This is a genomic window from Achromobacter ruhlandii (assembly GCF_002082135.1).
Classification (GTDB): Bacteria; Pseudomonadota; Gammaproteobacteria; order Burkholderiales; family Burkholderiaceae_B; genus Achromobacter; species Achromobacter ruhlandii.
In genome coordinates this window covers 2903479-3018821 of sequence record NZ_CP017433.1, presented here as the reverse complement: position 1 = coordinate 3018821, position 115343 = coordinate 2903479, and the positions used below count along the sequence as shown (strand labels likewise).

General features: G+C 67.5%; 91 protein-coding genes and 1 pseudogene (2 of these 92 only partly in view). 35 read left to right on the top strand and 57 right to left on the bottom strand.

The genetic code is table 11. From position 1 onward, the window contains the following. The 3 genes from AruCF_RS13555 to AruCF_RS13545 form a co-directional block, all read right to left on the bottom strand. Positions 1-527: the beginning of an ATP-binding protein gene (locus AruCF_RS13555; protein WP_049073543.1), read on the bottom strand. The gene continues 766 nt to the left of window position 1, outside the view; the window shows 527 of its 1293 coding nt (coding positions 1-527); the start codon lies at positions 525-527; its stop codon lies beyond the left edge, outside the window. Further along, on the bottom strand, positions 520-1221 hold the full coding sequence (locus tag AruCF_RS13550) for a response regulator (protein ID WP_083036777.1): 702 nt from the start codon (positions 1219-1221) through the stop codon (positions 520-522). The genes AruCF_RS13555 and AruCF_RS13550 overlap by 8 nt, the downstream gene beginning before the upstream one ends. Positions 1222-1434: 213 nt before the next feature. After that, positions 1435-2562, bottom strand: coding sequence for a branched-chain amino acid ABC transporter substrate-binding protein (locus tag AruCF_RS13545; RefSeq protein ID WP_049073541.1), 1128 nt, complete (start codon positions 2560-2562; stop codon positions 1435-1437). A gap of 269 nt (positions 2563-2831) precedes the next feature. Between AruCF_RS13545 and AruCF_RS13540 the strand changes: the two genes are divergently transcribed. Beyond that, positions 2832-3437 carry an RBBP9/YdeN family alpha/beta hydrolase gene (locus AruCF_RS13540; RefSeq protein ID WP_049077769.1) on the top strand — a complete coding sequence of 202 codons (606 nt, stop codon included), beginning with the start codon at positions 2832-2834 and terminating at the stop codon, positions 3435-3437. A 45-nt stretch (positions 3438-3482) separates the two neighbouring features. On the opposite strand, the gene AruCF_RS13535 is transcribed toward AruCF_RS13540, so the two are convergent. From AruCF_RS13535 to AruCF_RS13475, 13 genes are all read right to left on the bottom strand, one after another. After that, the gene (locus tag AruCF_RS13535) at positions 3483-4661 is read right to left on the bottom strand and encodes a pectate lyase family protein (protein WP_416232634.1); all 1179 of its coding nucleotides are present in this window, start codon (positions 4659-4661) and stop codon (positions 3483-3485) included. A 112-nt stretch (positions 4662-4773) separates the two neighbouring features. Continuing rightward, on the bottom strand, positions 4774-6708 hold the full coding sequence (locus AruCF_RS13530; protein WP_083036776.1) for a Vi polysaccharide transport protein VexE: 1935 nt from the start codon (positions 6706-6708) through the stop codon (positions 4774-4776). After that, the gene (locus AruCF_RS13525; protein ID WP_054416734.1) at positions 6701-7732 is read right to left on the bottom strand and encodes a KpsE/RkpR family capsule polysaccharide export protein; all 1032 of its coding nucleotides are present in this window, start codon (positions 7730-7732) and stop codon (positions 6701-6703) included. The genes AruCF_RS13530 and AruCF_RS13525 overlap by 8 nt, the downstream gene beginning before the upstream one ends. Positions 7733-7853: 121 nt before the next feature. Next, on the bottom strand, positions 7854-8567 hold the full coding sequence (locus AruCF_RS13520) for a P-loop NTPase family protein (RefSeq protein WP_049073539.1): 714 nt from the start codon (positions 8565-8567) through the stop codon (positions 7854-7856). A gap of 9 nt (positions 8568-8576) precedes the next feature. Continuing rightward, positions 8577-9917, bottom strand: coding sequence for an ABC transporter permease (locus AruCF_RS13515; protein WP_049073538.1), 1341 nt, complete (start codon positions 9915-9917; stop codon positions 8577-8579). 7 nt (positions 9918-9924) lie between these two features. Next, positions 9925-11088: a polysaccharide biosynthesis/export family protein gene (locus tag AruCF_RS13510; protein ID WP_049073537.1), complete on the bottom strand. Its 1164-nt coding sequence runs from the start codon at positions 11086-11088 to the stop codon at positions 9925-9927. Positions 11089-11126: 38 nt separating this feature from the next. Beyond that, positions 11127-13190, bottom strand: coding sequence for a glycosyltransferase (locus AruCF_RS13505; RefSeq protein ID WP_083036774.1), 2064 nt, complete (start codon positions 13188-13190; stop codon positions 11127-11129). After that, positions 13187-15667, bottom strand: coding sequence for a hypothetical protein (locus AruCF_RS13500; protein WP_049073535.1), 2481 nt, complete (start codon positions 15665-15667; stop codon positions 13187-13189). Before AruCF_RS13500 ends, AruCF_RS13505 begins: the two co-directional genes overlap by 4 nt. A gap of 38 nt (positions 15668-15705) precedes the next feature. Further along, positions 15706-16965: a nucleotide sugar dehydrogenase gene (locus tag AruCF_RS13495; protein ID WP_080977411.1), complete on the bottom strand. Its 1260-nt coding sequence runs from the start codon at positions 16963-16965 to the stop codon at positions 15706-15708. A gap of 891 nt (positions 16966-17856) precedes the next feature. Beyond that, positions 17857-18357 carry a Dps family protein gene (locus AruCF_RS13490; protein WP_006386428.1) on the bottom strand — a complete coding sequence of 167 codons (501 nt, stop codon included), beginning with the start codon at positions 18355-18357 and terminating at the stop codon, positions 17857-17859. Positions 18358-18474: 117 nt separating this feature from the next. Further along, positions 18475-19425, bottom strand: coding sequence for a LysR substrate-binding domain-containing protein (locus AruCF_RS13485; RefSeq protein ID WP_054495533.1), 951 nt, complete (start codon positions 19423-19425; stop codon positions 18475-18477). A gap of 76 nt (positions 19426-19501) precedes the next feature. Continuing rightward, a complete protein-coding gene (gene recG, locus AruCF_RS13480; RefSeq protein WP_049073532.1) occupies positions 19502-21592 on the bottom strand; it encodes an ATP-dependent DNA helicase RecG in 2091 nt (696 codons plus the stop codon). A gap of 35 nt (positions 21593-21627) precedes the next feature. Continuing rightward, positions 21628-22014 carry a Rid family detoxifying hydrolase gene (locus tag AruCF_RS13475; RefSeq protein ID WP_049073531.1) on the bottom strand — a complete coding sequence of 129 codons (387 nt, stop codon included), beginning with the start codon at positions 22012-22014 and terminating at the stop codon, positions 21628-21630. 184 nt (positions 22015-22198) lie between these two features. Here AruCF_RS13475 and AruCF_RS13470 point away from each other — a divergent pair, with 184 nt between their 5' ends. Both AruCF_RS13470 and AruCF_RS13465 read left to right on the top strand, forming a co-directional pair. Then, complete coding sequence (locus AruCF_RS13470; RefSeq protein WP_049073530.1) at positions 22199-22669, top strand: YbjN domain-containing protein; 471 nt, start codon at positions 22199-22201, stop codon at positions 22667-22669. 16 nt (positions 22670-22685) lie between these two features. Then, positions 22686-23975, top strand: a complete 1290-nt coding sequence (locus AruCF_RS13465; RefSeq protein WP_049073529.1) for a hypothetical protein — start codon at positions 22686-22688, stop codon at positions 23973-23975. A 37-nt stretch (positions 23976-24012) separates the two neighbouring features. Here the strand turns inward: AruCF_RS13465 and AruCF_RS13460 are convergent, their stop codons facing one another. Beyond that, positions 24013-24927 (bottom strand): LysR family transcriptional regulator, encoded by a 915-nt coding sequence (locus AruCF_RS13460; RefSeq protein WP_049073528.1) that lies wholly within the window; start codon positions 24925-24927, stop codon positions 24013-24015. Between the two features lie 90 nt (positions 24928-25017). Between AruCF_RS13460 and AruCF_RS13455 the strand changes: the two genes are divergently transcribed. Genes AruCF_RS13455 through AruCF_RS13445 form a run of 3 tightly spaced genes read left to right on the top strand, consistent with a single transcriptional unit; the run spans position 25018 to position 27788 of the window. Next, complete coding sequence (locus tag AruCF_RS13455; protein WP_049073527.1) at positions 25018-26376, top strand: acyclic terpene utilization AtuA family protein; 1359 nt, start codon at positions 25018-25020, stop codon at positions 26374-26376. Beyond that, positions 26373-26756, top strand: a complete 384-nt coding sequence (locus AruCF_RS13450; RefSeq protein WP_049073526.1) for an AtuA-related protein — start codon at positions 26373-26375, stop codon at positions 26754-26756. The genes AruCF_RS13455 and AruCF_RS13450 overlap by 4 nt, the downstream gene beginning before the upstream one ends. Positions 26757-26810: 54 nt before the next feature. Next, positions 26811-27788 carry a Bug family tripartite tricarboxylate transporter substrate binding protein gene (locus AruCF_RS13445; RefSeq protein ID WP_049073525.1) on the top strand — a complete coding sequence of 326 codons (978 nt, stop codon included), beginning with the start codon at positions 26811-26813 and terminating at the stop codon, positions 27786-27788. Positions 27789-27890: 102 nt separating this feature from the next. On the opposite strand, the gene AruCF_RS13440 is transcribed toward AruCF_RS13445, so the two are convergent. Continuing rightward, a complete protein-coding gene (locus tag AruCF_RS13440; protein ID WP_049073524.1) occupies positions 27891-28667 on the bottom strand; it encodes a ferredoxin--NADP reductase in 777 nt (258 codons plus the stop codon). Between the two features lie 299 nt (positions 28668-28966). Between AruCF_RS13440 and AruCF_RS13435 the strand changes: the two genes are divergently transcribed. The 3 genes from AruCF_RS13435 (at position 28967) to AruCF_RS13425 (ending at position 32615) form a co-directional block, all read left to right on the top strand. Next, positions 28967-30010, top strand: a complete 1044-nt coding sequence (locus AruCF_RS13435; RefSeq protein ID WP_006388240.1) for a Fe(3+) ABC transporter substrate-binding protein — start codon at positions 28967-28969, stop codon at positions 30008-30010. Positions 30011-30162: 152 nt separating this feature from the next. Beyond that, on the top strand, positions 30163-31833 hold the full coding sequence (locus AruCF_RS13430; RefSeq protein ID WP_049073523.1) for an ABC transporter permease: 1671 nt from the start codon (positions 30163-30165) through the stop codon (positions 31831-31833). A 5-nt stretch (positions 31834-31838) separates the two neighbouring features. Further along, positions 31839-32615 (top strand): ABC transporter ATP-binding protein, encoded by a 777-nt coding sequence (locus tag AruCF_RS13425; RefSeq protein ID WP_049077764.1) that lies wholly within the window; start codon positions 31839-31841, stop codon positions 32613-32615. Between the two features lie 96 nt (positions 32616-32711). On the opposite strand, the gene AruCF_RS13420 is transcribed toward AruCF_RS13425, so the two are convergent. Beyond that, on the bottom strand, positions 32712-33689 hold the full coding sequence (locus AruCF_RS13420) for a Bug family tripartite tricarboxylate transporter substrate binding protein (RefSeq protein WP_049073522.1): 978 nt from the start codon (positions 33687-33689) through the stop codon (positions 32712-32714). Positions 33690-34210: 521 nt separating this feature from the next. Here AruCF_RS13420 and AruCF_RS13415 point away from each other — a divergent pair. Further along, positions 34211-35347, top strand: a complete 1137-nt coding sequence (locus tag AruCF_RS13415) for an RNA ligase RtcB family protein (RefSeq protein WP_049073521.1) — start codon at positions 34211-34213, stop codon at positions 35345-35347. After that, the gene (prfH, locus tag AruCF_RS13410) at positions 35347-35970 is read left to right on the top strand and encodes a peptide chain release factor H (RefSeq protein WP_049077763.1); all 624 of its coding nucleotides are present in this window, start codon (positions 35347-35349) and stop codon (positions 35968-35970) included. The genes AruCF_RS13415 and prfH overlap by 1 nt, the downstream gene beginning before the upstream one ends. Before the next feature lie 57 nt (positions 35971-36027). On the opposite strand, the gene AruCF_RS13405 is transcribed toward prfH, so the two are convergent. Next, the gene (locus tag AruCF_RS13405) at positions 36028-36933 is read right to left on the bottom strand and encodes a pirin family protein (RefSeq protein ID WP_049073520.1); all 906 of its coding nucleotides are present in this window, start codon (positions 36931-36933) and stop codon (positions 36028-36030) included. A gap of 154 nt (positions 36934-37087) precedes the next feature. Then, complete coding sequence (locus AruCF_RS13400; protein WP_049073519.1) at positions 37088-37786, bottom strand: pirin family protein; 699 nt, start codon at positions 37784-37786, stop codon at positions 37088-37090. 184 nt (positions 37787-37970) lie between these two features. On the opposite strand from AruCF_RS13400, the gene AruCF_RS13395 reads away from it, so the two are divergent. After that, a complete protein-coding gene (locus tag AruCF_RS13395) occupies positions 37971-38885 on the top strand; it encodes a LysR family transcriptional regulator (protein WP_083036773.1) in 915 nt (304 codons plus the stop codon). Positions 38886-38956: 71 nt separating this feature from the next. Here AruCF_RS13395 and ntrC read toward each other — a convergent pair whose 3' ends face one another. From ntrC to rdgB, 5 genes are all read right to left on the bottom strand, one after another. Further along, positions 38957-40462, bottom strand: a complete 1506-nt coding sequence (gene ntrC, locus AruCF_RS13390; RefSeq protein WP_049073517.1) for a nitrogen regulation protein NR(I) — start codon at positions 40460-40462, stop codon at positions 38957-38959. Then, on the bottom strand, positions 40462-41526 hold the full coding sequence (gene glnL, locus AruCF_RS13385) for a nitrogen regulation protein NR(II) (RefSeq protein WP_049073516.1): 1065 nt from the start codon (positions 41524-41526) through the stop codon (positions 40462-40464). The genes ntrC and glnL overlap by 1 nt, the downstream gene beginning before the upstream one ends. 188 nt (positions 41527-41714) lie before the next feature. After that, on the bottom strand, positions 41715-43127 hold the full coding sequence (gene glnA, locus AruCF_RS13380; RefSeq protein WP_049073515.1) for a type I glutamate--ammonia ligase: 1413 nt from the start codon (positions 43125-43127) through the stop codon (positions 41715-41717). 184 nt (positions 43128-43311) lie between these two features. After that, positions 43312-44535 (bottom strand): radical SAM family heme chaperone HemW, encoded by a 1224-nt coding sequence (hemW, locus tag AruCF_RS13375; RefSeq protein WP_049073514.1) that lies wholly within the window; start codon positions 44533-44535, stop codon positions 43312-43314. Between the two features lie 36 nt (positions 44536-44571). Next, positions 44572-45195 carry an RdgB/HAM1 family non-canonical purine NTP pyrophosphatase gene (gene rdgB, locus AruCF_RS13370; RefSeq protein ID WP_049077761.1) on the bottom strand — a complete coding sequence of 208 codons (624 nt, stop codon included), beginning with the start codon at positions 45193-45195 and terminating at the stop codon, positions 44572-44574. A gap of 127 nt (positions 45196-45322) precedes the next feature. Between rdgB and AruCF_RS13365 the strand changes: the two genes are divergently transcribed. After that, positions 45323-47179, top strand: coding sequence for an EAL domain-containing protein (locus AruCF_RS13365; protein ID WP_235432650.1), 1857 nt, complete (start codon positions 45323-45325; stop codon positions 47177-47179). A gap of 192 nt (positions 47180-47371) precedes the next feature. Here the strand turns inward: AruCF_RS13365 and AruCF_RS13360 are convergent. After that, positions 47372-48757 (bottom strand): annotated as a pseudogene (locus AruCF_RS13360) (methyl-accepting chemotaxis protein); the annotation flags it as partial. Positions 48758-48990: 233 nt separating this feature from the next. On the opposite strand from AruCF_RS13360, the gene AruCF_RS13355 reads away from it, so the two are divergent. Both AruCF_RS13355 and AruCF_RS13350 read left to right on the top strand, forming a co-directional pair. After that, complete coding sequence (locus tag AruCF_RS13355) at positions 48991-50151, top strand: acyl-CoA dehydrogenase family protein (RefSeq protein WP_049073513.1); 1161 nt, start codon at positions 48991-48993, stop codon at positions 50149-50151. Continuing rightward, complete coding sequence (locus AruCF_RS13350) at positions 50148-51518, top strand: MmgE/PrpD family protein (protein ID WP_172802762.1); 1371 nt, start codon at positions 50148-50150, stop codon at positions 51516-51518. The genes AruCF_RS13355 and AruCF_RS13350 overlap by 4 nt, the downstream gene beginning before the upstream one ends. 147 nt (positions 51519-51665) lie before the next feature. Here the strand turns inward: AruCF_RS13350 and rph are convergent, their stop codons facing one another. Next, on the bottom strand, positions 51666-52400 hold the full coding sequence (gene rph, locus AruCF_RS13345; RefSeq protein WP_049073511.1) for a ribonuclease PH: 735 nt from the start codon (positions 52398-52400) through the stop codon (positions 51666-51668). Between the two features lie 178 nt (positions 52401-52578). Between rph and AruCF_RS13340 the strand changes: the two genes are divergently transcribed. Further along, positions 52579-53508 carry a YicC/YloC family endoribonuclease gene (locus tag AruCF_RS13340; protein ID WP_049073510.1) on the top strand — a complete coding sequence of 310 codons (930 nt, stop codon included), beginning with the start codon at positions 52579-52581 and terminating at the stop codon, positions 53506-53508. 81 nt (positions 53509-53589) lie between these two features. On the opposite strand, the gene AruCF_RS13335 is transcribed toward AruCF_RS13340, so the two are convergent. Beyond that, positions 53590-55164 (bottom strand): amino acid permease, encoded by a 1575-nt coding sequence (locus AruCF_RS13335; RefSeq protein ID WP_049073509.1) that lies wholly within the window; start codon positions 55162-55164, stop codon positions 53590-53592. 169 nt (positions 55165-55333) lie between these two features. Continuing rightward, a complete protein-coding gene (locus tag AruCF_RS13330; protein WP_372363348.1) occupies positions 55334-56833 on the bottom strand; it encodes an AMP nucleosidase in 1500 nt (499 codons plus the stop codon). A gap of 210 nt (positions 56834-57043) precedes the next feature. Between AruCF_RS13330 and AruCF_RS13325 the strand changes: the two genes are divergently transcribed. The 3 genes from AruCF_RS13325 to AruCF_RS13315 all read left to right on the top strand — a co-directional run bounded on the left by AruCF_RS13325 (position 57044) and on the right by AruCF_RS13315 (position 60346). Beyond that, positions 57044-57391 (top strand): hypothetical protein, encoded by a 348-nt coding sequence (locus AruCF_RS13325; protein WP_049077756.1) that lies wholly within the window; start codon positions 57044-57046, stop codon positions 57389-57391. Positions 57392-57449: 58 nt separating this feature from the next. Next, entirely contained in the window at positions 57450-59540 is a 2091-nt protein-coding gene (locus tag AruCF_RS13320; RefSeq protein ID WP_049073508.1) for a TonB-dependent receptor, read from the top strand. A 212-nt stretch (positions 59541-59752) separates the two neighbouring features. Continuing rightward, positions 59753-60346: a C40 family peptidase gene (locus AruCF_RS13315; protein WP_054416668.1), complete on the top strand. Its 594-nt coding sequence runs from the start codon at positions 59753-59755 to the stop codon at positions 60344-60346. A gap of 643 nt (positions 60347-60989) precedes the next feature. Here the strand turns inward: AruCF_RS13315 and AruCF_RS13310 are convergent. The 5 genes from AruCF_RS13310 to AruCF_RS13295 form a co-directional block, all read right to left on the bottom strand. Then, the gene (locus tag AruCF_RS13310; protein WP_049073506.1) at positions 60990-61997 is read right to left on the bottom strand and encodes a hypothetical protein; all 1008 of its coding nucleotides are present in this window, start codon (positions 61995-61997) and stop codon (positions 60990-60992) included. Continuing rightward, positions 61997-62518, bottom strand: coding sequence for a hypothetical protein (locus AruCF_RS29155; RefSeq protein WP_144419127.1), 522 nt, complete (start codon positions 62516-62518; stop codon positions 61997-61999). Before AruCF_RS29155 ends, AruCF_RS13310 begins: the two co-directional genes overlap by 1 nt. Next, positions 62515-71703, bottom strand: coding sequence for a two-partner secretion domain-containing protein (locus AruCF_RS13305; RefSeq protein WP_083036771.1), 9189 nt, complete (start codon positions 71701-71703; stop codon positions 62515-62517). Before AruCF_RS13305 ends, AruCF_RS29155 begins: the two co-directional genes overlap by 4 nt. Before the next feature lie 27 nt (positions 71704-71730). Beyond that, on the bottom strand, positions 71731-73380 hold the full coding sequence (locus tag AruCF_RS13300) for a ShlB/FhaC/HecB family hemolysin secretion/activation protein (RefSeq protein WP_049077754.1): 1650 nt from the start codon (positions 73378-73380) through the stop codon (positions 71731-71733). Positions 73381-73674: 294 nt separating this feature from the next. After that, on the bottom strand, positions 73675-74445 hold the full coding sequence (locus tag AruCF_RS13295; protein WP_049073504.1) for an SDR family oxidoreductase: 771 nt from the start codon (positions 74443-74445) through the stop codon (positions 73675-73677). Between the two features lie 279 nt (positions 74446-74724). On the opposite strand from AruCF_RS13295, the gene AruCF_RS13290 reads away from it, so the two are divergent. The 5 genes from AruCF_RS13290 to AruCF_RS13270 all read left to right on the top strand — a co-directional run bounded on the left by AruCF_RS13290 (position 74725) and on the right by AruCF_RS13270 (position 79726). Continuing rightward, positions 74725-75450, top strand: coding sequence for a c-type cytochrome (locus tag AruCF_RS13290; protein WP_049073503.1), 726 nt, complete (start codon positions 74725-74727; stop codon positions 75448-75450). Beyond that, positions 75447-76373 (top strand): c-type cytochrome, encoded by a 927-nt coding sequence (locus AruCF_RS13285; RefSeq protein ID WP_049073502.1) that lies wholly within the window; start codon positions 75447-75449, stop codon positions 76371-76373. The genes AruCF_RS13290 and AruCF_RS13285 overlap by 4 nt, the downstream gene beginning before the upstream one ends. 153 nt (positions 76374-76526) lie before the next feature. Next, positions 76527-77159, top strand: a complete 633-nt coding sequence (gene gmk, locus AruCF_RS13280) for a guanylate kinase (RefSeq protein ID WP_080977408.1) — start codon at positions 76527-76529, stop codon at positions 77157-77159. Positions 77160-77205: 46 nt separating this feature from the next. Beyond that, on the top strand, positions 77206-77409 hold the full coding sequence (gene rpoZ, locus AruCF_RS13275) for a DNA-directed RNA polymerase subunit omega (protein ID WP_006394760.1): 204 nt from the start codon (positions 77206-77208) through the stop codon (positions 77407-77409). Positions 77410-77431: 22 nt separating this feature from the next. Continuing rightward, entirely contained in the window at positions 77432-79726 is a 2295-nt protein-coding gene (locus AruCF_RS13270; RefSeq protein WP_006394759.1) for a RelA/SpoT family protein, read from the top strand. 141 nt (positions 79727-79867) lie between these two features. Here the strand turns inward: AruCF_RS13270 and glnQ are convergent, their stop codons facing one another. From glnQ to glnH, 3 genes are all read right to left on the bottom strand, one after another. Then, positions 79868-80596 carry a glutamine ABC transporter ATP-binding protein GlnQ gene (gene glnQ, locus AruCF_RS13265; RefSeq protein ID WP_049073501.1) on the bottom strand — a complete coding sequence of 243 codons (729 nt, stop codon included), beginning with the start codon at positions 80594-80596 and terminating at the stop codon, positions 79868-79870. Then, positions 80593-81249, bottom strand: coding sequence for a glutamine ABC transporter permease GlnP (glnP, locus tag AruCF_RS13260; protein ID WP_035360348.1), 657 nt, complete (start codon positions 81247-81249; stop codon positions 80593-80595). Before glnP ends, glnQ begins: the two co-directional genes overlap by 4 nt. Positions 81250-81417: 168 nt before the next feature. Continuing rightward, a complete protein-coding gene (gene glnH / locus AruCF_RS13255; RefSeq protein WP_020927507.1) occupies positions 81418-82170 on the bottom strand; it encodes a glutamine ABC transporter substrate-binding protein GlnH in 753 nt (250 codons plus the stop codon). A 165-nt stretch (positions 82171-82335) separates the two neighbouring features. Between glnH and AruCF_RS13250 the strand changes: the two genes are divergently transcribed. Further along, positions 82336-83376, top strand: a complete 1041-nt coding sequence (locus AruCF_RS13250) for a C45 family autoproteolytic acyltransferase/hydrolase (protein WP_049073500.1) — start codon at positions 82336-82338, stop codon at positions 83374-83376. Positions 83377-83543: 167 nt separating this feature from the next. After that, positions 83544-83696, top strand: coding sequence for a hypothetical protein (locus AruCF_RS29150; protein ID WP_155755457.1), 153 nt, complete (start codon positions 83544-83546; stop codon positions 83694-83696). A gap of 80 nt (positions 83697-83776) precedes the next feature. Here AruCF_RS29150 and AruCF_RS13245 read toward each other — a convergent pair whose 3' ends face one another. The 3 genes from AruCF_RS13245 to nudC all read right to left on the bottom strand — a co-directional run bounded on the left by AruCF_RS13245 (position 83777) and on the right by nudC (position 88966). After that, complete coding sequence (locus AruCF_RS13245; protein ID WP_049073499.1) at positions 83777-87400, bottom strand: hydantoinase B/oxoprolinase family protein; 3624 nt, start codon at positions 87398-87400, stop codon at positions 83777-83779. A gap of 84 nt (positions 87401-87484) precedes the next feature. Next, positions 87485-87994, bottom strand: coding sequence for a winged helix DNA-binding protein (locus AruCF_RS13240; RefSeq protein WP_006388202.1), 510 nt, complete (start codon positions 87992-87994; stop codon positions 87485-87487). 201 nt (positions 87995-88195) lie between these two features. After that, positions 88196-88966: an NAD(+) diphosphatase gene (gene nudC / locus AruCF_RS13235; RefSeq protein ID WP_049073498.1), complete on the bottom strand. Its 771-nt coding sequence runs from the start codon at positions 88964-88966 to the stop codon at positions 88196-88198. Positions 88967-89250: 284 nt separating this feature from the next. On the opposite strand from nudC, the gene AruCF_RS13230 reads away from it, so the two are divergent. From AruCF_RS13230 to AruCF_RS13215, 4 genes are all read left to right on the top strand, one after another. Beyond that, positions 89251-90225: a TRAP transporter substrate-binding protein gene (locus AruCF_RS13230; protein ID WP_049073497.1), complete on the top strand. Its 975-nt coding sequence runs from the start codon at positions 89251-89253 to the stop codon at positions 90223-90225. A 7-nt stretch (positions 90226-90232) separates the two neighbouring features. Continuing rightward, on the top strand, positions 90233-90733 hold the full coding sequence (locus AruCF_RS13225; RefSeq protein ID WP_049073496.1) for a TRAP transporter small permease: 501 nt from the start codon (positions 90233-90235) through the stop codon (positions 90731-90733). Further along, positions 90726-92027, top strand: coding sequence for a TRAP transporter large permease (locus AruCF_RS13220; RefSeq protein WP_049073495.1), 1302 nt, complete (start codon positions 90726-90728; stop codon positions 92025-92027). The genes AruCF_RS13225 and AruCF_RS13220 overlap by 8 nt, the downstream gene beginning before the upstream one ends. Before the next feature lie 337 nt (positions 92028-92364). Next, positions 92365-93432 carry a porin gene (locus tag AruCF_RS13215; protein WP_049073494.1) on the top strand — a complete coding sequence of 356 codons (1068 nt, stop codon included), beginning with the start codon at positions 92365-92367 and terminating at the stop codon, positions 93430-93432. A 90-nt stretch (positions 93433-93522) separates the two neighbouring features. Here the strand turns inward: AruCF_RS13215 and AruCF_RS13210 are convergent, their stop codons facing one another. The 13 genes from AruCF_RS13210 to AruCF_RS13150 all read right to left on the bottom strand — a co-directional run bounded on the left by AruCF_RS13210 (position 93523) and on the right by AruCF_RS13150 (position 106953). Further along, the gene (locus AruCF_RS13210; RefSeq protein ID WP_049073493.1) at positions 93523-94230 is read right to left on the bottom strand and encodes an ABC transporter ATP-binding protein; all 708 of its coding nucleotides are present in this window, start codon (positions 94228-94230) and stop codon (positions 93523-93525) included. 4 nt (positions 94231-94234) lie between these two features. Next, positions 94235-94957 (bottom strand): ABC transporter ATP-binding protein, encoded by a 723-nt coding sequence (locus AruCF_RS13205; RefSeq protein WP_049073492.1) that lies wholly within the window; start codon positions 94955-94957, stop codon positions 94235-94237. Further along, positions 94938-95927: a branched-chain amino acid ABC transporter permease gene (locus tag AruCF_RS13200; RefSeq protein WP_049073491.1), complete on the bottom strand. Its 990-nt coding sequence runs from the start codon at positions 95925-95927 to the stop codon at positions 94938-94940. Before AruCF_RS13200 ends, AruCF_RS13205 begins: the two co-directional genes overlap by 20 nt. A gap of 1 nt (position 95928) precedes the next feature. Beyond that, positions 95929-96780 carry a branched-chain amino acid ABC transporter permease gene (locus tag AruCF_RS13195; protein ID WP_049073490.1) on the bottom strand — a complete coding sequence of 284 codons (852 nt, stop codon included), beginning with the start codon at positions 96778-96780 and terminating at the stop codon, positions 95929-95931. Between the two features lie 45 nt (positions 96781-96825). After that, entirely contained in the window at positions 96826-98076 is a 1251-nt protein-coding gene (locus AruCF_RS13190; protein ID WP_049073489.1) for an ABC transporter substrate-binding protein, read from the bottom strand. Positions 98077-98376: 300 nt separating this feature from the next. Further along, a complete protein-coding gene (locus tag AruCF_RS13185; protein ID WP_049073488.1) occupies positions 98377-99183 on the bottom strand; it encodes a putative hydro-lyase in 807 nt (268 codons plus the stop codon). A gap of 101 nt (positions 99184-99284) precedes the next feature. Further along, positions 99285-100196 (bottom strand): LysR family transcriptional regulator, encoded by a 912-nt coding sequence (locus tag AruCF_RS13180; RefSeq protein ID WP_049073487.1) that lies wholly within the window; start codon positions 100194-100196, stop codon positions 99285-99287. A 185-nt stretch (positions 100197-100381) separates the two neighbouring features. Continuing rightward, positions 100382-101728, bottom strand: a complete 1347-nt coding sequence (locus AruCF_RS13175; RefSeq protein ID WP_083036770.1) for an amidase — start codon at positions 101726-101728, stop codon at positions 100382-100384. 92 nt (positions 101729-101820) lie between these two features. Continuing rightward, positions 101821-102504: a DUF2848 domain-containing protein gene (locus tag AruCF_RS13170; protein ID WP_049073485.1), complete on the bottom strand. Its 684-nt coding sequence runs from the start codon at positions 102502-102504 to the stop codon at positions 101821-101823. A 71-nt stretch (positions 102505-102575) separates the two neighbouring features. Continuing rightward, positions 102576-103859 (bottom strand): TRAP transporter large permease, encoded by a 1284-nt coding sequence (locus AruCF_RS13165; protein ID WP_049073484.1) that lies wholly within the window; start codon positions 103857-103859, stop codon positions 102576-102578. Beyond that, positions 103856-104476 carry a TRAP transporter small permease subunit gene (locus AruCF_RS13160; protein WP_049073483.1) on the bottom strand — a complete coding sequence of 207 codons (621 nt, stop codon included), beginning with the start codon at positions 104474-104476 and terminating at the stop codon, positions 103856-103858. Before AruCF_RS13160 ends, AruCF_RS13165 begins: the two co-directional genes overlap by 4 nt. 86 nt (positions 104477-104562) lie before the next feature. Beyond that, the gene (locus tag AruCF_RS13155; RefSeq protein ID WP_006388185.1) at positions 104563-105609 is read right to left on the bottom strand and encodes a TRAP transporter substrate-binding protein; all 1047 of its coding nucleotides are present in this window, start codon (positions 105607-105609) and stop codon (positions 104563-104565) included. 435 nt (positions 105610-106044) lie between these two features. Further along, the gene (locus AruCF_RS13150; RefSeq protein ID WP_038503432.1) at positions 106045-106953 is read right to left on the bottom strand and encodes a LysR family transcriptional regulator; all 909 of its coding nucleotides are present in this window, start codon (positions 106951-106953) and stop codon (positions 106045-106047) included. 86 nt (positions 106954-107039) lie between these two features. On the opposite strand from AruCF_RS13150, the gene AruCF_RS13145 reads away from it, so the two are divergent. Together AruCF_RS13145 and fabV are read left to right on the top strand one after the other, a co-directional pair. Continuing rightward, a complete protein-coding gene (locus AruCF_RS13145; RefSeq protein ID WP_049073482.1) occupies positions 107040-107990 on the top strand; it encodes a DMT family transporter in 951 nt (316 codons plus the stop codon). A gap of 100 nt (positions 107991-108090) precedes the next feature. Beyond that, complete coding sequence (gene fabV, locus AruCF_RS13140; protein WP_049073481.1) at positions 108091-109287, top strand: enoyl-ACP reductase FabV; 1197 nt, start codon at positions 108091-108093, stop codon at positions 109285-109287. Positions 109288-109381: 94 nt separating this feature from the next. Here the strand turns inward: fabV and serB are convergent, their stop codons facing one another. Together serB and AruCF_RS13130 are read right to left on the bottom strand one after the other, a co-directional pair. Beyond that, entirely contained in the window at positions 109382-110116 is a 735-nt protein-coding gene (gene serB / locus AruCF_RS13135; protein ID WP_049073480.1) for a phosphoserine phosphatase SerB, read from the bottom strand. 11 nt (positions 110117-110127) lie between these two features. Beyond that, positions 110128-111036, bottom strand: a complete 909-nt coding sequence (locus AruCF_RS13130) for a LysR substrate-binding domain-containing protein (protein WP_049073479.1) — start codon at positions 111034-111036, stop codon at positions 110128-110130. A gap of 243 nt (positions 111037-111279) precedes the next feature. Between AruCF_RS13130 and AruCF_RS13125 the strand changes: the two genes are divergently transcribed. From AruCF_RS13125 to AruCF_RS13115, 3 genes are read left to right on the top strand one after another with little or no spacing between them, the layout of a single operon-like run. Continuing rightward, a complete protein-coding gene (locus tag AruCF_RS13125; protein ID WP_049073478.1) occupies positions 111280-112356 on the top strand; it encodes an ABC transporter ATP-binding protein in 1077 nt (358 codons plus the stop codon). Positions 112357-112369: 13 nt separating this feature from the next. Continuing rightward, the gene (locus AruCF_RS13120) at positions 112370-114016 is read left to right on the top strand and encodes an ABC transporter permease (RefSeq protein WP_049073477.1); all 1647 of its coding nucleotides are present in this window, start codon (positions 112370-112372) and stop codon (positions 114014-114016) included. Positions 114017-114038: 22 nt separating this feature from the next. Beyond that, positions 114039-115022, top strand: coding sequence for an ABC transporter substrate-binding protein (locus AruCF_RS13115; protein ID WP_049073476.1), 984 nt, complete (start codon positions 114039-114041; stop codon positions 115020-115022). 106 nt (positions 115023-115128) lie between these two features. Here the strand turns inward: AruCF_RS13115 and AruCF_RS13110 are convergent, their stop codons facing one another. Further along, positions 115129-115343, bottom strand: partial view of an ABC transporter ATP-binding protein gene (locus tag AruCF_RS13110; protein ID WP_049073475.1) — the end only. The gene runs 457 nt beyond the window's last position; only the last 215 of its 672 coding nucleotides appear in the window; the start codon falls outside the window, past its right edge; its stop codon occupies positions 115129-115131.

Genomic DNA, 115343 nt, shown 5'->3' with positions numbered 1-115343 from the left:
CCCTGCCCCATGCGCTGCGCCGCCGTCTTCAGGGCCTCCAGATCGCGCCAGATCGGCAGCGCCCACACCAGCATGAAGGCGCACAGCAGCAACCCCAGGGCCGAATAGACCGCCGCCACCACCCACGGGCCGAACGAAGGCTCGGGCGGCAGCTTGACCTCCAGCCACTGGTCGCCGGGGCCGGGAATGGCCGCCACGAAGGTCTGCATCTTGTCGCGGATGAAAAAATCCCCGCGCGCCACGATGCGCCGTTCCTTGTCGCTGGCGTTGTAGTCCGAAGCGTTGAAGACCCGCAGGCCCAGGCCGTAGTATGGCGCCAGCTGCCGCTCGATGTAGGCGGCGCGCGCGCCCGGCTCGACCTTCGACAGTTCCAGCACCAGCGAGTGGATCTGCCCGCGCACCGACTCGCGGGTATAGGCGTCGCTGACCGGCTCGAACAGGTAATTGGCGGAACGGTCCACGACTTCGTTGGAAATCACGAAACCGACCGCCAGCACCACGAAGAGCCGCAGGACGAATTTAATCATCACTGCCCTCGTGCGCCTTGGGCGAGAACAGATAGCCCTTGCCCCACACGGTCTTGATGCGCGCCGGGTCGCGCGGGTCGTCGTCCAGCTTGCGGCGCAGCTTGCTGACGCAGACGTCGACGCTGCGGTCCAGGCCGTTGAATTCGATGCCGCGCACCGCGTTGAGCAGGTCGTCGCGGGTCAGCACCTGGCCGGCCTGGCTGGCCAGGGCCCACAGCATCTCGAACTCCATCGTGGTCAGGTCGACCTCGGCCCCGCCATGCACCACCGCCCGGGTGCGCCGGTCGATGACCAGCGGGCCGAATTCCAGGCGCTCCGGCGGCTCTTCCAGCTGGCTATGGCGCCGCAGCAGCGCGCGGATGCGCGCCAGCAGCACGCGCGGCTCGACCGGCTTGATGACGTAGTCGTCCGCGCCCAACTCCAGGCCCAGGATCTGGTCCAGGTCGTCTTCACGAGCGGTCAGCATCAGGATCGGCGCCGACGAGAAGGCCCGCAGGTCACGGCAGACCTGCAGGCCGTCGCGCCCGGGCAGCATCAGGTCGAGGATGGTGATGGCCGGGTCGTGGCGGCGGAACGCCTCCACCGCATGGTCGCCGCGGTAGGCCTGGGCGACCTGGAACCCGTGTTGCTCCAGGAACTGCGCGATCAGGCGCGACAGCTTCGGATCGTCTTCGACAAGCAAGGCCTTGGTCATGGAATGTCCGGACAGGAAAAGAGAGTTCGATTTGGCCGCATTCTACGCAATACGGCGCAAGCGGCGTTCGACCGGGGGGCCGGCGGATCGGTTCCCGGCTGGCGCCGCCCACGGAAAAGCCGGGCGGGAAGACGCTGCTTCCGGCCCGGCCGAAGGGGTCTGGCGCGTGGCGCGCGCCCGCGACGGCAAGGCCGCCCGGGACGCGCCAAGCCCTTACTTGTAGACGGACTTGGAGCCGTCCTTGTGCCACACGAACACGTCGAACTGGAAGTTCGTCAGGTCGCCCTGCTTGTTCCAGCTGACCTTGCCGATGGGCGTGTCGAACGAGTTGGCGTGCAGATACTTGGCGACCTTGGTCGGGTCTTCGCTGCCGGCGCCCTTGATGCCGTCGGCGATGACCTGGGTGGCGGTGTAGGCCGTCATCTGGAACGCGCCGCTGGCGTTGCGCTTCTTGGCGGCGAAGGCCTTGACGATTTCGGCGTTGGCGGCGTTCTGGGTGAAGTCGGCCGGCAGCGTCAGCAGCATGCCCTCGACGGCGTCGCCGGCGATGGCGTTGATGTCCGGGTTGCCCGTGCCTTCCGGACCCATCCACTTGGCCTTCACGCCCTGCTCGGCCGCCTGGCGCAGCAGCAGGCCCATTTCAGGGTGGTAGCCGCCGTAGTAGACGAAGTCCACGCCCTGGCTCTTGAGCTTGGTGATGACCGCCGAGTAGTCGCTGTCGCCGGCGTTGATGCCTTCGAAGATGGCGACGGGCACGCCGCCCTTTTCGAGGTCGTTCTTGACGGCGGTGGCGATGCCCTGGCCGTACGACTGCTTATCGTGCAGCACGGCGGCTTTCTTGGGCTTGAGCTTTTCCAGGATGAACTTGGCGGCGGCGGGACCCTGCTGGTCGTCGCGGCCGATGGTGCGGAAGATGAACTCGTAGTTCTTGCCGTCGGTCAGGGCCGGCGACGTGGCCGAGGGCGTGACCATGACCACGCCTTCGTTGTTGTAGATGTCGGCGGCGGCGATGGTGGCGCCCGAGCAGACGTGGCCCACGACGAAGCCGATCTTGCTGTTGACCACGCGGTTGGCGGCGACCGGACCCTGCTTGGGTTCGCAGCCGTCGTCGATGACCACGGTTTCGAGCTTCTTGCCATTGATGCCGCCGGCGGCGTTGATGCGTTCCACCGCGGTGTCGACGCCTTCACGCACCATGTCGCCGTACTGGGTGACCGCGCCAGTGGTGGGGCCCACCACGCCGATCTTGATGGTCTGCGCCTGCGCGCCGGCGCTGAACGCCAATCCGGCGGCGACGCCCAGGGCCGCGATGACCGGGGTCAGACGAAATGCTTGCTTCATGAGTGGACTCCCTTAATGGCTTGTAATCGTTGGTTTATGTACGGGCGGACGGCCGGAAAACGCGATGGTCACGCCCCGTTACGTTGCATTAGCACGGCAAGCATACACTGAAAAATAGCGGCTCTTGCAGGGGTTCCGGCCCGACTTGGGCGGGGGTTTCGATATTGCGGTGCCGCATCAAGGGGCGGCCGCCCTTATGCCCATCCCCGTATATGCAAAAGCGGATTTATTCGTTTGCGTTACTAAGACTGCGCGGCATCATGGCCGCCATGAGACTCCAACCGATCATCGTCCCCGGATGGAAAGACTCCGGACCCGACCACTGGCAAACGCGCTGGGCCGCCCTGCTGCCACACGCGGTGCGGGTGCAGCAGCGCGACTGGGAGAACCCTGTCAGCGCGGAATGGATATCGACCCTGGCGGGCCTGGTCGACCAGGCCCGCAGCCCGGTGCTGCTGGTGGCCCACAGCCTGGGCTGCCTGATCAGCGCGGCGCTGCCGGTGCCGCTGCGCGCCAAGGTCGCCGGCGCGCTGCTGGTGGCGCCCGCCGACGTCGAAAGGCCCGATGCGCCCGACTGTCTGCGCGGGTTCGCGCCGGTGCCGCGCCACTCGCTGCCCTTCCAGAGCGTGGTGGTGGCCAGCGACAACGATCCCTATTGCCGGTTGGAGCGCGCGCGCGCCTTCGCCGAAAGCTGGGGCAGCCGGGTGGTGGTGATCCCGGGCGCCGGCCATCTCAACGCCGACAGCGGGCTGGAGGAATGGCCGCAGGGCCTCAAGCTGTTCGGCGCGCTACGCCGGCGCGCCTCATGGCGGGTCTCGCCGCCGCCCGAACGCATCGCGCCGATTCCCGAGCGGCCGCTGTCGCACCAGGCCTGACTCCCCGCTTTTGTTCCCCGCGCGCCGCGGCCTCGCCGACCGCCGCTATCTTGGGCAGCCCGCGCCCACCCGCGTCGCGGGCAGCGGCGTATCGCCGCTGGTGTTGCCCGCGTGCTTGCGGATCCGGTCCGCCAGTTCGGCCGAGGGCTTCTCATAGCCATAGCAGTACGGCGGCGTCGGCGCAGCCTCCGGGCGGTAGTCCTGCAGCACGGGCTTCGCGTCTCCCAGATAGAGGTTGTCCTTCAGGCGCAGGAACGCCTTGAAGTCGCGCGTATAGCCGTGCACCGCCTTCAAGTCCTGGTAGGCGCCCTCGTCCGACGCCCCGTTGTCCAGCGCGCTGCGCTTGGCGGCCGTGGGGATATAGCGGCAGTAATTGACCTTCACGCCTTCCACCGTGGGAAAGAACTCCGGCTCCACGCACTGGCGCTTGGCATCATTGTTGAAGATGTTGCCCTCGACCAGCGCCTTGGCCTCCAGGCTGAAACTCATGCCGTAGAAGTCCCAGTTCTCCAGCAGGTTGTTGAACAGGTGAAAGGTGCCGAACTGGCCCCGCGGATTGCGCTGTACGGTGTTGAAGAAATAATTGTGGTGCAGCGTCACCCGCGCGATGGAATCACGTTCGTAGTTCGCGAACAGGTTCTTCGAGGTGATGTTGTTGAGCAGCATGACCTTGTTGGAATTGTGGAACTTCGTCCACGAGATCGTCACGTCGGTGGAGCCGTTCTTGACGTTGAGCAACCGGTCGGACATGCGCGACAGGTCCATGTGGTCGACCCAGACGTCGCGACTGTTGTTGGCGATGTTCACGGCCTGCGTCAACCGGTTCAGGCGGCCGTCGATGGTCAGGTGCGTGAGGATGACATTCCTGCTGCCATACACGCCCAGCCCGTCATCGATCAGGGCTACGTGCTTGCCGCGACCGTCAATCGTCGTGTTCGACGGCACGCGCAGCTGCGAGTCCAGCACGATCGTCATGTCCGAGGCGAAGCGGATCCAGGTCGGCCCCTTCTTGGCTTGCGCCAGCGCGGCGCGCAGTGTGCCGGGCCCGGAATCCTGGTCGGAGGTCACCTCGATGAAGCGGCCGCCCAGGCCGCCCGTGGCCTGGGCGCCATAGCCTTCGCGCTGCTGCAGCAGTTCGGAAACGAAGGGGCAGCGTTCGTCCGGACTGGCGCAGGACTCACTGGCGGTGGCCGCGCCGCCATACAGCATGGCCGCCACGAGCATGCCCGACACAGGCAACCAGGCAAGCGCGCCCAGCCGGCCGCGCCCGTGCCGCGGCGCTCTGCCCGCCGCGCCTTCCGTTGCATTCATTCCTGCTTTCATGCCCATTCACTCCCTACCGCTGCGCGGACCGATCCGCGGACTGCACATGGCGCCAGATGCCGCCGCTCAGGCGCAGGTTCTCCGGCGGGCCGGCCACGTGCGCCCGCAGGTGCTTGAAATACGCTTCCTGCCAACGCCGCGCATACGCGTCGGCGTCCTCCCCGGGTTCGACCGCGGGCAGCATCTCCAGCGTGTAGGCGACGCGGCCGTCTTCCCAGCGCGGCGTGTAGAACACCGAGGGCACGCCCTGGCGATGCGCCAGGTGCGCCGCGAAGCTGGAATAGGTCACGGACTGCCCTTCGAAATCCACGCGCGGCGCGGCCGGATTGGCGGCGCCGTCCACGGCCAGGCACAGCACGTTGCCCGACGCCAGCGCGCGCATGCAGGCTTTGGCGACCTGCGCCTCGGTCTGGTCGGCGGTGGAGATCAGGGCGGCGGCGTAGCTGCTCTGGGCAATGCTGGGCGCGGTCGCCAGCCAGCGCGACGGAATGCCCAGCAATTCCAGCGCCATCAGGCCGGCATACATGGGCCCCACGTGCGCCGTGGCGACCACCACGCCCCGGCCGGCCGCCAGCAGCGGCGCGAAGAAGCGTTCGCCGGTGTCCAGCTCGCCCAGCATTTGCATGGCTTCCTCGACACTGTCCTCGCGGCATTCGAGCCAGTCGAACAGCAGGTGATCGACCAGATGCCCCCAGCGCGCGCGCCGCTCCCATTGCTTGCGGTCGGCCGTGGCGTCGCCGCGCAGCGACCAGGCCCAGTCCAGGCGCGCCTGCGGGATCGGCGCGCTGTCCAGCTTCTGCTCCAGCTGCTCCAGGGCTTGCTGGAACGTCGCCGGCAGCGCCTGGCCGCGCTGCGCGACGTAGCGTTCGAACAGGGCCTCGGCTTCCTGCTTGCGGCCCGCCTGCGACAGCGCGCCGATGGCCGCGCGCTGCCAGAGCCGCTTGTCGGGCGATTTCTCGACCAGCCGCATCAATTGGTCGGCGGCCTCCTCGTACCGCAGCGTGTAGCGCAGCGCGCGCGCATACAGGGCGCGGGTCTGCTCCAGCTCCGGGGCCAGTTCCACGGCCTGCCGCAACGGCGCCTCGGCCTCCTTGTAGCGGCCGGCGCGCAGCAGCGTTTCGCCATGCAGGGTCAACAGCCGTACGTCGGCGGGCGCTGCCTTCAGGCCCGCCTCGAAATGCGCCAGGGCATGCTGCTTGCGGTCATCCTCGGTGGCGCGGCGCAGGTGCGCCAACCCCAGCGAAGCGCGCAGCGCCGGCGCGTCATGTCCCGCGTCCAGGGCCGCATTGCCCAGCTGGATCGCCGCCTCGACCCGGTCGTCGTCGAGCAGCGCGCGCACGGCCACTGTCGCCACGCGCGCGTTCGGCAGGCCAGCCCCGTCCAGGGCCAAGGCAACGCCGGCCGCCTCGGCGGCGTCGCCATTGCGTGAATACGCCAGCATCCACCAGTGCGCTTCGCCGGGATCGACGCGCGACACGGCGGCGGTCTGGCGCGCGACGGCGGCGGCCTCGGCGATGCGTCCGGCCTGCACGCGCAGTTGTATCCGCCCGGCCTGCAGCGCCGCGGAATCCGGCGCGATGGCGGCGGCCGCGTCCGCCTGGGCGATGGCCCGCTCCCACTGCTCGGTGCGGCCCAGCAGGCTGGCCAGCAGGCGGCGGTCGTCGGAGCGCGCCGGGTAGGCCGCCACCAGGCATTCCAGCGCGGCAATCGCCGGCTCCAGCCGCCCCACCCGCACGAATGGCGACACCAGCAAGCGGCGCGCATCGCGCCAGCCCTCTTCCACCCTGGCCAGCGCCGGCCCCAACTCGGCCATCGCCTCCAACGGGTCGTCGGCCTCCAGGATCCGCTTGATGACCCCGCGCAGGCGGCTGGTGGCATCGCTCGCGGCGGTGGCGGTCCGCGTCGGCGCCGCGGCGGCGCCGGGGCGTTCTATCGTCGTATCAACCATGGCGCAATCCTCGCAACAAAGCCATCGCCGCGCGCAGCACGAACATGAGCACGAAGCCCAGCGCCAGCGCCTGCAGCAGCAACACCCCCGTGCGCGGGCTGCTGGGCCGGTCGGTGGAGACCGGCTGGGCGATGATGGACAAGTAACGCTGCAGGCGCAGGGCGTCCGTCACGGCCTGCTGGTAAGACTGCTGCGCCAGCGTCAGATTCGAATCGGCAAAGGCCTGGGTATTGCGCAGCGCCTCGTATGACTTGAGTTGCTTCGCTTCCGTGTTGCCCTCGCCGCTCAGGCGCTGGCGCACGGCGGCGAGCCGTTTTTTCAGGGCCACGACCTGCGTTTCGGCCGGCTTGAGCATGAAGTGATCCTTGTTGTTCAACGCACGGATCTTGTCCAGGTTGATCTGGGCGGTGCTCAACTCCGCTTCCAGCTGGCTCGACAGATTCAGCAGCATGGCCACCGTCGCGGTCGGGTCGATGTTGCCATGCGTGGTACGCCAGGCGGTCAGCGCTTCGCGGGCGCTCAGCGCCTTCTGCTCGGCCTGCCTGACCGATTCCTCGCTGACCTTCAGCTTGTCCGCCACGCCTTTTTCGTTCATGGAACTGACGAAGTCTTCGGCCAGGCCGATCAAGGCCCTGGACAGGGTTTCCGCGTCTTCGGGCGAATAGGCCCGCACCCGCAGCACGTCGATCTGCTCCAGCGCATTGAAGGAAACCTGGACCGAGGCCCGATAGGCGCGATACAGATCATCCTCGCTGGAATCCTCTGACAGACGGTTCGCCGGGTCCAGCCCGTTGTTGAGCAGGTAGCGCCGCAGGCCGACCTTCTTGTCCAGCTGCCGCATGCTGTCGCGCGACCGCAGGAAATCACTGACCGCCCAGCCGTCGACGAAGCCGCCGAGCATGCCGCCCGAGTTTCCCGTGGTGAGCAGGCTGGCCGCCATGGCGCCGCCGCCCTGCTGGCCCGACCCCGACTGCACGAAAAAGCGCGATTCCGCCTCGTAGCGCGGTGTGGCGACGCACAGCACGTACACCAGCGCCAGCGCGACCGGGGCGATCACGATCAGCGCATTGACCCAGCGCCGGCGACGGCGCTCGGCCAGGGCCGCCTCGCGTTCGCGGCGCCGGCGCTCGATCTCGGAACCGCTCTCAGAAGCCGAGCTGGCCCTCGTCGAATCCGCCGAAAACGTCGTCGCCTGTTCCGGATTCGCTTCGTGATCGTCGCGGAGGGAACTTCTGGATGCACTGGTCGAGGTCGTCTTCGATGCGGAGTGCGCTTCGTTCATAAATCAGGCCCTTCAGGCAATAGTCCGCCAATTGATTCTGGCGATAACTGGAAAGAATGAGCGTCCTGCCGACCAGCCGTTCTTCGAACAGCGCCAGCCAGAGACGGGTGAAACGGCAGGGTTCGAAGGGAATGGCCCCTTCGATCACGTAAACGTCGAACGCCGGCGCCAGCGCCAGCGCGAACGAAAACTCCTGCCTTGCATACAGCGGCCAATGCTCCATCGGCCGGCTCAGGCTCTTGGGGTCACTGACCAGGTCGGCCACCAGTTCATAGGTGGCGTCGGCATCGATCTCGTACATCTGGCTCACCAGTTCGATCATGCTCAGGCCGTTGGCCTTGCCACGGATGAAGCCCTGCCGGCCGATCGCCCAGGAGACGTTGCCGTCATGGTGGACGAAGCCCCGGCGCGGCGGACGCAGGCCGCACAGCAGGTCGATGATCTGGCGATGCAGCTCCGGCGTGGGCGAAAGCAAGGCGTAGCGACCAACCGGAATGTCGAGTTGCGCGTGGGCCAGCAGCGCCTGCCGATGGCCAAAGGCCAGGGGGGTGTCCGTCACGCCGTTCAGATGAATCATCGTCATTGCTCACATCGGCTGGATGTTGGGACGGGCCAGCCGTTCCGCCGCCAGGGCCACCACCATCAGGAACACCATGCTGGTCAGGAAATACCCCAGGCTCGCGTCCTGCGACGTGTAGGCGTCGAAGTAGGCCGAGCGCAGCAGCTGCATGCCATGCGCGAACGGCAGCCACAGCATCCAGGGCCGCAATTGCTCGGGCAACTGCTCCGAAACGAAAAAGACGCCCGAGAAAATCTGCAGAAAGCGCTCGATCACCGGCGCCAGCCGCAGGAAGAAGTGCCAGAACGTTGCGATCGCGCCAAACAGCAGGCCCATCGCCGCGGCGCAGCACGCCATCAACACCACGTACAGCATGAAGCCCGGCCAGCTCCTGGGCAACGTGATCAGGTCCAGCGCATGGCCGGCGCTGATCAGCACCACGAACACCACCAGGTACACCGACACATACAGCACTGCCTGCACCAGCGCGCACATCAAGGGCGAAACGCCCTGGAAGTTCAGCAGGCCGCGCGCCGATACGTAGGCCGTGCTGCTGCGGAAGATGATCTGCCGGAACATGATCCAGGTCGTCGCGCCCAAGAGCGAGAAGGTCTGCACGTCCATCCCCAGGATGTAGTGCGTGCCCATCAGGATGTACAGCGACGAAATCAGCGTCAGCAGCACCACCGGCCCCACCAACGCCCACAACAGGGCGATCCGGCTCTCGCCATGCATCACGTTCAGCTGGTAGACGAACAGCGCCAGCAGCGTGCGTCCGCCCGGCCAGCCACGGCCGGCCATGCGCGGATGGTGCCCGGCATGCAACCCCCGCACACGGTCGCGCAGGATCGCCAGGTCGCCGGCCTCCCCCGGCGGCAGTTCCATTTCCAGCGCGATATCGTTTCGCGAGGCGTGGCGTCGCGCGTCGCGCGCCTCGTCCTGCCTGCGCCGCTCCTCGCGCCGCGCATGCGCCTGGGCCAGGCGCTGGTCTTCCGCCACCAGCCGCGCGGGCATATAGCCGGGCGCGAACACCTCGACGCCCGCGCGAATGTCCTGCTCCAGCAGCCGCACGATGATGCGCAGGCGCCGCCGGGAGAAATCCGCCAGCGTCTCGTCGACCCCGGCGCGCGCGATCTCCGCGTCCAGCTCGGCCTGCACGGCCTCGTATACCGCCCGCCGCGCGGCCACCGAGTCATGCGGTTCGCCCTGCAGGCGCGCCAGCAAAGGCTTGAACAGCACGGCCGGCTCGGCCTTGGCCTCGAACAGCGCGGCGGGGTCCAGGCGCCAGGCATCGACGCCCGATCCCACCGCGTAGCTGCTGTCCTTTCTCCGCGCGCGCCACCCCTTGATCCGATCCTCGTTGCTCATCGACGCGCTACTGGCTGACGCCGCTGGAGGAACTGGACCCGCCCGAATCGGAATCGATGGCTCGCGTGGCGCTGAAGCCGGCGCTCATGGTCACGCGGAACGCGGACAGCACCTTCTGCACCTGCGTGAACGGCGCGTCCGAGATATAGATCGCCTGGCCCTCGTGCACGCTGAATTCGCGAGCCAGCGCCACCTGCTCCGGACGCGTCAGGTCGAACTGGTACACCACGGGCAGCAGGTCCGGCTTGCCCTCCGCACCGGCCTGCGCGGGCGTGAACAGGAAAACCGAACGCGGGTCGGCCGTCTTGTCATCCAGACCCCGGGCATCGGCCAGCGCGTCCAGCACGCTGTAGTTGCGCTTGCTGATAGCCACGCGGCCCTGGTTGCCGGCCGCGCCCAGCACCGTCAGGAACTCGCGCGATTCGTACGCGGTGATGACGTCGCCGGCGCGCAGCAGGATGTCGTTGTTCTGGTTGCGGTAGATGTCCGACAGGCGCACCGAGGCAATCTGGTTGTCGCGCCGCAGGCTGATGACAAGTTGCTCGGGATTGGTCTGCACCGGCGCCGCCTGCGCCAGCGCGCTGCTGAGCCGCTGGGAGGTCTGGGTGATCGGATACATGCCCGGCTTGGTCAGGTTGCCCTGCACCGTCACCATCTGGCCGCGGGCATCCGCCACCCGCGTCACGCTCACGTCGGCGCCCGCCACCAGCCGGCTCAGGCGCGCCACGATGGCGTCATGCAGTTGCCCCAGCGTCATGCCGCCGGCCTGGAACTTGCCAAGGATGGGAAAGGAGACGTTGCCATTGCGGTCCAGTTCCTGGTTGCCCAGGTCGCTCACGCCGGACGGATCCGCCGCGAACACGCCCAGCCCGCCACGCTCCCACACCTTCACGTTGATGCCGTCGCCCGGCACCAGGCTGTCGAAGCCGGCCTGGGTCAGGTCGCGGTAGCGCACCGGAAAATCGGCGACCTCGGGCACCCGGCTCGCGCGCGCAAGCTCGCGCGAGGCAGGCATCACGATCACGTCCTTGTCGTCGTGCGCGCCGGTCATCTCGCTCAGCATGGGGCCGGAGCGCGGCAACTGGCAGCCGCTGAGCATAAGCACGGTAATCAGCAGCAGGGCCGGCGCCGCCAGGCGGCGCGGGCCCGCGGCCGGGACATTCATTTGCATAGTTTCCTTTATCTTCAATACCAGGGTCGGACGCGGGCTCAGGCCTGCATCAGGCGCATCGGCGGCATATCCATGCGTTCGTCGTTCTCCGACACGGGCATGAGCGGCATGCACAGGCTCAGGAACTTGGCCAGCATGGCGTCCAGCGAGAACAGGGTCTGCGCCCGCTGGCGGCTCTGCGCCCTCAGGCTCTCGTCGGCGCGCACCCGGTCGACGATCGACACCACTTTGTCGCAGGCCTCGTGCAGGTCAGGATGCTCCACATCGCCCAGCAGGTGGCCCGTCTGGTCTTCCTCGAAGCACTCCCCCGCCCCGCCGGCCGGGGTCGACACGACGGGCACGCCCAGCAGCTGAGCCTCGATCAACACGTTGGGCAAGCCCTCGTAGCGCGTCAGCAGGACCTTGGCGTCCATCCGCGAATACCAGTAGCCCACGTGGTTCGACAAGCCGACCAGCAGCAGCCGGTCCATCACCCGCAGTTCTTCCGCCAGCGCCACGATGTTCTCGTGCAGCCGGCCGTCGCCGACGATGACAAAGCGCGCCCGCGGCCGCTGTTTCAGGTAAAGCGCCGCCAGCTTGATCCACAGTTGCGGCCGCTTGTCCGGCTCCAGGCGGAACACGCCGCCGATGGTTTCCGTGGCATCGGCCGTGCTCTCCTCGAAGGCGCGCCACTTCTCCTGGTCCGCCTCGGCGGCGTCGGTGGTCAGGTCCGGCACGCCGTTGTACAGCACGTGGAAGCGCACGATGGGAATGCCGAGCCACTCCGCGTAGGCCTCGGCGGCCTTGCGGCTGTTGCTGACGAAATGCACGCCGGGCACCTGGGCCAGGGCCTGGTACAGCTCGGGATACTCTTCGCGGAAGCGATCCTTGCGGATGTTCGGCGGCAAGCCGCGGAACACCAGATGGATGGTCGGCGCGCCGGCCAGCAGCGCCGCCAGGGCGCCGAACAGGCAGGTGCCGTCCTGCCACAGGCTCACCACGTCGAAGGTGCTGGCGCGCAGCACGGGCGCCAGGCGCGTCACGCCATAGTGCACCGGCGGCGGCAACTGCTCCAGCAACCGGCTCAGGCTGCCGTCCGGCACGGATTGGTGGGCCACCGAAATCGCGGGCAGCTTGTTGATCTCCGTGACCGGAATCCGCGCCTTGACCAGCACCGACAGGAAGAAGTCCAGGCCCTGCTTCTTGGTGGAACCGGCCGGCTCGGTGTGCTGTTTGACCAGCACTTCGACTTTCTCGGGCTTCAACGGCGCATCGGCCACCCCGGCTTCGGGCTTGTCCGCCATGCGGGCCAGCTCTCCGGCCAGACGCGTCAACTGGCGCTCGGCCCCGCCGGGCCCCAGGCTGCCCGTCACCAGGGCGACCGACACCGGTTTCTCGGGAGAATATTCCGGGATCTTTCGATGGCGGAAGTGCAGGATCGCGTGCTTCATCGACACGATCCGGATGTCTTTGCCCGCCAGCGCGCTCTCGGGCTCCAGGCGCTGGTAAAAGGCGTAGTCGCTGGCCAGGCCATTGGCCAGCTCCGCCGCCTTGCTGCCCGGCGCCAGATGCTTGGCCACGGGCGCGATCACGTCAAACGCGTCCGCCAACAGGCCGCGCTTGCGCAGGCGCTTGGCGAACTCGACGCGGATGTTGCGGTCCGTATGCTGCAGGATCAGCCGGCGGAACAGCTCGTCCGACTGCTCATGCGCGCGGATGTCGCTGAGCAGCTTGGCGCGGGCGAACAGCCGGGTGGGGTTGTCCGTGGACTCTGGCAGATGCCGCTCGACCAGGGCAAGCGCTTCCTCGACGTGGCGCTCCTTGACCAGGCGCGTCGCGCGATAACGCACGATTTCCAGGTCATCGGGGCATTCCCGCAACAACGTGGCCCACTGTTCGGACATCCCTTCGTTCAGGCCCGCCGCCTCCTTCAATCGCAGCAGCAGGAAGCGGACCTTGGAATCGGCCATGTGGCCGCGCGCCAGCGCCTGCGCGTCGGCCAGGTTGGCCTGCGCCACCTGGACCCGACCCGATGCCGCCACGATTTCCTCCAGCCGCGCCTGGACCGCCTGCAGGTCCGGCGACGCGGCGCTCTTGCGCTCGGTGATCAGGGGCGGATTCATGCGGCCTTCCTGCGGTTGGCCTTGTCGATCCACACCTGGCAGCGCTCGATGTAGTGGTCGTACTGGGCCGGGTTGTCGGAACGCTCCTGCAGCGCGCGCCAGTAGGGCAAGGCCTGTTCGAAGCGATGCAGGCGCATGGCGCCGACCGCGGCCAGGCGCAGGCCGATGGGATCGTCGGGCACCAATTGCAGAATCCGCTCGCCCAGCGCCAGGCGCTCGGTGGTGCTGGACGACTCCAGCGCGCGCGCCTCCGCGTACATCACGGCCAGGATGCGGCGCTTCTCGTGATCGACCTCCGGCATCCCCGGCCACGACTGCGCGACACGCTCCAGCAGGTTCCAGGCCGCCTTGGGATCGCCGCCGGACAGGATTTCCCGGGCGCCGCGAATGGCGCGCGGTCCGAGTCGCCCGAGCTGGCGCTCGGCCTCGTCCTTGGCGCTCTGGTCCGCCGACGCATGGGCCAGGACCATCTTGTAGGCATCGATGGCCTCGCCGAACCAGCCGCCATTGAACGCCACGCGCGCGAAATGCAATTGCGTGCTGAACGGCGCGGATTCGTTCGCCGCGGCCTGCTCCAGATGCCGCATGGCGGTCTGCTTGTCGCCCAGCGCGTCCGCCGCGCGTCCCCGCATGGCATGCAGCTCGGGGAACTCGACCTGGGTATCGAGCGCGATGTCGGTCAGGTCGATCACTTCCTTGTGGTTGCCCGCCACCAGCGCGGCCCGCACGCCCAGGCGCATGGCCCGTTCGAAGGCGCGCTGCGCGCGCACGCCGGCCAGGGCGTCGGGATTGAGCAGGCGGTGCGCGCAGATGCGCTCGGCGGCGTCGCGCAGGCGGCCTTCCTCCAGCGCCTGCGCGCCCTCCTCGGCCCAGGCCGCGGACTGCGTGCGCAGCCAGCCGGAAATATCCTCCTGCTCGCTGTCGGCCAGCTTGCACGACTCGGCCAGCGCGGCCGCGGCCATGATGCAGCCGCGCCAGGTCGCTTCCTTGACCAGTTCAAGCGCCTCGAAGTCCTTGAGCGCCGGCGATTCGGCGGCCAGCGCGCGCAGACCCGCGCGGTCTCCCGCGATCAGCCGGTCGCGCCACAGCATCGCGAAGCTGCGGCCATGCGACGGAATCGCCTCGCGCACTTCATGCACCCAGCGCAAGGCGGCGTCCATGTCGCTGCCCGCCTGCAGCAGCGACAGCACGGTGTCGGCCGCCTCGGTCGCGGTCGCGTCCTGCGGCGAGGAAATACGGAACAGCTGCTTCCAGTTGCCCAGCGCCTCGTCCACGAACCCCAGGTGACCGGCGGAAATCGCCGCGATGCGCACGATTTCCGGCGTCTCGATCTCGTCGCCCAGCAGGCCGGCGGCCAGCGAGTGCGCGACTTCGTGGCGGCCCAGCTTGAAATGGTTGCGCATCAGGATCTGCTCGGCCTTGCTGCCGGTGGCCAGCGCGCCGTCCGCGCCCTCCAGCAGCGCCAGCGAACCTTCGTAGTCGCCCAGTTCCTCCTGGATGCGGGCGAACAGCAGCGTGTGGTCGGGCAGGCCCGGATGGCGGCGCAGCACGTCGCGCAGGCGGCGCGAGGCCTCGCGCAGTTCGCCCGCGTCCCAGAGCTTCTCGATGCGTTCGGCGCTTTCCTCGGCACCCAGCTTGGGCACGGCCGCCTGCGGCGTGGAGGCGCTCATGCGCGGACGCACGAAGGTCTTGAACCATTCGGTGTACAGGCGCTCGGCGAACAGCGGGGTGTAGTGCGTCAGGTCCAGCCCGCCGTCTTCCAGCGCGTCGGCCTGGCCAATCTTGTTCATCAGCGGCGTCGGGTCGTAGCAAGGCACGCCGATCTGCTGCGCGCTGGCGGTCACGGCGGCGATCAGTTGCGCCCGTTGCTCGATCGGCACGTTGTCGGGCGTCATGGCGTTGACGTGCGTGACGAACACCACCTTGTCGCGGCCCAGCAGGTCGACCAGCGCCTGCATCTGCTGCGCGATCTCGTCGTCCGTCTGTTCACGCTTGACGATGCGCGCGAGCAGGTCGCGGTTGTCCGCCGACAGGCTCTTGAAGACGGCGTCCTGGTCCAGCCACGCGCGGCGCTCGGCCAGCCGCTCGTCGCTGGCCTGGGACCAGAACGTGCGAGTGCGCGCGCGGTCGGCGAAGAATTCGCTGAAGTAGCGCACCAGGTAGTTGGACTGGATGGGATAGCCGTCAACGGTCAGCAGCTTGCGCGACGACAGTTCGACCATGTACAGGTCGGCCGGTTTGTGCACGCCGCGCCGGGCCTGCTCGCCATTGGACGGACGGAAGATCACGCGCTGCACGTCGGCGGGAATCTCGGTCTGGCCGAACATGAAGCGGGCCTGCTGCAGCGCCTCGGCGCTGGTGTGGACGAAACCGTAATTGCGCCCGAGCTGCTGTTTGATCGGGTAGCGTCCCACTGCGTCGCGCAGCGGGGTGTGGATGCGGCAAGTGCCTATCGGCGCGATGGTAAAGGCGGTCATTCGGGCCTCTCCTGTGTTGTTGGGTTGCGGGCCTGGCCTCAGAGGGTCCAGTACAAGAGATCGGGCTGAAGCCGGCGGCTGTCCAGCACGGACTTCAGGTCGCACACCATGCCGCCGGCCTTGACCAGTTCCGGCATGTCTTCCCAGATGGTGTCCATGGTCTCGCGGTGCGGCACCGCCAGGATCAGCACGTCCATGTCGCGGAACTGGTCGCGCGTCACCAGGCTGATGCCGTACTCATGCCGCATCTGCTCGGCGTCGACCATCGGGTCGCAGGCCACCGGGGTAATGCCGTATTCGCCAAGGGCGCGGTACAGGTCGACCACCTTCGAATTGCGGATGTCCGGCACGTTTTCCTTGAACGTCATGCCCAGGATGCCGACCCGGGTCGAAGCGTTCAGCCGGCCGTTGCGGGCCAGCGTCTGCACCACCCGCGAGGCCACGTGGCTGGCCATGCCGTCGTTGATGCGGCGGCCCGACAGGATCACTTCCGGGTGGTAGCCCAGCTCCTGGGCCTTGGATGTCAGGTAGTAGGGATCCACGCCGATGCAGTGGCCGCCGACCAGGCCGGGCGTGAACTTGAGGAAGTTCCACTTGGTGCCGGCGGCCGCCAGCACTTCGGCGGTGCGGATGCCGACCAGGTCGCAGATCTTCGACATCTCGTTCATCAGCGCGATGTTGATGTCGCGCTGCGTGTTCTCCAGCACCTTGGCGGCCTCGGCCACCTTGATGGAGGAGGCGCGATGCACGCCCGCGTCGATGATCTGCTCATAGACGCCGGCGATGACCTCCAGCGATTCCTCGTCCTGGCCGGACACGATCTTGACGATCTTCTCCAGCGGATGCTCGCGGTCGCCCGGATTGATCCGTTCGGGGCTGTAGCCAAGCTTGAAATCGACGCCGCAGCGCAGGCCCGACGCCTTTTCCAGCTCCGGTCCGCAGATTTCCTCGGTCGCGCCGGGATGCACCGTGGATTCGAAGACCACGATGCAGCCAGGACGCAGCACCGGGCCGATCGAACGGCAGGCGCGCACCAGCAGGGAAAAATCGGGGTTGTTTTTCTCGTCGACCGGCGTCGGCACCGCGACGACGAAGAAATCGCACCCTTGCAGCTCGCTGACCTGATCGGTGAACTGCATGGGCGAAGCCAGCAAGGCATCGCGCTCGATCTCGCCGGTCCAGTCCTCTCCCTGTTTAAGGCTCGTGATCCGTCGCTTGTCCACATCAAAGCCGACGACATCAAAACGCCTGGAAAATGCCACGGCCACGGGCAGGCCGACATATCCAAGACCGCACACTGCGATTCTCTTTACCACGGGGGACCTCACTGTTTTCGTCATGTCGAAGACACTAGAAACCGACGCCCAGGCATTGGTAAATCGATGCGAATCACATCGCCTATTAATGCCCGGGGTGGACGCGTTGCTCAAAATTAATTACAACTCGATACGTCGTCATACGAACGCATAGCGAGCCAACGAATCGTAGGCCGGGCCGACAGCAAATTTTTTTCTAAAAGTTTTCGATGCTATGGAAATAAGTCGCGGGGGTCGTAATAAACGTGGGGAAATCCCTGAAATAATCTCTTTTTCTACACAAATTGAAATAAATGAGATCGTTTGTCTTGTAAGCAAATATATAAAGTCGTTTTTTTATCTTGGCTTAATAAAACCGCAAGGAATGAGCATTCTCCTGGGAATCACAGTAATGCCCTGGGGGAAATGTCTTTATTGCAACTTCAAGTCACGGATGGCGTCCGAATCTGCGAAAAATATCGTGCTAGGCGCGAGCCGAAAATAGTTCCGACGATTGACCATTTTGAAAGGGCATGGCATATGAACCCCGCGAGCCGCGCCGGTGCAAATTTGTCCTGATATTGAAATGACTTCCACCGATGACACGCGGGTGGATTACACATTCGAACAAGTGCGGCAAAGGGCGGCCGCCCATCGGCGCATATAGCCGCCCCACTCTGCAGATAATCACCCGCCCGCCCTTGTGGCAAACCGGCACGCGGCCGCGAAAAGCGCGCTCAGTGGCTTCCCGCAGCGCGGGCGGCATTGTTGTCCCCGGCACCCAGGGGATAGAACGCCCCGGCGCGGCGCGCCGGCGCATGAAAAAGCCCCTGGGAACAAGGTTCCCAGGGGCCAGGCATATCATCGGCGCCCGCAAGGGCGCCGCGGCGGCGCTTACTGCAGCAGGCTGCGCAGCATCCAGGCGTTCTTTTCGTGCACGTCCAGGCGCTGGGTCAGCAGGTCGGCGGTCGGCTGGTCGTTGGCGGCGTCGGCCTTCTCGAAGGCGGCGCGGGCGGTCTTGGCGACCGACTCATTGGCGTTGACCAGCAGGCGCACCATTTCCAGCGCTTCGGGCACGGATTCCGGCTCGGCGATGGACGACAGCTTGGCGTACTCGCGATACGTGCCCGGCGCGTAGTGGCCCAGGGCGCGGATGCGCTCGGCGATGCTGTCCAGCGCGTTCCACGACTCGGTGTACTGGGTCATGAACATCAGGTGCAGGGTGTTGAACATGGGCCCCGTGACGTTCCAGTGGAAGTTGTGCGTCATCAGGTACAAGGTGTACGAGTCGGCCAGCAGCTTGGACAGCTCGCCGGCGACGGCGGCGCGGTCCTTGTCCGAAATGCCGATGTTGATGCGCGGAACGCTGGGGGTCTTCTTGGAGGACTTTGCCATTGCTAGCTCCCTGTGGGGTTGGTAGACAAAACGAGGATAACATCGCGATTGCGACAATCCGGCCCAAAGGCCGGCCGGCGCAAGGCGGCTTGATCGAGCGCAAATGCACTCGCAATTTCAATCCTGCACGGCCGCGGCTTCGTCCGACAGCATCCGCACGCCGGGCAGGTCGCATTCGTACACCGCCTGGGCCAGCGCCTCGATCGCCGCCAATCGCGGAAAACTGCGGCGCCAGGCCAGCACCACGCGGCGCTCGGGCACGTGGCCCTCGAACGGCAGGTAGCGCAGCAGGCTGTTGGACGGCGGCTGCTCCGGCACCGCCGTCACCGGCAGCACCGTCACGCCGATGCCGGCCGCCACCATGTGGCGGATGGTTTCCAGCGACGATCCTTCGAAGGTGCGCTGGATGCCGTCGCTGGCCGCCGAGAAGCGCGACAGCTCCGGACACACCTCCAGCACCTGGTCGCGGAAACAGTGGCCGCTGCCCAGCAGCAGCATCGTCTGCTGCTTCAGGTCCTGCGCATCGATCGATTCGCGCTGCGCCAGCTCGTGGTCTTGCGGCACCGCCACCACGAATGGCTCGTCGTACAGCGGCTGCATCACCAGCCCCGCTTCCGGCAGCGGCAACGCCATGATGGCGCAATCGATCTCGCCCTGGCGCAGCAGCTCCACCAGCCGCACCGTGAAGTTCTCCTGCAGCAGCAGCGGCATCTGCGGGGTGCGGCCGATCTGCACCGGCACCAGGCGCGGCAGCAGGTACGGGCCAATGGTGTGGATCACGCCGACCCGCAACGGACCGGCCAGCGGGTCATGTCCCTGGCGCGCGATCTCCTTGATGCTGGCGCTTTCCTCCAGCACCTTCTGGGCCTGGGCGACGATGCGCTGGCCGATGGGCGTCACGCCCACTTCGGCCCCGCCCCGCTCGAACAGCGTCACGCCCAGCTCGTCCTCGAGCTTGCGGATCGCCACCGACAGCGTGGGCTGGCTGACGAAACAGGCCTCGGCCGCCCGGCCGAAATGGCGCTCACGGGCCACGGCCACGATGTATTTGAGTTCGGTCAGAGTCATGGACTAGGCCCCGGGGGTTGGGCGCCGGCCCGATGGGCGGCGCTGGAAAATGAAAAGGTCATCGCAAACCCATCCGTCAGGTGCGCAGGAAGTCTTCCCTGCCCCGCATCCAGCGGGCCAGGTGCGCCTCGACGGCGGCGGGATGTTCGGCGCGCAGCCAGACCGCGGCGTCGCGCGCCTGCTCGGCGATCTCGGCGTCGGTTTCCAGGTCGGCAAAGCGCAGCAGCGCCATGCCCGACTGGCGCGTGCCCAGGAATTCACCGGGGCCGCGTTGTTCCAGGTCGCGGCGCGCGATCTCGAAACCATCGGAGGTCTCGAACATGGCGCGCAGGCGCTCGCGCGCCACCTGCGACAGCGGCGTCTGGTAGAGCAGCACGCAGACGGATTCGGCGGTGCCGCGCCCTACCCGGCCGCGCAACTGGTGCAGTTGCGCCAGGCCGAAGCGCTCGGCGTGTTCGATGACCATCAGCGAGGCATTGGGCACGTCCACCCCGACCTCGATCACGGTAGTGGCCACCAGCAGGTCGATCTCGCCCTCGCGGAAGGCCTGCATCACGGCGGCCTTCTCGGCCTGCGGCAGGCGGCCATGCACCAGGCCGATGCGCAGGTCCGGCAGATCGACGCGCATGCCCTCATAGGTATCGACCGCGGTCTGCAGTTCCAGGGCCTCGCTTTCCTCGACCAGCGGACAGACCCAGTAGGCCTGCTGGCCGCCCCGCGCGGCCTGCGCGATGTGGGCGATGACTTCCTCGCGCCGCGCGTCCGACACCAGCTTGGTCAGCACCGGCGTGCGCCCCGGGGGCAGTTCATCGATCACCGACACGTCCAGGTCGGCGAAGAAGGTCATGGCCAGCGTGCGCGGGATCGGCGTGGCGCTCATGTTGAGCTGGTGCGGCACGATGCGGCCGCGCACGGTCTCGCCCTTGCGCGTCAGCGCCAGGCGCTGGCCGACGCCGAAGCGATGCTGCTCGTCGACGATCGACAGCCCCAGACGATGGAATTCGACGTGGTCCTGGATCAGGGCCTGGGTGCCCACCACCAGTTGCACGCTGCCGTCGGCCGCGGCGGCGGCGGCTTCTCGGCGCGCCTTGGCCGTCAGGCTGCCGCTGAGCCAGGCGACGTTCACGCCCAGCGGCTGCAGCCACGACACCAGCTTGCGGAAATGCTGTTCGGCCAGGATTTCGGTGGGCGCCATCAGCGCCACCTGCGCGCCGCCAGCGATGGCCTGGGCCGCGGCGATGGCGGCGACCACGGTCTTGCCGCTACCGACGTCGCCCTGCAGCAGACGATGCATCGGATACGGCCGCGCCAGGTCCGCCGAGATTTCGGCCACCACCCGCTGCTGCGCGCCGGTCAGCTTGAACGGCAGCGCCTGGTACAGCCGGTCCACCAGGCCGCCCGGCTCGTCGCGCACCGGCAGCGCCTCGGCTTCCTTGGCGCGGCGCGCGGCGCGCGCCGCGGCCAGCGACAGTTGCTGGGCCAGCAGTTCATCGAACTTGATGCGACGCCAGGCCGGATGCACCCGGTCCAGCAGCGCCGCTTCCGATTCCCCCTGCGCGGGCGTGTGCAGCGCACGGATCGCCGGCGCGAACGGCGGCAGGTCGTAACGCGCCAACGCCTGCGGCGGCAAGGTGTCGGACAGATCGGCGCGGTCGAGCGCCTGGGCGATGGCGCGTCGCAGCGTCAATTGCGGCAGGCCCTCGGTGCTGGGATAGACCGGCGTCAGGGCGGTGGGCAGCGGCGCGTCGGCATTGGTCAGGCGCGGATGCACCATCTCGCGCCCGAACAGGCCGCCGCGCACTTCGCCGCGCGCCCGCAGGCGCCTGCCGACGGTGACCTGTTTCTGCTGGCTGGGATAGAAATTCAGCCAGCGCAATTGCAGCTCGCCGCTCTCGTCCGCCAGCGTGGCGGTGAGTTGCCGGCGTGGCCGGTACAGCACTTCGGATTTGGTGATCTCGCCTTCGACCTGGCCGGCAAAGCCCGGCCGCAACTGGCTGATCGGGATGACGCGGGTTTCGTCCTCGTAGCGCAGCGGCAGGTGCAGCACGAAGTCCTCGGGCAGCACCAGACCCAGGTTACGCAGCTTGCGCTCCGTATCCGTCATGGCTTTGCCGGCGCCTTTGGAATCGGCGCCGGATCGCTTGGTAGCCACTGCCGCGGCCGGCATATGGAATGAAACCCTGGGAAAAACGCGTGGAGGCGTTACAGGACCAGGATCGCCTCGACCTCGAACTGCGCGCCCTTGGGCAGGCTGGCCACGCCGACCGTCGAACGGGCCGGGAACGGCTGCGGAATGAGTTCGGCCATGATGGCGTTGGCGGCGGTGAACTTGCCCAGGTCGGTCAGGAACAGCGTCAGCTTGACCACCTGGTCCAGCGTGCCGCCGGCGGCCTCGACCACGGCCGTCATGTTGGCGAATGCCTGGCGCACCTGGGCATCGAAGTTCTCGGAGACCAGGTCGCCGGTGCCGGGCTCGAGGCCGATCTGGCCCGAGAGGTAGACGGTCTTGGTGCCAGTGACGGCAACCGCTTGCGAGTAAGGGCCGACGGCGGCGGGCGCGGCGTCGGTATGGATGATTTGCTTGCTCATGGGCGGAATCCTTCTGGTGACGGATAGCTACAACTATCGGATTTTAATCGGCAATAGGGTTTTGCGAAAGGCTCGATGGCAGGGAACCCCCGAACCGTCCATGTTACCCACACTTCGGGACGGAAAAACGCAATGCGGACCGCCCCGGCATCGCCCACCGGCATTCCCACCCAAGGAAAACACCATGGCCCAGGACTATCGCGTCACCCTCAAGGATTGGATTCGCCAGGCCACCGGCACGCAAGACTCGGACGAATTCGAACAGACCGGCATCACGGTCTTGAGCATATCCCCGTTCCCGGAAGCCATCATCCTGGCCCACCCGCCCGAGAACAGCGAGGTGTTCATCCTGGCGATCCAGGTCGACGCTCTGGATGCCGACGTCCACCCGACCCTGCTGCGCAACGTGCTGCAACTCAATTGCGACCCGGATCTGCTACCGGGCGCCTTCGCGCTGGAGCCCCAGGAACAGGTGGTGCTGTACCGCTGGGTCGTGGACCTGCCGGGCATGGACGAGACCAGCTTCCAGAACGTCGTGGGCAACTTCGCCGTGCTGGCGGGCAAGGCGCTCGACGCCTATCGCGATGCCTTGCCCGTGGCCGCCGCCCCTGGCGCCGAACCCTTCGGCCAAGCGGCCGGCGCCCTGCGCGCCTGACCCCGGGAGATCCATCATGCTGAGCGCATTGCGAGTCCTCACCACCAAGGCGCCGCAGGTCGCCGATACGGCCAGGCGCGTCGTCACCAGTCACACCCAGAAGCAGGTCGCCCTGCCGTTCGTGCGTCAGTACACCATGAGCATGCGCCACCAGCCGTCCACCATCACCACCCAGATACGGCGCTACAGCTCGTCGTCCACGCCACCCGACGACACCGGCGGCGGCAGTGGCATTCAACGCACGCGCGGCCATTCGACCGCCGGCACCCAGGGCCACCAGGCGCACCCCAGTCCCGCCACCCCATCCTCGCAAGGCCCCGGCCTGCTGAGCATCGCGGTCGACGCCCTCGTCAACGCGGTCTCGGCCCTGTTCGGGCAGACCGGCACGGCCCCGCCGCCCTTGCCGACGGTCGCCCCCGAGCGCGCCAAAGAGGTCTACGCCTATCTGGGCGACCACAGCTTCAAACGCCCCTCGGCGCAACCCTTCCAGGGCGATGCCCAGGCGGCGGTCCGTTTTCACCAGCAACGCGCCAGCGAGACCGCGACCAGCCTCGGCGTGCCCAAGAGCGTGGCCGACCAGATGCCGCCGGAGGCGGATCTGGCGATGTGGATGTACCAGCAGGCGCAGACCGATGGCGGCAGCGTGGATGACAACCACGTGCCGCCCCCGTTCAACGGTCGCGATTTCAACCAGGCGCTGCGCGGCGACGCGCCGCTCAGGACGGGAGAATCCCGCCCCCCGCGCGACACCCACGATGCCCGCGACATATCCCGCGAGAAACTGATCGCCGGGCTGGAACTGCGGGTGCTGACGCCCCCCACGCCGTCGGGCGAGCCCAAGGTGTATGCCCGCACCCTGGCCACCAACGACCACAACACCGAGTTGCTCAGGCGCCTGAACGCGGGCGAAGCGGTCACCGATGCCGGCGTCATCTCGGTCACCACCAAGCTGGACGCCGCGTCCCCCGCCATGTACCTGGTCTCCGTCGACAATGCCTTCGTCGACCCGCATGGCCCGGACGCCAATGACCTGGCGCGCGCGGAAGCCGAGCACATGGCGGTCGGGCAGGTACTGGTCAAGATCGGCGAACACAATGGCGTGCCGATCGTGGCGGCCCACGCGGACATGGCGGTCCATGCCAATGCGCTGGCCGACATCGCCCGTCACTTCACCTTCCAGGAAGGCACGCTGGAAACCGCCGTCCAGACCCAGGCCCGCACCGAACGCGCCGACGCCGCCCGCACGCGCATCGCCGAACATCCCGACGAACTGCTGGCGCTGGCTCGCGGCAAGCTGACCGCCTAGCGCCGCTCGCCCCGCCTGGCGCCCTGCCCGCCCGGCGTCAACGACGGTCCGCCAGGGGCGGGCCGCCGATCTCCGCCCGGCTGGCCCACAGCAGGTCGTACAGCGCCTGCGCCGCCAGCGGCAGGCTGCGGCCCTGGCGCCACACCAGGTACAGCGGCCGCAGCAGCGCCTTGCCCGCCAGCGGCACGATGCGCAGGTCCGTGCCGCCGAAGTGGAACAGCGTCATCGCCGGCACCACCGCCACGCCCAGGCCGGCGCGCACCAGCCCGGTGACCGTGGCCAGGTGCTCGACCTCGAACACCGGCGGCGGCGCATCGGCGCCGAAGGCCGCATCCAGATGCTTGCGCACGCTGCTGTTGCGCGCCAGCTGGATCACCGCGTGACGCGCCACGTCACGCAGGCGCACCCGCGCCTGCGTTGCCAGCGGATGATCGGTGCGGCACACCAGGAAATAGCGATCGGCGTGCAGGAACTCGCTGTCCAGGTCGCTCATGTCCGGGCGTCGCGAAGCCACCGCGAAGTCCACCTGGCCGTCGCGCACCATGTCCAGGCACGGATCAAGCAAGGCATCGCGCAGGTCCACCGCGATGCCCGGATGCTGCTCGCGGAACCGCGCCAGCAGCGGCGGCAGCCAGCCCGCCGCCAGCGACGGCAGCGCGGCCAGCGCCACCCGGCCGCGACGGCGGGCGGCGTGATCGCGCAGGTCTTCCATCACCAGGTCCATATCGGCCAGCAGGCGGCGCGCCGACGCGTCCAGCACGCGCCCTTCGGCCGTCAGTTCCACATTGCGGGTGTTGCGGACGAACAGTCGCAGGCCGGCGCTGTCTTCCAGCTGCCGGATCAACGCGCTGAAGGCCGGCTGCGTCAGGTGGCAGCGCTGGGCGGCGCGGGTGAAGTGCCTTTCTTCGGCCAGGGCCACGAAAGCGCGCAATTGCCGGGCGGATAGATTCATGGCTTTTTTGGATTAATTGATCCGATATTTCTATTTTACGGATGATCGGACGCTGCCTATAGTGGGCTCCGGCTCCCTCACGCGACTTTTATGCCTTCCTCTCCCCTGCTCATCGGTTGCGCCTCCGGCTTCTCGGGCGATCGCAGCGACGGCGCCGCCGCCGTGGTGCGTACGCTGGCTGCCCGGGGCGGCGGCACGCTGATCTTCGAAACACTGGCCGAGCGCACCCTGGCGCTGGCGCAACTGGCGCGCAATGCCGACCCGCGCCGCGGCTACGAGCCCCTGCTGGACGAACTGGTGGCGCCGGTGCTGGCCGACTGCCTGCGCCACGGCATCGCCATCGTCAGCAACTTCGGCGCCGCCAACCCGGTGGGCGCGGCGCGCCGCATTGCCGAACTGGCGGCGCAGCAGGGCCTGCCGGCGCCGCGCATCGCCGTGATCCATGGCGACGCGCTGGACACACCAGCACAGCGCGACCTGCTGCGGCAACGCCTGGGCGCGGCGCTGGACGGGGTCGAGGTGGTCAGCGCCACCGCGTACCTGGGCGCCAGCGAGATCGCGCAGGCGCTGGCCGCCGGCGCGCAGATCGTGGTCGCCGGCCGCGTCGCCGATCCGTCGCTGACGCTGGGCCCGGCGCTGGCCCATTTCGGCTGGGACGCGCAAGACTGGCCGCGCCTGGGCCGCGCCACCATGGCCGGCCACATGCTCGAATGCGGCCTGCAGGTCACTGGCGGCTATTTCTGCGTGCCCGGCCTGAAGGACGTGCCGGACGTGCATGCCGCCGGCTTCCCCATCGCCGAGATCGACGCCGACGGCGAGTTCGTCATCGGCAAGGCCGCCGACACCGGCGGCGCGGTGAACGCCCGCACGGTCAAGGAACAGCTGTTGTACGAGGTGCACGACCCCGCCCGCTACCTCACCCCCGACGTGGTGGCCGACCTGAGCCAGGCGCGCGTCGAGGAACTGGGTCCCGACCTCGTCGCCGTGCGTGGCATCACCGGCCACGCGCGCCCCGCGGAACTGAAGGTCAACGTCTGCCACCACGGCGGCTGGCTGGCCGAGGCCGAGATTTCCTACGCCGGCGTGCAGGCCGAGGCGCGCGCCCGGCTGGCCGCCGACATCGTGCGCCAGCGCATCGGCCCGGCGCTGCGCCTGCGCGCCGACCTCATCGGCGCCATCAGCATCCTGGACAACGACGCCGGCGCCTTGCGTCAGGACCGGGCGGCCGGACACGCCCGCGATGTGCGCCTGCGGATCGCCGGCGAGCACACCGATCGCGCCATCGCCGAGCGCGTGCTGCGCGAAGTCACCGCGCTCTATACCTGCGGCCCTGCCGGCGGCGGCGGGGTGCGCACGGCGCTGCGCCCGCGCCTGAACATGGTGTCCTGCACCATCCCCCGCGATGCCGTGCCCAGCGGCTGGCGTTTCCTGGACGAGATCCCGCAATGAACACGCCCCAGACCTCCGTGCCCCTGTACCGCCTGGCGCACAGCCGCTCCGGCGACAAAGGCGACACCTCCAACCTCAGCCTGATCGCCTGGGACCCCGAATGCTATGAAGTGCTGGCCGCGCAGGTCACCGAGGCGCGCGTGGCCGCCTGGTTCGCCTATCGCCAGCCGGCTCGCGTCACCCGCTACCTGCTGCCGACCCTGCATGCCATGAACTTCGTGCTCGAAGGCGTGCTGGACGGCGGCGTCAACGACGCGCTCAACCTGGACGCGCACGGCAAGAGCCTTTCTTTCCGCCTGCTGGACATGACGGTCCCGGTCAGCGCCGCGCTGGCCGCCCGCCTGCCCGACATTCCGCAGGACCGTCCCGCCCCCGCCTGACCCCACAGCACCACCACGACAACAACACACACAACACACGACAGGAGACACATCATGCGCTTTACCCTCAAGGGCCGGCTGGCCCTGCTGCTGGCCGCCATGCCGCTGACCGCCCTGGCCCAGGGCGCCGCCGCCAACGGCTTTCCGACCAAGCCCATCACCTTCATCGTGCCGTTCGCCGCCGGCAGCGCCACCGACCAGATCGGCCGCGCCATCGGCCAGGGCGTCACCGAACAGACCGGCCAGGCCGTGGTGATCGAAAACAAGCCCGGCGCCAGCGCCATGATCGGCGCCGCCACCGCGGCCCGCGCGGCGCCCGACGGCTACACCGTGCTCATTACCACCAACACCACCCACGCCGCCAACGAGCACCTGTACAAGACGCTGACCTACCAGCCGGTCAAGGACTACGCGCCGATCTCACTGCTCGGCAAGGGCGGCCAGATCATGGTGGTCAACCCCAACTCGACCGCCAAGTCGGTCGGCGACTTCCTGGCGCAGGCGCGCCAGTCGCCCGGCAAGCTGAGCTTCGGCAGCGGCAGCTCCAGCAGCCGCATCGCCGGCGAACTGCTGCAGCAGATGGCCGGGGTGCAGTTGCTGCACGTGCCCTACAAGAGCAACCCGCTGGCCGTCACCGACCTGCTCGGCGGCCAGATCGACATGATGATCACCGACACCGCCACCGGGCTCCCCCAGGTCAAGTCGGGCAAGCTGCGGGCCCTGGGCGTGACCGGCCAGGCACGCTCGCCGCTGGCGCCGGACGTGCCCACCATCGCCGAATCCGGCGTGCCGGGCTACGAGATGGGCTACTGGTTCGCGGCCTACGCGCCGGCCGGCACCCCGCCCGACGTCGTCAAGCGCCTGAACGAACTGCTGGTCAAGGCCACGCAGAGCGCCCCGGCCAAGCAGTTCTATGCGCAGACAGGCACCGACCCGGCCAGCTCCACGCCGGACGAGCTGGCGCAGTTCCAGCAGGCCGAGTCGAAGAAGTGGGGCGACATCATCAAGAAGGCCGGCATCCAGCCGGAATGACCTTCCAGGGCAGCGAGCGCCGCCCTGGCGCCTTTTCCGCAGAAAGAAAAAGCCCCGTCGCAGAGGCGACGGGGCTTTTTGCTGGAGCGGATAAAGCGCGACTTATTTGTCGACGAAGGCGCGCTCGACCACGTAGTCGCCCGGCTGGCCCACGCCCGGCGACACCACGAAACCACGCTTGTCCAGCATGGCGCTGATGTCGGCCAGCATATGCGGACTGCCGCAGATCATGGCGCGATCGGTTTCCGGGTTGATCTGGGGAATGCCGATGTCGTCGCACAGCTTGCCGCTTTCCATCAGTTCGGTGATGCGGCCCTGGTTGCGGAACGGCTCGCGCGTGACGGTCGGGTAATAGACCAGCTTTTCGCGCACCACGTCGCCGAAGAACTCGTTGTTGGGCAGTTCGTTCTCGATGAAGTCGGCGTAGGCCAGCTCGCTGACCCAGCGCACGCCATGCACCAGGATGACCTTGTCGAAGCGTTCGTAGACGTCCGGATCCTTGATGATGCTCATGAAGGGCGCCAGGCCCGTGCCCGTGCCGAACAGGAACAGATGCTTGCCCGGCTTGAGGTCGTCGACCACCAGCGTGCCGACCGGCTTGCGGCTGACCAGGATGGTGTCGCCTTCCTTCAGATGCTGCAGGCGCGAGGTCAGCGGACCGTTCTGCACCTTGATGCTGAGGAATTCGAGGTTCTCTTCGTAATTGGCGCTGGCGATGCTGTACGCCCGCAGCAGCGGCTTGCCTTCGACTTCCAGGCCGATCATGACGAAGTGGCCGTTGTGGAACCGCAGGGCCGCGTCACGCGTGGTGGTGAAGGAGAACAGGGTGTCGTTCCAGTGGTGCACGCTCAGCACGCGCTCGGTATTGAAAGCAGCCATGTCGTATCTAGTAAGGGCGGGACCAGGGGCCGACGGGAAACCGCAACGGCCTCGGCTCGTTCCGCGAGGGGTTCGCCATGGCGCACAAAGGACGCGCCCGGCATTAGGGTTGTCCCTATTCTACAGGGACTTGATGATAATTGCTCTCATTATTCCGTAATACCCTTATGCCGTATTGATGGGGATCAAGGGTCTTATGCGCAGTCTTACATTGAGTTGAATACGATAAAACTTCCTGTTATCGTCCCGCTCTGACTTGATAATCATTTTCGTTAGCAGACCGCTTTGCCGGAGTCCCTATGTCCAAGCGTCCCCAAATGACCACCCTGCTGCGCGCCCTGGCCCTGGCCGGCGCCGCCGCCTTCGCCGTCCCGGCCCACGCGGCCGAGGAAGTCAGCCTCTACACCACCCGGGAACCGAAGCTGATCCAGCCGCTGCTGGACGCCTTCACCAAGGAAAGCGGCATCAAGGTCAACACCGTGTTCGTCAAGGACGGCCTGCTCGAGCGCGTCAAGGCCGAAGGCGCCAAGTCGCCCGCCGACGTGCTCATGACGGTCGACATCGGCAACCTGCTGGACCTGGTGGACGGCGGCGTGACGCAGTCGATCAAGTCGCAGACGCTGGAATCCGTCATCCCCGCCAACCTGCGCGGCGCCGATGGCAAATGGTACGCCCTGTCGCTGCGCGACCGCGTGCTGTACGTCGAAAAGGACCTGAAGCTGGAATCCTTCCGCTACGAAGACCTGGCCGACCCGAAATGGAAGGGCAAGGTCTGCATCCGCTCGGGCCAGCACCCCTACAACACCGCCATGGTCGCCTCCATGATCGCCCATGACGGCGCCGAGGCCACCGAGAAGTGGCTGCGCGGCGTCAAGGCCAACCTGGCCCGCAAGGCCGCCGGCGGCGACCGTGACGTGGCCCGCGACATCCTGGGCGGCATCTGCGACATCGGCCTGGCCAATGCCTACTACGTCGGCCACATGAAGAACGCCGAGCCCGGCACCGACGCCCGCAAGTGGGGCGACGCCATCAAGGTGGTCCGCCCGACCTTCGCCAACGAAAAGAGCGGCGGCACCCACGTGAACGTCAGCGGCGCGGCCGTGGCGGCCCACGCGCCCAACAAGGCCAACGCCATCAAGCTGCTGGACTTCCTGGTGTCCGAGCCGGCGCAGGCCCTGTACGCGCAGGCCAACTACGAGTACCCGGTGCGCAAGGGCGTCAAGCTCGACCCGGTCATCGCCAGCTTCGGCGAACTGAAGGTCGATCCCCTGCCCCTGACCGAGATCGCCAAGTACCGCAAGCAAGCCAGCGAGCTGGTGGACAAGGTCGGTTTCGACAACTAAACGCGGCAAGGCGGCGCCCGCCGGCGCCATCTCGCGGCACTCAGGCCTGCCCTTGCTCGCCCGGAAAACTCCCGGGACGCGCGACGGCAGGCCTTGACGCTACTACAGGCGCCGCCCGCGCAGCGCCTTCCCCGCAGTAACCCTTGTGAAGCATGCATACAGATTCCCTGCCCCGGCCACTGCGTTTGCGCTGGGCTGAACGCGGCGCCGGCTGGCTGGCCGGCGCCGCCCTGATCGGCCTGGCGGTGCTGGCGCCGGTGCTGACCCTGGTCTGGTGGGCGCTGGGCGGCGATCTGTCGCACTGGCGCCACCTGGCCACCTACGTGTTGCCGCAGGCGCTGGCCAACACCGCCGCGCTGCTGGCTGGCGTCGGCGTGCTGGTGACCCTGCTGGGCACCGGCTCGGCCTGGCTGGTGACGGCTTACGAATTCCCCTCGCGGCGCACCTTGACCTGGGCGCTGCTGCTGCCGCTGGCGGTGCCGACCTACATCATCGCCTTCGCCTATCTCGACCTGCTGCACCCGATCGGCCCGATCCAGAGCGCCATCCGCGCGCTGCTGGGCTACGACAGCCCGCGCCAGTTCCGGCTGCCGGACCTGCGCTCGATACAGGGCGCGATCTTCGTGCTGGGCTTCGTGCTGTATCCCTATGTCTACCTGAGCACCCGCGTCATGTTCATGACGCAGGCGGCCAGCCTGCTGGAAGCGGCGCGCACGCTGGGCGCGGGCCGCTATGGCGTGTTCTTCCGGGTGGCGTTGCCGCTGGCCCGTCCGGCCATCGTGGTGGGCGTCAGCCTGGCGCTGCTGGAAACCCTGAACGACATCGGCGCGTCCGAATTCCTGGGCGTGCAGACGCTGACCGTCTCCGTCTACACCACCTGGGTCACGCGCTCGGACCTGGCCGGCGCGGCGCAGATCGCGCTGACCATGCTGGCCATCGTGATCGGCCTGATCCTGCTCGAACGCCATGGCCGCAAGCGCCAGCGCTACGCCAACACGCAACGCATGCGGCCGATGCAGCCGCGGCGGCTGCGCGGCGCGGCCGCCGTGCTGGCGGCGGTGCTGGGCTGGATTCCCGTGATCATCGGCTTCGTAGCGCCGGCGCTCTACCTGGTGGTCGAGACCTACAAGCGCCTGCACCTGGTGGGCGGCGTTTCCAACCAACTGCTCAACGGCTTGGGCAACACGCTGATCGTGGCGTTCAGCGCCACCATTGTGACGCTGCTCTGCGGCCTGATCGTGGCCTGGGCCGGCCGCACGCTGCGCGAAAGCGCCGGCTTCAACCCCGGCCGCGCCTGCGCCCGCGTCGCCAGCCTGGGCTACGCCGTGCCCGGCACCGTGCTGGCCATCGGCCTGCTCACCCCCTTCGTCTGGATCGACACTGCCGTGGCCAAAGTCTTTGGCGGCGGTGGCCTGTTCCTGATGGGGTCGATGGCGGCGCTCGTATGCGCCTACGCCATCCGCTTCCTGGCCATTTCCACCGGCGCGCTGGAAGCCGGGCTGGCGCGCATTCCGCCCTCGCTGGAACAGGCCTCACGACTGCTGGGAGAAAGCTCGGCGGGCACCCTGCGCCGCGTCCACCTGCCGCTGCTGCGCCCGGCGCTGGCGGCCAGCGCGCTGCTGGTGTTCGTGGACGCCATGAAGGAATTGCCGGCCACGCTGCTGCTGCGGCCCATGAATTTCGACACGCTCGCCACCTGGCTCTACGCCGAAGCGGCCCGCGGCACCTACGAGGAAGGCGCGGTCGCCGCGCTGGCGATCGTGCTGGCCGGCCTGCTGCCCGTCATCCTGCTGGCCCGCACCAATCTGAAAATGGGACATTGAACATCGTGCCCGATCTGCTTGAACTCGATCACCTCTCGCTGGCCTACGACACCCCCAAGGGCCTGCGGCCCGTGGTGCAGGACCTGACGCTGGGCCTGCCGGCCGGCCACATCGGCTGCCTGCTGGGCGAATCCGGCTGCGGCAAGACCACGGTGCTGCGCGCCATCGCCGGCTTCGAACCGGTGCGCGCCGGACGCATCCTGCTCGATGGCGCGGTCATCTCCTCGCCCGCCGAGCAGGTCGCGCCGGAAAAGCGCCGCGTCGGCATGATGTTCCAGGACTACGCCTTGTTCCCGCACCTGTCGGTGGCGCAGAACGTGGCCTTCGGCCTGCGCCGCCTGGAGCGCGCCGAGCGCGCCCGCCGCGTCGAGGAAATGCTGGCGCTGGTCGGCCTGGCGCATGCCGCCAACAGCTATCCGCACGAGATCTCCGGCGGGCAGCAGCAGCGCGTGGCGCTGGCGCGGGCCCTGGCGCCCTCGCCCGACCTGCTGCTGTTGGACGAACCGTTTTCCAACCTGGATGTCGACACCCGCGAGCGCCTCGCCTTCGAGGTGCGCGAGATCCTGAAGACCACGGGCCACACCGCCATCCTGGTGACCCACAACCAGGCCGAGGCCTTCGCCATCGCCGACCGCATCGGCGTCATGGCATCCGGGCGCATCGCCCAGTGGGACACGCCCTACAACCTGCACCACCACCCGACGGACGACTTCGTGCGCGACTTCATCCGCCGCGAAGCTCTGGTGGAGCAACGCGAGCAGGTCTTCGCGCGCGGGCGCTGATCCAAGGGCCGCGCCCGGGGCATGGGCGCGGCACGCGACGAACCGGCGATTGCGGCGGGTCCGGCCGGCGGCGTGGCCCGCGCCCACGACGGCCGATCAGTCGGCCGACAGTTTCACCTTCTGCGACAGCGCCTTGAACGACTCGTACTGGCTGCGGGTCAGGCGTTCCACTTCCGCCGGCGTCGAGCCATACGGCATGAAACCGGCCTGCTCCAGCTTGTCCTTGACATCCGGCATCGCCAGCGCCGCCTGGAAGGCTTCGCTCAACGCGGCCGTGATTTCCGGCGGCAGCTTGGCCGGGCCATAGACCGCGAACCACGGATCCACCACCGCCCCGCCGTAACCCAGCTCGGCCAACGTCGGCACGTCCGGCAGGGCCGGCGCGCGCTTGCTGCCGGTGACGGCCAACGCGTGGACTTTGCCCGACTTGATGTGCGGCAGCGAGGCCGGAAGGTTGTCGAACAGGATCGGCAGATGGCCGCCCAGCAGGTCGTTCAGCGCCTGCGCGCTGCCCTTGTAGGGAATGTGCTGCATGCCTGCGCCGGTGAGCTGGTCGAACATGACGCCGGCCAGGTGCATCGAGGTGCCGGTGCCCGGCGTGCCGAAAGCCGTGCCCGGATGCTGCTTGGCGTAGGCCACCAGATCCTTGACGCTGCCCGCCTTGAGCGACGGGCCGGTCTCCAGCACCACCGAGGACGCGCCCAGCATGCTGATGCCGGTGAAGTCCTTGGTCGGATCGAACGGCATCGACGGATAGACGAAGGGATTCAGCGCATTGGTGGAGATGGCGCCGAAGCCAATGGTGTAGCCGTCCGGCGCGGCCTTGGCCACGGCGTCCATGCCGATGTTGCCGCCGGCGCCCGGACGGTTTTCGACGATGACCGGCTGGCCCAGTTTCTCGGCCACTTTCGCGCCGGCGGTGCGCGCCACCAGGTCGGTGGTGCCGCCGGCGGTGTACGGCACGATGAACACGATGGGCTTGGCCGGATAGCCGGCGGCCTGGGCGGCAGCGGCGCCATGGATCAGCGCCAGCGCGGCCAGGCCGCGCAGCGCGTTCAGGGTAAAGCGTTGCATGATGTCTCCATCCCGATTGTTATCACGTTAGGGATGCGCATCATACTGTGTGGCGCAATTCAGACGCCATGACGAACGAAATCGCGGTTCTTCGCACGTGCGCCGATCAATCCGCCGCGATCGGTGATACAGTGCGGACTTCCCGGCAAGCGGCGCCTTGATTGCGTCGCGGCTTCGCCGGCCCCCAGGCGCCGCGCCCGATGCGCCGCCCTGCCCCCATACACCGTACTGCACAGGAGGAAAGCACCATGCAACAACAGACTTCCCCCGTTGCAGGCCGCGTCTAGCACGTTCGAATTTCCTTGCCGCATTCCTGGCGGCAGACCATTCGCATTGCCTTGGCCCGGACCTGCCTGACAGGGTCTCTCATCCGTACCGCATCCACACGGCCGCGGCCGCTGTGAACGCCTCGCCATGGGTAGCCTGCGCCCGCCGCGCTTTCGCGGCGAGTGTTGGCGTGACCTGGGCGCGCGCGAGCGCAATGAGAGCAAGCCCTCCTCATGACCTGATCTGGAATTTCCATGGGCAATTGCATTCAAGCACTGTCCGAGCGCGTCACATTGATCGCCTCGGACGACACCTGGATCGAAGGCAACGCGATCCAACAACTTCATACCACCGCCAGGCTCGCCGGCATGCGCCACGTCGCGGGCATGCCGGACCTGCATCCCGGACGCGGCTATCCAGTGGGCGCCGCGTTCTTCTCGCTCGGCCGCCTGTATCCGGCCTTGATCGGCGGCGACATCGGCTGCGGCATGGCGCTCTGGTCGACGCATCTCGAAAGCCGCAAAGTCGCGCCGGACAAGCTCGACAAGCGGCTGCGCAACATCGACGAACCGCTGGACGACACCTGGCAGGCGCTGGTGTCGGAACTGGCGCCCGCCGGCGTCGGCCATCGGCAGGCGCTGGGCACCATCGGCGGCGGCAACCACTTCGCCGAGCTGCAGTGCATCGACGAAATCCACGATGCGCAGGCATTGGCGGCCTTGCGCATCGACGAGAAAAAGCTGCTGCTGCTGGTGCACAGCGGTTCGCGGGGCCTGGGCCGCTCGATCCTGGAGGAACACGTCCGTCGCCATGGCCATGACGGCCTCGAGCAGGACAGCGCCGCATGCCGGGATTACCTGGCGCAACACGACGACGCGTTGCGATTCGCGCAGGCCAATCGCCACCTCATTGCGCGCCGCATGCTGGCACGCTGGGGCGTGGATGGCGAACAGGTGCTGGACGTCGACCACAACCTGGTAACCCCCACCGTCATCGCCGGAGAAGCGGGCTGGCTGCACCGCAAGGGCGCGACCCCGTCCGACGGCGGGCCGGTCATCATCCCCGGTTCGCGCGGCGACTTCAGCTATCTGGTGGCGCCGATCGCCAGCGAGGCCAGCCTGTTCTCGCTGGCGCACGGCGCGGGCCGCAAGTGGATGCGCAGCGAGTGCAAGGACCGGCTGTTCAAGCGCTACAGTCCCGCGCAACTGAGCAAGACCCGGTTGGGCAGCCATGTCATCTGCCAGGACAAGCAACTGATCTATGAGGAAGCGCCGGAAGCGTACAAACCCGTGGACAGCATCATCGCCAGCCTGCAACAGGCGGGCCTGCTGACGGTGCTGGCCAGGCTGCGCCCGGTGTTGACCTACAAGACCCGGGGGGAATGCTGCTGATGATGCTGCTACAGTTATCCGCGGCCCAGGGCCCCGATGAGTGCTGCCTGGCGGTCGCCAAGGCCCTTGCCTACCTGTTGCGCGAGGCCGAGGCGCGCGGCGTTGGCATCGATATCCTCGAACAGGAGACCGGCGCCCGAGCCGGCACCTATCGCTCGGTGCTGCTGGCCCTCGATGGTCCGGGCGCGGCCGGCCTGGCCGCGTGCTGGGAGGGATCGATCCAGTGGATCTGCCCCAGCCCTTATCGCCCTGGCCACCCGCGCAAGAACTGGTTCATCGGCGCGTTGCGTTGCGACCCGCCGGCCATCCGCCAGGACACGGAAATACGCTTCGAAACGACGCGCGCATCCGGGCCGGGCGGCCAGCACGTCAACAAGACAGAATCCGCGGTGCGCGCGACGCACGTGGCGACGGGCATCAGCGTGAAGGTGCAGTCCGAGCGCAGCCAGCATGCCAACAAGCGCATCGCCGCGCTGCTGATCGCGCATCGGCTGGCCCAACATGAGCAGGCCGCGCATGCCACGGAGCGGGCCCGGCGGCGCCAATTCCACCACGAGGTGGCACGGGGTGGTCCCGCGCGCGTGTTCAAGGGAGAGGCGTTCGAGTTGTTGAAAGCCGGATAGACGGCGAACCGGCCGGAGCCGCCAGGCGCATGTCGCCCGGCGCTCCGGCCGGGCGCGTCAAGCCCGCGGCGGCGGCAGCGGGATGAACTCGGTCTCGTCGCCCGGCACGGTCTGGCCGAAGCGGTTGCGCTGCCAGTCTTCCTTGGCCTGCTCGATGCGCTCCTTGCTGCTGGAGACGAAATTCCACCAGAGAAAGCGCGGGCCTTCCAGCGGTTCGCCGCCCAGCACCGCGAAGCGCGCGTCGGTACAGGCGCGGATCTGCACCGGACGGCCGGGCGCGAACACGATCAGGCGGCCGCTCTCGAACACCTGCCCGTCCACCTCGACCGAGCCGATCGCCAGGTAGGCGGCGCGCTCTTCGTGTTCCGCGGGCAGCACGGTGACGGCGCCGGCCTGCAACTGCATGTCGCCATAGAACAGCGGCGAATGGGTCTTGACGGCCGACGTCTTGCCGAACAGCGAGCCGGCCACGACCTGCGCGCGCACCCCCTCGCCCTCGACCACCGGCTGGGCGTCCAGGCCATAGTGAGTGAAACCGGGATCGGTTTCCTCGTGGGCCTTGGGCAGGCCGACCCAGATCTGCAGGCCGGCCAGGCGCTGCGCGGCCTGGCGGCTTTCGGGCGAGGAGCGTTCGGAGTGCACGATGCCGCGGCCGGCCGTCATCCAGTTCACCTCGCCGGGCAGGATGGTCTGGGTGTTGCCGGCGCCGTCGCGATGCACCATCGAGCCTTCGTATAGATAGGTGACGGTGGACAGGCCGATGTGCGGATGCGGGCGCACGTCGATGCCCGAGCCGGCCGTGAATTCAACCGGGCCCATGTGGTCCAGGAAGACGAACGGGCCGACGGTGCGGCGCTGCGCCGAGGGCAGCGCGCGCCGGACTTCAAAACCGCCTAGGTCGCTGCTGCGCGGCACCACCACGGTTTCGATCTGGCTGTCGCCGGCTTGGGACAAAGTGGACATGGGAATACTCCTGTAGGTTGGCCGTCTCGGGACCATGTTAAGGCCCCGGGGGGCTTTGCTGAACCGCCTGCCGCGCCGCCGCCCGCTGTCGGGCGGGCGACGCGTATCGAAAACAAGGCCGGACGAACCGTCAGGTTCGCCCGGCCGCCGGCCGTCAGGCCAGATCGAACACCAGCACCTCGGCGTTGTCGCCGCCGGACAGCGCCACCCGCGTTTCATCGCTGATCGCGACCGCGTCGCCGGCCGCCAGCGCCACGCCGTTGACCGTCAGGCTGCCCCGGGCCACGTGCACCCAGGCACGGCGGCCGGGAGCCAATTCCAGCGTGGCCGACTCATCGCCGTCAAACAGGCCGGCATAGAGCCGCACGTCCTGATGGATCGTCATCGAGCCGTCGACGCCGTCGCCCGACACCAGGGCTTGCAGACGGCCGCGCTTTTGGGCGTCGGTGAAGGCCTTTTCTTCATACTCCGGCGCGATGCCGGTGACGTTCGGCTCGATCCAGATCTGCAGCATGTGCGTTTCCTTGTCGGCGCGCGGGTTGAACTCGGAGTGCATCACACCGCGGCCGGCGCTCATCCGCTGCACGTTGCCGGGCTGGATGGTGGAGCCGCTGCCCATGCTGTCCTTGTGCGCAATGGCGCCGTCCAGCACGTAGGTGATGATCTCCATGTCGCGGTGGCCGTGGGTGCCGAAACCGCGGCCGGCGGCGATGCGGTCGTCATTGATCACGCGCAGCGCGCCGAAACCCATATGGGCCGGGTCGTAGTAGTTGGCGAACGAAAAGGTGTGGAACGAATCGAGCCACCCGTGGTTGGCGTGACCGCGTTCGGCGCTACGGCGAAGGGTAAGCATAGTGGACTCCCTGTTTCAAATAAGTGAATGGTCTTGCGGTGACCGGCTTGTCTCGCGGTATTGCTGAAAGCCTGACTGCTCAACCGGCATGAGTGACATTGTGCGCGTACCTGGAGGCCGATTTGACGCTATGATTTGAAGAAACCATTCAAATTATTTGAACGAAACTTGCCGGAGCGCGCCGATGCAGCCGATCACCCCCGAATTGCTCGTCCTGGTGGACGCGATCGCGCGCCACGGCAGCTTCGCCAAGGCGGCGCGCGAACTGGACAAGGTGCCCTCCGCCGTGACCTACGCGATCCGCAAGCTGGAGGACGGGCTGGACGTGCTGCTGTTCGATCGCTCGGGCCACCGGGCGCTGCTGACGCCGGCAGGCGAGGCGCTGCTCAAGGACGGGCGCCACGTGCTGCAGTCGCTGGACGACCTGGCCTGCCGGGTCAAGCGTATCGCGACGGGCTGGGAGGTGGAACTGCGCATCGCCGTGAGCGCGGTGCTGCCGTGGCGGCCGCTGTACGACCTGGTTGAAGAGTTCCAGGCGCTGGGCAGCGCGACCACGCTGCGCTTTTCGACCGAGGTGCTGAGCGGCAACTGGGACGCGCTGACCTCGAATCGCGCCGACCTGGTGATCGGCGCGGGCGCGGCGGGCGAACCCACCGGCCCCTACCGCTCGGTGACGATGGGCCAGGCGCAGTTCGGCTTCTGCGTGGCGGCGCACCATCCGCTGGCGTCGGCGCCGCAGCCGCTGAGCCGCGCCGACATCACGCGCTATTGCGCGGTGGTGGTGGCCGATACCTCGCGCAACCTGCCGCCGCTGTCGCGCGGCATCCTGGCCGAGCAGCCGACGCTGGTGATGCCGACGATGCAGGCCAAGATCGAGGCACAGATCCGGGGATTGGGATGCGGCTACCTGCCGCTGACGCTGGCGGCGCCCTATCTGGCGCAGGGCGTGCTGGTGATCTGCGATACCGACGAGGGCATGTCGCTGACCGAGCACGTGGCGTATGCGTGGCGGGCGGAAGCGCCGGGCGAAGCGTTGAAGTGGTGGCTGCAGAAATTGAAGTCGCCGCGCCTTTGCGAAGGGCTGCTCGGCATGGCGTGAGCATGCCGTCTGCGCGGCGGGACGTCACACGGGCGGCGCGAAGCCGCCCGCGTGTTCCTGGCAGACGCGCCCTACTCGTCCTCGATGCCGAGTTCGCGCAGCTTGCGGGTGATGGTGTTGCGGCCGATGCCCAGGCGCGAGGCCGCTTCGACGCGGCGGCCGCGGCTGGCGTCCAGGGCGCTTTGCAGCAGGATCTTCTCGAACTGGCGCGTCAGGGTGGCCATGACGGCCGGTTCGCCGCGTTCGAGGCGGTACTGGGCGTCGCGCAGCAGCGAGTCCTGCCAGTTGCGCGGAGCGCCGTCGTCCGTGGGCGCGATGGATGGCGCGTGCTGGACCACGGTGCCGATGGCGGGCACGGGACTGCCAGCCGGCGGACGGGGCGAAACCGTGCCGGCTGCGGGCGCGTGTTCCATGGCGCGGATCTCGGGCGGCAGATCGGCGCGTTCAACGGTCTGACCCGGCGCCATGACGGTGAGCCAATGGCAGAAGTTCTCCAGTTGGCGCACGTTGCCGGGGAAGTCGAACTTGGTCAGCACCGCCAGCGCTTCCGGGGTCAGGCGCTTGACCGGCACGCCCAGCGCGCGGGCGCTGGCGGTGAGGAAGTGGTTGGCGAGCGCCGGGATGTCCTCCACCCGTTCGCGCAGCGGCGGCAGGCGCAGCCGGATGACGTTCAGGCGGTGGAACAGGTCTTCGCGGAACAGCCCCTGCTCGACCCGCTGTTCCAGCGGCTGGTGGGTGGCGGCGACGATGCGCACGTCGACCCGCACCGGTTGGGCGCCGCCGACGCGGTAAAAGCTGCCCTCGGCCAGCACCCGCAGCAGGCGGGTCTGCAGTTCGATCGGCATGTCGCCGATTTCGTCCAGGAACAGCGTGCCGCCGTGGGCTTCCTCGAAGCGGCCGCGGCGCAGCGTGTTGGCGCCGGTGAAGGCGCCGCGCTCGTGGCCGAACAGTTCGGCTTCCAGCAGGTCGCGCGGGATGGCGGCGGCGTTCAGGGCCACGAACGGGCCGCTGGCGCGCACGCCATGGCCGTGCAGCGCGCGCGCCACCAGTTCCTTGCCGGTGCCGGATTCGCCGGTGATCAGCACGGTGACCTTGGACTGCGCCAGCCGGCCGATGGCGCGGAACACTTCCTGCATGGCGGTGGAGGACGACTGCGTCATCATCCAGCGTTCGTTGTTCTGGGCCTCGCCCTGCCCTTCGGGGCTTTCGGGCTGGGCCGATTCCTGCATGGCGCGCTGGATCAGCGCCACCGCCTCGTTCACGTCGAAAGGCTTGGCCAGGTAGTCGAAAGCGCCGCCCTGAAAGGCGGACACGGTGCTGTCCAGGTCAGCGAACGCGGTCATGACGATGACCGGCAGGCCGGGATGGCGTTCTTTCAGCTGGCGCAGCAATTCAAGGCCGTTGCCGCCAGGCATGCGGATATCGGAAACCAGGGCGACGGGCGTGTCGTGCGCCAGCGCATCGAGCACGTCGGCGGCCTGGGAGAAACTACGGGTGGGGACTCCGGCGCGGGCCAGGGCCTTTTCGAGGACCCAGCGGATGGCCTGGTCGTCGTCGACGATCCATACGGGTTTCATCAGAGTGCGGGCTCCATCGGTAGGACCAGGCGAAATTCGGTGCGCCCGGGTCGGGATTCAAATTCGATGATGCCTCCGTGCTGCTGCACGAAATCCTGGGCCAGGCTCAGGCCCAGTCCGGTCCCGCCGGCTCGGGCGGTGACCAGGGGATGGAAAATGCGGTCGCGGATGTGCTCCGGCACGCCCGGACCGTTATCGATGATGGACAGCTCCAGCGCCAGGCGATGCTGACGGTGCGCCAGCATGACCTGCCGCGCGACGCGGGTGCGCAGCGTGACGACGCCGGGCTCCAGCCCGGGCGCCTGGGGCCGCGCGACCAGTTCCTGCGCGGCGTTGCGGGCCACGTTCAGGACCGCCTGCATCAGCCGGGCGGCGTCGCCTTTCAGGTCGGGCATGGACGCGTCATAGTCGCGCACCAGCGTGACGTCGTTGCGGAATTCGGCCTGGATCAGGGCGCAGACGCGCTCGCAGATCTCGTGGATGTTCACCGGCCGCGCGTTCAGCGGCACGCGTTGCGGGCCGCTCAGGCGGTCCACCAGCGCCTGCAGGCGGTCGGCTTCGGAAATGATGACCTGGGTGTACTCGGCCAGCGCCGCGCTCGGCAACTCGGCTTCCAGCAACTGCGCGGCGCCGCGCAGGCCGCCCAGGGGGTTCTTGACTTCGTGCGCGAGGTTGCGCAGCAGTTCGCGGTGCGCCTCGATCTCGTCGACCAGGCGATGGTTGCGGTCGGCCAGCACGCGCTGCTCGATCTCGCGGGTCTCGATCAGGGCGGGCCAGCGTTGGCCGCTCAGTCCCACCGTGGTCACGGCCACTTCCACCGATTCGGCGGCGCGGCGCAATGAGGCCAGCTGCCTGACGTCGGCATATCTGCCGGCCGCGGCGCGGTCGATGGACGATTGGATGTTTTCCGGATTGTCGAACAGCGTGGCGGCGGAATGGCCGCACAACTGCTTGCGGGAACGGCCGAAAAGATCCTCGGCGGCCGCATTGGCATATTCGATGTGCCCGCGTTCGTTGACCAGGAAAACGGACGTGGCAAGCAGATCGAGAGCTTCTACATTCATTTTCAACGTACCCGAATGACTACAAGGGGGAAATCGGCACACCGGTCCGGTGGCGCTTGTGCGCGCTGCCCTGCCCGCCGGCGCGGGGCCGGCGGGACAGGCTGTCGGTCGGCGACCTGGCGGTGCGCGTGGTGTCGGCCCTGGTTTCTGCCTACATCATCGCGCTCCCCCAGCCACGGCCCCTGGGATCAGAGGCTGTAGTACATGTCGAATTCGACCGGGTGCGTGGTCATGCGCAGACGGTTCACATCGGCCATCTTCAGGTCGATGTAGGCGTTGAGCATGTCGTTGCTGAACACGCCGCCACGGGTCAGGAACTCGCGGTCGTTGTCCAGCGCTTCCAGCGCCTGCTCCAGCGAGGAGCACACGGTCGGGATCTTGGCGTCTTCTTCCGGCGGCAGGTCGTACAGATTCTTGTCGGCCGGATCGCCGGGGTGAATCTTGTTCTGCACGCCGTCCAGGCCGGCCATCATCAGGGCCGAGAAGGCCAGGTACGGGTTGGCCAGGGGGTCCGGGAAGCGCGCTTCGACGCGGCGGCCCTTCGGGTTGCCCACGTACGGGATGCGGATCGAGGCCGAACGGTTGCGGGCCGAGTAGGCCAGCTTGACCGGGGCTTCGTAGTGCGGGACCAGGCGCTTGTACGAGTTGGTGCCCGGGTTGGTGATGGCGTTCAGGGCGCGGGCGTGCTTGATGATGCCGCCAATGTAGTACAGCGCGAATTCCGACAGGCCGGCGTAGCCGTTGCCCGCGAACAGGTTCTGGCCGTCCTTCCAGATCGACTGGTGCACGTGCATGCCGGAACCGTTGTCGCCGACGACGGGCTTGGGCATGAAGGTGGCGGTCTTGCCGTAGGCATGGGCCACGTTGTGCACGATGTACTTGACGATCTGGGTCCAGTCGGCGCGTTGCACCAGGGTGCTGAACTTGGTGCCGATTTCCAGCTGGCCGGCGCCGGCCACTTCATGGTGGTGCACTTCGACCGGCACTCCCATCTGTTCCATCAGCAGGCACATTTCCGAACGCATGTCCTGGAACGAGTCGACCGGGGGAACGGGGAAGTAGCCGCCCTTGACCGCGGGACGGTGGCCGGTGTTGCCGCCTTCGAATTCCAGGCCGGTGGACCAGGAGGCCTCTTCCGACTTGATCTTGACGAAGGTGCCCGACATGTCGGTGTTCCAGGTCACGCCGTCGAACACGAAGAATTCGGGTTCCGGACCGAAGTAGGCGGTGTCGCCCAGGCCCGAGGCCTTCAGGTAGGCTTCGGCGCGCTTGGCCAGCGAACGCGGGTCGCGGTCATAGCCCTTCAGGTCCGACGGTTCGACCACGTCGCACGACAGGATCAGGGTCGGTTCTTCGCGGAACGGATCCAGGTTGGCGGTCGACAGGTCGGGGATGAGCAGCATGTCGGAGGCTTCGATGCCCTTCCAGCCCGGGATCGACGAACCGTCGAAAGCCTGCCCGCTTTCCAGCTTGTCTTCATCGATAGCGGAAGTGGGCACCGACACGTGGTGCTCGCGGCCAACCGTATCGGTAAAGCGGAAATCCACGAATTTGACTTCGTTGTCGGCGATCTGTTTCAGGACGTCTTTCGGGCTTGCCATGTCATCTCCATTAGATAAAAGGGTCGAGGGCTGTGCCGCTCGACTGGCATAAAAGAGGGAAGCAATAAGCGTGCCAGGTTTCACCCCCGGGATTGCCCGGGGGCAGAGGCAAGTCGATGGGAAAATGTAGCACCAATCTGGTGCAAAAGATGGGGCATGAATGCCCCATCATGGTGCTTTATTGCTACAGGAACATTTCCTGCAGGTCATTCAGGAAGCGCCAGCCCAGGGGCGTGGCCCGCAGCCGGGTGGGATCGGCGTCCAGCAGGCCCTTGCCGGACGCTGCCTCCAATTGGTGCGCAATGGCGGCCAGCGACAAGCCGGTGCGCTCGTTGAACAAGGTGGCGGCCACTCCGTCCTTCAGGCGCAGGGCATTGAGCATGAACTCGAACGGCAGCTCGTCCGGGCCGACCTGGCGGCTCTCGGCCAGGTGGCTGCCGTCGCGGGCGGCGGCCGCGCGCATCCAGGATTCCGGGCTGCGCAAGCGCGCCTCGCGCACGATGCGGTCATGGAACGACAGTTTGCCGTGCGCGCCCGGCCCCAGGCCGAGGTAGTCGCCGAACTCCCAATAGTTCAGGTTGTGGCGGCAGCGCGCGCCCGGCCGGGCGTAGGCCGAGACCTCGTAGCGCGCCAGGCCGGCGGCCGCCAGCTCGGCCTCGACCGCATCCTGCATGGCGGCGCTGGTGTCGTCGTCGGGCAGGTCCTCGGGCGGGAACTTGGCGAATACCGTGTTGGGCTCCATCGTCAGGTGATAGAGCGACAGGTGCTCGGTGCCGAAGCCGACGGCCTGACGCAGGTCGGCCAAGCACGCGTCCAGGGTCTGGCCCGGCAGCGCGAACATCATGTCCAGGTTGACCCGTGGCGCGGCGCGCTGGGCCATCTCGATGGCCGCGCGGGCCTGCGCCGAGTCGTGGATGCGGCCCAGCTTCTTCAATTGGGCGTCGTCGAAACTCTGGATGCCCAGCGAAAAGCGCGTCACGCCACTGGCGGCGTAGTCGCGGAACCGGTCGGCCTCGGCGGTGCCGGGGTTGGCCTCCATGGTGATTTCCGCGTCGGGCCACACGTTCAGACAGGCGCGCAGCATCGCCAGCAGTTCGTCCAGGCCGGCGGCCGACAACAGGCTGGGGGTGCCGCCGCCGATGAACACCGAGACCACCTGCCGGCCCCAGATCGACGGCAGCGCCTGTTCCAGGTCGCTGCGCAACGCGTCCAGGTAGGCGCGTTCGGGAATCTCGCCGCCGGGCGCCGCGTGCGAATTGAAATCACAGTACGGACACTTGCGCACGCACCACGGCACGTGCACGTAGACCGACAGCGGCGGCAGGCTGGTCAGGGTGGCGCCGGCCGGCGTCACCAGGCGCGAGCGGGCCGCGCCCATTTCGGAGCGGATGGGGATGGTGATGGACATTCGGTGTTCCTGGAGGCGGCGCGGGCGCGCCCCGGGTCAGGCCTGGTTCAGCTTGCTCAACAGTTCGCGCAAGGCGCGGGCGCGATGGCTGATGCGGTTCTTTTCCTCCGGCTCGAGCGCGGCGGCCGTCAAGCCCTGGTCGGGCAGGTAGAAGTGCGGATCGTAGCCGAAGCCGTTGGCGCCTTCCGGCTGGTCGATGATCTCGCCCTGCCACAGGCCCTCGCCGATCAGGGGACGCGGGTCATTCTCGCCGCGCACCAGCGCCAGCACCGCCACGTAGCAGGCGCTGCGATCGCTGGCCGTGGCCAGGTTGCGGACCAGCAGCGCGTTGTTGGCCTGGTCGGATTTTTCGCCGCCATGCATCTTGGCGTAACGGGCCGAATACACGCCCGGCGCGCCGTCCAGCGCGGCCACGCACAGTCCGGAATCATCGGCCAGCGCGGGCAGACCGGTCAGGCGGCTGGCGTGGCGCGCCTTGGTCAAGGCATTTTCGACGAACGTAACGTGAGGCTCCTCGGCCTCGGGCACGCCGAGTTCGCCCTGAGGCACCAGCTCGATGCCGAGCGGCGCGAACAAGGCGGAAAACTCGCGCAGCTTGCCGGGGTTGTTGGAGGCCAGCACGACGCGGCGCAGGGAATCGGGAATCTTGGGGGAGGTCATGGCGCAAATTGTATAGGGCGCGGCGCCGATGCCGGGGCGCAACGGCCGCGGGGCGCGAAACAACACCGACATATTTCATTGTCAATATGATCAATCTTGTCACTGATCGTATCTGAACGCTCCGGCGATGAACCCACGTCACGCTTTGCCCCGGCCGGTCGCGGCCAGCGCGCCTGCCCTCTCCACCGGCGCCGCCGCGCCCGCCCCAGTCAGCCTGGCGGGCATCCTGCGCGAGCGGCTGTTGCGCCCCCGTTTTCAACCGGTGATCGACCTGTCGCACAGCCGCATCTACGGCCATGAGAGCCTGATCCGCGGCCCGGTCGATACCACCCTGCACTTTCCCGACGCCCTGTTCGCCGAGGCCCGCCGCCAGGGCCTGCATCCGCAACTGGAGCTGGCCAGCTTCCGCGCCGGCGCCCAGGGCTTCCACCAGAACGCGGCCACCGGCAAGCTGTTCCTGAACCTGTCGGGTTCGGCGCTGATCCACTACTGGACGCTGTGGGGCGACGAAATGCCGCTGCGGCTGCTCAAGGATTGCACGCTGGCGCCGTCCAACATCATCGTCGAGCTGACCGAGCAGGACCCGCTATCCGAACACATGTCGACGCTGGGCAGCGCCTTCGCCTGCCTGCGCGAATACGGCATGCGCATCGCGCTGGACGACTACGGCGTCGGCAATTCGAACCTGCAGCTGTGGGCCGAGATGCAGCCCGACCTGGTCAAGATCGACCGCTACTTCTTCAACGGCATCGGCCACGACGATCGCAAGCAGAACATGGTGCGCGCCATCCTCAAGGTGGCGCAGTACCTGGGCACGGCCATCGTGGCCGAGGGCATCGAGACCGCCGAGGACCTGGCGGTGGTGCGCGACCTGGAGATCCGCTACGCCCAGGGCTGGCTGCTGGGGCGCCCCGACGAAGCCCTGCTGACCGAATTGACCCCGCCGCTGCGCGACTCGCTGCGGGTGCGCGCGCCCGCCCCGCTGTCGCAGCGTTCGACGGGCGGCACCGCCGCCAGCCTGCGGGTCGAGGCCCCGGCCGCGCTGCTGAACAAGCACACCAACGACGACGTGCACCGCCTCTTCATCGAACACAAGAGCCTGCACGCGGTGGCCGTGGTCGACGGCGACAACCGGCCGGTGGGCATCATCAACCGCCGCGACTTCTCGGAACACTACGCGCAGCGCTACACCCGCGAGCTGTTCGGCCGCGACGCCTGCTCGACCTTCATGAACGGCGAGCCGGTGCTGGTCGACCTGGACGTGTCGATCGACCAGTTGAGCCACGTGTTGATCTCGGAAGACCAGCGCTACCTGATGGACGGCCTCATCATCACCCGCGACGGCCGCTACGACGGCCTGGCCACCGGCGAGACGCTGGTGCGGTCGGTGACCGAGATGCGCATCGAGGCCGCGCGCTACGCCAACCCGCTGACGTCATTGCCCGGCAACATCCCCATCAGCCGGCACATCGCCACGCTGCTGGAGGACGCCGCCGATTTCACCATCTGCTATGGCGACCTGAACAACTTCAAGCCGTTCAACGACGTCTATGGCTACTGGCGCGGCGACGACATGATCATGCTGACCGCCGACGTCATCAAGCGCCACTGCGATCCGCTGCGCGATTTCGTCGGCCACGTCGGCGGCGACGACTTCGTGGTGCTGCTGCGCAGCCCCGACTGGAACGAGCGCATCCAGCGCGTCATCGCCGAGTTCAACGAGCGCGCCATCGACCTGTACGACGACAAAGGCCGCCGCAACGGCGGCATCGAGGCCGAGGACCGCTACGGCGTGCCGCGCTTCTTCCCGTTCGTCACGCTGGGAGTCGGCGCGCTGACCGTCACCCCGTCGCTATGCGAGCGCATCCGCCCGGAGGACATCGCGTCGGCCGCCGCCCATGTCAAGCACAAGGTCAAGCATGGGAACCTGTCGCTGGTGAGCGAGCGCTATCGCGGCGCCACCCTGCCGCAACTCGGCCCCTGACACGTGCTGCCCGGCTGCGTCCGGGGCGATCTGGAACACCGAGACCGCGCGCTGCAGGCCCTGGGCCTGCTGTTCCAGCGCGGCGGCGGCGGCCGCGGTCTGCTCCACCATCGCGGCGTTTTCCTGCGTGGCGCGCTCGATATCGGCGACGGCGTCATTGACCGAGGCGATGCCGGCGGCCTGCTCGGCGGTGGCGCTGGAGATTTCCGCCACGATCTGAGTCACGCGATCGACCGAGGCCAGCATGTCGCGCATGGTGTCGCCGGCCAGGTTGACCTGGCGCACGCCGGCCTCGACGCGCACGGCCGAATCCTCGATCAAGCCCTTGATTTCCTTGGCCGCCTGGGCGCTGCGCTGGGCCAGCGAGCGCACCTCTCCCGCCACCACCGCGAAGCCCTTGCCCTGCTCGCCGGCGCGGGCGGCTTCCACCGCCGCGTTCAATGCCAGGATGTTGGTCTGGAAGGCGATGCTGTCCACCACCCCCACGATTTCACCGATGCGGCGCGCGCTGTCGGCAATACCCTGCATGCTGGCCACGACCTCCTGCACGGCCTGACCGCCATGCCGGGCCAGCTGGGTCGCGCTGAGCGCCTGGCGGCTGGCCAGGTCGGCATTGCCGGCGGTCATCTGCACCGTATGCGCCAGCTGCGTCATGTTGGCCGCCGCTTCCTGCAGCGAGCCGGCCTGGCGCGCGGTGCGGTCCGACATGTCGGCGCCGCCGGCCGCGATCTCGCCCGAGCCCGTATGGATCTCCTCGACGCCATGGCGCACCGACGCCACCGCCGCCGACAGGCCGGTCTGCATGCGGCGCATGGCCGAATACAGCACGCCGATCTCGTTGTCGCCATGGACGGCGATGTGGCCGGTCAGGTCGCCGTCGGCGATGCGGTCGAAATGCGCGCCGGCCTCGTTCAGCGGACGCAGGATGCGGCGGCGAAAGCCCAGCCGGATCAGCACCGCCAGCACCAGCACGAGGCCCAGCACCGCGGCGGCCACCACGGTCACGCGCTGCATGGTCTGGCTGGCGCCGGCCACCGCGGCCTGGCCCTGCTGGCGGGCGTAGGCTTGGTAGGCGTCGGCCTGCTTCACGTAGGCCGAGCCGGATGCCGGCAACACCTTGTCGACCAATCGATTCACCTCGATGCCGTTCCAGCCCTTGATGGCCTTGAACATGGGCGCCAGCGTCTGGTCGGCGAAAGCGGCATAGGCCGCCAGCGCCTGGTCGAACAACGGCGCGCCCTCGGCGCTGGTGTCGGGATTGGCGCGCAGCCGCGCCAGGCTGGCGGCGGCCTGCTTGAGCAGCGCGTCGGCGTGGTTCAGTGACTGGTCGCGGGCCTCTTCCAGCCCGCCCTCCATGGCGGTCTTGGCATCGGTCAGCGCGGCGCGCGCCTGGAACAGGCGGCTCGTCATGTCCGACAGGTCGCTGGCGCGCTCGATGCTGCCCCGGCCCAGCGCCTCGATGTCGGCGCGGTTCTCGCGCAGCACATGGATGCCGGCCGCCGCCGCCAGCGCGAACAGCGCCACGAACACCGCGAGAATGGCGGAAACCGCCGTCGTCACCCTGAGATTTTTCCGCATATCCATCCGTCTGTTGCATCGCCACCTAGGCGTATCCCGGCGATTATGGAGATGCAGTTTGGCAATTTCTTGACACAACCCCGCCCGCCACATGACGAACGGCCGTCACACAAATGCGCTTTTGCGAACAGGAACCCGGTATTAATGAATTGTGAATTGGCAGGCGCGGCGCCTTGCGGCACATTCGATCCTGTCCCGAATTCCATTTCATTGTCGACATCGCAGCCCACCCCATGCCTCAAGCCTCCCACGCCTACCAGGACATCCGCGAAGCCGTCCGCGACCTGTGCGCCCAATTCCCCGCCGAATACTTCCGCAAGGTCGATGAAGAACGCGGCTACCCCGACGCCTTCGTGCGCGCCCTGACCGAAGCCGGCTGGCTGGCGGCGCTGATTCCCCAGGAATACGGCGGCTCCGGCCTGGGCCTGACCGAAGCCTCGGTCATCATGGAAGAAATCAACCGCAGCGGCGGCAACTCCGGCGCCTGCCACGGCCAGATGTACAACATGGGCACCCTGCTGCGGCACGGCTCCGAGGCGCAGAAGCGCGAATACCTGCCGCGCATCGCCGCCGGCGAGCTGCGCCTGCAGTCGATGGGCGTGACCGAGCCCACCACCGGCACCGACACCACCAAGATCAAGACCACCGCCGTGCGCCGCGGCGACCGCTACGTCATCAACGGCCAGAAGGTCTGGATCTCGCGGGTGCAGCATTCCGACCTGATGATCCTGCTGGCCCGCACCACGCCGCTGGATCAGGTCACGCGCAAGTCCGAGGGCATGTCGATCTTCCTGGTGGACCTGCACGAGGCGGTCAAGCACGGCATGTCGATCCGCCCTATTCCCAACATGGTCAACCACGAGACCAACGAGCTGTTCTTCGACAACCTGGAGATTCCGGCCGACAACCTGATCGGCGAGGAAGGCAAGGGTTTCAAGTACATCCTGGACGGCCTGAACGCCGAGCGCACCCTGATCGCCGCCGAATGCATCGGCGACGGCTACTGGTTCGTCGACAAGGTCACCGCCTACGCCAAGGAGCGCATGGTGTTCGGCCGCCCCATCGGCCAGAACCAGGGCGTGCAGTTCCCCATCGCCCGCGCCCACATCAACGTCGAGGCCGCCAGCCTGATGCGCTACGAGGCCTGCCGCCTGTTCGACGCCCACGAGCCCTGCGGCGCGCAGGCCAACATGGCCAAGCTGCTGGCCGCCGACGCCTCCTGGGAGGCCGCCAACGCCTGCCTGCAGTTCCACGGCGGCTTCGGCTTCGCCACCGAATACGACGTCGAGCGCAAGTTCCGCGAGACCCGTCTCTATCAGGTCGCGCCGATCTCGACCAACCTGATCCTGTCCTACGTCGCCGAACACATCCTGGGCCTGCCGCGCTCCTTCTGACCATGACCCCCGACACCTCCCACCCCAGCGCCACCCTCGCCGCCTTCGCCGCCAACCTGCGCTTCGAGGACATACCCGCCCCGGTGCTGCGCCGCGCCGAAGACCTGTTGCTGGACTGCCTGGCTTCGATCCTGGCGGGCGCCGCGTCGCGCCCGGTGCTGGCCATCGACCGCTACGCCGCCGCCATGGGGCCGGCGGACGGCCCCAGCCAGATCCTGATCAACCGGCGCCGCACCTCGCCGGTGTTCGCCGCTATGGTCAATGCCGCCGCCGCCCACGTGGTCGAGCAGGACGACGTGCACAATGGGTCGGTATTCCATCCGGCGGCCGTGGTGTTTCCGCCGGTGCTGGCGGTGGCCCAGGCGCTGGACCGTTCCGGCCGCGACCTGCTGGTGGCCGCCGTGGCCGGCTACGAGGTCGGCATCCGCGTCGGCGAATTCCTGGGCCGTTCGCACTACAAGATCTTCCATACCACCGGCACCGCCGGCACGCTGGCGGCCGCCGCGGCCACCGGCCGCCTGCTGGGCCTGTCGCCCGCCGCCATGCTGGACGCCTTTGGCTCGGCCGGCACCCAGGCCGCCGGCCTGTGGGAATTCCTGCGCGACGCCGCCGATTCCAAGCAGCTGCATACCGCCCGCGCCGCCGCCAACGGCATCGCCGCGGCCTACCTGGCGCAGGAAGGTTTCACCGGCGCGCGCCACATCCTCGAAGGGCCGCAGGGCATGGCCGCCGGCATGTCGAGCGACGCCGATCCGGCGCGCCTGACCGACCGGCTGGGCACGCGCTGGGCGCTGGCCGAGACCTCGTTCAAGTTCCATGCATCATGCCGGCACACCCATCCGGCGGCGGACGCGCTGCAACAGGTGCTGCGCGAACACAAGCTGGCCGAAAGCGATATCGCGCGCGTGGTGGCGCACGTGCACCAGGGCGCCATCGACGTGCTGGGGCCGGTGGTCGATCCGCGCACGGTGCACCAGTCCAAGTTCTCGATGGGCACGGTGCTGGGCCTGATCGCGCGCCAGGGCCGCGCCGGCCTGCCGGAATTCGACGCCGCGCTGGACGATCCGGCGGTGGCCGACTTCCGAGGCCGGGTCACGATGGAACTGGATCCGGAAGTCGACGGCGCCTATCCGCAGCGCTGGATCGGCAAGGTCACGGTGCATACCCGCGACGGCCGCGTGCTGCACGGCCGCGTCGACGAACCCAAGGGCGATCCCGGCAACACCCTGTCGCGCGACGAGATCGAAACCAAGACGCTGAGCCTTGGCCGCTATGCCGACGCCGCCACCGAGGCCGAACTGCGCGGCCTGATCAAAGCGATCTGGGACCTGGAGCGGGCCGGCAAGGTGGGCGCCCTGCTGCCCTGAGGCCCCGCGCGCCCGCGGCGCGAGCGCCGGCAAACCAAAAACGGGATCACGCCGCGCTCGGCCGTGATCCCGTTCTGTTTGGCGCGCGCGGCGCCATTTCCGGCCCGGGGCCGCGATGCATGCCCGAGCCGAAGCGTGCCCCGCCGCTTACGCCAGCGCCGCCCGCTGCGCCCGCACCAAGCCGGCGATGCCGGTCTCGGCCAGGCCGAGCATCGCGTCCAGTTCGGCGCGCGTGAAGGTCGCGCCCTCGCCCGTGCCCTGCACTTCCACGAAGGCGCCGCCGCCCGTCATGATGACGTTGACGTCGGCGTCGCAGGCCGAGTCTTCCTCATAGTCCAGGTCCAGCACCGGGCGGCCCTGCACCAACCCGACCGACACCGCCGCCACCGCGTCGCGGATCGGGTTCACGGCCAGGTCGCCGCGTTGCATCAGCAGCGCCACCGCGTCGGACGCGGCCACCCAGGCGCCGGTGATGCTGGCGCAGCGCGTGCCGCCGTCGGCCTGCAGCACGTCGCAATCCAGGTGCAGCGTGCGCTCGCCCAGCGCCCGCATGTCGAACACGGCGCGCAGGCTGCGGCCGATCAGGCGCTGGATCTCCTGGGTACGGCCGCTCTGCTTGCCACGCGCGGCCTCGCGGTCGCCGCGGGTATGGGTAGCGCGCGGCAGCATGCCGTACTCGGCCGTGACCCAGCCCTCGCCCTTGCCCTTGAGGAATGGCGGCACCTTTTCCAGCACGCTGGCCGTGCACAGCACGTGGGTGTTGCCGGCCTTCACCAGCACCGACCCTTCGGCGTAGCGCGTGAAACCGCGCTCCAGGCTGAACGGCCGCAGTTCGTCGACGGCGCGGCCCGACGGGCGCGCAATGGCGGTGGCAGTGGTCATGACAAGGCTCCAATCAGATTCGGTTGGCGGCATTGTACGGGCTGGAATCGATGCCCCGGCCGGGTTTGGAGTATCCTGCCGCGATACACGGGCTGCATATACCCGCCCGGGTCCGCGCACGGCGGACCGGCGGAACCGGCGCGGCCCGATCCAAAACAAGCAACAGGATATCGACACCATGATTCGCAGCATGACCGCCTTCGGCAACGCCCGGGCAGACCTGGAACAAGGCACGCTGGCGCTGGAACTGCGCAGCGTCAACAGCCGCTTCCTCGACCTCTATTTCCGCCTGCCCGACGAGCTGCGCCACGTCGAGACGCCGCTGCGCGAACTGCTGACGGCGCAGCTGGCGCGCGGCAAGGTCGAGATCCGCGTGTCCTACACCCGCAACGTCAGCGCCGACCTGTCCAAGCTGGATCCCGCCTGGCTCGAAACCCTGGCCGAACAACTGCAGGCCGCGCGCCGCGTCCTGCCCGACATCGCGGCGCCTCGACTGGTCGAGCTGTTCAATTGGCCCGGCCAGCGCGCCAACGACGCGCTCGACCCGCAGGTCTGGGGCGCGGCCTGCATGCAGGCCGCCCAGGAAGCGCTCAAGCAGCTGCAGGAAGGCCGCGCGCGCGAAGGCGAACGCCTGGCCGGCATGATGCGCGATTGCGCCGATGGCGTGGCCGGCATCGTCGAACTGGTGCAGAACCACCTGCCCCAGCTGCTGGCCGACCACCGAGACAAGCTCGCCGCCAAGCTGCGCGAAAGCGTGGAAACGGCCTTCCCCGGCGGTTTCACCCATATCTCGGGCGCCGAATTGTCCGAGCGGCTGTCGCAGGAAGCCAACCTGTTCGCGCTGCGTATCGACGTCGCCGAGGAACTGTCGCGCCTGCGCTCGCACGTGGCGGAGCTGCGTCACCTGCTGACCGACGGCGGCGGCAAGGCCGAAGGCAAGAAAAACGCCGGCAGCGCCGGCAAGCGCCTGGACTTCCTGTTCCAGGAAATGAACCGCGAGGCCAATACGCTGGGCTCCAAGGCCGGCAGCATGGAAGTCACCCGCGCCGCCATGGACCTGAAGCTGCTGATCGAGCAGATGCGGGAACAGGCGCAGAACATCGAGTGACCCGCAAACGCCAAGGCCGCCGCAATCACTGCGGCGGCCTTGGCCGGATGCAAGAAGGCCGCGGAGTTCCGCGGCCTTTTCTCATCGCGCGTTGGTACCGGGCGCTGTCGCCGTCTCCGGCCCGACCGTGGCGGGCTCGCCGCGCAGGGCCGAATCCAGGTAGGCGCTGCGCGCCCGGGCGTCCGGGAACGTCATGTCCTTGTAGCTGACAAAGCGCGAACCCTTGACCAGCCGGTAGCCCAGCCAGATCAGCAGAAACAGGGGAATGCCGATATAGGTGGCGGCCACGCCGCCCCAGTCGATCCGATGCTCCAGGAAGGCCTGGTAGTTCTGCCCCAGCGTGATGACCAGGCACAGCACGAAAGCGAAGATCGGGCCGAACGGGAAGAACGGCGACACGTACGGCAGGTCGGCCAGGTTGCGGCCCTGCTTGACGTAGCCACGGCGGAACCGGTAATGGCTGATGGCAATGCCCAGCCAGGCGATGAAACCGGTCATGCCCGAGGTGTTCAGCAGCCAGATATAGACCGCCTTGGGACTGAAGATGAACGAGAAGAAGCAAAGCGCCGCCACCACGGTGGTGGCCAGCAGCGCCCACAGCGGCACGCCGTTGCGCGCCACCCGGCCGAAAATACGCGGTGCCTTGCCGTCACGCGCCAGGCTGTAGAGCATGCGGGTAGCCGCGTACATGCCGGAATTGCCGGCCGACAGCACCGAGGTCAGCACCACCGCGTTCATGATCGAGGCCGCCGCCAGCAGCCCGGCGCGCTCGAAGATCAGCGCGAACGGACTGACGCTGACATCGGTGACGTCGTTGCGCAGCAGATGCGGGTCGGTATAGGGAATCAGCAGGCCGATCACCAGGATCGCCATCACGTAGAACAGCAGGATGCGCCAGAACACCTGGCGCACGGCGCGCGGCAGGTTGCGCGCCGGGTCCTTGGATTCGCCCGCGGCGATGCCGATGAGTTCGGTGCCCTGGAACGAAAATCCCACCACCATGGCGACCCCGATCAACGCCGCGAAACCGCCGGCGAACGGCGCGTCGCCCACGCTCCAGTTGGCCACGCCGCCATCCTCGCCGCCGCGGATGATGCCCAGCAGCATCATCACGCCCATGGCGACGAACGCCAGCACCGCGATCACCTTGATCAGCGCGAACCAGAACTCGGCCTCGCCGAAGCCACGCGCCGACAGCGCGTTCAGGCCGAAGGTGATGGCCAGGAACAAGGCGCTCCAGTACACCCCCGGCACGTCCGGAAACCAATACGCCATCACCAGCTGCGCGGCCACCAGGTCCACCGCCACCGTGACGGCCCAGTTGTACCAGTAGTTCCAGCCCAGCGCGAAGCCGAAGCCGTCTTCGACGTAGCGCGCGCCGTAGGTCGAGAACGACCCGGATACCGGCATCGCGGCGGCCAGTTCACCCAGGCTGGTCATCAGGAAATAGACCATCACGCCGATCAGCACATAGCCCAGCAACGCCCCGCCCGGTCCGGCCTGGGCAATGGTGGCGCCGGAGGCCACGAACAGGCCCGTCCCGATGGAGCCGCCCACCGCGATCATCGTCAGGTGGCGCGCGGACAGGGCGCGGCGCAATTCGGACGGTTCCGTCGTCCCTTTCTTGCCGCCGTCGCGGTGCGGGTCGTGTTCCATCAATGCCAAAGTCGTGTTCCTTCAGAGCGAAAAAGCCCCCGCGGATTGTGCCCCCGGGCGCCGTGGGATTTCCACGCAACGCGCGAGCATAGCGCAACTGCCCCCGGCCGTCGAAACGGCCGAAGGCGGGCAAGGATCCGTCCCCGCCCCGGATATCCCTGCTACGGGTCTATTGAAACGCCGTTTCCATGAAGGTGCGCAACTTGCGCGAATGCAGCCGCTCAGGTGGCATGTCGCGCAAGCGCTCCAGCGCCCGGATGCCGATTTCCAGGTGCTGGTTGACCTGGCGGCGGTAGAACGCGCTGGCCATGCCCGGCAGCTTGAGTTCGCCATGCAGCGGCTTGTCGGACACGCACAGCAGCGTGCCGTACGGCACGCGGAAGCGGAAGCCGTTGGCGGCGATGGTGGCGGACTCCATGTCCAGCGCGATGGCGCGCGACTGCGCGAAGCGCTCGACCAGCTCGACGTGGTCGCGCAATTCCCAGTTGCGGTTGTCGATGGTGGCCACGGTGCCGGTGCGCATGATGCGTTTGAGGTCCCAGCCGGACAGCCCGGCCACCTCTTCCACCGCCTGCTCCAGCGCCACCTGCACCTCGGCCAGCGCCGGCACTGGCACCCAGGTGGGCAAGTCGTCATCCAGCACGTGGTCTTCGCGCACATAGCCGTGAGCCAGCACGTAGTCGCCCAGGCGCTGCGAATCGCGCAGGCCGGCGCAGTGGCCCAGCATCAGCCAGGCGTGCGGGCGCAGCACCGCGATGTGGTCGGTAATGGTCTTGGCGTTGGACGGCCCCACGCCGATGTTCACCAGCGTGATGCCGGAATGGTCGCCGCGCACCAGATGGTAGGCCGGCATCTGCGGCAGGCGCTGCGCCTGGCCGTCGTCGGCCGGGCCGGATTCGCCGCGGCGGGTGATGCGGTTGCCCGGCTCCACCAGCATCTCGTAGTCCTCGTTGCCGCTGGCCATCAGCGCGCGGGCGCGGGCGCAGAACTCGTCGACGTAGAACTGGTAGTTGGTGAACAGCACGAAATTCTGGAAATGCGCCGGCGCCGTGGCGGTGTAGTGCTGCAGCCGGTGCAGCGAGTAGTCCACCCGCTGCGCCGTGAAGGGCGCCAGCGGCTTGGGTTCGCCGTCCTTGCCGCGCCATGAGCCGTTGACGATGGCGTCGTCCGTCACCGCCAGGTCGGGCACGTCGAACAGGTCGCGCAGCGGGCGCTTGAGCGCCTCCAGGTGCTCGCCTTCGACATACGCGCCCTCGGGGAAGGCGAAATGCAGCGGGATGGGCGAATCGGATTCGCCGACCTCCACCGCCACGCGGTGGTTCTGCAGCAGCTGGCCGACCTGCTCGATCAGGTAGTCGCGGAACAGCGCCGGCTGGGTGATGGTGGTCTGGTAGATGCCGGGTTCGGCCACGTGGCCGTACGACAGGCGGGTGTCGATGGGGTCGTAGGTCTCGACCAGGATGCGGATGGCGGGATAGTAGGCGCGGGCCCGGTCGCGGCCGCTGGACGAACCCTTCAGGACGTCGCGGAACGCGGCGCGCAGGAAGGCCGTGTTGCGCGCATAGATTTCGGCCAGCCGGTCCACTGCCGCGACCGCATCGTGGTAGGGCTCGAAAGGAATCGCCTCGGGCCGGTTCATCGAGGACAAAGGGTGTACTGCGTTCATCATTGAGCTTGACTCCGCTTTCTTATGGTCTTCTTTCAGCGGCTGCTCTCGGCGATCAAGCCGGGAGGGCCGATGCCGACGATTATGCCCGAACCTAGGACGCCATGAAGTGTCATATTCGGCCGCGGCGAGCGGCGCGACGGGGCGGACACATATCGCCACAGTCACAGGAACAATATATCATTCCGTTTTTCTCGTATTCCCCCCTTGCCCATGCCGCCGGCTCACCGTCTCAGCCCCGCTCCGCGCCTTGCCCGATGGGCGGCGCTGGGCTGGCTGTGCGCCTGCCTGCTGCTGTCTCCGCTGGGCGGCGTGCGCCACGTGCTGTCGCACCTGCCGGGCGCCCCGGCCTCCAGCCAGGACGATGCCCACGCGCCGGACAAGCCGGGACACTGCGACCTGTGCCATATCTGGGATCTGCTGGATGCCACGCTCCCGGCGTCCTTCGTCCCCGTCACCGGCAGCGCGCCCCGTATCGCGCCGCCCGCGCCGGCCCCGCGCGGCACCACCATCGCCGCCCTGCCCTGGTTCCAATCGCGCGCGCCGCCCGCCACAGCCTGACATCCGCCCGCCCGATTTCAACCGCGCCGCCCGCCGGGCGGCCACCAGGACTGCCACCATGTCTTTTGCTTCTTCCCACGCGGGGACGCGTTCGTCCCTGCGCGCCTTTTCCCTGAGCCCACTCGCCCTCGCCTGCCTGCTCGCCCTGCCGCAAGCCGCACGCGCCCAGGCCGCCGCCCCCGACGCCCCCACCCTGTCTCCCGTCATCATCACCGCCAACCCGCTGGGCAGCGAGGCGCTGGCCTCGCCATCCACCGTGGTGCAAGGCACCGGCCTGGACCTGCGGCGCGCCTCGAATCTGGGCGAAACGCTCAATGGCCTGCCCGGCGTGTCGACCACCACCTACGGCCCGATGGTGGGCCGTCCCATCATCCGCGGCATGGACGGCGACCGCATCCGCCTGCTCAACAATGGCGTCGGTTCGCTCGACGCCTCGTCGCTGTCGTTCGACCACGCCGTGCCGCAAGACCCACTGACCACCAACCGCGTCGAAATCCTGCGCGGCCCGGCCGCCCTGCTGTACGGCGGCAGCGCCATCGGCGGCGTGGTCAACACCATCGACAACCGCATCCCCACCGAACCCATCGACGGCATCCACGGCGACGTCGCCGGCAGCTACGGCGGCGCCAACAACGACCGCAACGGCGCGATCCAGCTCGAAGGCGGCGACGGCAACTTCGCCATCCACGCCGACGCCTTCAGCCGCAAGACCGGCGACCTGCGCATTCCCGGCTACGCCCGCACTTCACAGCAACGCGCGATCGACGGCCCCGACCGGGACCAGCCGCGCGGCACCCTGCCCAACAGCGACGGCCAGGCCAGCGGCGGCGCGCTCGGCATGTCCTGGACCGGCGAGCGCGGCTACGCCGGCCTGTCCTACAGCGGCTACGACTCGAACTACGGCTCGGTGGCCGAGCCGGACGTGCGCATCAGGATGCGCCAGGAACGCTTCGGCTTCGCCAGCGAGCTGCGCGACCTGGAAGGCCTGTTCACCAGCGTCAAGATGAACTTCGCCTACACCGATTACCAGCACAAGGAAATCGAGGACGGCGAAACCGGCACCATCTTCAAGAACCGCGGCTACGAGGCTCGCATCGAGGCCCGCCACACCGACATTGGACCGCTGCGCGGCGTGGTCGGCCTGCAACTGGGCCAGACACGCTTCTCGGCGCTGGGCGACGAAGCGCTGGTGCCCACCACCGACACCGATTCCGTCGCCTTGTTCGCGCTGGAGGAATGGAAGATCAACGAGCGCCTGACGCTGAGCGCCGGCGCGCGCGCCGACCACACCCGCCTGACGCCGGGCGGCGGCGGCAACGAGCGCTTCGATGGCTCCAACCGCCGCACCTTCACCGCCGGCAGCCTCTCGCTGGGCGGCATCTACAAGCTGGACAGCGCCTGGTCGGTGGCCGCCAACACCGCCTACACCGAGCGCGCGCCCACCTTCTACGAGCTGTACGCCAATGGCCCGCACGCCGCCACCGGACAATACCTGGTGGGCGACCAGAATCTGGCCAAGGAACGCGCCTGGTCCGGCGACCTGTCGCTGCGCTACAAGAAGGACGCCGACAGCGCCAGCATCGGCGTGTTCTACAGCCGCTTCTCGAACTACCTGGCCGAAATGAACACCGGCCGTTTCCGCAACGATGACGGCGACCTGGTCGCGGCCGGCGATGACGGCGCCCTGCCCGAGGCCCGCTACCAGGGCGTGTCCGCGCGCCTGTACGGCGTGGAAGCCGAAAGCAGCACGCGCGTGCTGCAATCGGGCGGCCACAAACTGGACCTGGGCCTGTCGGGCGACTACACCGTGGCCCGCAACAGCGACACCGGCCGTTCGCTGCCGCGCATCCCGCCGCTGCGCCTGCGCGTGGCGCTGGACTACGGCTATGGGCCTTACAGCGCCGGTGTCAGCGTATCCAAGGCCTTCGCCCAGCACAGCCGCCCGGACAACGACACAGCCACCGCCGGCTACTACAGCCTGGACGCCAACGCCGGTTACCGCTTCAAGGTTGCGGCGGTGCAATGGCAGGCCTACGTGCGCGGCATCAACCTGACCAACCAGGACATCCGCTATGCCACCTCGGTGCTGCGCGACGTCGCTCCCGAGGGCGGCCGCGCCGTGATGGTCGGCCTGCGCGGCAGTTTCTAAGCCCCACGCTTGGCGCCCGTTACCTTTTCCTGACGGAATGAGGTAACGGGCGGGACGTGAGAATGCTGCATTGCACTACAAATGTAATGAAACTTTATTCCATTACAATGCAATGGCAGTTCGTGAAGCTCAAGCCTCCCCTGCCCCCTTTCCGCCGGCTTGTCCCCCCGGGACAAAGCCATGCCGCCCACTCCGATTCCTGAAGTGACGTAATGACGCCGCCTACGCGAAAAGCCCGCTTTGCCTTTTTCCGCCTCCCCGCTTTGCTGTCAGCGCCCCTGCTGGCCCTGACGTTCTCCTGGTTACCCGGCGCCGCCCAGGCGTCCATCCCCTCCGAACAAGCCCGCGCCACCCTGTCCGGCCTGAGCCTGGCGCAGGAACCCACCGTGCCCACCCTGCGCGAACGCGTGGTGCAAGCCGGCCTGGCCGCCATCGGCACGCCCTACAGCTGGGGCGGCGACGACGCCGCCGAGGGCTTCGACTGCAGCGGCCTGGTGCTGTACGTGTTTCGCGAGATCGCCGGCCTGGAACTGCCGCGCACCGCGCGCCAGCAGCGCACCCAGGGCGATACGGTCAACAACAAGAAACAGCTCAAGCCCGGCGACCTGGTGTTCTTCGCCACCCGCGGGCGCGGCATCACCTCGCACGTGGGCATCTACATCGGCCAGGACAAATTCGTGCACGCCCCGCGCCGAGGCGCCAAGGTGCGCGTGGACGAGATGAAGAATCCGTATTGGTCCAAGCGCTATCTCGGCGCGCGCAGCTACATCGATACGGCCAAGGGCCAGATGCTGGCGCAGAAGTAAAATCCCGGATAAAGGGCCGCGGCGCGGCGCGCGCTTGCAGCCTCCCCTCCGAGGGCGCGGCCTTGTCGCGAGGCCGCCGGCGCCATCGCTCGGCGGCACTCTTCGATTCAGCACGGCCGGCACTTGGTCGGCGGTCTTGTCGGCACGCGCCATTACTCAACGCGTTCCTTGCCGCGACGCGTAAAATGCCGCGGCGGCGGGCGATCCCCCAGCGATTGCGGCGGCCACACGTCCGACGCCCATGTTGGCCACGATCTGCCGTTTGACGCAGGAGGCGGTGGGCCGCATTTCTCTAGTTGGTGGCACGGGGGAACGAACTGGTAGCCCTTTTTCTGCATGCAGCGTTTAAGCTCATCGGACAATGCCTCTGACTCCCTACGATACCGTTCGTCATTAACAGTAAGCTTGTACGCGTCCTTAATATGGAAGCCCCCGTTTTTATCTCCACCGCACTCTTTCCAATCCACCCACCGGGTTTCCTCTGTTTGGCCATTTAGCGGCCAATACCACTCCATCGGGAGGACGAAGTACATAATCCAGGCTTGTGCCTGGGGCGATCGGCACATATATCGCGGAAGCGTGAGGCAGCAGCCCGCCACTAAGAGCAATAAAGCTAATGAAAAAAATAGTCTAATCGTTGTTTTCATCGCTTCATCCTCAACAAAATTTCCAGCGCTTTCCATGCCTGGGGAGGCAGGGCTTCAGACAGCGCAAACGGGGTGGCGGGCACGAGCGCAATGCCAGTCCAGATTTCGTACATGAAATTCTGCGCAGGCGTCAGGCCGCGCCGGGCATTACCCTGCTCGTCGTAATAGCCGCTCAGGGTGCCCCCAATGAAGTCATGGGAGCCGCCATAAGCCTCGTGCGCCAGATCAAGAATTCCCCCAGGCGAATACGGAAAGCCGAGAAGCGTTCCAGGTCCGCCCCGGTTCCCGCCAGTGGGCCCGGGCATTTCCTTGCCCCGGTCGGTTTCGAGAAATGCGGCCATCGTCATCCCGGCCTGGGTTGGATAAAACTGGACGCGCCCGTTTCCATCCAACTCAAGTTTTGGAATGCCGTTTTCATCGAGTACGGGCTGGTTGTGGGCATCGTGCTGAGTCTTGCACTGTTTATTTGCAGATCCACACAAAATATCCAACACCACCCGCGTCCCCGCTGTCTTGAACCCATCGCCCCGAATACCCGCACTTTCCCCGCTCTTGTTATCCAGCGTCGTCTCGCCATCGGTAATCCCCGCGAACTTCTCCGAGTCCGCGATCGTGTACCGCCGCATGCGGTCCGCCGCCTCCGACAAACCTGCTTGCAGCGCCGCCACGCCGCCCGAGCCGCCCAGCGCGCCCACGGCCACGTTCAGCAGCCGCTCCTGCGTATTGATCTCGTTGATCTGTGCCTGAAGCACCTTGATCTTTTCAGGGTCTTCCGTGGCCTTGATCTGCTGGCGCAGTTCCGCGCGTTTCTGTTCCGCATGGCGTTCGATGGCGGCGCCGGCCTGCTGGCCGAACGCCGCGACGATTTCCGCTTCGGTCTGCACTTGCCGACGCAAGTTGTCGGCGTCCCATTTTTTCGTCAGGCCGCCGACCCCATCGCCCGCCCGCACGCGTCGATCCAGCATGACCGGCACCTGTTCGGCAGTCTTGCCGGTACGCGCCATTACTCAACGCGTTCCTTGCCGCGACGCGTAAAATGCCGCGGCGGCGGGCGATCCCCCAGCGATTGCGGCGGCCACACGTCCGACGCCCATGTTGGCCACGATCCGCCGTTTGGCGCGGGAGGCGGTGGACCGCATTCCTCTAGTTGGTGGCACGGGGGAACAAGCTGGTAGCCCTTTTTCTGCATGCAGCGTTTAAGCTCATCGTGCAATGCCATTGTCTCGCTACGATACCGTTCATCATTAACAGTAAGCTTGCTCTCGTCCTTAATATAGTAGCTTCCGTCTTTATCTCCACCGCACTCTTTCCAATCCACCCAACGGGCTTCCTCTGTTTGGCCATTGAGCGGCCAATACATCTCCATCGGTAGGACCACGTGCTCAACCCACGCGCTCAACACGGGGTCACAAAGGGTTTGCGACTCGGTGATGCTGCACAAATACCCCCTTTTGTTGATATAGAAGCAGCCAGTCATCGACAGCAAAAAAGCGGAGACAAAAAATAGCCTTATCGTCGTTTTCATCGCTTCATCCTCAACAAAATGTCCAGCGCTTTCCATGCCTGGGGCGGCAGCGCTTCTGATAACGCAAAAGGAGTGGCGGGCACCAGCGCAATGCCGGTCCAGGTTTCGTACATACCTTTCTGCAAGGGCGTCAGGCCACGCCTGGCATTGCCCTGCTCGTCGTAGAAGCCGCTCAGGGTGCCGCCAATGAAGTCATGCGATCCGCCATAAGCCTCGTGAGCAAGATCAAGAATTCCTCCAGGCGAATACTCAAAACCGAGAAGCGTTCCCGGTCCGCCTTGGTTTCCGCCAGTGGGGCCGGGCATTTCCTTGCCTTTTTTGGTTTCGAGAAATTCGGCCATCGTCATTTTTGCGGCTTTTCTATCAAACTGGACGCGCCCATTTCCATCCAACTCAAGTTTCGGAATGCCGTTTTCATCCAGGATCTCCTTTCCATGGGAATCCACCTGCCTTTTGCACTGATCATTCGTGGGTCCACATAGCGTGTCCAACACCACCCGTGCCCCCGCCGTCTTAAACCCATCGCCCCGAATACCCGCACTTTCCCCGCTCTTGTTATCCAGCGTCATCTCTCCATCGGTAATCCCCGCGAACTTCTCCGAGTCCGCGATCGTGTACCGCCGCATGCGGTCGGCCGCCTCCGACAAACCCGCTTGCAGCGCCGCCACGCCGCCCGAGCCGCCCAGCGCGCCCACTGCCACGTTCAGCAGCCGCTCCTGCGTGTTGATCTCGTTGATCTGTGCCTGCAGCGCCTTGATCTTTTTGGGGTCTTCCGTGGCCTTGATCTGCTGGCGCAGTTCCCCGCGTTTCTGTTCCGCATGGCGTTCGATGGCGGCGCCGGCCTGCTGGCCGAACGCCGCGACGATTTCCGCTTCGGCCTGCACTTGCCGGCGCAGCTTGTCGGCGTCCCATTTTTTCGTCAGGCCGCCGGCCCCATCGCCCGCCCGCGCGCCTCGATCCAGCATGGCCAGCACCTGCTCGGCGGTCTTGCCGGTGCGTTCCCACTGGGCGTTCATGTCGGTGAGGGTCACAGCCGCGCCGCTGATGCCGCTGTGCGTCACGCTGCTTTCACTGCCCTTGCGCACGCTCATGCCTGGCGCGCCGGCGCTGACGCTGTTGCCGAAGTTCCGCGCCGACCAGGCGTCACCTTTGCCCGCGACATTGCTGGCCGCGGCCTCAACCGCCTTGCTGGCGCTGCCTTCTTCCTTGCCAACGCTGCCTTCTTTCTTCGCGGCGGACGCCTTGTCATCGCCGGCAACGCTGAAGCCTCCCGACAGGCTCACCCCTGTCGCCTTGTACCGGCTGCGGTTCTCGATGTCGCTGACGCTCAGGCTGCCCGTCGTCACGGTGTTCACTCCCCGCTTCACCGCCACTTCGGACGAGGCGATGGCCGCGCCCTTGAGGTCGGTGTTGCCCTGGACGCGGACCGTGAAGCCGTCGTCGCCCGCGTCAAGGCGCGATTGCTCGACGACGCTGGCGAAATCGCCATCCACCTTGTTGCTGGCGTAACTGCCGCTGGCGGCGAACCCCACCCCCGCCGTCACGCTGCCGCCGATCTGGGTGTCGCTGCTCTTGAAGGTACTGGTGTCCTGCAGGCTCTCGATGCTGAGGTTGCCGCCCGCGTCGGCCACCACCTGCCTGCCGCTGGCGACCGCGCCGCGCAGGCGGGTGTCGCCGCCGGACTCCAGGGCCAGGCGTTCGCCGGCAGTGACGTGGCTATTGGTCCAGGTCACGTCCCTGCCCTCGCCCCGGCCCCTGGCCCCGCTGGCGTTGGCGGTCACGCCGAAGGCCAGGCCGTTTTGGCCCACGGATATCGCCACGCCGACTCCCGCGCTGACGCTGCTGCTCTTGCGGTCGGTTTCGAAGGTGTTCCTGGCCCCCAGCAGATTGATATCGCCATCGGCCTTGAGCACCGCGTCGCCGCCCGCGCGGATGCCGCTGCCGCGCACGGTCAGGTTGGAATCCGGGCCGCCGCGGGCGCCGATGCGCACATCGCCGCCAGCGGCCACCGCTGAACCGGCGGCCGTATCGGTGGTGGCGGTGGATTTGCTGTCGCTTTTACTGGCGCCAACGGTGATCGAGATATTGACGCCGCCGGCCGATTGCGGGTCGGCCTGGACGGCATCGTAGGCGTTCTTGGCCGCCAGCCCCGTGGCCGCGCCTGCCAACACCTGCATACGTCCGTCAGTCGTCTGGCCGGCAGCGCGCTTCATCTGCCCGGCGGTCTCAATGGCCGACAACACCGGCGCGGAAATCGCCACGGTCAGGCCGGACTGGCGGAACTTGCTCTGTTCCACGCGCTTGCCGGTTTCCCGCGCGTCGACGATATCGACCTTCTTGGCCTGGATATCGATGCCGCCCTTGGGCGCCAGCACATGGCTGCCGGTCTGCTGGTAGTGGCCGCCCGCCACCAGGGTCACGTCGCCGGCCGTGGAACCCGCGGTTGAGGCCGCCGCATGGGTACTGGCGTCCCGGCGGTCGCCGCTTTGCATCTGGTTGCCGATGGTGAAGGCGAGCCCTCCGTTGTAGAGGAAGCCGCTTTTCCGGTTTTCCTTGAAGTGGCTTTCCTGGCTGGTTTCGGAGGCGGCCAGGAGGGTCAGGTTGTTGTTGGCCACGATGGCCGTGCCGGCATCGGAGACGACATTGCTGCCGGTGATGGTGACGTTCTCGCCCCGGATGGCGACGGTGTTGCCGCTGAAGGTGCTGGATAGCGCCGTGGTCTCTTCCAGGCTGTCGCGGGTCGTCTTCGTGCTGGAGCCCAGCAGGCTCTTGGACGAATGGCGATGGCCTTCGGCCCAGTTGCGGTTCGCTTTGCCTGCCAGGATGTTCACGTCGCCCCGCGCAACGGCAATCAGGGCTCCCTGCTCGCTGGTGACAGCGCCCGCGGTGCTACTCAGATCGCGGCCAGCCTGCAGGCGCACGTCGCCGGCCGTGGTGATGGTGCTGCCGACATCCTGCTCGTAACCCTGCCTGAGATAGTTGCTGGCATTGCGTACGTTGTTCTCCTGCTCGGCAATCGTGACGGTGCCCAGCGCCAGGTCCCGGCCGGCGACCATGGCGGTCTGACCCTCCTTGCCGCGGTTGCCGACCCGGGCCGCGATCAGCTTGGCGTCACGCCCCGCCGAGGCCAGCAGGAGGCCATTCGGGTTGGTGACGTAGAGACCGGCCACGCGATCCAGGTTGGTCCGGCTGAAGTCGCTGCGTCCGGCCCGCGTGGCGCCACCGCGAGTGGTGCTGACCACGTTGAGGTCGCGTCCGGCACCGAGCCGCAGCGTCGAACCGGCATCCAGCGTGCCGCCGATACTGTCGATGTCGGCGCGGGCGCTGAGCGCCACGGCATCGCCGGTGATGCGGCCGCCGAGAATACGCAGGTTGTCGCCGCTGAGATTGACCACCGCGCGTCCCGCAATGGCGCCGGAATTAACGAGATCGCCTTTCAGGTTGAGATCGATGGCGCTGGCGGCCAGCAGGGTGCCGTTGCCGTCGATGTCGCCAGGTTGTACGCGGACGTAGACCTGCGGCACCAGGGCGCGCGTGACACTGCCGTCGGCCAGCGTCACGTCGCGTTCGACCAGCCAGACGATATCGCTGGTGAGCTGGGCCATCTGCCTGGCGCTGAGCGCCACGCCGGGACGCAGATTCCATTCCTTGGCGTAGGTGACGCCTGCATCCAGCAAGGCCTGGTACTGCGCGTCGTCGCTGGCGTAGTTCGCGAGGAATCGGCGGCCCGTCAACTGGCCTATCTGGTCGCGCACCAGCTTCTGTTCGTAAAAGCCATCGCCCAGCCGCTTATGCACCGCGGCCGGGTCATGGCCGAGCTGGGACAGCATGTAGTCGGAACTGAGCCAGTTGCGGTAGTCGGCGAAGCGCGGGTCGGTTTCGATGAGGTAGCCGGCGGCGTCGGGGCCAGTGCGGAACAGGCTGTTGGCAGGTGCGGCTGTGTCGATCTGGACCGTACGAATGATCGTCACCGCGTCGCTGTTGGCACCTGTCACCCCCGTTGTGGGGCCCGGGACGGGAGCATTGAGGTCTGTGACGTGTGGGCCCGTGACAGTGGCGGGACTGTCGACGTTGTTCACGCCAGCCCGGACTTCCGTTATCTGTCCAGGCCCGATAGTGCCCGTGGCACGGACGAGGCCGCTCTCGATGGCGCCGCCGACCTGATGGTCCCGGCGGTCAGTCACCGTCAAGCCGCTGCCTGCGCCTGCGGCGTGTTGCGCGACGCTTGAAACATTGAGGTCGAACGTTGTTGCAATGTCTTCGGGGGCGTAGGCAATCTTTCCGCGCCATTTGCGCTGGTGGAAGCGTCTTCCGCCACCGCGCCACCTTGAGTAGGTGTACTGGCTGGTGCCGGTCTGGTGGATTACGTGTTCGCCAACGGCGGCTACATTGTCGAGGCGATCCAGATCGCCCTGCAGAGTGCCGCCGGCGGCAATGCGGCTTTTGTCGTTGACAAGCCCGTCACCGCGCAGGGTCATATTGCCGCCCGCGCGGATGAGCGCCGGCGCGCTTTCGATCACCTGCGTTTGGTACTCGGTCTGCTGTACGTCGTATTGGGTCCAGTCGTGAATCTTCGCGCCGGTTTCCCTGTGGCGATAACGATCGGCATGGCTCCAGTGCTCCCAGCGGTATTCGCTGGCATCGTGTTTTTCGGGATCGCCTTCAGGCTGGATGTACAAATACCTGGTCGGGCCGCTGATCCGTGCCAGCTCCGTGCGGAAATGCAGGTTGCGATTAAGCAGGCGAGCGCTGTCGATGGTCAGCCCCCCCAGCGATTCGATGGTGGCGCTGTCGTTGAGGATGAGACTGGCGCGGCCAGCCGCCTGGGTGTCCGCGTCCAGCATGCCGCCGATGTTCAAGGCATCGCTGCCGCCGCCCGCGCTGAATATCAGGGCGTGCTCGCGGTTGTCGAGCGTGCTGGCGCCGATATCCAGCCGGCCGCGCGCGGCGATGACGGCGGCGCGGCCGCCTTCCTCGCGGTTGCTGACCGTGCCCCCCTTGATGGCCAGGCGGTCGCCATGGATGCGGCCGGTGCCGACGTTGTCGAGCGTGCCAGCCTCGATCCGGGCCTGGCCGCCGTCGATGAGGCCACGGTTGGTCAGGGTGTCGAGCGCAACGACCGTGGCGCGGCCCGCGCTCATTTCGCCGGTGGCGGTGTTGTCGACGTTGGCGCCGCGCGCTTCGAGGTCGCCCGCCCGAAGCAGGCCGCGGTTGGTCAGCAGGCCGGCGGTGCTGATGCGCGCGCGGCCGTTGACGGTGATTTCCTTGAGGTTGGTGAAGTCCTGCTGGAGAATGAGGCTCGAATCTCCCTTGGACAGCAGGCTGCCGTCGCCGCCCAGGCTGTCCGCGGTGACGCTGAGCGACTTGCCCGCCAGCAGCGTGCCGAGCGGGTTGAGCGCCCGGTTGACCGCCACCTCTATGCCGCCGCCGGCGGTGAGGGTGCCGCGCGTGTTGTCCAGGACGCTGTCCATGCCCGCGCCAAGGATGCCGACGTGGGTGTCGGCGACGATGGCGCCGGCGGTGTTGTCGACGCGGTTGGCGGACAGGGCCACGCTGTCGCCCTGCAAACCGAGGGGCTTGTTGGCCTCCGCGCCCTGCGTGTCGCGGTTGAGAATCCGCGCGGCGCTGACCGTCAGCCCGTCTCCGGCGGCCATCAGGCCAGCGTTGTTCTCCGCCACGCCGGATAGGTTGACGTTCAGGTCCCGGCCTGCCCGGACCCGGCCGCCACCGTTGCTGAGCGCGGCGCCAGCGATATCGACATGGGCATTGCCGCCCAGCTGGCCGGCAGTGTTGTCGATGCCGCCGCTACGGATGAGGGCATCGCCCTGGCTGTGCACGATGCCGCCGCGATTGTCCAGGCTGCCGCTGGCAAGCGCCAGCGCGTCGCCGCTGAGCATGCCGCCCGTGTTGCCGGCGCCGGTGTTGGCCAGCGACTGGCCGTGGGTGTCCACGCGCATCCCTTGCGCCGACTGCAACAGGCCGCCAGCGTTGTTCAGGACGCCGCTGTCCGCGCTGAGTGTGCCGCGGGTGCTGGCGATGGTGCCGCCGCCATTGTCGAGCGAGCCCAGCCGGGTATCGACTTCGACATTGGCCCCGAGCACCGTGCCACCGGCATTGCCGAGCCCCGCCGCGGCCATGCGGACATCGCCGCCGCCTTGCAGCGTGCCGCCTGCGTTCTCGATACGGCCCTGGGTATCCACGTCGAGCTTGCCGGCGGTGGAGACGATCAGGCCGGCGTCACGGTTGACCAGCGTGCCCGCCCTGACGGCGAGGTCTTCGGCGCTGACCAGCTTGCCGCCCCGGTTGTCCACGGCCTCGCGAACAATGGCGGTCAACGGGCCGGCGGCATTGACCGCGCCGCCACGGTTGTCCAAGGAGCCGGCGCTGACATCGGCCTTGCCGGCGCTGGCAACGAGGCCATCGTGCCGGTTGTCCAGCGTGCTGCCGATGTACACGGCCAGGCCGGCGGCGCTGGACGTCTGCACCTTGCCGCCCAGATTGGCCATTTCGCTCGCCGTGACGATGGCGCCGCCGGCCGCGACCAGGGCGCCACCGGTGTTGTCCAGCATGCGCGTCACATCGATGCGGGTCGCGGCATCGCCAGCCGCCCGCACCGTGCCGCCACGATTGATGAGCGCGCCAGCCTGGAGCGCCAGCGCGCCGTTACCGGCCAAGGCGCCGTCAGTGTTGTCGAGTCGGTCAGTGACGACGAAGTGGCTCGCGTCCGTGCCGGCGGCCGATACCGTGCCGCGGGCATTGTCGAGAGACTTGGCGCGGAGATCCACGGCGCCGTTGCCGGCGATAGTGCCGTCGCGGTTGTCCATCGCGCCGCGGACCGTGAGTTCCAGCGGCTGGCCGCCGCTGGCCACGAGCGAGCCCTTGGCGGTGGTCAGCGTGCCGGTGTTGACGGTGATGGCCTTGGCCCGCGTGGTGGCGCCGGTCAGGTCGGTCGTTTCGCCTTTCAGGCTCAACGCGCAGTGGCTGGCAATCGTGGCGTTCTCGCCGCGCAGCGTTTGGGCCTGGATGTCGAGGCGGCCGTCGCCAACTTCCAGGATGCCGCCCTCCGAATTGCGGAGGGCGCCGGCGCGAATGTCCAGGTCCGCATTGCTGGCGAGCGTGCCCCCGTTGCCGTTATCGAACATACCGGCCACGTCGATGCGGTTGGCCTGGTTGGCGCCGGCGAAGAGCTTGCCGCCACGGTTGTCGAATGACAGTGCAGCGAGGTCGATCCGGGCGGCGCTGAGCGTGGCCTTGCGATGGTCGCCGTCCCCCAGGCGCAGGGTGGCGGCGCCGGCCGTGGCCGTCTCGCCGCCCACGCCGCTGAACGCGCCGGCATTGACCTGCAGGCCACCGTCGCCGGCATGGGTGATGTGGCCACCGGTGTTGACCAACTGGCCGGCGTCCAGAGTCAGGCGCTTCGCATTGCTGGCCAGGGTGCCCTCGCTGTTGTCGAGTTGCCCCTTGACCTTGATGTGGGTGTCGGCCTCGTCGCTGTGCTGGAAGATGCCGGCGCGGTTGGAGAAGTCCTGCGCGCTCAGGGCAACGGGACCGGCCAGCTGCATCAGGCCGGCATCGTTGTTGAGTTGGCCCGCCGCGATGCGCGCCTCGGCGACCTTGAATTCGCCCCTGCGGTTGCCGAGGTCGCCGCCGCTCACGTCGAGCCGCCGCGCGCCAAGATGGCCGCCATCGTTGTTGAGGCCTGCCCTGGCCGTCACGTCGATATCGCCGCCGGCCAGGATGCGACCGCCGTCGTTGTCCAGCGCGGACGCGATGTTCAGCACGCCGCTGGCCAGCGGCGCGACGCCGGCGCCGGGCTGGCCGCCGTGGCCGGTGCCGCCCGCTTCTACGCCCGATTCTGCGCCCGTGCCGCTGCCGTTGCCGGTGTTGCCGCCGCTGCCCGGCGTGGCACCGGTATCGGCCGCCGCCAGCCCGACACGGCCTCCATCGCGATTGCTCAGCCGCGCGGCGTGCAGCGCCATGTCCTGTGTGCCGGTCTGCTCGATGGCGCCGCCGCGGTTCTTCAGCGACTGGGCGTTGGCCTCGATACGCCGTGCATTGAGCGTGCCGTTGCTGTTGTCGATGTCCTTCGGCGTGCTGACCGCCAGTTCGCGGCCGGCGCTGACCGTGCCGGCATTGGCAAGGCCGCCGCTCGCGTCGATGCGGGTGTCGGTCCTGGCCTGCATCGTGCCGCTGTTTTCCAGGCGGCCATCGGCGGTAACGATCAATTGACCGGCCTGCGCGCCGAGCGTGCCGGCGTTGCGCACGCCAACACCATGCTCGGTGCCCACCAACACGATTTTCTGGCTGTACATGCCGCCGAGCGCGCCGACGTCCAGCGCGAAGGCCGGCGCATCGCCGCTGGCGGCGGTGTTCTGCACCTTGCCGTGGTCGGCGCTGACCTCGTTGGCCCCGGTGGTGACCTGGAGTTGCCGCGCCCAGATGCCGGCATTGGCCTCCACGGAACGGGCGATCAGGTCCGTATAGTTGGCGGCGCTGGCGTCCATGCCTTTGCCGTCGACCCGGATGGCGCCGCCTGCCACGCGATAGCCTTCCAGCGATCCGCCGTTGAGGATCGGCTTGCCGGTGGTGAGGGTGGCGCGGTCGGCGTTGATGAAGCCGCAGCCGTCGCAGGAAATGCCCGCCGGGTTGGCGATGACCAGTTGCGCGCGGTCGCCGGCCACTTCCACGTAGCCGCGCAATCGGCTCGGGTCGCTGGCGTTCACTTCGTTGAGGATGACGCGGGCGGTGCCGCGCGCCAGCCACGGGTTGCCTTGTACCCAGCCGCCCAACTGCGTCTGCGTGTTGGCGCGCGCGTTGTTGAGGATGGCGCCCTGCTGGTCGACGTCGAATTGCCTGTAGGTATTGCGCGAGACGCCAGCGGCGCTCGGCGTCTGGATGTTCACCAGGGGCACGCCGTTGGCGGCCTCCAGCACTGTCGGGCGCTGATTGCCGGGAGCGCCGGGGTCGGCCACGACCTGGGCGTTCGCCAGCGGCACGATGACGGCTTGGCCGAACGCGAGCACCAGCGCAACGCGCAAGGGCCTTACTGTGGCAAGGAACCTGCTGCCGGCGGCGGCGACGTATGCGCGGCTCGCGCCCGGCCCATCGCGCCGGGCAATCTCCGCGACGACCTGGAACAGGCCCACAGCCCGGTTGAACACGACGCGATAAAGGTTCTTGTTCATGTCATCACTGCCCTTGCCTGCGCGGATTCAGCAGGACCAGCCAAGGCTGAAGCCGACGGTGAGCGCGTCGGTCTTGAAGCCCTTGGGCCTGGAGAGCGGCGTGCCGGCGAAGAGGTCCCAATGGAATCCCTTGGCGCCGCCGCGCAGGCCAATGACCGAGCCGGCCAGGTTGCGGCCCCGCAGCCAGCGCGTTGACGGGCCGCCGACGTGGCCGTAGTCGGCGCCGAAATAGAGTTCCTGGCTGGCGCCAAGCAGCAGACCGAATTCGTTGCGCCAGACCCAGCCGCGCTCGCCCATCAGGTTCAGCTCACCGTCGAAGCCGCGCACGCTGTAGCGCCCGCCGATCGAGAAGCGATCCTGGGGCACCAACGGCGTGCGGTCCCATTGCGCCCGCCAGCTGCCGATGTAGCGGGCGCGTTGCGACCCGAGCGACAGGGGAACCATGAGCTGGGCGTCGGCGGTGATGACCTTCATCCGCGAAGTGCCTTCGCCGAAGTCTTCCTCGGGCGCGGCCATCGCGTTGAAAGCACCGGTGCCGCGCCGGTAGGCCAGACTCGCATCGAGCGTGCTTTCACCCAGGTATTCCCGGTGCGTCAGGCCCAGCTCCCAGCCGCCGGCGCGGCGGCGCTGGACCTCGATTTCCGTATCGTCGATGAAGTTGCTTGACCGGCGCAGCCAGCCGCGACCGTAGACGGCGGTCTTGCGCGTGGCATCGCGATGGACAAGCCGCGACAGGCGCAGCTCGGCGTTATGACTGGCGCCGCTGTAGACATAGTTCTGGCTATAGCCGGCGACCGCCTGGCGATACCCGTAGCCGCTGGCCGTGGCGCTGAGCGACCAATAGCCATGGGGCAAGCTGTAGTGCGCGGTGTAGCCCCTGGTGCCCTTGCGGTTGCCGTTGAACACGTCATGGCTGAGGTTGACGTAGAACAGGTCGTTCAGCATGAGGAGGCCGTCAAGGGAGACGGTCAACGCACCCTGGCGCTTGCCGGTCGCCTTGCTGCCGGCGTCATCCAGGGACGCGGACACGCGGATCGGGGGGGAGCGCTGCCGCCAGGCGATGACCAGGTCGCTTTGGCCGGGACGGGCATCTTCGCCATCGGCGGGGACGATCTGGATGTCAGCCTCCACCGTCGGCACGCGCTTGAAGTTCTCCAGCGCCTGTTCGATATCGCGCAGATTGAGCAGGTCGCCACGCCCGACCGGCACGGCATTCCAGGCGGTGGCCGCGCGCGAAGTACCGGGCGCGAAAAAAATGGCGTGGATGCGGCCGGGCACGACGGTAAGCGTCAGCGTGCCGCTCGTCAGATCCTGGGGCGCGGCAAGGATGCGAGTGGTGACGAAACCCCTCGCAACGACGGCGTTCTGCACGCGCGCCATGACCACGCTGATGCCCCCAGCGCCAAGACAGCGCCCCGTGGCGGCGTCGTTCTCGGGGTCGGCGGCGCGCAAGGCCCAGAGAAAGCGCTGCGCGTCTTCGCCATCAAGACGGATACGGCCAATCGGCAAGCATGGCGTCTCGTCCCGAGGCAACAGGTCCGGCGACGGCGCGTGCGGCGACCGCGCCCGTACATTCGGCGCGGCTTCCTGCTGTTTGCGCAATATCCTTTCGCGCTCCTGCTGACGCAGCAGTTCCTGCGCGGCGCCAGCCTGCGTCTGTGCGGACGCCGACACCATGAACAGCAGCAGGCTGAACGAGATCCACGCGTGCTGCCACAACCAACCGACCATCCTCCCTCCCTATGTCTCCGTGCGCAGGTGTGCTTCGGGATTGGATGGCGGTAAGGCGGTTATGGGGATACGGCGAGCTGGTTTGTCAGACCAGGCGTTAGCCGTCACTAGCGATCTCGGATCACCTAACCTATCGGCGGTAAACGGCTGCCGCGCCTCAGGCTTCGGGCACGGCAAAAGAAAGCGACCCTCAACAAAAAAGCGCCCGAAGGCGCTTTTTTGTTGATGGCGAAGCCCCGGTCAGCCGCGGCCGACGAACGGCATGTTGGTCGCCATGATCGTCATGAACTGCACGTTGGCCTCCAGCGGCAGGCGCGCCATGGCGGCGACGGCCTGCGCGACGTGGGCGACGTCCATGCGCGGCTCCACCTTGGTGCTGCCATCGGCCTGCAGGATGCCGGCGGCCATGCGTTCGGTCATGTCGGTGGCGGCGTTGCCGATGTCGATCTGGCCGCAGGCGATGTGGTAGGGCCGGCAGTCCAGCGAAATCGATTTGGTCAGGCCGGTCACCGCGTGCTTGGTGGCGGTGTAGGCAATCGAGAACGGCCGCGGCGCATGCGCCGAAATCGAACCGTTGTTGATGATGCGCCCGCCCTGCGGCGTCTGCGCCTTCATGACCCGTATGGCGGCCTGCGCGCACAGGAACATGCCGGTCAGGTTGGTATCGACCACCTCGCGCCAGACCGCCACCGGCAGTTCCTCGATCGGCATGGCCGGCGCGCCGCGCCCGGCATTGTTGAACAGCACATCCAGACGGCCATATTCGCGCTGGGTGGTGTCGAACAGTTCGCGCACCGCCTGTTCGTTCGACACGTCGGTGGGCACCACCAGCGCCCGCACACCGTCCTCGCCCGCCGCCGTGCGCGTGGCCTCGAGCGGCTCGCGCCGGCGGCCGGCCAGCACCACGCGATAGCCTTGCGCCAGGAATTCCAGCGCCACCGCGCGGCCAATGCCGGTGCCAGCGCCGGTGACCAGCGCAACGCGGGGAGGGTCGATCTCGTTCGTGTGCATCGGATGCTCCTTGTTATCTGTCGGCGAAATGCTACCCGAATCATTCTGGCGATGGTGCAAGCGAACGTTCCATTCGCGACACGCGGCTCTCGGCCGGACGGAGGAGAAACCGGCGCCCGGGCCGGCGGGCGGATGACGCGCCGTCGCGTTGCCCGGTCGCCCTGTTGCGAATTGAGCGCGGGCAAATCAAGGGATCGAGCTTTGACCTGTCACAAATTTCCATATAATTTTGGGAAATTAACTTATTACCAAAATTCCAATAATCTTCGGAGTTCGACCATGGCATCACTGCCCTATTCCGCCATTCGCTGGGCGGGCGCGCTGGCCTTGGGGGCCGGCGCGCTCGGCGCATTGTCCGGTCCCGCGCAGGCCGCCGCCGACGGGCGCCAGATCAGCACCCAGGGCGCCAACGGCGCGCCGGCCTGTGTGACCTGTCACGGCGCCAATGGCGAAGGCAATCCCGCCGCCGGCTTTCCCCATCTGGCGGGCATGGGCGCCGCCTACCTGGCCGAGCAGCTCGACGCCATGGCCAACGGCTCGCGCGTGAGCCCGGTGATGGCCGCCACCGCCAAGGCGCTGGACCCGGCGCAGCGCCAGGCGGTCGCCGCCTATTACGCCGGCCTGCCGGCGCCGTTGAACGTCGACCGGCTGGCGGCCACGGCCCTGCATCCGGTCAAGCCCGACGATACCGGCGCCTGGCTGGCCACGCGTGGCGCGTGGGACAAGAACGTCCCGGCCTGTAACCAATGCCACGGCCCCGGCGGCATCGGCGTGGGCGCCAATTTCCCCAGCCTGGCGGGTCAGCCCGCGGCCTACATCGCCGGCCAGTTGCGCGCCTGGCGCCAGGGCCAGCGTCCGCCCGGCCCGCTCGGCCTGATGCCGGCCGTGGCCACCCGTCTGACCGACGCCGAGATCGACGCCGTGTCCGCCTACTACGCGGGCCTGCCCAAGGCCGCCGACCTGCTTGCCGCGCAAGCCAACGCCGCCCCGGGAGCCAAGCAATGAATCCGATCCGCCACCCAATCGCCCGTCTCCTGCTCGCCGTCGCCGGAACCGGCGCGCTGCTGTCGGCCACGGCGGCCTTCGCCGCCGACACGCGTCCCGAATTCACGCCGCCCAGCGCCGCCTCGCTGCCCGACACGGAATTCGGCAAGATCGTTCGCCAGGGCGAGCAGATCTTCCTGCACACGCCGCAGAATGCCAGCAAGTTCGTCGGCAATGACCTGAACTGCGCCAGTTGCCACCTGGACGCCGGCCGCCGCCCCGATTCCGCGCCGATGTGGGCGGCCTACGTGCTGTATCCGGCCTACCGCGCGAAGAACGGGCACGTCAACACGCTGGCCGAACGCCTGCAAGGCTGTTTCCGCTTCAGCATGAACGGCAAGCCGCCGGCGGCCGACGACCCGGTGCTGACGGCCCTGCAAACCTATATGTTCTGGCTGGCCAGCAAAGCGCCCACCGGCGTGCCGCTCAAGGGCCAGGGCTACCTCAAGCTGCCCAAGCCGGCCCAGAAGGCCGACTACGTGCGCGGCAGCGAGGTCTACGCGCAGTACTGCGCCGTCTGCCACGGCGCCGAAGGCAAGGGACAGAAGAACGGCGACCACTGGGTCTTTCCCGCGCTGTGGGGGCCGGATTCGTTCAACTGGGGCGCCGGCATGCACCAGATCGGCAATGCCGCCGGCTTCATCAAGGCCAACATGCCGCTGGGCCAGGCTGGCATGCTGAGCGACCAGGAGGCCTGGGACGTGGCGTATTTCATGAACGCGCACGAGCGGCCGCAGGATCCGCGCTATACCGAGTCGGTGGCCAAGACCCGCGCCAAGTATCACGACTCCGAGGATTCGCTGTACGGCATCGAGGTCAACGGGCACCTGCTCGGCAGCGATTCGCCCGCCCCCGGCGGCAAGCTGGCGCAGGCGGCGCGCTGACGCGGCCGCGCGCGGCGTCGGCCCGCCTCGATCGCCACCACCCCGTCCAGGTGGCGGCATGGCGCGGCGCGACAATGCGGCGGGGTTTTCCCCCTGCCGCGCCGCGCGATTTGCTATCCTTCGGGTCTCGGCATCACACGCTCGTCATATTTCATGCACGCCAATTCCGGCAATGTCTTCATGGTCGTCGCCCCCAGCGGGGCCGGCAAATCCAGCCTGGTCAAGGCCTTGCTGCAGCAAGACCCGTCCATCCTCCTGTCCGTCTCGTGCACCACGCGCGCGCCGCGTCCCGGCGAAGAAGACGGCCGCGAATACCGATTCATCGGCACCGACGAATTCAAGCAGATGCGCGACGAGCAGCGCCTGCTGGAATGGGCCGAGGTGCACGGCAATTTCTATGGCACGCCGCGCGACCGCATCGACGAAGCCACCCGCGAAGGCCGCGACGTGCTGCTGGAGATCGACTGGCAGGGCGCGCGCCAGGTGCGCCAGCGCTTCCCCGCCGCGATTGGCATTTTCGTGCTGCCGCCGTCCATCGAGGAACTCGAAAGCCGGCTGAAGGCGCGCGGCCAGGATGCGCCGCAGGTGATCGCGCGCCGGCTGATGGCCGCTGGCGGCGAAATCGCGCACGCGCCGGAATGCGAATATGTTATTATTAATCAAGAATTTAGCGTAGCCTTGTCGGAACTGACTCAAATCGTCAGCGCCGCGCGGCTGCGTTTTTCGTCTCAGGCCGCCCGGCACGCTGACTTGTTCGCGCAACTCGGCATCCCGGCGGCACACTGAAACGAATCCGCATTCTCCCTTTCCACCATCAGCACCAGGTGTCCTAATGGCTCGCATTACCGTCGAAGACTGTCTGAATCAGATCCCCAACCGTTTCAAGCTCACGCTGGCCGCGACCTACCGCGCTCGCGAGCTGGCGCAAGGCCATGCCCCGCGCCTGGACAGCAAAGACAAGCCCACCGTCACGGCCCTGCGCGAAATCGCGGGCGGCCTCACCGGCGCGGAAATGCTGCGTAAAGTTCCCACCTGATATTTTCCGGGGGGCGGCAAGCATGGCTTTTCCCGGGCTGAAGTACGCTTCATCAGGTCTGCTTGCCGCGCTACGTGCCGGCTCCCGTCTCGGGCGCCGCACGGGCAAGAAAGACAAGAACTCCCCCACGCCAGCCTCTGTCGCCGCCCAAGAGGCGGCGGACGCGACCGCCTCGCCGGTCGCCTCGCTGGCGCCGCTGACCGAAATCATCGGCAGCTATCTCGACAAGAAAGATGTGGAGCGCGTGCGCGAAGCCTACCGCTTCGCCGATCAGGCGCACCTGGGCCAGTTCCGCGCCAGCGGTTCGCCCTACATCTCGCACCCCATCGCCGTCACGGAAATCTGCGCGGGCTGGAAGCTCGACGCGAACGCGTTGTCCGCCGCCCTGCTGCACGACGTGATGGAAGACCAGGGCATCGCCAAGCACGAGCTGGCCGAGAAATTCGGCCCTGAAGTCGCCGAGCTGGTCGATGGCCTGTCCAAGCTGGACCGCCTGGACTTCGCCACCAAGGCCGAGCAGCAGGCCGAGAGTTTCCGCAAGATGCTGCTGGCGATGGCGCGCGACGTGCGCGTCATCCTCATCAAGCTGGCCGACCGCCTGCACAACATGCGCACGCTGGACGCGGTCAACCCTGAAAAGCGCCGCCGCATCGCCCGCGAAACGCTGGACATCTACGCGCCCATCGCTCACCGGCTGGGTCTGAACCTGCTGTTCCGCGAACTGCAGGACCTGTGCTTCGCGGCCATGTACCCGAACCGCTACCAGGTGCTGTACAAGGCCGTGCTGGCCGCGCGCGGCAACCGCCGCGAGGTGATCGGCAAGATCGCCGACTCGGTGCGCGCCGCCCTGCCGGCCGCCGGCATCGAGGCCGAGGTCACCGGCCGCGAGAAGACGCTGTTCGGCATCTACCGCAAGATGGTCGACCAGAAGAAGTCGTTCTCGGACGTGCTGGACATCTACGGTTTCCGCGTCATCGTCCACACGCTGCCCGAGTGCTACCTGGCGCTGGGCACGCTGCACCAGTTGTACCGGCCGGTGCCCGGCAAGTTCAAGGACTACATCGCGATCCCCAAGGTCAACGGCTACCAGTCGCTGCACACGACGCTGGTGGGCCCCTACGGCACGCCGGTGGAATTCCAGTTCCGCACCCGCGACATGCATCACGTGGCCGAGGAAGGCGTGGCCTCGCACTGGCTCTACAAGGGCGCCGACCTGACGCTCAACGACCTGCAGAAACGCACCCACCAGTGGCTGCAATCGCTGCTGGACATCCAGAGCCAGACCGGCGATTCGGGCGAATTCCTCGAACACGTCAAGGTCGACCTGTTCCCGGACGCCGTTTACGTTTTCACCCCGCGCGGCAAGATCATCTCGCTGCCGCGTGGCGCGACGCCGGTGGACTTCGCCTACGCCATCCATACCGACATCGGCAACCAGGCGGTGGCCGCCAAGGTCAACGGCGAGTTCGTGCCGCTGCGCACGGAGCTGAACAGCGGCGACACGGTGGAGATCGTCACCTCGCCCGCCTCGCGCCCGAACGCGCAATGGCTCAACTACGTGCGCACCGGCCGCGCCCGCTCGGAAATCCGCCACTACCTGCGCACCGTCAAGTACGAGGAATCGGTCGCCTTCGGCGAACGCCTGCTGGGCCAGGCCCTGCAGGAGCTGCACATGCCGCTGCCCGCTACCGACGATCCGGCCTGGCAGAAGCTGGCGCGCAGCACCGGCGCCAGCTCGCGCGAGGAAATCCTGGCCGACATTGGCCTGGGCAAGCGCCTGGCGGCCGTGGTGGCGCGCCGCTTCGCGCCGGAGCACCAACTGGTGGCCACCACCGCCGCCGCGGTGGACGAGCTGACCTCGGCCCGCAGCGCCCCGATCCTGATCCAGGGCAACGAAGGCCAGGCGGTGCAGCTGGCGCCGTGCTGCGGCCCGCTGCCCGGCGACCCGATCATCGCCGGCATGCGCATGGGCCACGGCCTGGTGGTGCATACCGCCGACTGCCCGGTGGCCATGCGCCAGCGCCTGCGCGAACCGGAACGCTGGATCAACGTCGCGTGGGACGCCCACACCGCCAAGCACCTGGCCACGCGCCTGGACATCGTCACCCGCAACGAGCGCGGCGTGCTGGGCCGGCTGGCCGCGGAAGTCACGGCGGCCGACGCCAACATCATGCATGTGACGATGCACGATGACGCGGTCTCGACGGTGTCGCTGCACCTGACCATCCAGGTCGACAGCCGCAAGCACCTGGCGCAGGTGATCCGCGCCATCCGCCACGTGCCGCAAGTGCAGAAGATCGTGCGCGTGAAGGGCTGAGGGGGAGGAGGAAGCCCACCCCCGAAGCGCTGCGCGCTTCCTCCTCAAGGGGGCATGTCTACGGACCGGCGGAGCCGGATCCGTGACATCCCGCTTGGGGGCGCTCTCATTGCGGCCTTTGAAGCGTGGAGCGATCCGTGCTCAGGCCACGTGTTGCAGGAAGTCCTTCAGGCGCTGGCTGGGCGGATTGTCCAGCAGCTCGGCCGGCGGCCCGTCATGGGCGATCTTGCCGGCGTCGATGAAGATCAGGCGGCTGCCGACCTTGCGCGCGAACTCCATTTCGTGCGTGACCACCACCATGGTCATGCCCTCCTCGGCCAGGTCGCGCATCACCTTCAGCACCTCGTGGCGCAGTTCCGGGTCGAGCGCCGAGGTCGGCTCGTCGAACAGCATCAGCTTGGGCTTGATGGCCAGCGCGCGGGCGATCGCCACGCGCTGCTGCTGGCCGCCGGACAGCTCGGACGGATAGTGGTTCATGCGCTCGCCCAGCCCGACCTTGCGCAGCAGCTGCTCGGCCAGTTCGCGCGCCTCGTCGCGGCCCTGGCCGCGCGTGTGGATCGGCCCGAACATGACATTCTGCAGCGCGGTCATCTGCGGGAACAGATTGAACTGCTGGAACACCATGCCGGCCTCGCGGCGGATCTCGCGCACCTGGGCGGCGCCGCCATGCACGCTCAGGCCGTCGACCAGCAGGTCGCCGCCGTTGATCGTTTCGAGCACGTTGATGCAGCGCAGGAAGGTGGACTTGCCGGAACCGGACGGCCCAACCACCACAACCACTTCGCCCGCGTCGATATTGAGCGAGATACCGTTCAGGACCGTGGACTCGCCGAACGTCTTGGTGACGTCATGAAATTCAACCATGCTCATAGTATGCGCATCCTCTTTTCCACCAGGTGCAGGATCAGCGCCATCGTGCCCGTCAGGATCAGGTAGACGATGGCGATGGCCGACCAGATCTCGACCGCGCGGAAGTTGCTGGCCATGATCTCCTGGCCCTGGCGGGTCAGTTCCGCAACGCCGATCACGATGAACAGCGACGAATCCTTCAGGCTGATGATGCACTGGTTGCCCAGCGGCGGAATCATGCGGCGGAACGCCACCGGCCCGATGATGTGGAACAGGATCTTGTGAAACGGCAGGCCCATCGCCTGCCCGGCTTCCTTCAGGCCCTTGTGCACGGACAGCAGCGAGCCGCGCACGATCTCGGAGATATAGGCGCCCGAGTTGATGATGAGCGTGACGATGGCGGCCCACTCGGCGTCCACCCGGATGTTCGCCAGCAGCGGCAAGGCGAAATAAATGAACATCACCTGCACCACGATCGGCGTGCCGCGGATCACCGCGACGTACACCTGGGCGATGCCCGACAGGATCGGATGCCCGTAGGCCCGGGTCACCCCGGAGAGCGCGCCCAGCAGGAACCCGCCGAACAGGCCCCAAAAGGTGATCTTGATGGTCATCTGCGTGCCCACCCACAGGTTGGGCAGCGCATCCATCACTACATTCCAGTCAAAATCCACGAATTACCCCTCAATGGCGCGCCTCGCGCGCCGCATCCTGGCGGGAATGCCCGGCGCCGCAAGCGGCTCGGGGCCGCCCCGTCCCGGGCCCGGCGTCGCCGGAGCGAAGCGCCGGGGCCCCAGACTGCCGGGCGGCCCCGAAATGCAACATCAATCCGGCGGGAAGGCTCAGGGCTTCTTGCCGAACCACTTTTCGTAGATGGCGTCGTACTGGCCGTTGGACTTGAGCGTGGCCAGGGCCTTGTTGACCTGCGGCACCAGTTCGCTGCCCTTGGGGAAGGCGATGCCGTAGAAGTCGCCGCTCTTGACCGAGCCGACCACCTTGACGCGGCCCTTGCCGGCCGTGTTGGCGTAGTACTGGACGTTGGGCGTGTCGTGCACGGCGGCGTCGACCCGGCCGGTGGCCAGTTCCAGGTAGGCGTTGTCGATGTTGGGGAACAGCTTGAGCTTGGCGTCCGGCACCTGGGCCTTCAGGAAGTCCACGGTGGCCGTGCCGGTCTTGACCGCGACGGTCTTGCCGGCCAGCGACTTGGCGTCCTTGATATCGGTGTTCTTTTCGCCCACCAGAATGGCCAGGCCGCTTTCGTAGTAGGGATCGGAGAAGTCGATCACCTTCTTGCGGTCATCGCGAATGGTGATGCCGGCCAGCGCCACGTCGATGTTCTTGGTCTGCAGGCCCGGGATGATGCCGTTGAAGTCCATCGGCTGCAGCTTGTACTTGACGTTCAGTTCCTTGGCGATGGCGGCCCACAGGTCGACGTCGAAGCCGGTGTAGGTGTTGCCCTGCTTGAACTCGAACGGCACGAACGCCGTGTCGGTGGCCACCACCAATTCCTTGCCTTGGGCATAGGCGCCGGAGGCGGCGCCGAACATGGCCACGGACAGGCCGACCAAGGCGGCGGCGACTTTACGTTTAATCATGAAACTCTCCTCTTGGGGCTGATAGCGCCCGGGGTTGCAGTTGGAACATGATGCGCGGGCCACGCCGGGATCACCGGAGCAACTTACGGCGCATGTTAACGCATCCGTCCCCACCGCAGAGAGCTTAGAAAAATTACAATCCGCATGACACCCCGGAGAATCCCCATGCCCTACAAGTATGTACGCATCGCCGGCAACCGGCGCCAGGTGGGCGTGGCGCTGGGCAGGCTGGCCCGCCCGCTGATGGCGACCTACCTGGACCAGAGCGCCACCTGGAAGGCGCTGCGCCCCTGGCGCGGCCATCCTTACGTGACCGAACTGGGCGAGCAGGCGCGCGCCGCGCTGCCGGCGATCTGGGAGGAACTGGAGGGGTTGGCCGAAGGGCTGGGAATGCCGCTGGCGGATGTGTTGCTGTGGAATTGCCGGGGCGACTTGCTGCACAGCAGCGGCAGCGGCGACGGCTGCACCTCGGTGGCGCTGAAGGCGGCCGATGGCACCCGCTGGATTGGCCACAACGAGGACGGCGATCCGTTCCTGTACGGCCGCTGCCATCTGGTGGACGTGGCGCTGGACGACGCGCCGGGCTATCTGAGCTTCTATTACCCGGGATCCCTGCCCGGCCATACCTTCGGGGCCAATCGCGCCGGTCTGGTGCAGACCATCAACAACCTGCGCACGCGCCTGCGCCAGCGCGGCCTGCCGCGCATGCTGCTGGCGCGCGCCGTGCTCGACTGCGCCACGCTGGACGAGGCCGTGGCGCTGCTGCGCGACGCGCCGCGCGCGGGGGGCTTTCACCATACGCTGGGGTCGGCGGCCGACGCCCGCATCTTCAGCGTCGAGGCGACGCCGGGCGCCGCTTCAGCGCAGGAGATCGGCACCCGGTATGGCCACGCCAACCACATGGTGCATCAGGCCAGCCGGGGGCAATCGCAGATCATCACCGACTCGTCGCGCGAGCGCCAGCGCCGCATCGAGGGCATCGTCGACACCTGGTCCCCCGCCACCATTGGCGCCGACCTGCTGACGGCGCTGCATGACACCGACGGCCAGCTGCCGATCCTGCGCACCGATCCCAAGGATCCGGACGGCGAAAACACGCTCGCCACCGCGATCTTCGAGATCGGCGATGGCGAGGTGACGCTGCGGGTCTATGACCGCAAGGCCAAGGCGGACATTGTGCTGGATGTGATGAACGATCCGGAGTGACGGGGCGCGAATCGTCTCGTGCGGACGGCCCAGCATTCACATTGATCGACACACCCGCACATCGATTAGGACTCGAACCATACGCGCCAGCGAAAAATCTCGGATCAATCGCCAACTGAAAATGGGGCGACGCTGCATAGAATGAGACTCAATTCATTGAGAGTCTCATGCGCGACAAAATACTCAACTACTTGCGTTCGATACCGTGGCACGATCCGGGAACGGTCGCCTTCATGATTGACCTGGTTCAAATCGTGGCGATCGTGATCGTTCTCATCCTTGTGGCGATCGCGGCAATTCGAAATTGGCTTTTCGCCTGAGAAGCCAATCCCAAGGCGCCAACGCAAACGGGGCGACCCGTGATGACCATCCCGGATCGCCCCGCCGTCATCCCACCGACTCAGCGGGCGCCGTAGCCCCCGCCTCCCGGCGTTTCCACCACGAACACGTCGCCCGGATGTAACTGGGCGCTGTCCTGCGGACCAAGCTCCTCGACCGTGCCGTCCAGCCTTTCGACATAGTTGCGGCCCATCGCGCCCGGCTCGCCACCGGCCAGGCCGAACGGCGCATAGCGGCGGTTGTTGGACAGGATCGCGGCGGTCATGTCTTCCAGGAAGCGGATGCGGCGCACGCCGCCGTTGCCGCCCGGATAGCGCCCCGCCCCGCCCGAACCGTGGCGGATCTCGTACGACTCCAGCCGCACCGGGAAGCGGAACTCCAGCACTTCGGGGTCGGTGAGGCGCGAGTTGGTCATGTGCGCCTGTACCACCGAAGTGCCCGGGAAGCCTTCGTCGTGGGGACCGGCGGCATCGATGCGCACGGGACCGGCGCCGGTGCCGCCCGAGATGGTCTCGTAGTACTGGTGACGCGCGTTGCCAAAGGTGAAGTTGTTCATGGTGCCCTGGCTGGCGGCCAGCACGCCGAGCGCGCCATACAGCGCGTTGACGATGCACATGGACGTTTCGACGTTGCCCGCCACCACCGAGGCCGGCGGGTTCGGGCGCAGCATCGAGCCTTCCGGCAGGATGATCGACAGCGGCACCAGGCAGCCGTCGTTCAGCGGGATGTCGTCGTTGACCAGGGTGCGGAACACGTACAGCACCGCGGCCACGGCGATGGCGCCCGGGGCGTTGAAGTTATTGTCCAGCTGGTCCGAGGTACCGGTGAAGTCGACCACGGCGCTGCGCGCCTGGTTGTCCACCCGCACCGCGACGCGGATGACCGCGCCGTTGTCCAGCGGATACTCGTAGCTGCCGTCCTTGAGCACCGAGATCACGCGGCGCACCGCCTCTTCGGCGTTGTCCTGCACGTGGCCCATGTAGGCCCGCACCACGTCCAGGCCGAAGTGATCGCACATGCGCAGCAGTTCCTGCACGCCCTTTTCATTGGCGGCGATCTGCGCGTGCATGTCGGCGATGTTCTGGTCCGGATTGCGCGCCGGCCAGCGGCCGGAGCCGAGAATGTCGCGCGCGGCCTGTTCGCGGAACTCGCCGCCCTTGACCAGCTGGAAGTTGGTGAACAGCACGCCTTCGTCTTCGACCGTCTTCGAATCCGGCGGCATCGAGCCCGGCGTGGTGCCGCCGATGTCGGCGTGGTGGCCGCGCGAGCCGACGTAGAACAGGATCTCGCTGCCCTTGCGGTCGAACACCGGCGTGATCACCGTGACGTCCGGCAGGTGGGTGCCGCCGTGGTACGGGTCGTTGACCACGTAGGCGTCGCCCGGCTGCATGCGGCCGGCGTTGGCGTTCATGACGGTGCGCACCGATTCGCCCATGGAGCCCAGGTGCACCGGCATGTGCGGCGCGTTGGCGATCAGGCGGGCCTGGGCGTCGAAGATGGCGCAGGAGAAGTCCAGGCGTTCCTTGATGTTGACCGAGTACGCCGTGTTCTGCAGGCGGTAGCCCATCTGTTCGGCGATCGACATGAACAGGTTGTTGAACACCTCCAGCATCACCGGGTCGGCCTGGGTGCCGACGGCGCGGCGCTCGGGGCGGGCCTCGACGCGGCGGATCACAAAGTGGTCCTGTTGCGTCAGCTCGGCCTGCCAGCCGGGCTCGACCACGGTGGTCTGGTTCGGCTCGGAGATGATGGCGGGGCCCGCCACCACGTCGCCGCCCGCCATGTCTTCACGCACGTACAACGGCGTGTCGCGCCAGGCGCCGCCGCTGTACATGCGCACCGCGCGGCGCGGCGCCAGCGCGCCATCGCGGCTGCGCGAAGCGGGCGTCTCGGTGACGCGCTCGCCGCCGCCGGTGGCTTCCACCGAGATGGTCTCCACCACCAGTTCGCGGTTGGGCATGAGGAAGGAATAGCGCTGGCGATAGGCCGCCTCGAAGTCCTTGCGGGCCTGGTCCAGGTCCGAATACGGCACTTCGAGCGCGGTGTCGGTGCCGCGGTACTTCAGGTGCAGGCGGCGCTGCACCTGGATGTCGCTGTCGGCCACGTGCTGGCGGCGCAGTTCGCCCACGGCCTGCTCGGCCAGCGCGTCCAGTTCGCCTTGCAGCTCGGCCATCAGCGCGGCGTCGAGCGTTTTTTCGACGGTCTTCTGGCGCATGTCAGTCTGGTCGGCCAGGCCCATGCCGTAGGCCGACAGCACGCCGCCCAGCGGGTGCGCGAACACGGTGGTCATGCCAAGCGCGTCGGCCACCAGGCAGGCGTGCTGGCCGCCGGCGCCGCCGAACACGGTCAGCGCGTATTCGGTGACGTCGTGGCCGCGCTGCACCGAGATGCGCTTGATGGCTTCGGCCATGTTGCCGACGGCGATTTCCAGGAAGCCTTCGGCCAGTTGTTCCGGCGTCATGTCACGGCCGGTGGCGGCGCGGACCTCGTCGGCCATGGCCTCAAAGCGCTGCACGACCGCGTCGCGGTCCAGCGGCTCGTTGGCGTCGGGGCCGAAGACCTTGGGGAAGAAATCGGGCTGGATCTTGCCGAGCAGCACGTTGCAGTCGGTCACGGCCAGCGGGCCGCCGCGACGGTAGCAGGCGGGCCCGGGGTTGGCGCCGGCCGAATCCGGGCCGACGCGCAGGCGCGCGCCGTCGAAATGCAGGATCGAGCCGCCGCCGGCCGCGACCGTATGGATGCTCATCATCGGCGCGCGCATGCGCACGCCAGCCACCAGGGTCTCGAATTCGCGCTCGAATTCGCCGGCGTAGTGCGACACGTCGGTGGAGGTGCCGCCCATGTCGAAGCCGATGATCTTGTCAAAACCCGCTTGTTCGCTGGTGCGCACCATGCCGACGATGCCGCCGGCCGGGCCGGACAGGATGGCGTCCTTGCCGCGGAAGCGGTGCGCGTCGGTCAGGCCGCCGCTCGATTGCATGAACATCAGGCGGATGCCGGGCAGCTCGCTGGCCACCTGGTCGACGTAGCGCTTGAGGATGGGCGACAGGTAGGCATCGACCACCGTGGTATCGCCGCGCGAGACGTACTTGATCAGCGGGCTGACCTCGTGCGAGGCCGATACCTGGGTGAAACCGATCTCGCGCGCGATGCGGGCGGCGCGCTGCTCGTGGCCGGTGGCGTGCCAGGCGTGCATGAAGACGATGGCGACGGTGCGGATGCCGCTGTCGTACGCCGCCTGCATGTCGCGGCGCAGCGCCGCTTCGTCCAGGTCGCGGATCACTTCGCCATCGGCGGCGACGCGCTCGTCGGCCTCGACCACGGCCTCGTAGAGCATTTCCGGCAGCAGCACGTTGCGGTCGAACAGGCGCGGGCGGTTCTGGTAGGCAATGCGCAGGCCGTCGCGGAAGCCGCGGGTGGTGACCAGCAGCGTGCGTTCGCCCTTGCGTTCGAGCAGCGCGTTGGTGGCGACCGTGGTGCCCATCTTGACGCATTCGACCTGCTCGGCCGGCACCGGCTGGCCGGGCGCGATGCCCAGCAGCTTGCGGATGCCCGCCACCGCCGCGTCGCGGTACTGCTCGGGGTTCTCCGACAGCATCTTCGCGGTGGTGGTGGTGCCGTCGGGGCGGCGCGCCACGATGTCGGTGAAGGTGCCCCCACGATCAATCCAGAATTGCCACTTCATATTCATCCTCGGGTACAAGAAGCCGCCACGGCGCTGCCGGCCGCGGCGTGCGGGTGGTGGTACGGGAAGGATCCCGCGTATCGGTTACAGGGAGGTCGCGGCGCGCGCGGCCTGGTCGTACAGGCCGGACAGGGCGCGCAGCGTGTGCGCCAGCTGGCGGCTGAATTCCAGGCCGCCCCCGCCCGGCGCGTCGAGGCCGGCGGTGAGGCATTGTTCGCGGATTTCGCCGTAGCGCTTGATGATGGCCGCGCCCTCGGGCGTGACGCTGTAGAACACTTCCTTGCTGGCGCGCTCGCCCTTGACCACGCCCAGGCGGTCGAGCTTTTTCAGCGCGTAATTGACGATGTGCGTGTCTTCGACATTGAGCGTGAAGCAGATGTCGGCCAGCTTCTTGGGGCGCTGGCGGTGGAACACGTGGTGGAACACCATGACGTCGGTGGGCGTCAGGTCAGGCAGGCCCGCCGCCGCCATGCAGCGCACGGTCCAGCGGTCAAAGGCGTGGCTGGCGATCATCAGGCCGAATTCGACTTCGGACAGATCGGGCGCGCTGCCCCCGGCCAGGTGGGCCGACGAGGCGATCAACGTGGAGGTCATAACGGCCGCGCAACAAGTTTATCTGCGCGAAATACTAATAATTTATCTATATTTCATCAATAAAAAATAAATCAGGGACACAAAAAAACCCTCGTTTCGAGGGAATACCCTAGCTCCTGGCCCCCCGCTGATAGGACCGTCCGGTCCGCGCCAGGGCGTTCGCGGCAGAGGCCCACCGCGGCGCCTGCCCTCAACAAAAGACTACGGCGCGTCCCAGCCCGCCGGTAGATTCGCGCGGATCAGCGACCCCGCGATGGAGATGCGCGCCGCGATTTCGGGCATCGGGTCGCCCGGGCCGAACCAGCGCGCATCGGCGATCTCGTCCTCCTGCACGCGGATGTCGCCGGACACGTACTCGGCCGTGTAGGCCACCATCAGCGAATGCGGGAACGGCCAGGACTGGCTGCCGAAGTACTTGAGGTTGCCGACCTTCAGGCCGACCTCTTCCAGCACCTCGCGGTGCACCGTCTGTTCGATGCTCTCGCCCGGTTCGACGAAGCCGGCCAGCGCCGTGTAGCGCCCGGCGGCGTTGGCGGTGTGGCGCGCCAGCAGGATGCTGTCGCCCTTGCGGATCAGCGCCATCATGGCCGGCGAAATGCGCGGATAGGCCGAGAAACCGCAGGCCGGGCAGCGCTGGCAGAACTCGCCACTGACGCGCGTGGTGGGCGTGCCGCAGGCGCCGCAGAAACGGTGGGTGCGGGCCCATTCCGCGATCTGGTAGGCGCGCCCCGCGAGCGCCATGCGTTCCTCGTCCAGCACCCCGAACAGGGACCGCAGCTTCTTGAACGCATAGCCATGCGGCGCTTCGATGCCCGGCTCGACATGCGCGGCGCGGGCCGGCGATTCCGGCGCGGCCCAGACCGGCTGCAAGGCATCGGCCCCAAGCCCGGCGCGCGCACAGGCGTCCAGGTCCGGCAACACGCTGGTGGCTTCCTCGACCAGCAACTCGTCACGACGAAAAACGAAATTCACACGATCCTCTGCGGCACGACTGCGATGACGAGATCTTAGAAGAAAAAAGCCCCGCCGCAAGACTTCGTCCGGCCCGTGGGCACACTAGTTCAATCTTCAAGCAATCCGCGCGCGCCAGCCTAGGAATTACCCGTAAACGCGCATTTACAGGCACTTTGTGACCAATTGGCAACATAGAATGGCACGGCTTTTCAGCCTGGCGTCATGCCACGCCGCGCGCTCTTTTCGCAATGCCTAACCGGGCCAAGACGTCCCGCACTCCTCATTCGCAAAGAAGGACCATCATGTTCAAGAAGCTCTCGCTGTTGACCGGCAGCCTCATCGTGGCGTTCAGCGCCGGCGCCCAGGCCCAGACCAAGTGGGACCTGCCCAGCGCCTATCCCGCCAGCAACTTCCACGTCGAAAACCTGACGACCTTCATCAAGGACGTGGACACGCTGTCCGAAGGCAAGCTCAAGATCACGCTGCACAACAACGCCTCGCTGTACAAGGCGCCCGAGATCAAGCGCGCGGTGCAAGGCAACCAGGCCCAGATCGGCGAGATCCTGCTGACCAACTTCGCCAACGAAGATCCGATCTACGAACTGGACGGCCTGCCCTTCCTGGCCACCGGCTACGACGCCTCGTTCAAGCTGTACCAGGCGCAGAAGCCGTTCCTGGAAAAGAAGCTGAACTCGCAAGGCATGACGCTGCTGTACGCGGTGGCCTGGCCGCCCCAGGGCATCTTCGCCAACAAGGACATCAAGCAGATCAGCGACATGAAGGGCCTGAAGTGGCGCGCCTACAGCCCGGTGACGGCCAAGATCGCCGAGCTGGTCGGCGCCCAGCCGGTGACGGTGCAGCAGGCCGAACTGTCGCAGGCCCTGGCCACCGGCGTGATCGACTCGTACATGTCGTCGGCCTCCACCGGCTACGACACCAAGACCTACGAGTACATCAAGAAGTTCTACGACACCCAGGCCTGGCTGCCCAAGAACGCCGTGATCGTCAACAAGAAGGCGTTCGACGCGCTTGATCCGGCCACGCAGGAAGCCTTGAAAAAGGCCGGCGCGCAGGCCGAGGAACGCGGCTGGAAGCTGTCGCAGGAAAAGAACAAGTGGTACCAGGAAGAACTGGCCAAGAACGGCATGGAAACCATCAAGCCGACCGTCGAGCTCAAAGAAGGCCTGTCGGTGATCGGCAAGCGCATGCTGGATGACTGGCTCAAGAAGGCCGGCGCCGACGGCCAGGCCATGATCGACGCCTACCGGAAGCAGTGATACGACCATGCGCCGCTTTCTGGATGGACTTTACGGCGCGGCCGGCCTGCTGGCCGGCCTGTGCACGATCGGCGTGCTGGTGGCGGTGCTGGCCGCCATCATCGCCCGACAACTCGGCCTGAACATTCCCGGCACCGACGCCTACGCCGGGTATTTCATGGCCGCCGCGGGTTTCCTGGCGCTGGCCAGCACCTTCAAGCATGGCGAGCACATTCGCGTGACGCTGCTCCTGAACGCGCTGTCGCCGGCCGCCAGCCGCCGCCTGGATATCTTCGCGCTGGGCATCGGCTGCCTGATGGCTGCCTCTTTCGCCTTTTTCAGCGTCAAGCTGGCCTACGATTCCTGGCAGTTCAACGACATGTCCACGTCCAACGACGCCACGCCGCTGTGGATTCCGCAGCTGAGCATGGCCGTGGGCACGGTCCTGTTCCTGGTCGCCCTGCTCGATGAGCTGGTTCGCCGTTCACGCGGCCTGGCCGCCGCCACCTCGCAGCAAACCCATGAATGAACTTCTCGTCATTACCCTGCTGGTCGTCTCGATCTTCGCGTTCCTGGGATGCGGCGTCTGGGTCGGCCTGACGCTGGCGGGCACCGCCTGGATCGGCATGGAGATCTTCTCCAGCCGTCCCGCCGGCGATGCCATGGCCGTCACCATCTGGGGCGCCTCGTCGAGCTGGACGCTGACCGCCCTGCCCCTGTTCCTGTGGATGGGTGAAATCCTGTTCCGCACGCGCCTGTCGGAAGACCTGTTCAAGGGCCTGGCCCCCTGGCTCAACCGACTGCCCGGGCGCCTGCTGCACACCAACGTGATCGGCTGCGCCATCTTCGCGGCGGTGTCTGGCTCGTCGGCGGCCACCTGCGCCACGGTCGGCAAGATGACCATCCCCGAGCTGACGCGCCGCGGCTACCCCGAATCGAAGATCCTGGGCACGCTGTCGGGCGCCGGCACGCTGGGACTGCTGATCCCGCCGTCGATCATCATGATCGTCTACGGGGTGGCGGCGGACGTGTCGATCGCCAAGCTGTTCATCGCAGGCATCGTGCCGGGCATCCTGCTGGCGCTGCTTTTCATGGGCTACATCGCCTGGTGGGCGATCCGCAACCCGGACGAAGTGCCGGCCGCCGATCCCGGCCTGACGTTCATGCAAAAGCTGTCGCGTTCGCGCCACCTGATTCCGGTGATGCTGCTGATCGGCGCGGTGCTGGGCTCGATCTACACCGGCCTGGCCACGGCCACCGAAGCGGCGGCGGTGGGCGTGGTCGGGGCGTTGATCCTGTCGGGACTGCAAGGCTCGCTGAACCGTTCCACCTTCATGCAGTCGCTGCTGGGCGCCACCCGGCTGTACTGCATGATCGCGCTGATCCTGGCCGGCGCGCAGTTCCTGACGCTGGCAATGGGCTACATCGGCCTGCCGCGGGCGCTGGCCGAATGGATCGGCGGGCTGGGTCTGTCGCAGTTCGGGCTGATCATGGCGCTGATGGTGTTCTTCATCGTGCTGGGCTGCTTCCTGGACGGCATTTCCATCGTGGTGTTGACCATGGGCGTGCTGCTGCCGACCGTGCAGGCGGCCGGCATCGACCTGATCTGGTTCGGCATCTTCATCGTTTTCGTTGTGGAAATGGCACAGATCACGCCGCCGGTGGGCTTCAACCTGTTCGTGCTGTCAGGCATGAGCGGGCGCGAATTGCCCTACATCGCGCGCGCCTCGCTGCCGATGTTCTTCCTGATGATCCTGGCGGTGCTGCTGCTGTACCTGATCCCGGGCATCGCCACGTGGCTGCCGCTGCATATGACGCTCTGACCGGCCCAGGCCAATCCGAAACCCCGTTCCTGGAACGGGGTTTTTTTGGAACAATCCAGGCATTGTTTCAACAATCGCCTTTTTTGCCATTCTGTAAACCCAGGGAAAACGCGAAAAAGATAAACGCACTACACAAGCCGTAACTTTTTTAGAATCCCCGTGGCATTGCCGTGCGGCACCAAGTTGGCGCATGGCATGCACACAGGGCCCACGCTCCGGACCCGCGCCAACCCCTGGCGTCGGTGCAACGGCCCAGCTCCAGGCGAACCGCCCGGCGCGTCCCGTCGAGCCACAAGCCCGACGCACGCTAAGAACAGAAACATTAGGAGAAGCCTTCGTGAAACGCATCACCCTCTCGCTCGCTGTTGCCGGCCTCGGCCTGGCCGGCGCCGCTTCGGCGGAAACCAGCGTCACCCTGTACGGTATTGCCGACGTCAGCATGCGCTACGTCAACACCAGCTCCGGTTCGACCGGCGTGGACGGCAGCCGCTTCTCGATGGAAAACGGCGCCATCTCCAACAGCCGCTGGGGCCTGCGCGGCTCGGAAGACCTGGGCGACGGCAACCGCGCCTTCTTCCGCCTGGAGCAAGGCTTCAACGTGCAGAACGGCCAGTCGTCCAGCGCTGGCAAGACGTTCAACCGCCTGGCCTATGTCGGTCTGGACGGTGGCAGCATCGGCGCCCTGACCCTGGGTCTGCAGAACACGGTGATCCAGGACCTGATGGCGGACTACTTCGATCCGCTGACCGTGGGTAACTACAACGAGAACTCGTGGCTGCCCGCCGCCATGGGCCGTGTGCGCAACAACAACACCGTGCGCTACTCGAACACGATCGGCGACCTGGCCGTGATCGCGTCGTGGGCCAACGGCGACCGTTGGGACGACAAGAAGGCTGGCCAGCAAATGGGCATCAGCCTGCGCTACACCGTCGGCCAGCTCGGCCTGGGCGGCGCGTTCATGAAGACGTACCAGGGCGACAACTCCGACCTGCGCCAGCAAGTGTGGAACCTGAGCGCCTCGTACCAGTTCGAAAGCGCCAAGATCTTCGCCGGCTACTTCAATGGCAAGGACCAGACCGGTTGGGTCAACGCCGTCATGGGCGGCACCACCACCGCCCAGCTCGACCGCAAGGACAACGGCTACTTCGCCGGCGTGACCTGGCAGGCCACCCCGCGCTGGGCCATCACCGGCGCCGCCTACTACGACCAGAGCAAGAACATCGTGGAAGATGGCGACAAGGGCAAGCGCTACGCCCTGGTGGCCGTGGCCGAGTACGCGCTGTCCAAGCGCACCCAGGTGTACGGCACCGTGGACTACAACAAGGTCCGTGACGCCGCCACCGGTGAAATCGCCGGCCGCACCAGCCAGGTTGGCGCCGGCGTCGGCATCCGCCACATCTTCTAAGTCCCGCGCGACTTACGGCCCGCCCCCGGCCGCATAGCAAAAAAGCCCGTCGCTCGCGCGACGGGCTTTTTCCTGGGCCACTGCCTCGGCCTACATCCCCAGATAGGCCTTGCGCACTTCGTCCGAGGCTGCCAGCTCGGCCGCGTCGCCCGACAGCGCCACGCGCCCGCTCTGCATGACGTACGCGCGCGCCGCCACTTCCAGCGCCTGCGCCATGTTCTGCTCGACCAGCAACACCGACAGGCCGTCATCGCGGTTCAGCGCGGCCAGGGCGTCGAACACCTGCTCGACCAGCAGCGGCGACAGGCCCAGGCTGGGTTCGTCGATCAGCAGCAGGCGCGGTCCGCTCATCAGCGCACGGCCGATCGCCAGCATCTGCCGTTCGCCGCCGGACATGGTGCCCGCCAACTGTTCGCGGCGCTCCTTCAGGCGCGGAAACAGCGTGTAGACCTTGTCCAGCCGCTCCTGGTAGACGCGTTCGTCGCGCACCGTGTAGGCCCCCAGGCGCAGGTTCTGCTCGACCGGCTGGCGCGCAAACACCCGCGCGCCTTCCGGAATCATCGCAATGCCCTGCTTGACCAGCTGGTCCGGCGGCGTTCCGGTGATGTCGCGCCCTTCGAAGACGACGCGACCTTCCCGGGGCTTGACCGAACCGATGATGGCCAGCAGCGTGCTGGACTTGCCGGCGCCGTTGGCGCCCAGCAGCGCGGCGATTTCCCCCTGGCGCACCTCCAGCGACAGGTCGCGCACGGCCTGCACGCCGCCATAGGCCACGCTCAGGTTCTCTACCTTCAACATCACGTCAGGCACGGTGCTTCCTCCCCAGATAGGCTTCGATCACGGCGGGATTGCGCACGATGTCCTGCGGCGCGCCCTCGGCGATCATCTGGCCGAAGTTCAGCACCAGCACCCGTTGCGCCAGCCGCATCACCACCTCCAGCACGTGTTCGACGATGATCAGCGTCACCCCGGCGGCGTGGATGCCGCGCAGGATCTCGGCCAGCGCGATGGCTTCGGCGGGGTTCAGGCCGCCGGCCACTTCATCCAGCAACAGCATGCGCGGCTCGGTCGCCAGCGCGCGCGCCAGCTCCACCCGCTTCTGCCCCGCCACGTTCAGCTCGGCCGCCAGCGTATCGGCCCGATCGGCCAGCCCCACCAGCTCCAGCACCCGCGCCGAGGCGCGGCGCGCGTCGGGCAGGCGCGGATGGCGCAACAGCGCGCCGACCATGGCGTTCTCCAGCACCGTCATCTGGCCGAAGCTGCGCGGGATCTGGTAGGTGCGCACCAGGCCCATGGCCGCGACCTGTTCCGGCCGCCGGCCGATCATGGACTCGCCGGCGAACGCCACCGAGCCCGAGGTCGGCTCGTGATGACCCACCAGGCCGTTGAACAGCGTGCTCTTGCCGGCGCCATTGGGGCCGATGATGGCAACGATCTCGCCCGCGTCGACCGACAGCGAGATATCCTTGTTGGCGACCAGGCCGCCGAAGCGCTTGGTCAGGTTCTTAACGTCGAGCAGAGCCACGGCGCCTCCCCAATGTCACCAGACCGCCTGGCAGGAACAGGGTGACGAGCAGGATCGCCAACCCGAAAATCAGCAAGTCCAGGCCCAGGCCCGAACTGCCCCACAGCACCCGCGTGCCTTCCGACAGCGGCAACAGCACCGCGGCGCCCAGCCACGGACCGATCAACGTGCCGACGCCGCCCAGGATGGCCACCAGCACCACCTGCACCGACATCGTCAGGCTGAACATCGATTCGGGATCGATGAAGCCCACGTACATGGCGAAAAAGCCGCCCCAGACACCGGTCATGCCGGCCGACATCACGAACGCCAGCATCTTGTAGCGGTCCGCCGGCACCCCCAGGCTGCGCGAAGCGGCTTCGTCGCCGTTGATGGCGCGCCAGTAGAAACCGGTCTTGGAATGCACCAGGAAGTACGTGGCGCAGAACGTCAGGAACGCCAGCCCCACCGCGATCCAGTAGTACGGCACCTTGCTGCGGAACAGCAGCATCCAGGCGGCGTCGCCGATCGGCGCCTCCAGCCCGACCGCGCCGCCGGCCCAGTCCCAGTTGATCATCAGCAGCAGCCCGATCTGCAGCAGCGCGATGGTGGCCATGGCGAAATAGTGCCCGGACAGGCGCAGCGTCGGCCCGCCCACCAGCCAGGCCAGCGCCGCGCTGATCAGGCCGCCCAGCGGAATGCCGAGCAGCGGCGTCAGCTTCAGGTGATGCAGCAGCAGCAAGGTGGTGTAGCCGCCCACGCCCACGAACACCGCGTGGCCGAAAGAGATACGCCCGAGAAAGCCGCCCACCAGGTTCCAGCATGCGCCCAGCGCGCCGAACATGATGGCCAGCAGCAGCACCTGCAGGGTGAACGAGTCGGTCACCACCAGCGGCACCAGCGCCAGCAGCACCGCCGCCGCCAGGGCCACGGCCACCGGCCATTTCGGCACGCCCGATGAGGCGCCGTCGATTTTTCGTGTCGTCGTCATGTCACCACCGCCCGAACAGGCCGCGCGGCCGATACCAGAGAACCAGGATGAAAAGGATGAAGACGCTGACCGTCTTCAGCGCGGGCGCCACGAAATAGCCCGTCATGGCCTCGATGACGCCGATCAGGATGCCGGCGATGAAGGCCCCCGGCAGCGAGCCGAAGCCGCCCATGCAGACCGCCACGAAGGCCAGCAGGCCGAACACCGTGCCCACCGAGGGGAACACATAGAAGAACGTGGTCAGCAGCGCGCCGGCCAGGCCGACCGCGGCGCTGCCCAGCATCCACACCTGGGCGTTGACGCGGTCGGGCGAAATACCCACCAGCGCCGCCACCTGGCGGTCTTCGGCCACCGCCTGCAAGGCATGGCCCCAGCGCGTGCGGTACACCAGCACGAACAGCGCGGCCACCACCACCAGCGCGATCAGGCCGGTCACCACCTGCGGACGGCCCAGCGAAATGCCGGCCACCGTGACGCTGCCGGACACCAGGGTGTCGGGCAGGCTGCGATAGTCCGGGCTGAACGCGATGAACGCCAGCTGGCGCAGCACCAGGCCCAGGCCGAAAGTGGCCAGGATCACCGCCATGGCGGGGCCTTTTTGCAGGCGCTTGATGATCAGCGCATAAGTGAGGAAACCGACGAAGGCCAGCACGATGGCGACCAAGGGCGCCGACAACGTGGGGTCGATGTGACCCAGGGTATAGAGCCAATAGGCGGCATACATGCCGAGCATCAGGAATTCGCCATGGGCGAAATTGATGACGTCGGTAATGCCCCATATCAGCGCCAGCCCCACCGCCACCGCGGCATAGATCAGGCCATTGAACAGGCCTGCCGAGAGAGCTTCGAACATGGAGTGCTCCTGTGGCGGGCCCCCGCGGCCCGCCACGGCTGATGATTACTTCCAGGAGAACGGCAGCGTGGGCAGCGACTTGTCGGTGCGGTACTTTTCCGGCCATACCGTCTGGTAGGACGAGCCTTTCAGTTCCAGGATCAGGCCGGAACCCTTGGTGTTCTGGCCCTTGTCATCGAACTTCACGCCGGCCCAGGGCATGGCCACTTGCGCCTCGCCCAGATCGGTGGCCGCCAGCGCCTTGCGGATCGCTTCCGGATCGGTGGAGCCGGCGCGGTTGATGGCGTCGGCCAGCACCAGGACGCCCTGCATCGACCGGGCGTTGTTGCCGTTCAGGTCCTTGCCGGTCTTGGCCTTGTACATGTCGTTGATCTTCTTCAGGCCGGCCTTGGCGGCGGCGACGTCATTGCCCCAGACGTCGCGCGTCAGCACGCCCTGCACCTGCGGACCCACTTCCTGCACGAAGCGCGAGTCGATGAAGCCGGCGTCGTTGGCCAGCAGCACCGGCGGCGCGTACTTGCTTTCGCGCATGGTGCGCACGAACAGCATGGCGTCCGAGGTATAGCTGGCGAAGATCGCCACGTCGGGCTTGGCCGCGGCCAGTTTCTGCACTTCGGCGGTGACCGAGGCCGAGCCGGCGCTGTAGGCGATATTGGCCACCACCTCGCGCTTGTACTGCTTGGCGAACTTCTCGACCGCCTTGTAGGTGTTGACGCCGAAGTCGGTGTTCTCGTAGACCACCGCGATCTTGGCGGTCGGAGTGCCCTTCACGCCGTCCAGGAACTGCATCATGTTCTCGACGAAGGTGTCGTCGTTGGGCGAGGTGCGGAAGAACCACTTGTAGCCGCGCTCGGTCAGGTCCGGGCTGCTGGATTCGCCGTTCAGGTAGGGAATGCCGCGCTGCTCGGCGATGCGGCTGGCGGTCTTGGTGACGGCCGACTGGTAGGCGCCGGTCAGGGCCACCACTTTCTCCTGGTCGATCAGGCGCTGCGCGTCGGCCAGGCCCACTTCGGGCTTGCCCTGCGAATCGCCGAACACCACCTCGATCTTGGCCCCGCCCAGCGCCGGCAGGCCACCGCCCGCGGCCAGCGGGATCCCTTCGAGTTCAGGATGCGGATTATTGATGATGTCCACCGCCAGTTCCACCGCGGCCTTGATCTCGGCGCCGGTGGACGCCAGCGCGCCGGACAAGGGATAGATCGCGCCGATCTTCACGGTCTTGACCTGCGCCTGTGCCGGCGCGGCGGTCAACAATGCCAGACTCGCGGCGACACCCGCAATGAGCTTCATCTTCATTACCAGACTCCTGGAAAAATCCCACTGTGAAAGCAATGCAAAACGCGGGGCGCACGGCCCCGGGCCCGGTGGATCCGGGCCTGCGGCGATCCGCCACCCGCCAATCGGCCGGCGGGCGGTGGACCTTGAACTTTTGTCGCCTTTTCCCCTTGTCCTTTCATGGATCGTTCTGGAGGCAAAACCAAAGCTGCTGACGCGCCCGCGTCGCGGGCGCTTTGTAAAACGGGTACGGCTACGGCATCGAGACTGGGATTTCTAGCGTTTTTCCGCTGACGGTTGACTGAGATTGCAACGCGAGGATTACAGAATGGCCATCCGGCTGTTGACGAGGTCCGTGACCAGCATGTGTCCGGGCGCGTGCGTGATGCAGAAATCGGGGCGCACCGCGGCCACCACCGATTGCGGCGTCACGCCGCAGGCCCAGAACACGGGCATTTCGCCAGGGCGGATTTCCACCGGATCACCATAATCCGGCTGGTGGATGTCGGCAATCCCGATCAACGCCGGGTCGCCGATGTGCACCGGCGCGCCATGCACCGAGGGAAAACGCGAAGTCACCTGGATAGCGCGGATGGCATCGGCCGCCTTCAGCGGCCGCATCGACACCACCAGCGGACCGCCGAACACGCCGGCGGCATGGGTCGGGATGTTGGTGCGGTACATCGGCACGTTGCAGCCCTGCTCGATGTGGCGGACGGGCAGCCCGTTGTCCAGCATCGCTTCCTCGAACGAAAACGAGCAGCCGATGAGGAACGACACCAGGTCGTCGCGCCACAGGTCGCGCACGTCGGTGGGTTCGGCCACCAGTTCGCCGTTCTGCCAGACGCGGTAGCGCGGGATGTCCGTGCGGATGTCGATGTCATGGCCCAATTCGGGCAGCGCCGGGTCGCCCGGCTCCGACATCGCCAGCAGCGGACACGGCTTGGGATTGCGCTGGCAGAAGTGCAGGAAATCGGCCGCCAATGCGCGCGGCAGGATCGCCAGGTTGGCCTGCACATGGCCCGGGGCCAGGTTCGCCGTGGGGCCGGACAGCTTGCCGCTGCGGGCATCGAGCCGCGCGCGGCGCGCCAGTTCCACGCTGCTGCGGGCCGCCGTATCCAGTGCCATGTCAATTCCCCTTGCTTCAATGTTGGAATGGGGACATTGCACAGGAAGTCGGCCGCAACGTCTAATCACATGTTGCGATAGACCCCGATCAGAATTCCTTATCAGGGTTTTGCCGGATGGCGCAGCGCCTCTTCGCGCGCGATCTGCTGCGCGGCCTCGGCCACGGTGCGCGGCACCTGGCTGTCCGGCCCCTGCATCCAGCAGGCGGTGTAGTGCAGCGGCGGCAGCGCCGGCGCCTTCACGTCGAGCAGCCGCAATTCGCCTTGCGCCAGTTCCTTATGCAGGATGACGGGCGCAATCACCGCCGTGCCGATACCGTCCAGCGCCATCCGCACGATCACGCTCAAGGCGGAACTGCCGTACATGCGCGGCGCATCGACGCCGGCCTGCTGCAGCACCTGCCGCACCGCGCGGTGCGGATCGGTCGTGGACGAATAGGTGATCACCGGCCACTGCCCCAGCCGCTTCAGGCTGATCGGCTGGCGTCCCACCTTGAGCTTGGGGCTGGCGACCCAGCTGAGCGGGTAATTGCACAGGTACAGGTTTTCGATGCGCGGCTCTTCCATCGGCCCCAGCAGGAACGCCAGGTCGATCTGGCGCGAGGCCAGCTGGGTCTTGAGCATGGTGGTGGTGTCGACCTGGATCTCGACCATCAGCGCCGGATAGGCGTCGTGCAGATACTCCATGAGCGTCGGCAGCCAGGTGTGGACGATGGTCTCGGACACGCCGAGCCGCAGCGTGCCGCTCATCACGCTCTTGGCGCGCGCCGCCTCCTGCATGTCGCGCCGCAGCTGCAGCATGCGCTCGGCGTGCGACAGCAGCTCGCGGCCCTTGCCGGTCAGCTTGATGCCGCGCACGTCTCGGTCGAACAGGCGGATGCCCAGGTCGGACTCCAGCGACGCGATGCGCTGGGAAATCGCCGGCTGGGTGGCGTTGAGCTTCTCGGCCGCGGCGCGAAAACCGCCCAGCGTGGCCACCCAGAAGAACGTCTCGATATTGCGCAGATCTATCATGGCGCCCGTATCCTGCCCCGTTGCGCGGCATGTCCAGCCGCCATCTTAGCGTCGCGGGGACAAAGCGGATATGGCGGAAAACACCGCCCTGCCTGCTCGCGCGGCGCGCTGCCGCCCCCCCCGGCCGGCGCCGCGACGCTGGCGGCGAACCGCCGGGGCCGCCCGAGCGCGGCCCGGCGCGCCCTTCAGCCGGCGAGCAATTCCTCGACCGCCAGGCCAATCGCCAGCACTCGGCAGTCGGCGCCATTGCTGCCGGCGATCATCAGGCCGACCGGCGCGCTGCCGTCGGCGTGGCACGGCAGCGACAGCGCGCAGCCATCCAGGAAATTGATCAGGGTGGGATTGCGCAGGATCAGGCCATTGGCGGCGTAATAGGCTTCGTCCGAGGCTTGCAGGTCGGCCACCGCCGGCGCCACGATGGGCGTGGTCGGCATGATCAGGGCGTCGTAGCCGGCAATGCGGCGGTCGACCGCCGCCACCCAGGCTTCGCGCGCGTCCAGAAGGTCCAGGTAGTCGGCGGCGCTCATGTCCTTGCCGCGCAGGATGCGCGACACCACGCGCGGGTCGTAGCGCTTGCCGGCGCGGGCGATCAGGTCGCGGTGCCAGGCCCAGGCCTCGGCGGCCGTGAACCCGCCCTTGGCATTGATGTTGGCCAGCTCGGCGAATTCCGGGATGGCGATCTCGTCGACCAGGGCGCCGGCTTCCTTCAGGCGCGCCACGGCGCGGGCGAAGGTATCGGACACGTGCTTGTCCATGCCGTCCAGCGCCAGCGTCCTGGGCACCGCCAGGCGCAGGCCGCGCAGCGGCAGCGCCTCGGGCACCGGGCCGCCGTCGCCCGACAGGATGGCGTCCAGTTCGGCGCAGCAGCGCACGCTGGCGGCAATCGGGCCGATGGAGTCCAGGTTGGCCGACAGCGGCAGCACGCCTTCCATCGACACGCGCCAGGCGCTGGGCTTGAAGCCGGTCAGGCCGCACAGCGCGGCGGGAATGCGCACCGAGCCGCCGGTGTCCGAACCGATGGCGGCCACCGCCATGCCGTCGGCCACCGACACCGCCGCGCCCGACGAGGAGCCGCCAGGGATGCGGCCCGTGGCGCGATCCCAGGGGTTCAGCGGCGTGCCGTAATGGGGATTGATGCCCAGGCCCGAATAGGCGAATTCGGTCATGTTGGTGCGGCCGATGATGACCGCGCCGGCGGCGATCAGGCGCTGCACCACTTCGGCGTTGGCGTCGGCCGCCGGTTCGCCCTCGCGCGCCACCGAGCCGGCCATGGTGGTCTCGCCCTCGATGTCGAACAGATCCTTGATGCTGATCGGCAGACCCTCGATGGCCGAGCGCACGATGCCGGCGGCGCGCAGCGTGTCCGAGGCACGGGCCTGGGCCAGCGCCGACTCGGCGTACAGGCGGGTGAAGGCGCGGGCGCCCTCGCCGGCCGGATCGTTGGCGCGCGCCAAGGCGGCCTCGGTCAGTTCAACGGAAGTGGTGCGGCCGTCGTTCAGGGCGGCGGTCAGGTCATTCAGGGTCGAAAGCATACGGTTCCAGGGGGCCGCGGGGCGGCATGAAAAGTGTTGGACCGGCGCGCCCCGCCGGGGCGCGTCATGGCAATCAGGGCGCCTGCCGGGCGTCAGGCCACCACCGGCAGGATCTCGACATGATACCGGTGGCGCAGGCTGCGTTGGCGGCGCGGATCGAACAGTTCCATGGTGAATTCGGCCGACGGGCGGATGCCGCCGATGGCGCCGACGGTGCCGCAGGTCATGCCGGCGCCTTCGGGCAGCGTCGCGGCGCCGCCGGTGTAGCCGGCGATCAGGTCCTGCGGCGTGCGCAGCGAGGCCAGCGGGCCTTCCTGGTACAGCACCTCGGCGCCGTTCTCGACGATGTACGAGCGGATCACCAGCTCGTCCCAGTATTCGGCCACATCAGCCAGGCGCCAGGCCGAGTTCGCCACCGGCTTGACGCAGACCTGCTTGGACATGGCCACACTGACCGTCTCCAGCTTGCGGTCGGTGTGGTCGGACGCGATGCTGACGTACATCTCGCCGTCGGCCGCAAACACGAAGGTCTCGACCTCGCCGGACGAATCGCCGCCCACCGCCTGCACCCGTTCGGCCTGGGTCAACTGGTTGTCGGCGATGCGGTAGTACAGCGGCACGCTGGTGGGACGCGGCACGCCGATGGCGGCCAGTTCCTCGATGTGGTGCTCGATGGCGGCGATGTCGCGCCCGGCCCAGCCGGCCACGATGAGGGTATTGAAATCCACCTCGACCTGGCGGGGGGAATCGGCTTCGATCTGAAATACGGCTTTCATGAAAAGTCCTGCGGAGGTAAACGGGAAAGAATGGGCACGGCCGCGCGGCCGTGCTCGAAGGGATACCGGGGCTAGCCGAACACGCGCGGCAGCCACAGAGCCAGGTCGGGCCACCACGCCAGCAACGCCAGCATCACGAACATGGCCGCCACGAACGGCAGGCTGCCGGTGATCACGGCGCTCATCGAACCGCTCTTGCGCAGGCTCTGCACCACGAACAGGTTCAGCCCCACCGGCGGCGTGATCAGCGCGGCCTCGACCAGGATGATGATGATGATGCCCAGCCAGATCGGGTCGTAGCCCAGCGCGATCATGATGGGCGCGACGATGGGGATGGTCGTGATCATCATCGACAGGGTCTCCATGAAGCAGCCCAGCACCAGGTAGAACACGATCACGATCAGCAGCATCCAGCCCGGCGACAGGCCCAGCCCGGTGATGGACTGGGTCAGCGCGTCGGTCAGGCCGGTGGCGGACATGACGAAGTTAAGGAAACTGGCCGCCACCACGATCAGCATGATCATGGCGGTCGAGCGCATGGTGCCTTCCATCGCCTCGCGCAGCATGGTCCAGGTCAGGCGGCGGAACCAGGCGGCCAGGATCAGCGCGCCCAGCACGCCCAGCGCGGCGGCCTCGGTGGGCGTGGCCAGGCCGGCGTAGATCGAGCCCACCACCAGCAGGAAGATGCCCATCGGCGGCGCCAGATGCACCAGGCTGGCCAAGCGCTGGCCCCAGGTGGCCTGGATCTTCTTGCCGCCCCAGGACGGCTTGACCACGCAGGCGATCATCACCGTCAGCATGAACAGCGCCGCCATGGCGAAGCCCGGGATGATGCCGGCCAGATATAGCTTGGGCACCGACGAATTGGTCAGCACGCCATAGATCACCAGGTTGATCGACGGCGGAATCAGGATGCCGAGCGTGCCACCCGCGGCCAGGCTGCCCAGGAACAGCGGCTCGTTGTAGCCGTACTTGCGGATCTGCGGAATCGCCACCGTACCAACGGTGGCGGCGGTGGCCACGCTGGAGCCGGACGTGGCCGAGAACAGCGTCGAGGCGCCGATGTTGGCGTGCATCAGGCCGCCCGGCAGCCAGGACAGCCACAGGCTCATGGCGCCGTACATGCGTTCGGCGAAGCCGGCCCGCAGCAGCACCTCGCCCAGCATGATGAACAGCGGAATGGCGACCAGCAGGAATTCGTTGTTGGTGCTCCAGGAGATCTCGCCGATCGCGCGCGACAGCGGCAGCATCGAGAACATCGGGTCCAGGATCAGGCCCAGCACCCCCAGGGCCGCGCCCACGGGGATCGACAGGCCGATCAGCACCAGCAGCAGAGTCAGGGCGGTGGCGATCATGCGGCGGCTCCCTTGACCATGCGCTCGCCGGCGGCGGCTTCCTCGTCGGCTTCTTCCTGCGCGGAACGCACGCCGCAGATTTCCTTGACCAGTTCGATGTCGCCGGTCACCAGGGCGGCCGAGGCGCGCGCCAGCATCAGGGCGACAGTAATGCACATCCAGGCCAGGCCCAGCAGCCACAGGCCTTGGGGAATCCACAGCGGCGTGGCCAGCGGCGTGTTGGCGGCGGACTTCTGCGCCCACGACATCTGCACCACTTCATAGGCGTAATAGGTCAGGAACACCATGAAGACGGCCAGCGCCACCATGGAAACCCAATCGAGCACGGCCGACACGCGCACCGGCAGCTTCTGGTAGAGCACGTCCACCCGCACGTTGGCGCGCTGCAGCGTGGCGAAGGCCAGCGCCCAGGAGGTGCTGATGGCGAAGGCGTAGCTGGACAGTTCGTCGGCGCCGCCGGTGGTAAAGCCCAGGAACTTGCGGGCCAGCACGTCGAAGGAAATGAGCAGCACGCTGGCGATGGTCAGCGCGCCGCCCGCCCACACCGCGACGCGCGAGAAGGTCTCGGCGCGACGCAGCAGCCCGCCCAGCAGGCGGAAGTGTTCGGATCGGGTCATGGGAAAAACCTCTGCGGCCGGATACGGCCTCGATGATGAATCGCAGGCGCGCCGCCGCCGCAACGGCGGACGGCGCGCGGTCTCGCTTACTTGCTGGCGGTCACGCCCAGCGTCTTGCCGACGGTGGCATTGAAGTCCTTGACGCACTGCGCCGAGCAACGCGCGGCCCACTTGGGCAACACGGCTTCCTGCGTCACCTTCTTGAGCAGTTCGCGGTCGGCGTCCGAAGGCTGCACCAGCACCATCTTGCCCTTGACCGGGAACGGGCAAGCCGCCGCGCCGGTGTTGCAGTCATAGCCTTCCTGGGTCTGGCGCGCCGCGGCATCCCAGATGTTGTCGACCAGCGTCTTGACGTTGGCCTGCAGGAAGGTGCGCACGTTGGGATCGAGCTTGTCCCAGGCCTTCTGGTTGACCGCGTGGATCTGCTGGTTCCAGTTGATCGGCAGCGCCACCAGGTGGGTCGACACTTCGTACCACTTGGCCGAGTAGCCCGACAGCGAGCCGGTGATGGCGCAATCGACCACCTTGTTCTGCAGCGCCGGCACCACTTCGCCGAACGCCATGGTGACGCTGGAGCCGCCCAGCGCTTCCACGAATTCGGCGGTGGTGCGGCTGCTGGTGCGGACCTTCTTGCCCTTGATGTCGGCCAGGCCCTTGATCTCGGCGTTGCAGAACAGCACCTGCGCCGGATAGGTGGAGATGCCCAGCAGCTTGACGTTGCTGCCCTCGCCGTACAGGCGCGCGTAGACCGGCTCGAAGGCGTTGGTCACCTCGCGCGCCGTCTTCACGTCCGGCGCCAGGCCGGCCAGGTCGATGGCCTCGTTGATCGGGTTGTCGCTGGCGAAGTACGACAGCGTGGCGGTGCCGAACTCGACCACGCCGGTCGACATCAGGCGCAGCAGTTCCGGGCCCTTCAGGCCCATTTCGTTGAAGCCCTTGATGTCCGCGGTGACCTGGCCCTTGGATGCTTCCGGAATGGTCTTGGTCCAGAACGGCTTTTCGTAATCGTTGTAGGCGGTCAGGTTGGACAGGCCGCCCACCACCTTCAAATGGGTCTTGGGCAGGTCTTGCGCCTGGGCGGCGCCGGCCAACAGGCTGGCGGCGACGGCGGCGAGAGCGAGCGACTTCTTCATGGACAAAACTCCTGGCTGGCGGGATGGTCTGGCGCGCGCGGGTCCCCGTTACCTTGAGCGCGCGGGTAGGAATCGGAACGTCAGAGGAGCAAAGGTTTTCCCCCGCGCCTGTGTTTCCAGGCGATCTTCTTGATGTGCCGCCATTGCAGCGTCAGGGGCGCCGAGCGTCCAATCGTATGTTGCGATGTGGGGGTATAAATATTTTTTGGGTCTCGCCGGCAAGCCGCCCGGCGCCGGCCGCAGAGCCAGCAACCATGCGGCCTGGCGCGGGATCGCGGGGTCTGACGCAGGCGCGCCGCGAGCGCTTCGCATGACCGCCCGCGCGCGCGGCGCTGGGGAAAACACCTAGGCGCGCGCGCGCCGACGGATCATGATGCGCGCCGTTGCCGGCGCGGCTCGGGGTCCGTGCGCGGCTTGCTTTCGCGCGGACAGGCCCTAGGACGACGCCACGCCGTCGCCCGCCTGCGCGGCCACTTTTTGCGCCATCTGCGCGATCAGGCGCGCCGCATGGCTGTCGGGTCCCTGCACCCAGGTGGCCGTGAAACTCAATTCGGGCAGCGGGTCGGCGTCGACCCGCAGGATGCGCAGTTCGCCGCGCGCCAGTTCCTTGCCCAGGAACACCGGCGCGATCACGCTGGTGCCGATGCAGTCCTGCGTCATCCGCACCACCATCGACATCGAGGCGCTGCCGTACATGCGTGGCGACACCACGCCGGCGCGCGTCAGCATGTCGCGCACCACCCGGTATGGCGCGCTGTTGGACGGATAGGTGACGATGGGCAGGCGGCCGATGCGTTCCAGCGTCAAGGGCTCGGGCCCCAGCTCCAGCAGCGGGCTGGCGACCCAGGCCAGCGGATAGGTGCACAGCGGCAGGTTCTCGACCCGCGCCTCCAGCACCGGCCCCATGAGGAAAGCCAGGTCGATCTGGCGCGACATCAGGTGCGAGCGCAGGACATGAGTGGTGTCCACCTCGATCTCCAGCACCAGCGCCGGATACGCGGCGTGCACCAGCTCGATCAGAGTCGGCAGCCAGGTCTGCACGATGGTCTCGGCCACGCCGATGCGCACCGTGCCCGTCATGACGTTCTGCTCGCGCGCCGCCTCGAACATGTCACGCCGCACCTGCAGCATGCGCTCCGCGTGCGACAGCAGTTCATGACCCTTGGCGGTCAGCTTGACGCCGCGGGCGTCGCGCTCGAACAGGCGCACGCCCAGGTCGGCCTCGAGCGAGGCGATGCGTTGCGAGACCGCGGGCTGCGTGGTGTTGAGCTTGTCGGACGCGGCGCGGAAGCTGCCCAGCGTGGCGACCCAAAAGAATGTTTCTATATTGCGTAGTTCGATCATGAACCTTTCCCCCTGCCGCGATGAGCGTATCATGTCAGCCGCCCCGTGGCCCCTCCACGGCCCCCTAGCGCACAAGGAGCCTGTCCATGTCCCCGGCCGATACCGGTCGCCCGCGTCCCGCCCCCAGCGGCCCGCTCGTCGGGATCCTGTTGCTGGTGCTGTCGATGTGGACGCTGTCCTGCCTGGACGCCAGCGGCAAATGGGTCATGAACGCGGGGGTGCCGCTGCTGGTGCTGTCGTGGTTCCGCTACGCCGTGCACCTGGTGCTGGTGCTGGCCCTGGTGCTGCCCACGCGCGGCACAGGCATCCTGCGCAGCAAAAAGCCGCGTGAACAGCTCCTGCGCGGCGGCTCGATGTTCCTGGCCACGCTGATGTTCTTCACCACGCTCAGCTACATTCCCCAGGCCGAAGCCACCGCCATCAACTTCCTGGCGCCCTTGCTGGTGCTGTCGCTGGCGCCGTGGATCCTGAAGGAGCCGGCGCGCATGTCGCGCTTTGTCGCCGCCGGCATCGCCTTCGTCGGCGTCATCATCGTCATCCGCCCGGGCGGCGGCCTGCATCCGGTCGGCACCATTTTCGGGCTGCTCACGGCCTGTTGCTTCGCGGCCCAGTTCATCGCCACGCGCCGCGTCGCGGGCGACGACCCGTTCACCTCGCTGATCTGGAGCGGCGCGGTCGGCACCGGCTGCCTGACGCTGGCCCTGCCCTTCATCCTGCCGCCCGCCCTGCCGGTGCTGCGGGCGCTGACGCCGCTGGACTGGACGCTGCTGATCTCCACCGGGGTCACCGGCGGCCTGGGCCACCTGTTCCAGATCGCCGCCTATCGCCGCGCGCCGGCCTCGACGCTGGCGCCCTTCATCTACCTGCAGATCATCAGCGCCACCACGGTCGGCTGGCTGGTGTGGGACCACTTTCCGGATCCCCTGACCTGGCTCGGCATCGCCATCATCTGCGCCAGCGGCATCGGCATCGGGCTGGTGGAGTGGCGCCGCAGCCGCGCCCAGGCGGCCGCGCCGGCGGGCGCCAGCGCGCGCTGATACGCCCCGGGCGGCCAGCGGCCTCCCCGCCTCCCGTACAATGCCCGGCGCCGCCCGCCTGTGCGGGCGGTCTTCCCCGCATTTCCAGAACGAGGGCTCCATGATCATCAAACCCCGCGTGCGCGGCTTCATCTGCGTGACCACCCATCCCGTCGGCTGCGAAGCCAACGTCAAGAACCAGATCGACTACGTCCGCGCCCAGGGCCCGATCAGCGGTGGCCCCAAGCGCGTGCTGGTGATCGGCGCCTCCACCGGCTACGGCCTGGCGGCCCGCATCAGCGCCGCCTTCGCCTGTGGCGCCCAGACGCTGGGCGTGTTCTTCGAGCGCCCCGGCGAGGCCGCCAAGGCCGGCACCCCGGGCTGGTACAACAGCGCCGCCTTCGACAAGTTCGCCAGCGCCGAGGGCCTGTACGCCAGGAGCATCAACGGCGACGCCTTCTCCGATGCCATCAAGGCCCAGACCATCGCCGCCATCAGGCAGGATCTGGGCCAGGTCGACCAGGTGATCTACAGCCTGGCCGCGCCCCGCCGCACCCATCCGGTCAGCGGCACGGTGTTCAACTCGACCCTCAAGCCGGTCGGCCAGGCGGTCACGCTGCGCGGCCTGGATACCGACAAGGAAGTCATCAAGGAATCGGTGCTGGAACCGGCCACCCAGGAAGAGATCGACGCCACGGTGGCGGTCATGGGCGGCGAGGACTGGCAGATGTGGATCGACGCTCTGCTGGAGGCCGGCGTGCTGGCCGAGGGCGCCTCCACCACCGCCTTCACCTACCTGGGCGAGAAGATCACCCACGACATCTACTGGAACGGCTCGATCGGCGCCGCCAAGAAAGACCTGGACCAGAAGGTGCTGGACATCCGCGCCAAGCTGGCCGCGCGCGGCGGCGACGCCCGCGTCTCGGTGCTGAAGGCGGTCGTGACCCAGGCCAGCTCGGCGATCCCGATGATGCCGCTGTACCTGTCGCTGCTGTTCAAGGTCATGAAGGAAAAAGGCACCCACGAGGGCTGCATCGAGCAGGTGTACGGCCTGTACCGCGACAGCCTGTGCGGCGCGGCGCCGATCCTGGACGACGAAGGCCGGTTGCGCGCGGATTACCTGGAACTGGACCCCGCCGTGCAGGCGCAGGTGCAGGCGCTGTGGCACCAGGTGACCGAGTCCAACCTGTATGAACTGACCGATTTCGCCGGCTACAAGCGCGAGTTCCTGCGCCTGTTCGGGTTCGAGATCGATGGGGTGGATTACAACGCCGATGTCGACCCGGACGTGAAGATCCCCGGCCTGATCAGCGCCTGAGGCGAGTTCAGGTCCGCCCGGGGGCCGCGTTCGCGCTTCGCTCGCGCCTCTTTCACGCCCCCTCGCGCCTCGTTCGCGCCGCGGTGGCGGCCCGTCAGCCCCGCGCCTGCGCCTTGCCGGCGCTGAACAGGCGCAGCAGCTGGTCCAGCCCGCCCTGGTCGATCGCCACCTTGGCCTCGCGCCGCACCGCCGGCTTGGCGTAATACGCCACCGACAGCCCGGCGGTGCGCAGCATCGGCAGGTCGTTGGCGCCGTCGCCCACCGCGATGGCGCGCTCCGGCCCGACGCCCAGCGCCGCGCACACCTCCAGCAACTTGCGGCGCTTTTCCTCGCCGTCGCACAGGTCGCCCCACGCTTGCGGCAGCAGCCTCCCCGTCAGGCGGCCATCGACGATCTCCAGCACGTTGGCGCGCACGTCGTCCAGCCCCAGGCGCGCGCGCAGCCGGTCGGTGAAGCAGGTGAAGCCGCCCGTCACCAGCAGGCAGAACAGGCCGGCGGCCTTGCAAGCCGCGATCAGCGTTTCCACGCCCGGGTTGAGCGCCAGGCGGCGTTCATACACCTCGTCCAGCGCCGCCGCCGGCATGCCGGCCAGCAGCGCCACGCGCTGCCGCAGGCTCTGCTTGTAGTCGACGATCTCTCCCTGCATCGCCGCCTCGGTCAGCGCGGCCACCTCGGCCTTTTTCCCCATCAGGTCGGCCATCTCGTCCAGCGTCTCGATGGCGATCAGCGTCGAATCCATGTCGAAGGCGATGACCTTGTAGTCCGACAGTGTCAGCGGCGGCGCGATACCGCGCCAATGCAGGCAGGCGTCGCTCTGGAACTCTTGCATGGGCAATCCTTCTATTGCTCGGGTGGCGGATGGCCGGCCTCGCGGCCCAGCCAGTCGATGAAATGGCGCGCCGCGGCCGCGGCCGGCGCGTCCGGGCGAAACAGCGCATGCACGCCGGCGTTGGGCAGGCGCGGCTGCAGGAACAGCGGCCGCAGCCGGTCGGCGCGCAGGTCGTCCTGCAGCAGGCACCACGGCGCCAGGGCGATGCCCAGGTCGTTCATGGCGGCCTGCATGCACAGGAATTGATGGTCGAACACCGGCCCGGGCAGTTGCGCCGGCACGTCCACCCTGGCCAGCGCGAACCAGCGCGGCCAGTGGTCCATGCCGCCCGCGACCTTCAGCAAGGGGTGCCCCAGACAGTCGGCCGGCGTGGCCAAGCGGTTGCGCTCGATGAAGCGCGGCGACGCCACCGGCACGTGGAAATCGTCCAGGCAGTGCACGCAGCTCATTTCGGCGTGCGCCACGAAGCCATGGCGGATCAGCACGTCGCCGCCGCCCTCGTCACCCCGATCCAGGAACGAGCGCCCCTGCGTGGTCAGCTGCACGTCGATGCCCGGATGCAGCGCCTGGAACGCCGACAGCCGGGGAATCAGCCATTTCATGGTCAGCGACGGCGTGGCGCTGACGCGCAACACGCCGCCATGGCCAGGCGAGCGCAGCTTGGCGGTGGCCGCCGCGATGCGCTCCAGGCTGGCCTGGACCTCGGGAAAATACGCCTGCGCGCACGGCAGCAGCGTGACGCCGCGGGCCTCGCGCGCGAACAGCGGCTGGCCGACGTAGTCTTCCAGGATGCGGATCTGCTGGCTGACCGCGCTGTGCGTGATGCTCAGTTCGTCGGCCGCCGCCGTGAAACTGCGCAGGCGCGCCGCGGCCTCGAATACCCGCAAGGCTTTCAGCGGCGGCAGGCTCGGGCCCGCCATCTCAGGCGCCGTCCGCCCGTGCGCGCCCCTGGCGCAAGGCTTTGCTGCGTGTTCCCACGATTTCCCTTGTCATCTGTTCTTGCCGGCGCGGGGCTTGGACCGCGCCGTTGCTATGAGCCGCATTCTAGGGGATTGCGGCGCCGCCGACCTCTTAGAAAAACTAACGCCAGCCCTTAAAAAACACCGCTGGTGGCGGCGCGGCCGGGTTCCTATGATGCGTCCAATCCCAGGCAGGAACCTTTCATGGCATCGATCACCGTAGACGGCATCATCAAGACATTCGGCGGCCAGCAGGTGCTGCGCGACCTGTCGCTGCACATTCCCGACGGCGGGTTCTACACGCTGCTGGGCCCCAGCGGCTGCGGCAAGACCACTCTGCTGCGCTGCATCGCCGGCTTCTACGCGCCCGACGGCGGCCGCCTGCTGTTCGACCAGGACGACGTCACGCACGTGTCGGCGCACCGCCGCGACATCGGCATGGTGTTCCAGGACTACGCGCTGTTTCCCGACAAGACCGCCTTCGACAACGTCGCCTACGGCCTGCGCGCCCGCGGCGTGGCCCGCGCCGAGATTAAGCGCCGCGTCGACGAGGCGCTGGACAAGGTCGGCCTGGCGGCGCTGGCCGACCGCTACCCGGCGCAGATGAGCGGCGGCCAGCGCCAGCGCGTGGCGCTGGCGCGCGCCCTGGTGATCCGGCCGCGCGTGTTGCTGATGGACGAGCCGCTGTCTAACCTGGACGCCAAGATGCGCCTGCAGATGCGCGACGTCATCCTCGACCTGGTGCGCGAGGCCGGCATCACCACCGTGTTCGTCACCCATGACCAGGAGGAGGCCCTGGCCATGTCCGACCGCATCGCCATCATGGACCACGGCCGCATCGCCCAACTGGGCACGCCCGAGGAACTGTACGGCACGCCGGTCAACGCCTATGTGGCCGACTTCATCGGTTCGGCCAACGTGATCCCGGTGCCGGCGCGCGGCGGGCTGCCCGGCGCGCCGGCCGGCCACGTGCGCTACGAGCTGTGCGGCCTGGGTTTCGACGGCACGCTCGGCAGCGCCACGCTGGCCGAGCGCGCGGTGCTGATCGCCCGCCCCGAGGAACTGGCCCTGATGGCGCCGGCGCCCTACGTGCCCAACACGCTGCCCGGCAAGGTGCTGCGGCGCCAGTACCTGGGCTTCAAGACCGCCTACCGCATCGCGCTGCAGGACGGCTCGGAGATCCGCGTGGAGCTGCACGCGGGCAACATGGTGGCGCAGTTCCAGCCCGGCGAGGCCGTGCAGGTGCTGATTCCCGCCGACAGCCGCGTCGTCAACGCCTGAGGACCGCCACGCCATGAAAATCAAATGGTGGCCCTGGGGCATCCTGACGGCGATCAGCCTGGCGCTGCTGCTGTTCTTCGTGCTGTATCCGCTGGCGGTGCTGTTCAGCAACAGCGTCACCGGCCAGGACGGCGGTTTCTCGCTGGAGGGGTTCCGCGCCCTGCTGGCCGACTCGCAATACCTGGAGGCCTTCGGCAACACGCTGGTGCTGGGGCTGGTGGTGACCGCCTGCACCATCCTGGTGGGCGTGCCGTTCGCCTACATGGTGGCGCGCTACGACTTCCCGCTCAAGAACCTGGTGGCGATCCTGCCGGTGCTGACCATCGTCATTCCCGAGATCATCGTCGGCCAGTCTTGGCTGCTGGTGCTGGGCAACAACGGCATCCTGACCAACCTGCTGGGCGACGCGGGCATCTCGCTGCCGTCGTTCTACGGCTGGACCGGCATGGTGTTCTCGATGACGCTGGTCTACTACACCTACATCTACCTGGGCGTGCTGGCCGCGTTGCGCGGCTTCGACGGCCAGCTGGAGGAAGCCGGCCTGAGCCTGGGCACGCCGCCACTGCTGACCCAACTGCGGGTGCTGGTGCCGGTGCTGCTGCCGGCGGTGCTGGTGAACGCGCTGGTGGTGTTCACGCTGGTGGTCGGCAACTTCGCGCTGGCGATGCTGCTGGGCAGCCGCGTGCCGCTGCTGTCGGTGATGACCTACAACACCTTCGTCAGCGAAATGGGCGGCAGCCCGACGCTGCAGAGCGCCATGTCGGTGGTGTCGATCGCCATCGTCGCCATCGTGCTGTTCGTGCAGAAGCGCGTGGTCGAGCGCAAGGTCTACACCATGACCCAGGGCCGCGCGCCGGCGGCGCGCCGGGTGCGTTCATGGCAGGCCATCCTGTACACCGGCGGCGTCGGCCTGGTGATCCTGCTGTCGCTGCTGCCGCTGATCGTGGTGTTCATCGCCGCCTTCACCAAGACCAGCGGGCCGGTGATGCACTGGGGCTCGTGGTCGCTGGCCAGCATGCAGCGCGCCCTGCACGGCGCGCCCGAGCCGATCCTGAATTCGCTCAAGTTCGCCTCGCTGGCCACGGTGACGGGCGTGGCCTTCGCGGTGCTGGTGAGCTACCTGACCATCAAGAAGCGCAGCGCCTTCACCCAGGTGCTGGACTACATCGTGGTGCTGCCGCTGACCATCTCGGGCACGGTGCTGGGCATCGCGCTGGTGCAGACCTTCAACACCGGCTGGCTGGTGCTGGCCGGCACCTCCGGCATCATGGTGCTGTGCTACGCGGTGCGGCGCCTGCCCTTCGCGGTGCGCAACGCCTCGTCGGTGCTGTTCAACATACCCGACTCGATCGAGGAAGCCTCGATCAGCCTGGGCGTATCGCCGCTGATGACCTTCTTCAAGGTCATCCTGCCGGCCATGAAGGCCTCGATCATCTCGGCCGCCATCCTGATGTGGCTGACCACGATTTCCGAGCTGTCGGCCTCGATCGTGGCCTACAGCGGCGGCCTCGAAACCATGCCGATCGCCATCTTCCGCCAGGTCGACGGCGGCCGCCTGGGCATGGCCTCGGCCTATGGCGCGGCGCTGGTCACGGTGATCGTGCTGCCCATCATCGTGTCGGTCAAGGCATTCCGCATCAAGCTGTTCTCCGGCAAATAACCCGCATCCACAAAGGCTCACCATGCACCTCAAACACTTCCTGCAAACCGGCCTGCTGGCCGCCACCCTGGCCGCGGGCGCCGCGCAGGCGCAGAACGTGGTCCTGTACTCGTCCAACAACACCGAGACCATCGAGACCGCGCTGGACGCCGTCAAGAAGCAGTCGCCCAAGCTGAACGTGCAGCCGGTCACCGGCGGCACCGGCACCATGATGAAGCGCATCGAGGCCGAGGCCCAGAACCCGCGCGGCGACCTGTTCTGGAGCGGCGGCTTCGGCACGCTGGGCGCCTACCGCCAGCACCTGCAGCCCTACCGCCCGGCCGATATCGACAAGATCCCGGCCGAGTTCCGCGGCCCCGACGACCTGTGGGTCGGCACCAACGTCCACATCATGGTGCTGATGGTCAACGAACGCCAGCTGAAAGGCCTGGCCGCGCCGGCCACCTGGTCCGACCTGATGCAACCGCAGTGGAAGGGCAAGTTCGCCATCACCGATCCGTCCAAGAGCGGCACCGCCTACATGCTGGTCTACGGCCTGTACAAGCAGTTCGGCCAGGAAGGCCTGGACAAGATCGCCGCCAACGCCGTGGTCACGGCCTCGTCCGGCACCACCTACAAGGGCGTGGCGGCCGGCGAATACGCGGTCGGCATGACGCTGGAATACGCCGCCCAGGAATACGTGGCCGGCGGCCAGAAGGAAATCAAGCTGGTCTACCCGACCGAGGGCAGCTACCTGGCGCCGGAAGGCATGTTCATCATCAAGGGCGCCAAGAACCTGGAGGCCGCCAAGGCGCTGTACGACGGCCTGCTCAGCAAGGAGGCCCAGGAAGCGCAACTGGTGAAGAACTTCCGCCGCCCGACCCGCAGCGACATCGCGGTGGCCAGCCTGACCACCCTGCCCGACTTCAACAGCATCAAGATCTTCCCGGTGAGCCAGGACGCGGCCGCCAAGGAGTACGAAGCCGTCGTCGCCGCCTGGAACCAGGCCGCGGCCAAGGCCAAGTAAGGTCCGCGCCAGAGGTTTGCGCCAAGCAAAAACGCCACCTTCGGGTGGCGTCTTCGTTTCAGGCTTGTGCCGCTGGCGCGGGCCGCAACGGCCGGTCGCATCCCGCCTACGCGGCCATGCGTCCCGCCGCCAGCACCACCTGCCGGCCGCAACGCGCCGCCAGTTGGGGATCGTGCGTCACCAGCACCAGCGTGGTGCCGTGCTCGCGGTGCAGGTCGAACATCAGGTCGATGACGGTGACGCCGGTGGCGGCGTCCAGGCTGCCCGTGGGTTCATCGGCGAACAGCAGGTCGGGCTGCACCACGAAGGCGCGCGCCAGCG

Excerpts from the sequence above, each read along its gene's own strand:
- AruCF_RS13550 (WP_083036777.1), bottom strand. The coding sequence starts at position 1,221 with ATGACCAAGGCCTTGCTTGTCGAAGACGATCCGAAGCTGTCGCGCCTG.
- AruCF_RS13545 (WP_049073541.1), bottom strand. The coding sequence starts at position 2,562 with ATGAAGCAAGCATTTCGTCTGACCCCGGTCATCGCGGCCCTGGGCGTC.
- AruCF_RS13540 (WP_049077769.1), top strand. The coding sequence starts at position 2,832 with ATGAGACTCCAACCGATCATCGTCCCCGGATGGAAAGACTCCGGACCC.
- AruCF_RS13535 (WP_416232634.1), bottom strand. The coding sequence starts at position 4,661 with ATGCTCGTGGCGGCCATGCTGTATGGCGGCGCGGCCACCGCCAGTGAG.
- AruCF_RS13530 (WP_083036776.1), bottom strand. The coding sequence starts at position 6,708 with ATGGTTGATACGACGATAGAACGCCCCGGCGCCGCCGCGGCGCCGACG.
- AruCF_RS13520 (WP_049073539.1), bottom strand. The coding sequence starts at position 8,567 with ATGATTCATCTGAACGGCGTGACGGACACCCCCCTGGCCTTTGGCCAT.
- AruCF_RS13515 (WP_049073538.1), bottom strand. The coding sequence starts at position 9,917 with ATGAGCAACGAGGATCGGATCAAGGGGTGGCGCGCGCGGAGAAAGGAC.
- AruCF_RS13510 (WP_049073537.1), bottom strand. The coding sequence starts at position 11,088 with ATGCAAATGAATGTCCCGGCCGCGGGCCCGCGCCGCCTGGCGGCGCCG.
- AruCF_RS13505 (WP_083036774.1), bottom strand. The coding sequence starts at position 13,190 with ATGAATCCGCCCCTGATCACCGAGCGCAAGAGCGCCGCGTCGCCGGAC.
- AruCF_RS13500 (WP_049073535.1), bottom strand. The coding sequence starts at position 15,667 with ATGACCGCCTTTACCATCGCGCCGATAGGCACTTGCCGCATCCACACC.
- AruCF_RS13490 (WP_006386428.1), bottom strand. The coding sequence starts at position 18,357 with ATGGCAAAGTCCTCCAAGAAGACCCCCAGCGTTCCGCGCATCAACATC.
- AruCF_RS13485 (WP_054495533.1), bottom strand. The coding sequence starts at position 19,425 with ATGACTCTGACCGAACTCAAATACATCGTGGCCGTGGCCCGTGAGCGC.
- recG (WP_049073532.1), bottom strand. The coding sequence starts at position 21,592 with ATGCCGGCCGCGGCAGTGGCTACCAAGCGATCCGGCGCCGATTCCAAA.
- AruCF_RS13475 (WP_049073531.1), bottom strand. The coding sequence starts at position 22,014 with ATGAGCAAGCAAATCATCCATACCGACGCCGCGCCCGCCGCCGTCGGC.
- AruCF_RS13470 (WP_049073530.1), top strand. The coding sequence starts at position 22,199 with ATGGCCCAGGACTATCGCGTCACCCTCAAGGATTGGATTCGCCAGGCC.
- AruCF_RS13465 (WP_049073529.1), top strand. The coding sequence starts at position 22,686 with ATGCTGAGCGCATTGCGAGTCCTCACCACCAAGGCGCCGCAGGTCGCC.
- AruCF_RS13460 (WP_049073528.1), bottom strand. The coding sequence starts at position 24,927 with ATGAATCTATCCGCCCGGCAATTGCGCGCTTTCGTGGCCCTGGCCGAA.
- AruCF_RS13455 (WP_049073527.1), top strand. The coding sequence starts at position 25,018 with ATGCCTTCCTCTCCCCTGCTCATCGGTTGCGCCTCCGGCTTCTCGGGC.
- AruCF_RS13450 (WP_049073526.1), top strand. The coding sequence starts at position 26,373 with ATGAACACGCCCCAGACCTCCGTGCCCCTGTACCGCCTGGCGCACAGC.
- AruCF_RS13445 (WP_049073525.1), top strand. The coding sequence starts at position 26,811 with ATGCGCTTTACCCTCAAGGGCCGGCTGGCCCTGCTGCTGGCCGCCATG.
- AruCF_RS13440 (WP_049073524.1), bottom strand. The coding sequence starts at position 28,667 with ATGGCTGCTTTCAATACCGAGCGCGTGCTGAGCGTGCACCACTGGAAC.
- AruCF_RS13435 (WP_006388240.1), top strand. The coding sequence starts at position 28,967 with ATGTCCAAGCGTCCCCAAATGACCACCCTGCTGCGCGCCCTGGCCCTG.
- AruCF_RS13430 (WP_049073523.1), top strand. The coding sequence starts at position 30,163 with ATGCATACAGATTCCCTGCCCCGGCCACTGCGTTTGCGCTGGGCTGAA.
- AruCF_RS13420 (WP_049073522.1), bottom strand. The coding sequence starts at position 33,689 with ATGCAACGCTTTACCCTGAACGCGCTGCGCGGCCTGGCCGCGCTGGCG.
- AruCF_RS13415 (WP_049073521.1), top strand. The coding sequence starts at position 34,211 with ATGGGCAATTGCATTCAAGCACTGTCCGAGCGCGTCACATTGATCGCC.
- prfH (WP_049077763.1), top strand. The coding sequence starts at position 35,347 with ATGATGCTGCTACAGTTATCCGCGGCCCAGGGCCCCGATGAGTGCTGC.
- AruCF_RS13405 (WP_049073520.1), bottom strand. The coding sequence starts at position 36,933 with ATGTCCACTTTGTCCCAAGCCGGCGACAGCCAGATCGAAACCGTGGTG.
- AruCF_RS13400 (WP_049073519.1), bottom strand. The coding sequence starts at position 37,786 with ATGCTTACCCTTCGCCGTAGCGCCGAACGCGGTCACGCCAACCACGGG.
- AruCF_RS13395 (WP_083036773.1), top strand. The coding sequence starts at position 37,971 with ATGCAGCCGATCACCCCCGAATTGCTCGTCCTGGTGGACGCGATCGCG.
- ntrC (WP_049073517.1), bottom strand. The coding sequence starts at position 40,462 with ATGAAACCCGTATGGATCGTCGACGACGACCAGGCCATCCGCTGGGTC.
- glnL (WP_049073516.1), bottom strand. The coding sequence starts at position 41,526 with ATGAATGTAGAAGCTCTCGATCTGCTTGCCACGTCCGTTTTCCTGGTC.
- glnA (WP_049073515.1), bottom strand. The coding sequence starts at position 43,127 with ATGGCAAGCCCGAAAGACGTCCTGAAACAGATCGCCGACAACGAAGTC.
- hemW (WP_049073514.1), bottom strand. The coding sequence starts at position 44,535 with ATGTCCATCACCATCCCCATCCGCTCCGAAATGGGCGCGGCCCGCTCG.
- rdgB (WP_049077761.1), bottom strand. The coding sequence starts at position 45,195 with ATGACCTCCCCCAAGATTCCCGATTCCCTGCGCCGCGTCGTGCTGGCC.
- AruCF_RS13365 (WP_235432650.1), top strand. The coding sequence starts at position 45,323 with ATGAACCCACGTCACGCTTTGCCCCGGCCGGTCGCGGCCAGCGCGCCT.
- AruCF_RS13355 (WP_049073513.1), top strand. The coding sequence starts at position 48,991 with ATGCCTCAAGCCTCCCACGCCTACCAGGACATCCGCGAAGCCGTCCGC.
- rph (WP_049073511.1), bottom strand. The coding sequence starts at position 52,400 with ATGACCACTGCCACCGCCATTGCGCGCCCGTCGGGCCGCGCCGTCGAC.
- AruCF_RS13340 (WP_049073510.1), top strand. The coding sequence starts at position 52,579 with ATGATTCGCAGCATGACCGCCTTCGGCAACGCCCGGGCAGACCTGGAA.
- AruCF_RS13335 (WP_049073509.1), bottom strand. The coding sequence starts at position 55,164 with ATGGAACACGACCCGCACCGCGACGGCGGCAAGAAAGGGACGACGGAA.
- AruCF_RS13330 (WP_372363348.1), bottom strand. The coding sequence starts at position 56,833 with ATGATGAACGCAGTACACCCTTTGTCCTCGATGAACCGGCCCGAGGCG.
- AruCF_RS13325 (WP_049077756.1), top strand. The coding sequence starts at position 57,044 with ATGCCGCCGGCTCACCGTCTCAGCCCCGCTCCGCGCCTTGCCCGATGG.
- AruCF_RS13320 (WP_049073508.1), top strand. The coding sequence starts at position 57,450 with ATGTCTTTTGCTTCTTCCCACGCGGGGACGCGTTCGTCCCTGCGCGCC.
- AruCF_RS13315 (WP_054416668.1), top strand. The coding sequence starts at position 59,753 with ATGACGCCGCCTACGCGAAAAGCCCGCTTTGCCTTTTTCCGCCTCCCC.
- AruCF_RS13310 (WP_049073506.1), bottom strand. The coding sequence starts at position 61,997 with ATGGCGCGTACCGGCAAGACTGCCGAACAGGTGCCGGTCATGCTGGAT.
- AruCF_RS29155 (WP_144419127.1), bottom strand. The coding sequence starts at position 62,518 with ATGAAAACGACGATAAGGCTATTTTTTGTCTCCGCTTTTTTGCTGTCG.
- AruCF_RS13305 (WP_083036771.1), bottom strand. The coding sequence starts at position 71,703 with ATGAACAAGAACCTTTATCGCGTCGTGTTCAACCGGGCTGTGGGCCTG.
- AruCF_RS13300 (WP_049077754.1), bottom strand. The coding sequence starts at position 73,380 with ATGGTGTCGGCGTCCGCACAGACGCAGGCTGGCGCCGCGCAGGAACTG.
- AruCF_RS13295 (WP_049073504.1), bottom strand. The coding sequence starts at position 74,445 with ATGCACACGAACGAGATCGACCCTCCCCGCGTTGCGCTGGTCACCGGC.
- AruCF_RS13290 (WP_049073503.1), top strand. The coding sequence starts at position 74,725 with ATGGCATCACTGCCCTATTCCGCCATTCGCTGGGCGGGCGCGCTGGCC.
- AruCF_RS13285 (WP_049073502.1), top strand. The coding sequence starts at position 75,447 with ATGAATCCGATCCGCCACCCAATCGCCCGTCTCCTGCTCGCCGTCGCC.
- gmk (WP_080977408.1), top strand. The coding sequence starts at position 76,527 with ATGCACGCCAATTCCGGCAATGTCTTCATGGTCGTCGCCCCCAGCGGG.
- rpoZ (WP_006394760.1), top strand. The coding sequence starts at position 77,206 with ATGGCTCGCATTACCGTCGAAGACTGTCTGAATCAGATCCCCAACCGT.
- AruCF_RS13270 (WP_006394759.1), top strand. The coding sequence starts at position 77,432 with ATGGCTTTTCCCGGGCTGAAGTACGCTTCATCAGGTCTGCTTGCCGCG.
- glnQ (WP_049073501.1), bottom strand. The coding sequence starts at position 80,596 with ATGAGCATGGTTGAATTTCATGACGTCACCAAGACGTTCGGCGAGTCC.
- glnH (WP_020927507.1), bottom strand. The coding sequence starts at position 82,170 with ATGATTAAACGTAAAGTCGCCGCCGCCTTGGTCGGCCTGTCCGTGGCC.
- AruCF_RS13250 (WP_049073500.1), top strand. The coding sequence starts at position 82,336 with ATGCCCTACAAGTATGTACGCATCGCCGGCAACCGGCGCCAGGTGGGC.
- AruCF_RS29150 (WP_155755457.1), top strand. The coding sequence starts at position 83,544 with ATGCGCGACAAAATACTCAACTACTTGCGTTCGATACCGTGGCACGAT.
- AruCF_RS13245 (WP_049073499.1), bottom strand. The coding sequence starts at position 87,400 with ATGAAGTGGCAATTCTGGATTGATCGTGGGGGCACCTTCACCGACATC.
- AruCF_RS13240 (WP_006388202.1), bottom strand. The coding sequence starts at position 87,994 with ATGACCTCCACGTTGATCGCCTCGTCGGCCCACCTGGCCGGGGGCAGC.
- AruCF_RS13230 (WP_049073497.1), top strand. The coding sequence starts at position 89,251 with ATGTTCAAGAAGCTCTCGCTGTTGACCGGCAGCCTCATCGTGGCGTTC.
- AruCF_RS13225 (WP_049073496.1), top strand. The coding sequence starts at position 90,233 with ATGCGCCGCTTTCTGGATGGACTTTACGGCGCGGCCGGCCTGCTGGCC.
- AruCF_RS13220 (WP_049073495.1), top strand. The coding sequence starts at position 90,726 with ATGAATGAACTTCTCGTCATTACCCTGCTGGTCGTCTCGATCTTCGCG.
- AruCF_RS13210 (WP_049073493.1), bottom strand. The coding sequence starts at position 94,230 with ATGTTGAAGGTAGAGAACCTGAGCGTGGCCTATGGCGGCGTGCAGGCC.
- AruCF_RS13200 (WP_049073491.1), bottom strand. The coding sequence starts at position 95,927 with ATGACGACGACACGAAAAATCGACGGCGCCTCATCGGGCGTGCCGAAA.
- AruCF_RS13195 (WP_049073490.1), bottom strand. The coding sequence starts at position 96,780 with ATGTTCGAAGCTCTCTCGGCAGGCCTGTTCAATGGCCTGATCTATGCC.
- AruCF_RS13190 (WP_049073489.1), bottom strand. The coding sequence starts at position 98,076 with ATGAAGATGAAGCTCATTGCGGGTGTCGCCGCGAGTCTGGCATTGTTG.
- AruCF_RS13185 (WP_049073488.1), bottom strand. The coding sequence starts at position 99,183 with ATGGCACTGGATACGGCGGCCCGCAGCAGCGTGGAACTGGCGCGCCGC.
- AruCF_RS13180 (WP_049073487.1), bottom strand. The coding sequence starts at position 100,196 with ATGATAGATCTGCGCAATATCGAGACGTTCTTCTGGGTGGCCACGCTG.
- AruCF_RS13175 (WP_083036770.1), bottom strand. The coding sequence starts at position 101,728 with ATGCTTTCGACCCTGAATGACCTGACCGCCGCCCTGAACGACGGCCGC.
- AruCF_RS13170 (WP_049073485.1), bottom strand. The coding sequence starts at position 102,504 with ATGAAAGCCGTATTTCAGATCGAAGCCGATTCCCCCCGCCAGGTCGAG.
- AruCF_RS13165 (WP_049073484.1), bottom strand. The coding sequence starts at position 103,859 with ATGATCGCCACCGCCCTGACTCTGCTGCTGGTGCTGATCGGCCTGTCG.
- AruCF_RS13160 (WP_049073483.1), bottom strand. The coding sequence starts at position 104,476 with ATGACCCGATCCGAACACTTCCGCCTGCTGGGCGGGCTGCTGCGTCGC.
- AruCF_RS13155 (WP_006388185.1), bottom strand. The coding sequence starts at position 105,609 with ATGAAGAAGTCGCTCGCTCTCGCCGCCGTCGCCGCCAGCCTGTTGGCC.
- AruCF_RS13150 (WP_038503432.1), bottom strand. The coding sequence starts at position 106,953 with ATGATCGAACTACGCAATATAGAAACATTCTTTTGGGTCGCCACGCTG.
- AruCF_RS13145 (WP_049073482.1), top strand. The coding sequence starts at position 107,040 with ATGTCCCCGGCCGATACCGGTCGCCCGCGTCCCGCCCCCAGCGGCCCG.
- fabV (WP_049073481.1), top strand. The coding sequence starts at position 108,091 with ATGATCATCAAACCCCGCGTGCGCGGCTTCATCTGCGTGACCACCCAT.
- serB (WP_049073480.1), bottom strand. The coding sequence starts at position 110,116 with ATGCAAGAGTTCCAGAGCGACGCCTGCCTGCATTGGCGCGGTATCGCG.
- AruCF_RS13130 (WP_049073479.1), bottom strand. The coding sequence starts at position 111,036 with ATGGCGGGCCCGAGCCTGCCGCCGCTGAAAGCCTTGCGGGTATTCGAG.
- AruCF_RS13125 (WP_049073478.1), top strand. The coding sequence starts at position 111,280 with ATGGCATCGATCACCGTAGACGGCATCATCAAGACATTCGGCGGCCAG.
- AruCF_RS13120 (WP_049073477.1), top strand. The coding sequence starts at position 112,370 with ATGAAAATCAAATGGTGGCCCTGGGGCATCCTGACGGCGATCAGCCTG.
- AruCF_RS13115 (WP_049073476.1), top strand. The coding sequence starts at position 114,039 with ATGCACCTCAAACACTTCCTGCAAACCGGCCTGCTGGCCGCCACCCTG.